A 115,343-nucleotide genomic window follows, 5' to 3' on the forward strand; every position below is an offset into this window, starting at 1 on the left:
CGGGGGGTGGGGGGGGGGGGGGGGCCCCCCCCCCAACCCCCCCCCCGCCGTCAACACCGCCGCACAGCTCGGCTGGCGCGCCTCGGTCGCCGAGCATGCGGCGGATGACGCCGATCACCGCTATCAGTCGTAGAGCACCGCGCGAACCTTCGGATCGTCGATATTGCTCTTGTCGTACCAATAGAAGCCCGTGTCGATCACCTTCGGCAATTTCTCGCCCTTGAGCGCTTTGACGGCCGCTTCCACGGTTTTATAGCCGATACCTACAGGATTTTGCGTAATCGCCCCGGCCTCGAAGCCCTCCCGGATCGCATCCGTTTGCTTCTTGCCCGAATCGAAACCGACGATCACGACCTTGCGTTTCATTTCCCGGCACCCGTTGATCACGCCGATGGCCGAACCCTCGTTCGTCCCGAAGATCCCTTTCAGATTCGGATGAGCTGTGAGGATCGACTTGGTCACTTCGGTCGACTTCAACTGATCGCCGCCGCCGTATTGCACCGTGACGATTTTGACCTTCGGATGCGACGCCTTCATGCGCTCGACGAAGCCGTCGCGCCGGTCCATGCCCGTGCGGCTCGTCTGATCGTGCGCCACCACGGCCACCTCGCCTTCGTTGCCGATCAACGCGGCCATTTTGTCCGCGGCTTGCGCTGCGGCGGCTTTATTGTCGGTGGCCGCCGTCGTCACGGGGATGGCGCTATCCACGCCCGAGTCGAACGCAATTACCGGGATGTGCTGCGCCTGCGCCTTCTTGAGCAGCGGTATCGCGGCTTGACTGTCTAGCGCCGCGAAACCGAGCGCGCTCGGCTTTCTGGCCAGCGCGGCCGCCAGCATGTCGATCTGCTTGTCGACCATTGCCTCGGTCTCGGGCCCTTCGAAAGTCACGCGCACGTGATAGTCCTGGCCTGCTTTTTCCGCGCCCGTCTTCACGGCTTGCCAGAATTGATGCTGAAAGCCCTTCGAAATCAACGCCACGTATGGCTCGGGCGCGGATTGCGCACGCGCCGCGCCGGCCAGCGCGAGCATGGCCGCGAGCCCAAGGGTCATGCGGGCGAAGGTTCGTTTGTTCATTTCCCGTCTCCTCTCTGGTTAAACCCGCGGCGCCCCCGCCGGGCGCGCCATATCTCAGCGTTGGTTGCTTCGACGCAGTATGTCCATATAGACCGCCGCAATGATGATGAGGCCGGTTACGACGATTTGCCATTCCTGCTCGACCGACATCACTCGTAACCCATTGACGAGCACGCTCATAATGAATGCGCCGATCATCGTTCCGGTAATCGTCCCCGTGCCGCCGGAAAGCGAAGTGCCGCCGATCACCACGGCGGCAATCGCATCGAGCTCGTAGCCCTGCCCCAACGCGGGCTGCGCCGAGTTCAAACGCGACGCGATCAAAAGCCCGGCAATTCCGCAGATGGCGCCGCCCGTGGCATAGACCGCGATCTTCCATCGATCGACGTTGACGCCCGAGAGCCGAATCGCTTCTTCGTTGCTGCCGAGCGCGAACGTGTACCGGCCGAACAACGTCTTATTGAGCGCTATCGCCGCGAGAAAAGCCAAGACGAAGAGAATCAGAACCGAATTCGGAATGGGCAATGCCGGCATGATCGCGCCTATCACCGAATCTTGAGAAATGCTGGTGAAGCCGGGCGTGTCGTTGAAATAGATGGGGCGCGTGCCCGAAATCACGAGCGAAAGGCCTTTTAGCAGCATCATCATGCCGAGCGTGGCGATGAACGGGGGAATCCGGAGCTTGGCGACGAGCACGCCCGAGATCGATCCGGATAACGCGCCGAACCCGATCGCCGCCAGCACGCCGACCCAAAGCGGCATTCCCCAATTCGTCAAAAAGACGCCGCTCATGACCGCGCAGAAAGTCATCAACGTACCGACCGACAGATCGATGCCGCCCGTGATGATGACGAAGGTCGAAGCAATCGCCAGCACGCCGTTGACGGCCGTCGCCTGCAAAATGCTGACGATGTTCTCCATCTGCAAAAACTCGGGCGATGCAAAGCCGAAGAATGCAACCAACACGATCAAGCTCGCGAATGCGAGCAGCTTCTGTCTTGCGTTCGAATCGAAAATCCGCGTCCGAATAGCGGCTAAGCCCTTTCTGCTTCCCATGACGGGAACCGGCGGCTCGGCATCGGGTGCGGGGTTCGGGGTAGGGTTCATTTGGGCTTCCGTCGATTCATGCGAACACCGTCGACTCGCGCTGCGTCGCCAGCCTCATGATCTCTTCCTGCGAGGCTTGCGCACGCGACAATTCGCCCGTGACGCGCCCCTCGCACATGACGAGCACGCGATCGCTCATCCGCAGCACCTCCGGCAATTCCGACGAAATCATGACGATCGCCTTGCCTTGCGCCGCGAGCGCATCGAGCAACCGATAGATTTCCGTCTTGGCGCCAATGTCGATGCCGCGCGTCGGCTCATCGAAAAACAGAATGTCGCAGTCGCGAAGCAGCCACTTCGCGATCACGATCTTTTGCTGATTGCCGCCCGACAACAGTCGAACCTGCTGGTGCACAGACGGCGTCTTGATGCGCAGCCGATCGACATAGCCTCGCGCCGCCTCGTCGATGCGCCGCTTGTCCAAAAACAAGCCGAACGACGCGAACTTGCGCAAGCACGGCATCACGACGTTCGACGCGACATCCATACCCGTCGCCAAGCCAAATTGCTTGCGATCTTCGGAGAGATAGCCGATGCGGTGACGCACCGCGTCCTGCGGCGAACGAATGGAGACGGCGCGCCCATGCACGCGTATCTCGCCCGCATCGATCGCATCCGCGCCGAACACCGCGCGCGCAACCTCGGTGCGCCCCGCGCCCATCAAACCCGCGAATCCGAGAATCTCGCCCTTGCGCACCGAAAAGCTGACGTCCCTCAGCGTCTTGCCGCGCGTGAGCCCCTTTACATCGAGCGCAACCTCGCCGTCGGACGCCACGCTCGCCCGCCGCTGCGTCATATCCAACTCGCGCCCCACCATGAGCGCGATGATCGTCTCGATCGGCGTCGTGGCGGTGGGCACAGTTGCGACGTATTGCCCGTCTCGCATCACGGTGACGCGGCTGGAAATCTCGCGTAGCTCGTCCATCTTGTGCGAAATGTAGACGATACCGACGCCTTGCGACTGCAATTTGCGAATGATGCGAAAGAGATCGTGAATTTCGGCGTCGTTCAGTGCCGCCGTGGGTTCGTCCATGATCAGCACGCGCGAGTCGAACGACACGGCCTTGGCGATCTCCACCATTTGCTGCATGGCAACCGTCAGCCGGCCGACGTTCGTGCGCGGATCGAGCTTCAAATGCATGCGCGCGAAAATCGCTCCCGCGCGACGATTGAGCTCCCTTTCGTCGATGAACATTCCCAGCGCCCGGCGCGGCTCCCGCCCGATGAAAATGTTTTGCGCCGCGCTTAGATGGTTCATCAAGTTGAGTTCCTGATGAACGATCCCGATGCCCAGATCGCGTGCGCCGCGCGGATCGCGAATCTCGACCGGCCGGCCATCGATGCGGATCTCGCCGGCGTCCTTCTGATAGACGCCCGACAGCACCTTCATCAACGTCGATTTACCGGCGCCGTTCTCGCCGACCAGCGCGTGAACCTCGCCCGCGAGCAACTCGAACTGGCAGCGGTCCAGCGCCCGCACGCCCGGGAAGGACTTGCACAAGCCGCTAATCGACACGAGCGCGGGTTCGGCGCGCTCGCCGCAGTGCCTTGCTGTCTCGCTCATGTCCGCCTTGGATTGTGTCGAAACCGCATGTGTTGCGACGTGCGCTCCGTGCGTTTCGCAGCGTTTCGCCAGGCTGCCACGAGCCTGATCGAGCCGCACCGTCGAAACGTTTCGCTAAACGTTTCGGCGAGAGACTAGGATGGCGATGAATCAATGTCAATCGGGGAGCCAGCCCGAATAGGGTTAACGATATCGCCGCTTCAAACGAAACGTTTCGCTAAACGTTTTGCTTTGCCAAACGCCGATGAGCGCGCGTATGATTCGAGCGAAAAAACCCGTACTTCGTCTCTCGCCGCCGGGCGCGTTTCCTCGGCGGACACACGCAAACGCAGCGCTCGTGCGCTGGCCCCGTCTCGGCCAAGCCGTTCGCTGCCTGGCGGCCGCCATTGCGTTGCACAACTGAATTGGATCAGAACGTGGCAGCAACGATGAAAGATGTGGCGCGCCTGTCCGGGGTGAGCCTCGCCACCGTCTCGGCGGTCTTGTCGGGCTCGTCGTACGTGAGCCCCGATTTGACGCAGCGTGTGCAAAGGGCGGTCCAGACGCTTGGCTACGCGCCGAATTCGGTCGCGCGCAGCCTCAAAAAAGGCGCGACCGAGCTCATCGGCCTCGTGGTGCCGGACGTCACCAATCCGTTCTTCACCGCCATCGTTCACGCCGTGCAAAAGCGCGCGCGCACGCTCGGCTACTCGGTCGTGCTCTGCGACAGCGAGCGCGACGTCGAGCAAGAGCGGTCTTATCTCAAGATGCTGCGCGCCCATTTGGCCGTGGGCACGATCTTCTGCCCTAGCGGGCCGGAAGAAGCTTATAAGCGGTTGGAAGACGATATCGGCATCATGCCGGTCGTCTGCGTCGACCATGCCGCGCGCCCCGGCGATTACGACTCCGTCGTGCTCGACAACATCGCCGCTGCGCGGCTCGCCACGCAGCACGTGCTCGGCCTGGGCCATAGGCGCGTTGCCATCGTTGTCGGCCCGCAGCACCTAATGCCGGGCCGCGATCGCCTCGTCGGGTTCGAGCAGACGTTGCATGGCGCCGGGCTGGACATCGCGCCCGAGCTCGTTCGACAGGGCGCGTTCGGCGAAGCCGGCGCTTTCGACGCCGTGCAAGCGCTGCTAACGCTTCCCGAGCGGCCTTCGGCCATCTTCGTCACGAACAATCAAATGCTCATTGGCGCCATGCGTGCAATTGCCGAAAGCGCGCTGTCGTGCCCCCGCGATATCTCCGTCGTGGCCATCGACGATTTCCCCTGGGCCGCGGCCTTCTCGCCCGCGTTGACGACGGTGTGCCAACCGGTGGACGCCATGGCCGAAGCGGCCCTCGATATGCTGATCGAGCGGGTGCAAGGCAAGCGCGGCCCGCCGAGACATCGCGTGTTCGCGCCGGAACTCGCCGTGCGCCGCTCGTGCGGCGCCCCGCCCGAGCGCATGCCCGCGAGAGCACGGACGCCGCGCGGCAAGAGCGCGCGCGAAGCAAAGCAGGCCGACGAATCGAAGATCGTTCTCTCCAATACTTAGGAGAGCGAATCATCTCTACCGTGCGGCCCCTTCCATGCTGGAAATAACAGTAGGTTCGATCCGACAATGCATCGAGACAACGACGTGAACGATAAGCAGGAGCTGCAGCTAAAGCGGCTGATGGAAGCGACAGGCGCACTCGGTTTCGGCGCTGCGCCACTCGGAAACTTGTATGCAAGAGTCACCGACGATCAAGCGGATCAAACGCTGACCGCCGCCTGGGACGTAGGCGTTCGCTATTTCGACACGGCGCCGTTTTACGGCTGCGGCCTTTCGGAGCAACGTGTCGGCAAAGCGCTCGCGCGCTACCCGCGAGATGCGTTCGTGCTCTCGACTAAAGTCGGCCGCCTGCTCGTGCCCGACCGTACCGTGCCCGAAATTCAGCACGGCTATGTGGGAGGGCTTCCGTTTCGCGTCGAATACGATTATTCGGCGGACGGCGCGCGGCGGTCGATCGAAGCCAGCCTATCGCGCTTGGGGCTCGACCGCATCGACATCGTCTACATCCACGACATTGCGCAAGATACGCACGGCGACGACTGGCTCCGGCAATACGCAATCGCGGCGAACGGCGCGATGCGGGCGCTCACGGAGCTGCGGGACGAAGGCGTCATCGGCGCCTGGGGTCTTGGCGTGAATCGGATCGAACCTTGCCTGATGGCGCTTCGCGACGCGGCCCCGGATGTCTTTCTGCTTGCGGGCCGCTACACGCTACTCGACACATCGGCGCTTAGCGAACTTCTTCCTGCGTGCGACGCGAGAGGCGTGCGCCTGGTCCTCGGCGGCCCGTACAATTCGGGGTTATTGGCCGGCGGCACGACGTTCGAATATGCGCGAGCGCCCGCCGACATGCTCGAGAAAACGCATCGCCTCGCTGCGCACTGCGCTCGCTACGGCGTTTCTTTGAAGGCTGCCGCCCTGCAGTTTTGCGGCGCGCCGTCCGCCGTGGCGTGCGTCATCGCGGGCAGCCGCAACCCCGGGGAGATCCGAGAGAATTGGGCGCTCATGCATACGCCGATTCCCGCCGAATTTTGGGCCGACCTGAAGCGTCGAGGGTTGATACCGGACGAAGCGCCCGTGCCGCATTAGCGCAAAGCGAAATGGCGCACGCCGAATCGGCTCGCCGCTTGCGTGCTTGCTTCAACTCACGACACCGATCACCGATATGTACATCGACAGCCACTTTCACATTTGGTCGCTCGCGCGCGGCGATTACGATTGGCTCACGCCGCAATTGCCGTTGATTTACCGCGATTTCGGCGTAGCGGATTGGCGTGCTCAATTCGGTCAGCGCGGCATAACCGGCGGCATTCTCGTGCAAGCCGCGCCCACCGGCGCCGAAACTACGTTTCTCTTGGAGCAGGCGGCGCGGCATGCCGATGTCGTCCTTGGCGTCGTGGGCTGGGCGGATTTCGAGCGTGACGACGCGCCTGCTCGCATACAGTCCTTAGCGGCCGATCCGCGGCTCGTCGGGCTGCGTCCCATGCTGCAAGACTTGGCCGATCCTGCCTGGATTACCAGGCCGTCGATTCAACCCGCGTTGCAGGCAATGTCGAGCGCGGCGCTGACGCTCGATGCGCTCGTCCGTCCGCTCCATTTGCCGTACATCGATGCCCTGGCACAGCGCTACCCCGAACTGACGATCGTCATCGATCACGCCGCGAAACCGGCGATCGCGACGGGACACGACCGGGACGCGTGGGTCCAAGGGCTGCGCGCGCTGGCAGCATATCCGTCCGTGTATTGCAAGTTGTCGGGACTTTGGACGGAAGCCGCGCACGGCGCGCCGGTATCGGCCGTCGAGCCGTGGGCCAACGCTGCGCTCGATATCTTCGGCGTCGACCGGGTGCTATGGGGTAGCGATTGGCCCGTTCTACGCTGTGCGGGCGAGGCTCAGGAGTGGTTCGACTGCGCGATGTCGATCGCGGCCTCGCGCGGGCAGGATGCCGTGGCGAAGGTTTTTGGTGCGAATGCTCGGCGCGCGTATCGAGTGTGACGAAAATGCGCCGAGGGAGCCGTCATGCTTCTACGGCCTCGCCGTCCAATCCCGCGTTTGTCTGCACCGAGCCTCGATATTCGATCGAGGGCGATGCAGCGGTCAGTATCGCCATGGCCGAGGGCCTGGCCCACAAGGTGCTCAACTCGCTAACCAGCGCATCGAGCAGCCGCGCGATATCCGCCCGAGCGGTTTGATGCAGCGCTTCGGCGACGATCAACACGCCTTTCGTATCTGCACGAACGGCCGACAACGCGCTTTGCCGATGCGCCCAACGCCGTGCATGCGCGCGATTCTCCGCATCGGCGAAAATCACTTCTCCCGGATCGGGATATTCGATATCTCCGCCGAACGCTTGGTATGCCTCGTCGCCCTTGGCGAAACGCACTTCGAGCCGCCGCGCCACGTGCGCAAGATCGAAGACGGCTATCGGAACGCCAAACGCCAGCGAGATCGCATTGCATAAGTCTACGAGGGGATGCAAACGCGGCAACGCGCCCTCTTTTCGGAAACGTCGTAGCAGCGATTCTGACGCGCATCGATACTGCGTAGGCTTGAGCCCCATCTGCGAAAACGCGCGCCGCCAAGCTTGCACTTCGGGCCAGTCGCCCTCGGAAGCTCGTTCTATGCGGGAGCGGGCTACGGATTGGTAGTGGGCGACGCGGGCATCGACATCGCGTTCCGCGGTGATCCCGTCGACATATAGAACGCCCGGCACGAGCGCGGGGAAGCGCGCCCAGAGTTCAGGGGAATGTTGGAAATGCATCGGCAACCTCCTTTCCTCGATACGGATGAATGCGAGGATGGTCTAGTCTGCCGTTGCGGTCTTGAATGAAATTGCGGCGGGATGCGGGCGGAGCGCCTAAACGCCACCCTCAGCGCGAGCCGTTTGCTTGATTCGTTCCCCCGGGAACGAGCGGTGCAGCATCACGGAAATCGAGCCGGTAAGCGCCTTCTGCTCACCGGCCTCCGATTTCCCGGCCGCTACCGCAGCCTAGCCGCGCCGGATTATTTCCGCTTCAGCTGCGAAATATCGCGCACGGCGCCACGGTCCGCCGAAGTCGCCAACGCCGCATAAGCTTGCAACGCTTGCGAGACGACGCGCTCGCGGTTGGCCGGCATCCATGCCTTATCGCCCCGCGCCTCCATCGCAGCGCGGCGGCGCGCCAATTCCTCGTCCGCGACGGCCAGGTGCATTTTGCGCTGGGGAATGTCGATTTCGATCACATCGCCCTCTTCCACGAGACCGATCGTGCCGCCTTCCGCCGCTTCCGGCGACGCATGCCCGATCACGAGCCCCGACGAGCCCCCCGAGAAACGGCCATCGGTGAACAACGCACAGGTCTTGCCAAGCCCCTTCGACTTCAAATACGACGTGGGGTACAGCATCTCCTGCATCCCCGGGCCGCCCTTGGGGCCTTCGTAACGAATCACGACGACATCGCCCGCCACCACCTTGTCGCCCAAGATCGCTTCGACCGCTTCATCCTGGCTTTCGAACACGCGCGCACGCCCCGAGAAGACCCACTGCGATTCGTCGACGCCCGCGGTTTTGACGATGCAGCCCTTCTCGGCCAAATTGCCATACAGCACCGCAAGACCGCCGTCTTTCGAATAGGCGTTCTGCTTGCTGCGGATGCACCCGCCCTTGCGATCGGTGTCGAGCTGCGCGAACGTCGCTTCTTGGCTGAACGCCACAGTGGTGGGAATCCCGCCGGGCGCCGCGCGGTAGAACTTCTGCGCCTCTTCGCCCGCGCCACCCGCGACGTCCCATTTCGCGATTGCGTTGCCAAGCGTGCCGCTATGCACGTTGCCGCACGAAAGATCGAGCAGCTCGGCCCGCGCAAGTTCGCCAAGGATGCCGAGAATGCCGCCCGCACGGTGCACGTCCTCGATATGGAATTTGTCGGTTGCGGGCGCCACTTTGCACAAGCACGGCACCTTGCGCGAGATACGATCGATGTCCGACATCGTGAAATCGACGCCCGCCTCCTGCGCGGCAGCCAACAGGTGCAGCACGGTGTTGGTCGAGCCGCCCATGGCGACGTCGAGCGCCATCGCGTTTTCGAACGCCTGCTTGCTGGCGATGCTGCGCGGCAGCACCGATGCGTCTTCTTCTTGGTAATAACGGCGGCACAAGTCGACGATCAGGCGGCCCGCTTGTTCGAACAAGCCCTTGCGCCATGCATGGGTGGCAACGATCGTGCCGTTGCCCGGCAACGAAAGGCCGATCGCTTCGGTCAGGCAATTCATCGAGTTGGCCGTGAACATACCCGAGCACGAGCCGCAGGTCGGGCAAGCGCTGCGCTCGACTTCCGCCACTTCGGCATCGCTGATCTTCGGATCGCCCGCCTTGATCATCGCGTCGATCAGGTCGATCTTAGCGATCACTTGGCCGTCCGTCGGCGACTTGACCTTGCCCGCTTCCATCGGGCCGCCCGACACGAACACGACCGGAATGTTCAGCCGCATCGCAGCCATCAGCATGCCCGGCGTGATCTTGTCGCAATTCGAAATGCAGACCATGGCGTCGGCACAATGCGCGTTGACCATGTATTCGACCGAATCGGCGATCAGTTCGCGCGACGGCAGCGAATACAACATGCCGCCATGCCCCATCGCGATGCCGTCATCGACGGCAATCGTATTGAATTCCTTGGCCACGCCGCCAGCCGCTTCGATTTCCTGGGCGACGAGCGCGCCGAGATCGCGCAGATGCACATGCCCCGGAACGAATTGGGTGAACGAATTCACGACGGCGATGATCGGCTTGCCGAAATCGTCGTCTTTCATCCCAGTGGCGCGCCAAAGCGCGCGGGCGCCGGCCATGTTGCGGCCGTGGGTCGATGTGCGTGACCGATAGTTGGGCATGGAGTCCTCAGATGTTCAAGTCTGTATTGCGGTGATTTAAGACGCGTCAGGGACGCAGGCGATCACCCTGCGAACCCGGTTGCCGCCAGCAAGCGCTGCTTGCGCCTCGGCGCGGGCGGTCGGCTGCGGTCAGGTACCGAATACTGCGAGATGCAGCGTAAGTCGTCCAATATATTTTTACTGGCAAACTAAGTCGATACGCATATCAGCGAATTGGACGAATGCCAGGAAGCGAGTAAAGTGTCGACCAATGGCCTTCGGCAGTAAAGAGGGGCTGAACATATGACTGGGATTAGCGTTGAATTCGGCTTCTTTTCGTCCAATCGAAAACCCGCTGGCCGGCGCAGACTACAAAGCATCGACGCGCTGGCAGGCACCACGCCACAGCAGTCGCGATCCTCGACATTCAGGAGACCTAGCATGAGCACTTTGGCGGTAATTCTCAGCGTTTGGGCCACGGTTGCGACATGCGCGGCCCTGTTCATCCGCGGCGCGAGCCCGCGCCTGGAACGCGCAACCGTCTCCTCCGAGCGGCGTTCCGTGCAGGTTTCCGTGACCGAATAACGGCCTTGATAATGGCCTCGATCTTCGGCTTCGTCTGAAGATTGCTCGTTAGCGAAGGCCCGTCGCGTCGCCGCAGGCGGCGCGGGGGCCCGATTCCCTTCCGTAGCGCGCCAGCTCAACGCGCATTCGAATCCGCACCCGTTCCGCCGCGAGCCCCCGCCCCCGCCTGATAGAATCCCCGGTCGCGTCAGCCACGATCAAGGATCCTTCATGTCGACCTCATCGCATGCGCTCCCGCGCTGGACGCTCTGGGCGCCGCTCGCCGCTTGGATCGTGCTCGTGCTATCGCGCATCGTGCATGTCGAGGGAGTCGCCATCGCACTGATCGGGGTCGCGCTCGTCGGCTCCGTCTTCGCCGCGGTTCATCATGCCGAGGTCGTCGCCCATCGTGTCGGCGAGCCGTTCGGCACGCTCGTGCTCGCGATCGCCGTGACCATCATCGAAGTCGCACTGATCGTATCGGTGATGTTGACGGGTGGCCCCGAAAAAGCGGGCCTGGCGCGCGACACGGTATTCGCCGCGGTCATGATCGTCTGCAATGGCATCGTGGGCTTGTGCCTGCTGGTCGGCGGCTGGCAGCACGGCGAGCAGGACTTCAAAGGGCTCAGCGCAAGCAAAGCGCTTGCAGTGCTCGCTTCGCTGTCGGTCCTCTCGCTGGTCATGCCCAATTACCTGAGCGCCATGCCCGGCCCGCAGTTGTCCACCTCGCAACTCGCCTTCGCCGGGGTGTCCTCGCTCGTCTTATATGGCGTCTTCGTCTTCGTGCAGACCGTGCGCCACCGCGAATACTTCCTGTCGGGCGCCGTCGACGAGAGCGAACACGCCGCGCCGCCGACGAGCCGCGTCGCGCTCATCAGTCTTCTGCTGCTATTCGTCAGCCTCGTCGCGGTCGTGCTGCTCGCCAAATTGCTTTCGCCCGCGGTCGAGCGCGGCGTGCTCAATCTCGGCGCGCCTGCAGCCACGGTCGGCATCGTCATTGCGGCGCTCGTGCTCCTGCCCGAAGGGCTCGCCGCGGTCGGCGCCGCGCGCGCCAACCGCCTGCAAACGAGCATGAACCTCGCGCTCGGCTCGGCGCTCGCGAGCATTGGCTTGACGATTCCCACCGTCGCGGCCGTGTTCATCTGGACAGGACGGCCGCTGCTGCTCGGGATCGGCGGCATGGAAACCGTGCTGCTGGCGCTCACGCTATTCGTGAGCGCATTGACGCTCAGCACCGGGCGCACGACGGTGTTGCAAGGCGCCGTTCATCTTTCGCTGTTTGCCGCCTATTTATTTCTATCCGTCACGCACTGAACGCGCGTCCGCAGAGCGCGAACGCCAATTTCAGTGCCGGCAAAGCTGGGCGCCCGCGTCGATCGCCGCGATCGCTTTGCCGAAGTAATAGCCCTGGCCGTATTCGCAGCCCTTTTGCTGCAATTTCTCGTACGCGGCGGGATCCTCGATCCCTTCGGCGACCACCCTCATCCCTAGGCTCTTGGCCAGGCCGAGGATCGCGTCGACGATCTTTTCACTTTCGTCGTTCCGTTGCATCGATTGCACGAAGGACTTGTCGATCTTCATCTTGTCGAACTTCAGTTCGCGCAGGTGATAGAGGCTCGAATAACCCGTGCCGAAGTCGTCGAGCGACACTTCGATACCCGCCTCGTGAAAGGCGTCGAAAATCGCTTTCGCAGCGTCGATGTCGCCCACGAGCGCGGTTTCGGTGATCTCGACTTCCAATTGCGAGGTGGGCATGCCCTCTTCGCGCAGAATGGCCAAGATCTGCGCCGGCAGGCTCGCGTCCTTCAATTGATTCGGCGAAATGTTGAGCGCGAGCTTCACATCGGGCCGCAACCATTGGCGTACGTCTTTGCACGCTTGCCGAAGCACGGAAGCCGTCAGCGCCGAAGTCAGGCCCAACCGTTCGCAAACGGGAATGAACGCGTCGGGCGGCACGGCGCCGCGCGTGGGGTGGCGCCAACGGGCGAGAATTTCGAAGCCCCAGATCCTTTGCTCGCGCATTTCGATCAAAGGCTGGTAGTAAGGCTGAATCGTTCCGCTTTTCACCGCGGCCTTGAGATCCGCTTCCAACTGGGCTTGCTCGTAAAGCTCCTCGTCCATGCGCCGCTCGAAAAAACGGATCGTGCCCTCTCCCGCATCTTTGGCGCGATGCATCGCGATATAAGCGGCATGCAGCAACGCGCCCTCGTCCAGCCCATCGTTCGGCGCCAAGGCGATCCCGGCGCACGCGCCGATCGTAACGTCGGTTTTACCCGGCGCAATCACGATCGGCCTGTTGATCGCTCGAAGCAGCCGGGCGGCCAAATGCATCGACTCGTCGGCGAATCTCGGCCCCTCCGTTCTGGCTATCACGGCGAATTCGTCGCCGGCCAGACGCGCGACCGTGTCGCGCTTGCGGACAACCTGTCTCACCCGCTTTGCAACCTCGCAAAGCACGGCGTCACCGACCGCATGGCCCTGAAGGTCGTTCACCGCCCGCAGCCGGTCGAGATCGATGACGAGCACCTGATAAACGTCCCCGTGGACTTTGGCCAGCTCGGCTGCCTTGCGCAAGTCCGCCTCGAAGACCCGCCGGTTGACGAGACCCGTCAGCGGGTCGTGCCGTGCGAACGCGCTCGCCTCGAGCAGCGGAAACGTGATCTCCTTGCGGGCCTTCACGAGCAGCGCTGCGGCTAGCGCCGCGGCAACGGCGGCCGCGAGGGCTAGTGATACGAGCGAGACCGTAACCAGCCGGTTCGCCTCCAGCGCAATCAGCAATATGCCCGCTATGGCAACCAGCGATAAAACCAATGCACCCAATATGCAGACTAAAACCGTCAATCTTGCGCAAATCGAGCGATGGTGCGATTCCATGTGGGATCCAATGCGTTTGGCGCTAGCGATGCTGAATCGACGGAGCTTGACGCCCGCTCCATATGGGCGGCCGGCGGCCTGTGCCAACGCGCCCACCGCCATAGCAGATCAGAATGGCGTCGAGCATTTTGTCCGACGATCGACGGTTCGCGCTTGATGACGATCAACGAACCGCCTCAGGACATTCGCCAAAACCCTTGATTGGACTAGCACATCCGGCCGCCGCTCTACAGATTTGCCAAAAAATGCCGTAGTCCAAGGAAAACGTAAGCGATAAGCTGTGCGGGCTGTCCTTCGCCAACGATTTACCGGTGTCATGCAAGTAACGCTTATTCAGGTCCCTGCCAGCAAAGAACAGAGGCTGACTGCCGCGATCGCGGTCGCGCTCATGCTTTGCGTCGCCCTCTACGTTTGGCCGCGCTCGACGGTGCAAGCTACCATCGAGTCGCCGTTCATGCCGATCTTCGCCACCTCGGTCACCATCGCCGAAGGGCTGACCGGCTTTCTGCTGTGGACGCAGTATCGCGTGTCGGGGCGCATCGTCTTTGCGGCGCTTGCTTGCGCCTATGCTTTCACGGCCGTCGCTGCGGCGTTTCACTTGGCCGTCTATCCCGGCGTGTTCGCCCCCGGCGAATTATTCGAGGCGGGGCGGCAGACCGCCATCTGGATATGGCTGCTCTGGCGCACGGGCTATGCGGTGTTGACGGCGCTCGCGCTCGGGACGCGCAAGTGGCCGCCCATTCAACGCATCGAGCAGCGGCGCCTTCGCGGCGGCTCGATGATTGCCTTTTCCGTCGGTCTGTCGCTCGTGCTCAGTCTCGCCGCGATCGCCGCACGAGATCGGTTGCCCAACCTCGTGTCCAGCACGCCGTCGTATCGCCATTTATCGGCGAACCCGATCGTGCTCTCGGTTTGGGCGATCTGCTTGGCTTCGCTGCTCATCCATGTGTTCGTGACGCGCGTGCGCACGTTGATGGATCTCTGGCTCGCCGTGGCGTTGCTGGCCGGTTTGATCGACGTGACGCTCACGCTTGGCGCAGGCGCGCGATACAGCCTGGGCTGGTACGCCGCGCGAATCGCGTCGATGGTGTCGGCCAATGCCGTGCTCGGCATGTTGATGTCGGAGACGAGCCGCACCTATCAACGGCTGGCCGATGCGCACCGCGCCCTCAAGGAGCTGTCCGTGCGCGACGGACTCACGGGCGTGTTCAATCGTGCCTATTTCGACGAGCGCTATCCGCGCGAACTGGCGCTCGCCAACGCCAACGGCAATCCGCTCTCTCTTTTGCTGGTCGACGTCGACCATTTCAAAAACTATAACGATGCATTCGGCCATCTGGCCGGAGACGAGTGTCTGCGACGCATCGCCCAAGCACTGAATGCGGCGTTATCGCGACAGACCGATTTCGTCGCGCGATACGGCGGCGAAGAATTCGTCGTCGTGCTCCCGGGCTGCGACCCCGAGGCGAGTTTAGCCATTGCCGAGCGCATGAGACGGACGATCGCCGAGATGGAGTTGCCAGCGATACGGGCGAACGCCCATCATGTCACCGTCTCGATCGGGCATGCCTCGAACCGATTTCATCCCCATGCTCTACCGGCGGCCTTGCTGGCGAGCGCGGATGCGGGGCTGTACGACGCCAAGGCGCGCGGACGCAATCGCGTGGCAAACAATCGTGAAGAAGAACTGAAAGACAGCTTCGATCGTCGGCAAGTGGCGGCCCGGTAGCCGCAGCCCCTGCTCCGTACCGACTATTATCCAAAAATCTGTACCGGTACTGTTACGGCCATTATCCGTAGACTCCTCGAATACCGCCTATCCGAGGATCGACGCCATGCCCACCGCTTTGCCTTACGCCGCGCTTTCGGCCGCCATGACCTTCGCGCTGGTGATGTCGATCACGCCCGGCCCCAACAACACCATGCTGCTCGCCTCGGGCGTCAATTTCGGGTTTCGCCGCACGCTGCCGCATATGCTCGGCATCACTTGCGGCTGCACCGTCATGATGGTCGCCATTGCGCTGGGGTTGGGCCAGGTCTTCGCGCGGGCGCCCGCGCTTTACTCCGCGATGGAGGTTCTGAGCGTGGCGTACCTGATTTACCTCGCCTGGAAAATCGCCGCATCACGGTCGCTGTCGGTGGATGCAGCCAATAAGCGGCCGATGACGTTCTTTCAAGCCGCGGCATTTCAATGGATCAATCCGAAGGCGTGGATGATGGTGGTCACGGGCGTCACCGCGTTTCGCGTCAACGACAACCTGCTCGTCAACGCGCTGACACTGGCGGTCGCTTTCGCCATCGTCAATCTGCCGAGCATTTCGATCTGGGCGGCATTCGGCCTCGGCGTGCGGCGGTTTCTGGCGGGCCCGACCGCCCTGCGCGCGTTCAACTGGACGATGGCCGCCCTGCTGATCGCATCGATCGCGCCGACCTTTCGGCATGGACTGTCGTGACCGGACAGCGCTTGCGCCGCGGCGCGCAGCGCTAATCCGGCGCCGTCATGCGTAGGCGTCCACCGCGTGGAAGAGCTCTTCCTCCTGAGCGCAATGCAAGCGGACCACCGCCTCCAAGCCGTAGAGCAATCGCTGCGCGTCGCGCACTTGTCCGAGCGTCGGCCCAGCGGCCCCGATGTTGCCCGCCATCTGCTTGAGGCGGCGCGCCATACCGTAGATCTCTCGGTGCGCGCTGCTCATCGCCGCGAGGGGGTCGTCGCCGCCAAGCAACGGAGCAAGGCGCGGATACACCTGCTCGTCGTCCGCGCGCTCATGCGGAAGCAGGCGCCGATCGAGGGCATCGTTGAGCGCAGTCAATGCATTGGCGACGCCCGCGCCATCGAGCTCAGGCAAATCGTCGGCGAGCGCTCTGATCTGCTCGAGCACGGGCGCAAGCGCGGCGTGCTCTGCCTTCAGGCGCTCCGCGTCGATATTTGCAAGCTCGCGCGCGGGCGCGGCTCGGTGAAACCGCGCCGCCCGCAATGCATTGACGATCACCAGTACGTCGATCGCTTCTTGAAGCATCGCGCCAGCGACCGGAGGCAGCCATCCCAGTGCCGCGGCAATCATCGCGCCAGCTGACAATCCCATGCCCATTACGACGCATTGGACCGCGATCCGGCGCGCTCGCCGAGCGATGCGAACGCCATCGACGAGCCGGTCCAGACGATCCACGAGCAGCACGGCATCGGCCGCTTCCGCGGACGCGGCCGCGCCGCGCGCGCCCATGGCGACGCCCACGTCTGCCGCTGCGAGCGCAGGCGCATCGTTGACGCCGTCGCCGACCATGATCACGACGCCGTCGCGCCGCGCGGCTTCGATCGCATGCAGTTTGTCCGCGGGGGTTTGCTCGGCGCGCACTTCGGTGACGCCGAGCATCGCGCCGACGCTTTGCGCGACGTCGTCTCGGTCGCCGGTCAACATCACGAGCCGGTCGATGCCTTCGCGCCTGAGCAGACGCAACGCCCTTGGCGTGTCCATTCGCAATTGATCGGCCAGCCGAACCGCGCCGATCATCTCGCCATCCACGGCGACGAATACAGCGGCCCCGCCTTCGTAGCCGATGTCTCGCAGCAGGTCCTCGCTCCAAGGCGCGCTTGCCGCGAGTGACGAGACGTAGGCGAAACTGCCGATCGCCACGTTCGCGCCGTCGACTTGGCCCCGTAATCCCGCGCCTGCGGTTTCCTCGACGGCCGACGGCGCTAAGAGACCGATGCCGCGCTCGCGCGCCGCGAGCGTCAGCGCTTCGGAAATCACATGGCCGGACGCTTGCGCCAGCGACGCTGCGAAGCGCAGCACGGCATCGGGGCGGGTGTTCGGGGCGCAGTGAATCGACGCGAGCCGCGCCCGTCCGCCTGTTAGCGTGCCCGTCTTGTCGAAGAAGAGGATCGATGCTTGCGCTAGCCGCTCCAATGCACCGCCCCCTTTGATCAACATGCCGCGCTTGGCACAATTCGATATGCCGGAGACGATCGCCACCGGCACGCCGAGAATCAGCGGGCACGGCGTGGCGACGACGAGCACGGCGAGCGCGCGCGCAAGCTCGCCCGTCGCCCACCAACTGCCGCCGGCAAGCATCAACGAGAGCAACACGAAGAATGCCCCGTAGCGATCGGCGAGACGCGCCGACGGACCCCGCTCGCGCTGTGCCGCCTCGACCATGCGCACGATACCGGCGTAGGTGCTGTCTTGCGCACGCGCGCCCGCCACCATTTCGAACGGACTGCCCGCATTGACGACGCCGCTGCGCACCGACTGCCCCGCTTGACGCAGCACGATCGCCGATTCGCCGGTCAACATCGACTCATCCAATTGCGCGGCGTCCGTTAGCGTGCCATCCACCGCGGCGCAGTCGCCGCTGCGCACGAGCAAGCGATCGCCCGGGTGCACGGCATCGAGCGCAACCGGTTGCCATTGACCGTCCTCCAAGCGCATCGCAACGCGCGGCGCACGGCTCAACAAAGCGGTCATTTCACGTCTTGCGCGACGCTGAGCGTATTGCTCGAGCGCTCGCCCGCTTGCAACCATCAATGCGATCACCGCTGCGGCGAGCGTCTCGCCAAGCGCGAGCGCAAGGCCGATGGCGAGCCACGCAAGAATGTCGACACCCGCTCGGCGTTCGAACAAGGCCTTGCCGATCGAAATCGTCAGCGCGAGCAAGACCGGTGATGCCCCGGCGACCCAGAGAGCGCGTCCGAGCGTACCCATGCCAAGCGCGACGCAGGCGCCCCCGGCCATGAGCGTGAGCGCCGAGCCAAGCAAAAGGACGAGATCGACCGAAAGACGAATACGCGGCATGGCAAGCGAAAAGGAAAACCGGAAAGAAGCGTTCCGTGCCGTCGATCCTACGGCCGCGCGTATCCACGCGCATTGACCTGCGGCAAACGCAGGACCTTGACGTTCGTCAAAGAGCGATGGGCGCACGCCCAACACAATCGTTGATGTCGGAATCGAACACCGCCCGCAAGGAGCAAAACATGAATTCCCCCGCCTCCGCCCCTCAAGGTCTGCACCTACCCACGAACATTCTCATTGCGGTCGATCCTTCCGCCGCCTCGCAACGCGCCGTCGCCTATGCGCGCAATGTGGTCGCGGCAGGCGCCCGCGTGCGGCTGGTCAGCATCGCCGAAGACCCGCGCACGCTCGTTCCGCTCGGCACGCTCGTCAGCGCCTCGCTGGATGCGGCGCGCGACGAGCTATTGCGCGATGCCGAGAGAGCACTCGCCCAAGCCAAGGACGCCTTCGCCGGACTGAACGTCCAAGTCGACACCGAGGAAGTCGACCTCGCAAAGCACGGCGGCAACGTCGTGCATGCGCTGCTCGAGGCCGCGCAAGCATCGGGAGCCGAACTGCTCGTGGTGGGCGCCCGTCAGCACCACGGCATTATGCGCTGGATCGAAGGTGCCGTATCGGCGCCGCTGGCGCGGCTCGCCAACTGCCCGATCCTGGTCGTTCCGGCCGCCTATGACGGCGAAATCGATCGCGCGCCGCAACGCATCGTCTTCGCCGTGGACGGCAGCCCGCATGCCACACAGGCATTGCACTACGGCAAGCGTCTCGTCGCGCCCGATACCTCGGCGCTTGCTTTGTATGTCATCGATCGAGCGGTGCGTCTGAGCGATCTCGTGCCCATCGACGTACTCGAGGACGCTTTCATCGAACAGGGAACGAAAGCGCTTTCCGACGCGAAATCGTCGCTGGCGGAAGCCTCCGCCCATACGAGTACGCGTCTGGCCAAGACTGCGCACACGCAGGACGATGTGGCTCAGACGATCGTCCGCGAGGCCGACGCCTGGAATGCGGAACTCATCGTCATGGGCACGCATGGCCGGCGCGGCATCGCGCGGTGGCTGCTCGGCAGCGTTGCCGAGCGCGTCGCTCGCCTTGCCAGCGTGCCGCTTCTGCTCGTTCACGGCAGCCAAACCTAGCGCAACGGGTTAGCCGCCCTTTCCCGTCGCACCCAGTACTCGCGCGCCTTCGAAGATGCGCCCGCCGGGAACGAAACTTGCGTTGCTCTCGCGCCAAAACCAAACCGCCGAGAGAGATATGCCGAGCATGACGTCGATCGCCGAAGGGCTTCCTTTTCCCTTGGGAGCAAGCTGGGACGGCGCGGGGGTGAACTTCGCGCTGTTCTCGGCGAATGCGACCAAGGTAGAGTTGTGCTTGTTCGACGAAGCAGGCCATCGCGAACTCGAACGCATCGAATTGCCCGAATATACCAACGAAGTCTGGCACATCTACGTGCCGGGCCTCGCGCCGGGCGCCGTGTACGGTTACCGCGTGCATGGGCCATACGAGCCCGAAGCGGGCCATCGCTTCAACCCCAACAAACTGCTGCTCGATCCCTATGCCAAAGCGCATGTCGGTGCTTTGAAATGGGACCACGCCGTATTCGGCTACACGATCGGCGCGGACGGCGACGATCTGACATTCGACGAGCGCGATAGCGCGCCGTTCGTGCCCAAGTGCGTGGTGGTCGATCAAACTTTCTCCTGGACGCACCCGACGCGCGTGCGCGTACCGTGGGATCGCACGATCATCTACGAACTGCATGTGCGCGGCTACACGAAGCGCCACCCCGGCATCGCGAAACGGCTGCGCGGCACCTTCGAAGGCCTGGCCCAGAAAGAAGTGGTGGATTACATCAAGCGCCTGGGCGTTACCGCCGTCGAATTGATGCCGATTCATTCGTTCGTCAACGACAGCTATCTGCTCGACAAAGGACTCACGAACTACTGGGGATACAACACGATTGGTTTCTTCGCGGCCGATCCGCGTTTTTTTGCGCGAGGCGCGGATGCGATCCGCGAACTCAAAGGGATGATCGACCGCTACCACGACGCAGGGCTCGAAGTCATTCTCGACGTGGTCTACAACCATACCGCCGAAGGCAACGAGCGCGGCCCGACGCTATCGTTTCGCGGCATCGACAACGCGTCGTATTACCGCCTGCTGCCCGATCGGCAGCGCTACTACATCAACGATACGGGCACCGGCAACACACTGAACCTATCCCACCCTCGCGTGCTGCAAATGGTCACCGACAGCTTGCGCTATTGGGTGGGGGAAATGAACGTCGACGGCTTTCGCTTCGATCTGGCGACGATTCTCGCCCGCGAACCGTACGGTTTCGACGAAGCCGGCAGTTTCCTGCACAGTTGCCGGCAAGATCCCGTCCTATCGAGCGTCAAACTCGTCGCCGAGCCGTGGGATTGCGGCCCCGGCGGCTATCAGGTCGGCGGTTTCCCTCCAGGGTGGGCCGAATGGAACGACCGGTTCCGCGACACGGTGCGCGCTTTCTGGAAGGGCGACGAGGGCGTCGCGGCGGAACTGGCGAGCCGGATCACGGGCTCGGGCGACAAGTTCAACCGCCGCGGGCGACGACCATGGGCCAGCGTGAACTTCGTGGCGGCGCACGACGGGTTTACGCTGAACGATCTGGTTTCGTACAACGAGAAGCACAACGAAGCGAATGGCGAAGACAACAACGACGGCCACACCGATAACAAATCCTGGAACTGCGGCGCCGAGGGGCCAACCGACGACGCGCAAATCAGAGCCTTGCGCGAACGGCAGAAACGCAATCTGCTGGCCACACTGCTCTTTGCTCAGGGCACGCCGATGATCGTCGCCGGCGACGAGTTCGGCCGCACGCAAGGCGGCAACAACAATGCGTATTGTCAGGACAACGAAATAAGTTGGGTCGACTGGGAGGGGACCGACGACGACGGGCGCGCATTGACCGACTTCGTCGTCAAGCTGACGACGCTGCGTCATACGCTGCCCGTTCTGCGCCGCAATCGCTTTCTGACGGGCCAATTCGACGAGCGCCAGCAGCTGAGCGAAGTGCGCTGGTTGAGCCCGGCCGGCGCCGACCTCACGGAGGACCAATGGAACGATCCGTCGATGCGGTGCTTCGGCGTATTGCTCGATGGCCGCGCGCAGACGAGCGGCATTCGCAGGCCCGCTTCCGACGCGACGTTGCTCATCGTGATGAACGCCCATCATGACATCGTCGAATTCAAACTGCCCGACATCGCCGGCAGCGATCAATGGAGTTGCCTCATCGATACGAATGTGCCCGTGCGCGACGAATTGCCCGATTTCGAATCGGGTGACGTGTATCAAGTGACAGGGCGTTCGCTGCTTCTTTTCGCACTGCACGCAAAAGGCCAAACACAGCGCATTTTCGCCAGCCTCGGCAAGAAATTGACCGAAGACGCGGACACGAAGTGAGGCAAGGCGTGGGCGGTGCAGGCCCACCGATGCCCTCGCGCCGCTCGCTCCTCCCTATCAGTCATCTGCGCCGTGTCAGTGATACAGCAGCGCAATCAAGATGATGATGGGAATCGGTACACCGAGCAGGTAAAGCAGGATCGAGCGCATAGGTCCTCCTGGTTCGTTTGCTGGATTGGATCGGGTCGGATCGAGTTCGGTCAGGCATCGCGCAGGCGTCCGCCGAGCACGGCCATGAAGCTCGCCGCGAACGCCCCCATCAGCAGCGAGACGAATAACCACAACGACGCGGATATGCCCGAGCGCCGCGCGCTATCTGCCGCAGCTTTGGCCGCGCTCTCGATGGTGGAGACTTTCTGTTGAAGCTGCGCATAGGTTGCACTGACGCGCGCCTGCGCGGCATCAGGACCCAGCCCCGTGTACCGCGACACGATGCTAGCGACATATGCCGTATCGGCCGCCGAAAGCGAATCGCCTGTTGCCAGACTATTGAGGAAGATACGCGTCACCTCAAGCTTAGGCGGCGTACCGGGCGTACCGGGCGTACCGGGCGTCACGGGCTCGGTCAATGCAGGCGCCGGCTCGGCGTTCGGGGTGGCTTCGATCGCGGGCGTGGCCACCGCGCTCACTACCGCACCCGTCGCCGTATTCGCTGCGCCGTTGACGGCCGAGGCGGCGGATGGAGGCGCCGACGCATTGGAGGCCGCGCTCGCTGCGACATCGGAAACCGGACCCGAGCTCGACGCGGCCGCTGCCGCTGCCGCTGCCGGAGGCGATGCGACTGCGCGCGCGTGCGTGGAGCTGGACGACGACGCAAGCGGTTGCCGGAACAGGGCGTCGACGAAGTAGCCGATGGGCCAGCGATTCGCCGCGGCCGCCGCATCGCCGCGGTCGACGAGCACGGCCGACGATGCCGATTTCGCCGCCGCTTGCGCGCCTGCTCGGCCTACGGCCGGCAACATGGCGGCAAACAGCGCGGCCGTGGCGAGCGTGGCCACGGCCCAGGTCAGAAAGCCATGCGCGGTGTCGCGGAAGTAAACCTCGTCCGCTACCACGACCGGCCATCGATGCCTGAGTCGGCCGGCCAGATAACCGCCCAACCCCGAGGTCAGGACCTGCGTGACACACACCCAAACGATCGCGGCGAATCCGAACGTCGATGCGGTTGCGCTCGCCGAACGCCAAGGCGAGAGCGCGGCAAGCCCAAGGCCCGTGCCGAGCGTCAGCAAGATCAGGCCGAATGCCGCGGCAGCGACGGCGCCCGCAAACACGGCGCTCCACGAGACGACGCCGGCAGAATGCCGCGATGCGGCGCGATCTTCGACCAATGCATCGGATCTTAAGGGGGCGTTCAGTTCAGCCATGACGTGTCTCCGAGGGCTATGAGGATTGCAGGCTCGTATGCCGTTCGCTCCGACGGGGTGCAATATACGCAAAGGAGCGACAGCATGCTTTGTGCCCGTACCCACGCCATTCGGTTACTGAGCGCCCTCTTCGACGCGACGCCTATTCTTCACCCGCATCCTTCGCCTCTCGCGAATCGCGCAAAGCCTCGCCCCTAATCGCAGGCTTGCCGCTTTCGTCACGGGTTCTCAAATGCGTCATTTGCACAGCCAGGTCTTGGGGCCGCGCATGCCGTTCGGGCTGCACGTTCCAGTCGAACACGGTACGTGCCACGTGCGCATGAGCATGAACGCAATTGCTTTCCTGCGCACCACTCGTTTCGTAGGCGGGAAAGATCGGCCGTTGCTGCACGGCTTTCATCTGCGCGATCTGCTCATCGGTCATCTCGCCATGGTCGATCACGCGCGATACCCTAGCGTGATCGATTATCTTGTCGTCGCCGGCCTCGATCGCAGCGCCCTTGAGTGCGTTGACGAGAAAGGGTTTGCCGTCCGGGAGCGTGCCGCTCACCTTGAACCGCTCGGGACGAGGCGCGAGCGCATCGGTGCGGCGGGAATGACCGATCGCCGGCGCCAATTGCGGGTCGCGCCTGCGTTCGGATTCGGACGTCTGATATTGAATGTGTCCCGGGTCCTCGACCTTTCCGTCGTCGGCAATCTTCGTATCGGCGACGACGGTATGGACACGCCGGCCGAGCAACGGCTCTAGCATCGGCGAACTCGGCCTCGGCCGTGACGATCCAGGCTGCTCCTGAAGTTCCGCCGGTTTCGAGTTCCGGCCCTTCCCTTCCGTCGCGCCCGCCTGCGCTAACGCCTGTGCGGCGCGCCTCACCCCTCGCCCATGCATCCGTATCCTCTCTCATCGAAATTGTTATGCAGGAATATTGGTTCAAGCTACCTCTTGCCGGCGCGGCAATGACGAAGAACCGACTCTATTAACGAACGCCGTAATCAAGCGAAATCGGCCCACAATGCTGCACCCATCCAACCTATGACTGCCATGGCCATGACACGAATACTTCGCTGAATACGCAGCAATCCATTTATTCGCACCCCATCATATTTTTTAATAGATGTCACAAAATATTTTTATGACTCGCGCACGTCGCTCTTTTCGTCTTTTCTTTTACGAAAAAATTATCTACATTCGTTCCCCTCGCCTGGAGGTAATGAATTGACCACGAAAAATTGCCGATCGATCATGAAATCTCGTCGCTTTAACGCCGCGGTGTGCGCCGCCTTCCTCTTGCTCGGCGCCCGAGCCGCGCACGCGCAACATACAGGGCATCTGTTGCGCCCGCTCATTGAAAGCGCTGCCGAGCGTCTTGCCATCGGCGACCGAGTCGCCTTGTCGAAGTGGGACACTGGCACGAGCGTAGAAGACCCAGCGCGCGAGAGCGCCGTAATCTCGAAGGCCGTCGCCGAAGGTCAGCAAGCGAATCTGGCGGCCACCGATACCACGCGCTTTTTCAAGGCGCAGATCGAAGCGAACAAACTCGTGCAATACGAACTGCTCTCGCGTTGGCGTCGCGCCGGGTTCGCGCCACCCCACGCGCCGGTTGATCTCGTCGACACGATCCGTCCCGAACTGGACGCACTGCAGACGAAGATCATCGCCGCACTCGCAAGCGCCAATCCCATCCTGGAAAACAAGGCGTGCGCAACGCAGGTGGCCCGCGCAGTCGGCCGTTATACGTTCGAACATCAATTCGAATTGACGTCTTTGCAGGCCATCGCACTCGATCGCGCAATGGCGGGCTTCTGCCGCGTGTACTGAGGCGCTCGTCGACGTGCCCCGCAGGCGGGGCATCGATTTTTCTCCGTCGACTGGTCGCGGTCTATCCCGCCACGATCGGCATACTCGACCCTGGCCGGCCGTAGGCGCCTCGGACAGCCATCCGGCGCCACGGGGCGACGCATCATCGGGCTGCTGGAACTTTCAGTCGAATGGGTCGCAGCCGTCGAGTCCATGATTGCGGCCAAACAGCCGGACGCGGAAAGTGATACCGTTCGACGGCGTGCTAGCAACCCAACGCGCAAGCTTGACCTTCGTCAAACGAGACGGCGCCGCACGCCCCAGAATCGGAACATACGCGCCGCGCGCAGCCCGGCGTCCATTCAAACGCGACAACGTGTACACGTGTAAGCGCACTCGATGAATCCACAAGCCGCCTTCGACGACGATACGGAAGATCCCGCCGCCTCGACAGCCGCGCGCGCTGCCGCCGCGTCGCGCAGTACCTGGGTCAGCGTCGCCGTCAATCTTGCGCTGACGCTGGGCCAAGTCACCGCCGGTATTCTCTCTCGGTCCCAGGGCCTCGTCGCCGACGGCATCCACTCGCTGTCGGATCTGATCGCAGACTTCGTCGTCCTCGTCGCAAGCCATCACAGTGCGAAGGGTGCGGACGAGAAGCACCCTTACGGCCATCAGCGGTTCGAAACCGCAGCATCCCTGGTGCTCGGCCTGCTGCTTGCAGCCGTTGGAATCGGCATGCTTTGGTCGGCCGTGCGCAAGCTCGAAGCGCCAACGACCATTCAACGCGTTCATGTCCTAGCGTTATGGGTCGCCGTCGCTGCATTGATAGCGAAAGAGTTGCTGTTTCGCTACATGCTGGCCGTGGCCAAGCGCGTGAAATCGAGCATGCTCGTCGCCAACGCCTGGCACGCTCGATCGGATGCCGCCTCGTCTCTGGTCGTGAGCGTGGGCATCATCGGCAATCTCGCAGGCTATCCGATCCTCGATCCGATCGCCGCGCTCATCGTCGGCTTGCTCGTGCTGAAGATGGGCGCCGAGTTCGGTTGGGAAGCCATGCACGACTTGATGGATCGCTCGGCGGACGAGCATGAGATCGACGCGATTCGCGAGACGCTGCTCGCCACGCCGGGCGTGCAAGGCGTTCATGATCTGCGTACCCGCAAGATGGGCGACATGATCGTGGCAGATGCCCATATCGAAGTCGATGCGGCGGTTTCGGTGGAAGCCGGGCACGAGATCGCCGTGGCGGCGCGTCAGCGCGTGCTCTCGCGCCATCGGGTGTTGAACGTCATGACGCACGTAGACCCGGTGAAGCGGATCGTTCCCGCAAGCGGGCGCTAACTAGCGCCTAGCGCTCCGCACGCGCGCCTGTTCGTCCGTCAGCGCGATTGCACGCGAGCGTGGTCCACGAGCGTGCTCGGTGGGTATAAGACGACCATCTGCCCCTCGCCGAGGCCCTCGAGCACCTGCGCAGCATCGGCATTGCGCTGCCCGACCTGCACCGCACGTTGCACCGCGCGACCGTCGGCCACGGCGAATACGCACCACTGCTCCCCGCAACGGAACAACGCGCCGATAGGAACACCTAGCACGTCGGGTCGCTCCCAAATCACGATTCTGCCCTGCACTCGATAGCCGTCGTTCAAACGCCCTGGCGGGCCCATCAGATCGGCCACCACGCGCACCCGCTGCTCTTCCACACCCAGCGCCGAGACCTTGGTAAACGCGCCGGGCTCGACCACGCGCACCTTGGCGTCGATCGGCGTATCTCCTCCCCAATCCTCCAGCGACACGCGCATGCCCGGGCCGATCTTGACTGCGTCGGTCGACAACACATCGATCACCACCTCGTAGCGCGACGGGTCGGCCAACAGCATGACCGGCGTGCCGGCAGCAGTCACACGTTCACTCTTTTCGTCGACGCGCAACACCATCGCATCTACGGGCGAGCGCACCTCCACGGGTTGGCCGGTTGCCAGCGCCTTCAAATTGGCGATTGCAGCTCGCACTTCGGCCCCCGCGGCCCGCTCTCTCGCGCGCGCCGCAACCAGATCGCTGATGCTCGATGCTTCCGTCGCACGCAACTGCTCGAGCGTCTGCCGTGAGATTGCGCCGATATCGAGCATCGCTTGTCCACGCTCGCGCTCGCGTCTCGCCTGCGAAACATCGGCCTGCGCATGCTCGACGCGCGCCTTCGCCTCGCGGTACGACGCCTCGGCCGCCTCCACGCGCGCTTGCTGTTCGGCGCTCTCGCCGGGCGTCATCGGCGCCGGCACGACTACCGCCACGACCTGCCCGGCGCGCACGCGATCGCCTTCTCGCAAGTCCACGCGCAACAAGCGGCCTGCGATTGGCGCCGTGATCACATAACGATCATGAGCGCGAATCTCGCCATCCTCGTCGATCGTTACGAGCAACGGCGCGCGTTTCACCGTTGCAGTATCGACCATCATCGGGGCCGGCCAGAATGCGTAGGCCAGCAACAGGACGACGGCCAATACGCCCGCTGCCAACAACGGCAATCGGTATGCTCGGCCGCCCTTCATGACTCTCTCGCCTTGAGCACGGCGACGATATCGAGCCGCCGGATCTTCCACGCCACGATCAAGCCGGACGCTGCGACTGCGGCGGCGGTCACGATCGCCGCGTAAGCAAAGGTGGATGAACCGACCACGAGCGGCAATCGATAAAGGTCGGTCTCGAGTCGCCGAACCAGCAAGGCGCACACGCCATAGCCCAAAGCGAGCCCTACTGGCATGGCGAACCCGGCGAGCACGAATTGCTCGCCAAGCAGTATCCACGCGACCTCGGCGCGCGTGAAGCCGAGGACACGCAAAGACGCCAGTTGTTGGACTCGCTCGGAATATGCGATGCGCATGCCGTTGAATGCGACGCCGAACGCGATGATGCAGGCGAAAGCAAAATTGATCGAGGTCGAGAGCCGGACGCTCTCGTTCATGATCTTACGGAAACTGTCGATCACCGATTGACGCAGCGCCACCGCGTTGACGGTGGGCATACGCTTGAGGGTCGCGTACAAGCGGTCCCGCGCTTGCGGATCGACCTTCAACCAAGCGCCGGACCAGTCGCTGCTTTCCCCCAAAAAGCGCGAAAGGGCTCGCTGATCCATATAGGCTTGAACGCCCACCATGTCGCCGATCCGGCCGGCGACCGTCGCTCGGCGGGTTTGGCGTTCCCCTTCGAGCACCTGGACCGTGAGCGCGTCCCCCGTTCGAACACGAAGCGTATCGGCCAACTGCGACGAGATGAGGATTCCGTCTGGCGGCACGCGCAACGGCAAGCCCTGGTCGTCCAGCAGGCGATGCATCTCGGATGAGGGTGAGATGCCGCTCAGGGACAAGCGGCGCGACCGCGGTCCGGCCAGCAGCTTGACGGGGACGTCGCGAAAGGGCTCGACGCGCAGTACCCCGGGCAAGCGCTGCAGCGCGAATATCGCGCTATGCGATAGCGGCCGCGTAAAAGCGATCGTCAGGTCCTGACGTTCGATGCGCTGAAATTGAACGTCGAAGAGATAATCGATCGCATCGAAGAAGAACCCACCCGTTACGAGAATCGCACTGGCGCAGGCTATCGCAAGACAGGAGAGCAAAGCCTTCGCGGGCTTGCGCGCGACATTGCGCGCAATCATTCGCCAAGTCACGCTGAGATGGCGAAAGAGTCCGACCCGCTCGGCCCACCCAGCGGAGAAATCGGGGGGAACGGGCGAGCGCAATGCCTCCACGGGCATGAGCCGCGCCGCTTTCGCGACACTGAATGCGGTCGCGCCCATCGCGGCACCGGCGCTCATCGCGAAGGCCAGGATAACGACCGCCATATCCGCATGAAACTCGAGACGTGCGAAGCGGTAATAGCGGGCGTATACCTCGATTAGCGTCGAGCCCAATGCCATTCCAGCGGCCACGCCGACGGCGGCGCCCACGACGGCGATTACCCCCGCGAACTGCAAGTAATGCATCGCGACCCGTGAATTACCGTATCCGAACGCCTTCATCAAGCCGATCTGGGTTCGCTGCATATCGACAAGCCGGCCAAGCACGTTTTGCAACATGAACATCGCTACGCAAAAAAAGATCGCCGGGACATACGTCGCGGTGATCCGGTTCTGCGCAATTTCGTCCGTGATGAAGCGATTCGATACTTGGTCCTCTCGCGTGATCGCACCTAGGCCGCCATAGGAAGCGAGCGCTCGATCGATGCGCGCGACGACATCCGCCGCGTTCGCCCTGTCGTCCAGCGTCAGGGCCAAATCGTTGAACGCCCCCTCCATGCTGAAAGCGGCCGAGATGGCATCGCGGCCCATCCACAACACCCCGTAGTGGCGATTGTCGGGAAAGATGGAGCCGGCGCCGGCTTCGTAGATGTATTCCGGCGATAGCGCGACACCGACGATGCGCATGCGCTTCCAGCGGCCATTGAGCACGGCCCCGATACGCTGCCCCGCTTGCAGGTGATTCGCTTCGGCGAACGCGGCGCTGATCATGACTTCGTCATCGCGACCAGGTGCGACGTATCGGCCGCTCCGCAAGTGCAATACGTTCAGCGTCGGCCAGCTCTGTTCGGGCACGGAGACAATGTGACCGGTGGCCGGCTCTCGCAGTCCCGGAACGTCGACGGTCACGTCGGCGACAACGCGTGCCTCCACGCGTCGCACGCCCGGCAAGTCTGCAATGCGCGAGGCAACCGAATCGGGGGCGCGCTTCAAGTGCACGAATAGATCGGCGAAACGGTACGACGCGTAGTAGTCGCGCTGCGCGCCGAGCAGCACCAGATACGTGCTGCGCATTGCGACGAACGTTGCTACGCCGCAAGCGACGACCAGCACCGCAGCGCCTGCCTGCGCGCGAACGTGCCACAAGTCGCGCCATGCCAGCCGAGAGAGTGCGCTCACCATGTCAGATCCTGCGCGCTGCCTCGCCGCGCGTTGCGGCGTTCGTCGACGATTGCGCCGCTGCTCATCTTGATGACACGGTTCGCCATGTCCGCGATCACGGCGTTGTGTGTGACGACGATGGTCAGTGCACCAAACTCGCGGTTCACCTTCTCGATCACTTCGAGCACGCGCCTGCCGGTACGGAAATCGAGCGCGCCGGTCGGCTCGTCGCACAGCAGCACATCGGGGCGCTTGGCGACCGCGCGCGCAATCGCCACCCGTTGCTGCTCGCCGCCCGACATCTGCGAGGGAAAATGGTCCGCCAACGCTTCGATCCCAACCATGCGCAGCGCCTCGTCGGCATCGACGGGACGCTCGGCGATATCGGTGACGAGCGCGATGTTCTCGCGAGCCGTCAGACCGGGGATGAGGTTGAAGAATTGGAACACGAAGCCGACATGCTCACGCCGGAAGCGGGTCAAGTCTCGCTCTGTGGCGTCGGACAGACGATGGTCACGGTATTGGATCGAACCGCTCGTGGGGGTATCGAGTCCCCCCATCAGGTTCAACAACGTCGACTTGCCGCTGCCCGATGCGCCGAGCAACACCACGAATTCCCCGGCTTCCAAGTCGAGATTGACGTTCTCGAGCGCATGGACGCTGACGCTACCCATCGAATAGACCTTGGATACTGCCTGAATCGAAAAGACAGTTTCCATGGTGGGCTCAACCAGAAACCGGCAAGTGTCGATCACCTTAGCAAGATCGTGCGGCCTTCGATTGACCTGAATCAACGGGTTGATCGGGGAAGGAAACCTCCACACGTAACCCGCCCAGTTCACTCGATCGCCCCAGGTCGATCGCAGCGCCGTGCGCACTCGCTATGCGCCGCACGATGGACCAACCCAGACCGCTGCCCGTTTGCGCATTGCCCGGGCCGCGAAAGAAGCGCTCGCCCAAACGGTTCAATTCGTCAGGAGATAGCCCAACGCCCCCATCTTCCACCCTTGCCACCGCATGGCCGTCCCGGCTGAATACCGATACGACGATGCGCGAGCGCGCGGGACTGTAGCGCACGGCGTTGTCGATGAGATTGCGCAGCAGCAACGCGAGCAAGGTCTCGTTGCCGAATATCGGGCACGGTTCGGCCGCATCGAGTTCGATCTGCTGCAGTTTCTCGATCGAGCGCGGGGCAAAGTCGGCTACGACTTGCCGGGCCACGCTCGCGAGTTCGAGCGGGGCACGCTCGGTAAGCGTGCCTGCTTCGAGCCGGGAAAGCAGCAAGAGCTGGTCGACCAAATGCGCCGCGCGATCGCAACCTTCGAGCACGCCGCGCAGCGCATGCTCGCGCAATCGAGCATCGCGCTCGGCTAGCGCGACCTGCGCCTGTGCTTTGACAGCTGCAATCGGCGTGCGCAATTCATGCGCGGCATCGGCCGTGAAGCGACGTTCGGAGTCGAGCACGTCTCGAATCCGATCGAACAACCGGTTCAGCGCATCTAGCATCGGCTGCATTTCCTGCGGCGCGCGCATCATCCGGATTGGATCGAGCGCGTGGGGATCGCGTCGCGCGAGCGCTCGCCCGAGGTCTCGCAGCGGCGCCGCGCCGCGCCGCACCGCCCACCATGTGGCGAGCGCGAGAATCGGCAACGCACCGCCCATGGGCCAGAAGGCGCTGCGCAAGACAGCCATCAGAATGGCAGTGCGCGCGTCGATCTGCTCGCCCACGAAGACTTGCACATCGTGCTGCGCGCCGGGCGTTGCAAACACTCGCCACGCCTTGCCGTCGATTTGCACCGTCCAAAAACCGCTCGCGCGGTCGCGCTGGGCAGGCGCCATCGGTTGCGCCGGTGCATTGGCCGAATGAATCCCCAAGTGGCCTCGATGGAAAACCTGGAACACCACGCGCGGTGCATACGGATGCAAGATCGGCGCATCGAGCGCCTCGTCCTCGGCCTCCGCTTGCGCCTGCTGCATCACGAGCAACGCCGCAGCCTGTGCGAGATGGCTGTCGAGCAGTTGATCTATTTCCCGTTGTGCGTCCCGCCATGCAAGTGCAGTCGCGGCCAGCCATACGACCGCGACCACGGCGGTCACGAGCACCAACAAGCGGCCCTGCAGCGAACGCGGCAGCATCACGAGTCGTGCACCGGTTCGTTCATCAGCACATAGCCGACACCGCGCACGGTCCGGATCAAATCGCTGCCGAGCTTGGCCCGCAGACGATGGATATGCACCTCGACGGCGTTGCTCTCGACTTCTTGGCCCCAGCTATATAGATGCTGCTCGATTTGTTCGCGGGTGAGCACGCGCCCGGCGTTCAGCATCAGCACATGCAGCAAATCGAACTCGCGCGCCGCGAGCGTGACGGGCGAACCATTCGCAAATACCGAGCGCGATGCCGGCTCGAGTGCGACGTGCTGCGCCTGCAGCCGCTCGCTCGGGCGGCCGTGCGCGCGCCGCACCAGCGCCCGCAGCCGCGCGCCGAGTTCGTGCAGGTCGACCGGTTTGACGACGTAATCGTCGGCCCCCACATCCAACCCCCGGATCCGATCCGGCACGGCATCGCGCGCGGTCAGCACGAGAATCGGCAACGCCACGCCTGCCCCTCGAACGCGACGCAACACATCGATCCCATCCATGCGCGGCAGTCCCAAATCGAGAACCGCTGCCGCATACGATTGCGCACGCAACTCCTTCTCTGCGGCCTCGCCATCGCGTACCCAATCGACCTGAAAACCTTGTTGCCTTAATCCGGCGCGCACGCCGTCTCCGAGCAACGTGTCGTCTTCGACAAGCAAGATGCGCATGGCTTTGGGGTCTCGTCCGTGCCGCTCAGTCGTCCTTGTCGCCGGCCTGCGTATCCGCGCCGGCGCCTGCTGTGTGACCCGTGGCCGGCGCCGTTGGCGCTGCGCGCCATTGCGTCCACCAACCGCCGAGCACCGCGACCACCAGCAGCACGGCGATTGCCCATCGCGCCCGGCGAATGCCTTCGTCGGCTCGCCCCGACTTGCGCCCCGTAATCATCGCGGTGATCAGGTTTTCGCGATGCATCAGGCTGCTCGCCAATACCGCCACGATGTGAACCGCGACCAGCGCAAGCATCGCGTTGGCGGCGCCTTCGTGAAGTTCCTCGAACCACTCCCCACCCGTACCGGTATAGGTCGCCCAGCCGGTCACGCCGACCGCGATCGTCGCCAGCAACATGGCGAGGACCGCGACCGCGCCAGCCGGATTGTGGCCAACGTGATGCTCTGGGCTTCCCTTTATGAGGCTGGTCAAATACCGGGCGACGGCGGCAGGCGCGCGCACGAACTCGGAGAAGCGCGCATAGCGCGTCCCAATCAGCCCCCACACGATCCGAAAACCGACGAGCCCGAGCATCGTATAGCCGAGCGTGACATGCAACAGGCGCCATCGCTCGCTTTCGGCAGTGAGCCACGCGCCGGCGAACGACGCGACCATGAGCCAATGGAACACGCGTACCGGCGCGTCCCACACTAGAATGCGGACCGTGCCGGCCGGCCGTGTTTGACCGTCAGCGCGGGATGCGAACGTATCGTTCATCGAAGTTTCCTCGATCAGCTTGGGTATGACAGGCAGCACAGTTCGAAGCGCTTTTCACGGCAGGCAGCCGCCAGGTCGATGCCGGGACCTCGTCGTGCTCGGCGATGAACCATCGCGAACGCGTGATGCGATCTTGCGGCGGGGCGCTCGCCGCGCCCGCTCCTTTCGCCGCATGCGCGGTGAGCCAGCCCTGTAGTTCCTTCACGGACGCAGCATCGAGCGATGCGTTCTGGCCGAAATGATGGTCCAGATCGCTCAAGATGCGCCGCCAAGATTCGGCGGGGAGCATGCCGGGCGGATACGCAATGTGGCAGGCCGCGCACTCCTGCCGGTACTTGGGCAACAACGGAGTGGCGCTCGTCTGCCGCTCCTCTTCTCCGAGGGCAAGGCTCGTGAGCGCTAGCCAGAAGAGCGCGGCAAGCGCCGATGCAGTGACGACGCGGCGGCGTGTAGTCATGGGTCGGTTTCTCGCTATTGAGTCTATGTCCGATGCGCTCGCACTATCGCTTGAGCGTCATCAGCCAACTGAGGACGTCGGCCTTCTCCGACGCCGTGCATTCGCGCCCCACCACATCCCCGCAATTGCGGCGGAACCATTTCTCCGTTTTTGCGCCATCCGTGAAGCGTTCGGGATTGAATGCCGGCGCGAGCGGGGCAATCGTCTTACCAGTAGCCGCGTGTTGTCCGTTGCCGGTTGGCGTCGCACCGTGGCACGTCGCACAGGCCCACTCGCGCCCATGCCGCGTTGTGAAGAACGCCTGACCGCGCGCAGGCGACGGCGCTGCACCGGCCTGTGCGGTGTACGCGCTCAACGCTTGCGCGGGCGTTTGCGCACGAGCGGCCGACACCGCACAGACAGCGGTCATAGCGGCCAAACACAGCAGCCGGGCCACGTTCGAGCGAGCCGAAGCGGTCATCGTTGATCCTCCCAGTTCATGCTCCGTATGTTCGGGCCGCTTCCTTACCGCATTCTTAACACTCGTGCCGCACCCGCACGCCGCGCTGAATGCAACGTCTGGGTCGTTCCCTCGTTCGCACCGGCATCAATCCGATGATGCATCCTGAGCGGCCGTATCGACCCCTGCCTGCCATTCGCGCCACACCGCTAGCAAGGTCGCGATCACGCACGGGCCGATGAAGACGCCGATGAGACCGAATGCCAGCGCGCCGCCCACGATGCCGAAAATCACGAGCAGGAACGGCATATGTCCCGCACTGCTGATGACGAACGGACGAATGACGTTGTCGATCCAGCTGACGGCCAGCGCACCCCACAGTAGCAGTCCAACGCCTGCCCACAAGTGGCCGCCGACGATCAATGCGATGCCCGCCGGCGCCCACACGAGCGGCGTGCCGAACGGCAACAGCGCCGCCACGGCGGTCAGCATCGCAAGCAGCAACGGAGCGGCGACGCCCGCCGCCCAGTACCCGATGCCTGCGAGCGTCCCTTGCGCCGCCGCGGTCAACACGATGCCTTGCACCACGGAACGACACACATCGCCGATAGCGGAGAGATAGACGTCCAGCCGTTCGCCCAAATAAGGCCTCAGCGAGTGCTTTACCTGAGCGAGCACGGTCTCGCCGTCGCGATAGGCAAAAAACAAGGTCAACAAAGCGAAGCCGAATTTGACGACGTTGCGCCCCAAGCCGCTCGCCAGCCGCGCCGCATCGCCGATCCAGTGGTTGCCCCACTGCGTCAGTTGCGCGCGCCATACCGAGGGTTCGCGCACGATTTCGTCCATCCATGCTTGCAGCCACGCGCCGACCCATGGCAATGACGCCACCGAGCGCGGCAACGAATCGTGCGCGCTCGAGAACCATGCCGCCATTTGCTTGAAAAACGAGATCGTCTCTCGCATGAGCGGCATGGTCAGCAGCAGCATAGGAACGACCAAGCCGAGCGTGACGATCAACGTCATGATTAACGCCGAGAGCGTTCGCCGGTTGCTCGTCACGCTGCGCACACCCTCGAATGCTGGCCAAGTCGCGTAAGCGATGATGAAAGCCCACGTCACGGGGATCAGGAACGGTCGCAGGACGACGACGCCCAGTGTCAGAAGCCCGGTAAGAAGCAGCGCATGCACGACGCGCTTGCCGAACGGTGTGGTCATTTCGGCCTCGATCCTTTCGCGCGCTTCGCTCCGCCGAGGCGTTCACGCATGGCGCCGAAAGTCACGTTATGGCGAATCAGGTGTTTCTCGCCCTCCACGAGGAGGAAAACCAGCGCCGACATCGCCAGGCAGACCGCGAGTTCGGCCGGGTCGAGCGGGCTCGTGCGAAGGGCGGCATTCAACGCCGGAACGTAGATCGCCGCCAATTGGCAAACGATCGTCAGTGCGATCGCCCCGAGCAAAGGCAGGTTCGAAGTCAGTCCTTTCGCGAAGAGCGACTCACGCTCGGAACGAACGGCAAGCACGTGGCCGAGTTGGGAAAAGGTCAACACCGTGAATGTCATCGTCTGCCAAGCAGCATGCCCGTAGCGCATCGCCCCGGCTTGCACGAGAAGCGTGACCGCTGCCATCGCCAAGCCGCCCAGCGCAATGTGCCACCACATGCCGTGCGCGAACACGCTCTCGCGTGCCGACCGAGGGGGTTCTTGCATGATCGTCGGCTCCGCGGGTTCGGCCGCCAACGCGAGGCCCGGCAAGCCGTCGGTGAGAAGGTTGATCCACAAAATGTGGATCGGCAGCAAGGGCGCAGGCAGCCCCAAAAAGGGCGCGGCGGCAATCACCCACAGTTCGGCCGAATTGCAGGTCAGCACGTACCGCATGAACTTGCGGATGTTTCCGTAAATGCGCCTGCCTTCTTCGACGGCCGCGACGATCGTAGCAAAGTTGTCGTCGAGCAAGACCAGGCTCGCCGCCTCTCGCGCAACATCGGTGCCGGCTTTGCCCATCGCCACGCCGATGTCGGCATGCGCGAGCGCGGGCGCGTCGTTCACGCCATCGCCAGTCATCGCCACGTAGCGGCCGCGCGCCTGAATCGCTTGCACGATGCGAATCTTTTGCGCGGGGTCCAGCCGCGCGAATACCTTCACATGTTCGATGCAGCGCGTGAGCGCGTCGTCCGTGAGCGTGGCGAGCTCGCGCCCTGTCATCACCGTGTCGCCTTCTTCGAGCATGCCGAGCGAACGTGCGATCGCTCGCGCCGTCGCCGGATGATCCCCCGTCACCATGACCGTGGTAATGCCGGCTGCACGGCATTTCGCAACGGCCGCGGGCACCCCGTCTCGCAGCGGATCGATCATTCCGATGAAACCGATCAACGTCAGCTCGCTTTCGACGGCTTCCACGCGCGTGCCTTGCGCGGGCAGCGCCGGCCACGCGCGCCGCGCAACGGCGAGCACTCTTAGCCCATCGACGGCCATCGCTTCCGCTGTGGCAAGTAATGCGCTTCGGTCCAGTTGGCCGTGCTCGTCATCGTCGTAGCCGTCGCGCGCCACGGCGGTGCACCGTTCGACGACTGCCTCCGGCGCGCCCTTCGTATAAGCGAGGAACCCGCTCCCCGCACGATGTATCGTCGTCATGCGCTTGCGGTCGGAGTCGAACGCGAACTCCATGCAGCGCGGCATCGTCTGCTCCAACTCGCGGCGGCGCAATCCCGCTTCGGCAGCCGCGCGCGACAACGCGACCTCGGTCGGATCGCCGATGGGCTCGCCGCGCTCGTCGTATCCGGCATCGTTGCTCAATGCCGCCGCTTCCAACAATTGGCCGGTTACGCCGTCGTGCGACGCAGCTTCCGCCGGTACCCGCGCCGCTGCGCTTGGGGACAATTGGGCGACGCGCATCTTATTGCACGTCAGCGTCCCCGTCTTATCGGTGCAGATGCAGCCCACCGATCCGAGCGTCTCCACCGCGGGCAACCTGCGCACGAGCGCGTTGCGCCGCGCCATGTTGCGACCGCCCAAGGCAAGCATGACGGTCACTACCGCGGGCAGCGCCTCCGGAATAGCGGCCACGGCCAGGCTCGCGGCCATGAGCAGCATCGGCAGCACTGCTTCGCCCCGCAGCACGCCCGCCACGAAGATCACGGCGCACACGCCCAATACGCCGATCGCGAGTTGCCGCCCGAAGGCGGCGAGACGTTTTTGCAGCGGAGTGGAGCCGGGCGACGCCTGCTCGAGCAGCGCCGCGATGCGGCCGAACTGCGTGTCCATTCCGGTCGCCACCACGATGCCGCGCGCGCGCCCGTACGTGACCACGGTGCCCTTGAAGACCATGTTGGTTTGATCCGCTATGGACAACGCGGCATCGCCCAGCGCGGCCACGCTTTTTTCGACGGGAACGGCTTCACCCGTCAGCGCCGCCTCGTCGACTTTCAATTGTGGCGCTTCGATCAGTCGCAAGTCCGCCGGGACCATGCCGCCGGCTTCCAGCAACACGACGTCGCCCGGCACGAGCAAAGCGGCCTCGATGATCGAGCGGCGGCCATCGCGCACGACGGTCGCTCGACCCGCACCAAGGCGCTTGAGCTCCGCCATCGCGCGGTCGGCGCGAAAGTCCTGAACGAAGCCGATGCTCGCGTTGAGCACGACGATCGCGGCAATCACCAAGAGATCTTCGATGTCGCCGAGTAGCCCCGAAACAACAGCGACAGCCACCAGCACGAGAATGGAGAAGTCGCGAAACTGCGCGGCGAACATCGCCGCGACGCTGCGCCGGGCGCCTTCGGCGATATCGTTGCGCCCATAGCGTTCGAGACGGCGCAACGCTTCGCCGCTATCCAGGCCGCGTTCGGCGTCGGACGCAATCGATTGCGCAATCGATTGCGCGGTTTGGGTGTGCCACATTCCTTTCTCGCAACTTTCATCCGCAATTCGAACATCTATTCACAGTACCGGCGGCCACTGCCGGACAATGTAGGATCGCGCACGCATCGCGTCGCTCCGTTGATATGCATCAACCGCGCGCGTATGGGGCATTTATGCGGGCTGCAACACATTCTCGAAAGCAATTCTCCCGAGTTTTCCGCACTTCACTTCGGTCCACGAATTCCGACGCGCTAAATTGGCGATGCCTCAAAGGGCGCACCCGCCCTTTGGGAGCAGTTCAAGCCAATTTCACACACGCACAAGGAACAACATGCGATTCGAAGTCAGCTCTGGATGCCGGCCTTTTCACGAGGCAGGCGAATTTAGCCAACTCATGGCCTACTACGAGGAAGACCGCCACGTCATGTGGATGATGCTGCGCTCTGCGCCGCGACCCTGCTTCAACCAGCAGTTGGTCACCGACATCATTCGCTTGGCGCGCGCCGCCCGCGAGTCTGGACTGCGGTTCGACTTTTGGGTCACAGGCTCCCTCGTTCCAGAGATTTTCAATGTCGGGGGCGATCTGAACTTCTTCGTCGACGTGATTCGCAAAGGAGAGCGCGACAGGTTGATGGCCTATGCCCGCTCGTGCATCGATGGCGTTTGGGAGATTTACAACGGCTTCGGCACCGATGCGATCAGCATTGCAATGATCGAGGGCAGCGCACTAGGGGGCGGCTTCGAAGCCGCACTGGCGCACCATTACGTGCTCGCGCAAAAGGGAACGAAACTCGGGTTTCCCGAGATTGCATTCAACCTGTTTCCAGGAATGGGGGGCTATTCGCTCGTGGCACGCAAGTCGAACATGCGCGTGGCGGAAACGTTGATCAGTACCGGAGAATCGCGGTTCGCCGAATGGCATGCCGAACAAGGGCTCGTCGACGAAGTGTTCGAGCCGGGCCAGGCTTTGATGGCGACGAGAACATTCATCGACGTCATGCGTCCCATGCTCAACGGCACGCGCGCGATGCTTCGCGCCCGTCAGCGCGTGCTGCCGCTCTCGCGCTCCGAACTCATGGACATCACCGAAGACTGGGTCAATTCGGCGTTCATGCTCGAGGAGAAAGACATCGCGTTCATGGAACGCCTCGTCGTGCTGCAGAACCGGCGCGTCTCCAAGCTCAAAGCCGTGCCCTGAGCAAGGACCCGCGCCTGGCCGCCGCCATGCAGTTGGCAAGCTCAGGCGATGAGCCTGAGCTTCTTCTTATCGGCCAGCCATGCCTCGAACGCCTGCGCCGCCATCGGCCTGGCGTAGAAAAACCCTTGCGCGAAGTCGACCCCGATGTCCTTCAGGAACTGAACTTCGCGCTCGGTTTCCACGCCTTCCGCCACGACCGAAAAGCCGAAGGCGCGCGCAAGGCTCAACACGGAGCGCACGAGCGACTGCGCTTGGAAGTTCTGGTCGATGCCCGTGATGAAGCTGCGATCGAGCTTGATCACATCGATCGGCAACCGCGTCAATTGCGATAGAGACGAGTAACCGGTGCCGAAGTCGTCGAGCAAAATGCGCGCGCCCAGCTGCTTGAATTGCCTCATGAGGTCGACAGCGGCCTTTTCATCGTCGATGAAACAGCTCTCCGTCAATTCGATGTCGATCAGCGTACGGGCCGACTGGCTTTGCTCGACCAGCTCGCGCAGCTGGGTGACGATCGCGACGTCGCGCAGCTGACGCGCCGACACGTTCACGGAGATGCGGATATCGAGGCCGCTTTCGTGCCAACGCGTCGCCTGTGCGACCGCTTCCTCCATCAGCCACCGCCCGATCGGAATGATGAGGCCCGATTCCTCGGTGAAGCGGATGAACTCGCCGGGAGGCACGAGCCCGCGGCTCGTGGATTGCCAGCGCAGCAAGGCTTCCACGCTGTGCAGACGCCCCGTGCAGAGGTTGATCAGCGGTTGGTAATGCAGGACGAACTGCTTCTCCTCGATCGCTCTTCTGAGCTCGGTATCGAGCCAAATGTATTTGGCGACCTTTTGATTCATCTCGGGCGAAAAGACGCAATACGTATGCTTGCCCGCCTCCTTGGCCGCGTACATGGCCGTATCCGCGTGCGAGATCAGCGCTTCCAGCGTCTCGCCGTGCTCGGGGAACAACGCGATGCCGATCGAGCAACTCGTGTAGACATCCATCAAATCCAAATGAACCGGCGCGCGCAGCCGGTCGATGATCGTTTCGGCGAGCGTCTGCAACCCTTCCTGAGTGCAAGGATCGACTAGGATCAGGAACTCGTCTCCGCCCAGGCGTGCGATGGTCGCCCCTCGCGGCAAGCAGTCGCTCACGATTTCGGAGACGCGCTTGATCAGCCGGTCGCCATTGACGTGCCCGAAGTGATCGTTGACGCGCTTGAAGTTGTCGAGGTCGAGAAAGACGATGCCCAGCACGCGGTCCTCGTCGTCGCGCGCCCGCTCCAGCGCAGCCTCGATCGTCGCATTGATCGCGTAGCGATTCATGAGGCCCGTGAGCACGTCCTTCGTCGCCAAGTCGTTCAAGCGATTGCGAGCATCGCGCTCATCGGTGATATCCAAACCCGAACAGATGATGAATTCTTCTTCGATTCCGCTGCCGCTATGAACGAACTTATTGCGGAACTGAAAAAGGCGCGGACCTTTGACCGTATTGATGACGCGCTCGACCTCGAACGATTTCCCGCTCGCGAAGAATTGCGCGATGTTCGTACGGGATTGCCGGCCTTGCTCCGGGCTCATGAACATGTCGAACGCGCTTTTGCCGATGACATCGACTTCGCGCATGCCGGTCACTTCTTCGCACATCCGGTTGAAACGCTGCACCGTGCCGTTTCGATCGAGAATAACGACGAGCGAATTGACTTCCGATACGACTTGCTCGGCCGCAGCGAGCCCGGTCGACAGCGCGCTCGCCACCGAAACCGTGTCCGAATAATCGGCGGCCGTGCCTGCCCAGTCGGTCAAATTGACCTTTTTACCGACGAGATGGAGGGTCAACCCATGGCCGAACAGAGAAATCTCAAGCAGCAGGTGCGACGTGACCCCGGTTAGGCTACGAATCTGCGCTGCCTGCGCGTCGGTAAGCGCAACGCTGACATTGGTCTGGCCGCGCACCGCAGCCAGCTCCAGCGCGTTGCTGTCGCTGCCTAGGCGCCAGCACGGGCTTTTCGTTCCGAGGAGGACTTCCAGCACTGCGCAATCGTTTTCGTCGAAAAACATAGCTGGCCCCGTTGAACAAACGAACCATTCTACTGCCTACCGGCAGTCTCCAAAAGTGCGAATTGCATTGCAATTTGGCGCTATTTCTGTAATGAAAGTGCCTTTAAATGCGGTTATGCACGCTTACTGATGCGACTGCAATCGGCAAAGCCCTCTTTTGACGTAAGTTCTTGATAGCACAAATAATGGCAATGGGGGGACGTTTTTGCCGCATACATCGCGGCATCGGCCTTTGCCAGCAAATCATCGGCATGGCTGCCGTCGGCCGGGAATTCGCTGCTTCCCATGCTCGCGCCTACCTTCATGCGATGGGCGCCGAGCGTTACGGGCTCGTTAAGCGCCTCCTGGGCGCGACGCACCGCATTCGGGACGTCATCCGGCGATCGAACGCCCTCCACGAGAATAACGAATTCGTCGCCGCCCAGCCGTGCCAAGATACATGAATCGGGCAGCGCGCCGCGTAGCCGCTGCGCAACGATGGCGAGCGTCCGGTCGCCGGCCGAGTGTCCGAGCCGATCGTTGATTTGCTTGAAACCGTCGAGATCGACGAAGATCACCGCCAAGCGCCCTCCCCGAAGCCTCGCCTGCGCAATCGCCGTCTCGAGCTGCTCCAAGAACCCCATGCGGTTGGGCAGGCCCGTTAGCGTGTCGTGCCCGGCCAGGTGGGTCAATTCCCGTTGCTTGGCATGCAGCGTCTTCATCTGCGTGCGGATCTCGAGACGCATGCCTTCGAAGCAGCGTGCCAGCACGCCAATCTCGTCCGAGCGCGAAACCGGCAGTCTCTCGCCGCCCGTCTCATCGAAGATATGCGCCGCGGCGTGGGCGAGTACCCGCAGGGGCCGAGCCAAGGCGCGCGCGAACAAGATGGCCAGCACGATTGCGAAGGCGCTCCAGATCAACACCATGCGCACGATCTGCTGACCCAATGCGTTGGCCGACGCCAACACCGTCGTGAGCGAGCGGCCCAGGCCAAGCACGATGAAGCGATTGCCATCGACGAGGCCAAACGGCGATCGCACGAACGCGAATGCCTGCGCCGGCACGCGGCCGGCCGATGAAGCGAGGTTGAACGTCACGTCGGTCGTGCCGCCGGTGAACAGGGAGCCGGTGGCGGGAAAGCTCGCTTGCATCAGCACGCGCCGGCCGCGCTCGAACCCAAAGGTCTGGCTCGGATCGGGGTGAATCAGGAAATCGCCCCATTCGTTCGCCAGATAGATTGCATAGCCAGTTCGCAGATCATCGCCGAGCCGCTGGAATACCTGCGCCAAATCGACGTCGATGACGAGCACGCCCACCTTGCTGCCATCCACATCGACGATCGGCGCGCCGACCGTCATCGCAGGCTTGCCACCCGCTTCCGAACCGGCCTCGCGCGTGAGCCCGATCGGTGACAGATAGACGCGCCCCGCCGCCGCCGCTAGCGTATCGAAGACATACGGAGACTGGCCTTTCTCGCGAAACTCGTCCTCGCCCGCGACGACGATGCCTTGCGCCGCCCGCTCCACGCGAATGCGTTCGAGCCCGTGGTGGCTGCGAGTAATTAGGCGTATCTGCAAGTACTCGGGGTGATGCGTCATGAACTGCAAAAATACCTGCTCGATCCTCGCCCGGCCGGCGCGCGACGTTTCATCGCCGCGTGCGACGGCGACCGACGACGGCAACGTGGACAATACCAGGACGTCGTCCGCCACATCGCCCAGCGCGACCGTGAAACGTTGAGCCAGAAACTGCGTGGAGGTGAGCAAACTACGCTCGGCCTCCTTCATCAGCATGGCGCGATTGGCGCGGTAGCTGTAATAGCCCGTCGCACCCGATGCCGCGACGCCGATGCAAACGAGCAAGATCGATAGGCGGGACGTCAAACCCAGCTTGATCATTTCGGGAAGCTCCCCAGCCGCGCGCCCGCTTCGATCCGCTGCCACAGCGCTTCACGCTGCGCGATGCTCTCCACGCGTGCGATCCAGACGAGCCGCTGCCCCAATAGAGATTCCTCGCTGGGCGAAGCCGTCACGGTATTGGCCAGCCCCTGCCGCTCGGTGAGTTGCGCCGCGATCTGCGGCTCGAGCATGTAATTGATCCACTCATGGGCGAGTTCGCGGTTTCCCGCGCCATTGACCACCGCCCAGCAATCGAGCCATGCAAGCGCGCCCTCGTCCGGAATCACGTAACCCACATCCACGCCGGCTCGGCGCAACAGTGCCACTTGCTGCGTGCCGTAATTGCCGAACATCAGGGCCGCGTGATGCTGCACGAACAGCGCGGTCGCCTCCTCGGGAAGCGTGTAATACGCGAGCAGGTTTTGCCGCAGGCGTACGAGTTCGCGCGCGACGGTGCGCATTTGCGCCGGCGACAGCTCAAAGGGATCGCGATAGCCGAGCGCCAACGCCGTGAACGAGAAATTGTGCTGGGCGCTATTGAAGTCGAGCACCTTGCCACGGTAACGCGGGTCCCATAGCGCGCGCATCGAGCGCGGGGCAACCGCGATCTGTTTGCGGTCGTAGATAAGCCCCATGGATGAATAGGTAAATGGAATTGCCAATGCATTTGCGCCGTCCATGAGCCCGCCGATCGCTTCGAGCTTTTGGAAATAAGGGCGCTGGCGCCGGCGGTTAGGGATCAGAGATAGATCGAGCGGCGCCAACAACCCGGCGCGTGCGTAGCGCTGGATCTCCGCGGTATTGGCCGCGAGGACATCGAACGGCGGCAGCGAGGCGCTATGCATGCGCGCCCACAGCGCCTCATCGGAATCGACGAAGGTCACCTCGACCTTGGCATGAAAACGCTTCTCGAATGCGGCAACCCAATCGTCATCGGCGTAGCCCGGCCACGCCAGCACGCGCAACACGGCTTTACGCGGAGCGCCGGAATCGGCCAGCGTGCCGCCCCACGAAAAGCACAGCAAGACGATGATGACCGCGACAGGCGTCACCATTTTGCCCGCGCAGATGCGGGCAGACCATCCCCGTATGAATCGGAGAACGACCATATTCATGTCGCCTCACGCGTGACACATTTTTGAATGTCTTCACTGTTGCGGGCCAGCCCAGCAAGCAATGCGAGCCTTCATATCGAAGGCAGGGCGCACCGCGCAACATGCACGCGCCAATATGCCAGTTCCGAAAGAACCACGCAATACGACTATCCGCGAAGAAGGACGCCGCACCCGAACGATGCGGGGCCGCTGCGCGCCGGGCGCGCAGCAATGGCACCGAGTGTGTGCACTCAAACGCGCTCAAGCAACACGGCGATGCCTTGCCCCACGCCGATGCACATGGTGCAAAGCGCGTAGCGGCCGCCGCTTCGGGCGAGTTGATAAGCGGCCGTGGTGGCGAGCCGCGCCCCCGATGCGCCAAGCGGGTGGCCGAGCGCGATGGCTCCGCCGTTCGGATTGACGCGCGCATCATCATCGCCGATCCCGAGTGTTCGCGTCACGGCCAGCGCTTGCGCAGCAAACGCTTCATTCAATTCGATGACATCTATCTGCTCGAGACGCAGCCCGGCAACGCGCAAGACTTTGCGCACCGCCTCGATCGGCCCGACGCCCATCACGCGCGGCGCAACGCCCGCGCTCGCCATGGCGACGACCCGCGCGCGCGGGCGCAGGCCAAAGCGCGCAACCATCGCTTCGTTCGCCAACAACAACGCACATGCCCCGTCGTTCACGCCCGATGCGTTGCCGGCCGTCACCGTGCCGTCGGGGCGCACGACGCCCTTGAGCTTGGCGAGCGCCTCGAGCGTCGTGGCGCGCGGATGTTCGTCCTTCGTCACGACGATCGGATCGCCCTTCTTTTGAGCGACCGACACCGCCATGATTTCTTCGGCGAACCGCCCGCTTTCCTGCGCGGCGGCCACGCGCTGCTGGCTACGCAATGCAAATGCGTCTTGATCCTCGCGACTCACGCCGAATTGCTCCGCCACGTTCTCGGCGGTTTCAGGCATCGAATCCACCCCGTACATGGCCCGCATCGCCGGGTTGACGAAGCGCCAGCCGATCGTCGTGTCTTCGATCTTGGCCGCGCGGCTGAATGCGCTCTCGGCTTTTGCCATGACGAACGGCGCGCGGCTCATGCTCTCGACGCCGCCCGCAATCATCAGCCCGGTCTCGCCGCTCTTGATCGCGCGCGCGGCAATCGCCAGCGCATCGAGCCCGGAGCCGCACAGCCGATTGACGGTGCTGCCTGGGACGCCGACGGGCAAGCCGGCGAGCAAGCTCGCCATACGCGCGACATTGCGATTGTCTTCGCCGGCTTGGTTGGCGCAGCCGAAAACGACATCGTCGATTGCACTCCAATCCACCGCCCGATTGCGCTCGATCAGCGCCTTGATCGGCGCCGCGGCGAGATCGTCGGCGCGCACCGTCGATAGCGCGCCGCCGTACCGACCGATAGGAGTTCTAATTGCATCGCAGATAAAAGCGTTTTCCATCGAAGATCCTTGGCATGGGGGCGCGACTGCAGCGCGCGGGGAGTCGAAAAGACAACGACAGACCGCATCGGGCGGCCCGCATACGGCGACCGGCCTGCGCCGGCATGAGCCGGTTCTTGGCCTGCACGATGAATCTTGGAGGTGTACATTCCGAGCGTCAAGTGCGATTATCACAAATGTGTGCGATTATCGAACCTCTTCAAGCCAGAGTGTGGAATGCGATGAAACGACCGAGCCCTGGTCCCGATAGGGAAACATCAGATGAAAACACCGAGCAAGTCGAGCAAGTCGACAGCGGCGAAACATCGGATGCGGCGCCGACTGGCGATCCGAACTTCATGACTTCGCTCGAGCGAGGCCTGGCCGTGCTGCAAGCCTTCTCCCAAGAGCGTCGCGTGCTGACGACCTCGCAGATCAGTCAGCGCACCGGCATTCCGCGCGCCGCCGTTAGGCGCTGTCTCTATACGCTCGCGAAGCTGGGCTTCGTGACCGAGGAAGACAACCGCTTGTTCTCGCTGCGTCCTCGCGTGCTCAAGCTCGGTCACGCTTACCTCGCGACCACGCCGCTCGCGCACGCGGCTCAGCCCGTGCTGCGCCATATCAGCGGAACGCTCAACGAATCGAGTTCGGTGGCCATACTCGATGGAGACGAGATCCTCTACATTGCTCGCGCATCGACTTCGCGCATCATGTCGATCGATCTCCATATCGGCAGCCGCCTGCCTGCGTATTGCACATCGATGGGACGCGTGCTGCTGGCGCAATTGAGCCCCGACGCGCTGGACGCTTACCTCGATCGCACGAAGCGCATTCAATACACGCCTCGCACGATCGTCTCGCTCGACGGGTTGCTCGACACGCTCGAATCCGTGCGCTGCAATGGCTACGCGCTCGTCGATCAAGAACTGGAAATCGGGCTGCGCTCGATCGCGGTGCCGGTCAAGGGCGCCGACGGGCGCGCCACCGCAGCGCTCAATGTCGGCGTGCAAGCGGCGCGCATCTCGGTCGCGGAAATGGAGAGCCGGATTCTGCCGGCCTTGCTCGAAGGTGCGCAGGAACTCGCGCTGCTGTCGCTTTGACTGGGGCCCGTACAGGCGCTAGGCGAGAAAATCCATTACGGCCGCGGTGAATGCTTCGGCCGCCTCGACGTTCGATAGGTGTGACGCGTCCAACACCACCATGCGCGCGCGCGATACGCGTTCGACCAGGAACCGCGCATCGTCCACGGTGGTCACCGGGTCCTGCCCGCCCGCAATGACGAGCGTCGGCGCCTTGATCGAGTCGATTTCCTCACGCAGATCGGCCACGGACAACGCATCGCAACACGCCGCGTAGCCGTCCCGCGGCGACGCGCGCAATTGCTCCGTCAGTCGGCGCACCGAGTCCGGTTCGCGCTCGATGAAATTCGCGGTGAACCATCGCCCCGCCGCACCGTCCGCCACTTCCGCCATGCCGCGCGCGCGCACCAGTTCGGCGCGCTGCGTCCATCCCGCGGATGTTCCGATACGCGCAGCGGTGTTCGCGACGATCAGCTTATCGATGCGTTCGCCTGCATGCACGCCGAGCCACTGCCCCGTCAAACCGCCCATCGAAATCCCGCAGAAATGCGCGCGTTCGATGCCTAAGGCGTCGAGTACGGCAAGCGCGTCGCGACCGAGCAAATCGACGCTATACGCACCGGGCGGCGCCGCAGAGCGCCCATGTCCGCGCGGATCGTATCGCACGACGCGGTAGCGCTCGGCGAGCGCATCGAGTTGCGGCAGCCACATGTCAATCGTGGTGCCGAGCGAATTCGATAGCACGAGCGCGGGTGCGTCAGTCGGGCCCGCGCTCGTATAAGCGATGCCTTTGGCACGCTGCACAGTGGTTTCAATCATGCCGAACCTTATCGATCAAGACCGCAAAAGCGGCACGGGCGTCACTTCCTGCAGGGTGTCGAAACCGAGCCCTTCGACGATATCGATGACCACGAGCCCGCGCGCGGTCACATCGATCACGGCCAGATCCGTGTAGATGCGATCGACGCACGCGATGCCCGTCAGCGGATAACTGCACTGCGCCACGAGCTTGCATTCGCCGGACTTCGTCAGGTGGTCCATCATGACGAACACCTGCTTGGCGCCGATGGCGAGATCCATCGCGCCCCCCACGGCGGGAATCGCATCGGCTGCGCCCGTGTGCCAGTTCGCCAAGTCGCCCGTTTTCGAAACCTGAAATGCTCCCAGCACACAGATGTCGAGATGGCCGCCGCGCATCATCGCGAAGGAATCGCCGTGATGGAAGAACGCCCCGCCCTCGAGCAACGTCACGGGCTCTTTCCCGGCATTGATCAATTCGGGGTCTTCCTCTCCCGGCCCGGGTGCGGGCCCCATGCCGAGCAATCCGTTTTCGCTATGCAGGAAGATTTCCCGCTCGGCCGGCAGGTAGTTGGCCACCTTCGTCGGCAAGCCAATGCCGAGATTGACATATGCCCCTTCAGGGATATCGCGGGCCACCCGTTGGGCGATTTGATCGCGCGTCCACTTGTTCATCGAAAGCTCCTCACGCGGCGCGCGCAATCGCTTGCGGCACCGCAACGACACGCTGCGTAAAAATGCCCGGCGTGACGATGGCTTCGGGATCGAGCGCGCCGAGCGGAACGATTTCCGACACCTGAGCGATCGTCGTCGTCGCGGCCATGGCCATGATCGGCCCGAAATTGCGCGCCGCCTTGCGGTAAACCAGATTGCCCCAACGATCGCCGCGATGCGCCTTGATCAGGGCGAATTCGGCTTTGATGGGGTACTCGAGCACGTAGGGCTTGCCGTCGATCACGCGCGTTTCCTTGCCTTCGGCCAAGCGCGTGCCGTAGCCGGTCGGCGTGAAAACTGCGCCGAGCCCGGCGCCCGCCGCTTGTATCCGCAGCGCGAGATTGCCCTGCGGCACGAGTTCGAGCTCGATCTGCCCGGCGCGAAACAATGCGTCGAATACCTGCGAATCCGCTTGGCGGGGAAACGAGCAAATGATCTTGCGCACCCGCCTCGCCTTGAGCAGCGCGGCAAGACCGATCTCGCCATTGCCGGCGTTGTTGTTGACGATGGTGAGTTCACGCGCGCCTTGTTCGATCAGCGCATCGATCAACTCGGCCGGTTGTCCGGCGGAACCGAAGCCGCCGATCATGACGGTGGCGCCGTCGGCGATACCGGCGACAGCCGCTTCGAGCGAGGAAATTGTCTTGTCGATCATCGATGTGTGCGCTTGATGGCAGCGCCCTCCGTCCTTCAAGTTGACGACCAATTTAGAGGGCTGCCCCAGCATAGTCAACGGCGATTATCGAAAAACTGTGCGGTTATCGAACATCGCACGATTGCCGGCCACCGGCCCTAGATGTCGAAAAACACCGTTTCGCGTCCGCCGTCGGGCGTGTCCTGCAGGCGAATATCGAGCGAGTACACGATCGCGCCTGCTCGCTCGCTGCGTTGCGCGATCAGTGTCTGGCGTCGCACCGCCCATTCGATGCCGGTGAGCACGGGATCGCCTTGGTTAGCCTCGGCTTCGTCGCCGAAATACAGGCGCGTATGAAGCCCGGCGTTGATGCCTCGTGCGAACAGCGCCAAACATACATGCGGCGCTTGCGGCACACCGCCGGCGCCGACAGCACGCCCCGGCTTGATCGTCTCGAACCGGAACGCGCCCGTGTCGAAGTTGGCGCACGCCCGCCCCCATCCGCGGAACGCTGGATCGAGGGGCCGGTCCTGGACATCGCCCGGATGCGCATACTTGCCCTCCGCGTTTGCTTGCCAGATTTCGACCAGCACGTCGCGCACGAGCGAGCCCGACCCATCGAACACGCGCCCTTCGATCGCAATGCGCTCGCCACGCGTTTGGGGCGAAACGAGCACAGGGCCGAAATTGTTTTCGAAGATGTCGAACCCGGCTTGCTTCGGCGCGAGTCCAATATGAACGTAGGGGCCAGCCGTTTGCGAAGCCGTTTCGGGAAAGCGAACCGGAGCGAACGAAGCCGACGGCGAAATCGGAGAAAACGTGAAGCGGCTCATGACTTGTCTTCCCCTTTCTGTTTCTCAGCCTCGAAGTAGGTCGCACGCCGGCCGCGCAATGTGATGTCGAAGCGATAGCAGCGGCTGTCGAGCGCAATGTTGTTGCCGGTATCTTGCAGCGCGATCAGCCCGCGCACTTGCTCCTCGCTCGGGATCGTCTTGATGATCGGGCACTGCGCGATGAGCGGATCGCCTTCGAAGTACATCTGCGTGATGAGACGCTGCGCCCAACCGTCGCCGTTCAACGAGTAGTGAATATGCGAGGGCCGCCAATCGTTGATGCGATTGCGCCATGGATACGGGCCCGGTTTGATCGTGCGATAGACGTAATAGCCGTTTTCGTCGGTCAGCATGCGCCCGCAGCCGCCGAAGTTCGGGTCGACCGGCGCCAAATACTTGTCGTTGCGGTGCCGATAACGTCCACCCGCATTGGCTTGCCACACTTCCACCAGCGCATTCGGCACGGGACGGCCGAACTCGTCGCGCACGAAACCGTGCACGACGATGCGCTCGCCGATCGGCAACCCCGTTTTGGCGAAGTTCAGGATCAAGTCGTTATCGAGGGGACCGAGTTCGTCGGCGCTGAACACGGGACCGGTCCGCTCAGATACCGTGTTCAGCGTTGAAATCAACGCATTGCGCGGCGAGCGCAGCACGCTCGTCTTGTACTCCGGCGTATAAGCCGGAGGATGCATGGCGGTGTCGCGCTGGGCGAAATCGCCATAAATGCGGCCTGCAACGGCCGTCGGCAGATCTGACATGGTTATCGCTCTCCTCCCGGTAAGCATGCCCCGCCTGCTGCGACGGGGCCGCGATGATGGATGCTCACTCTAGGGCGCATGCCTGCGCGCGTAAATTGACTTCTGTTCCGCCAATCCATAACCTCCGGTAATGGAAACCAAAATCAGCTTTCGCCATGTCAGTTGCTTCCTCGCGATCGCTCGCGAGCGCCATCTCGGCCGCGCCGCCGAGCGTTTGAATCTGACTCAGCCGGCCGTTTCCAAAACGTTGGCCGAACTCGAATCGCTCGCGAACATCCATCTCGTCGAGCGAGGAAGACATGGCGCGCGTCTGACGCCGGCCGGCGAGCATTTTCTGCGCTATGCCGTCGGCGTCGAGCAAGCGATGGAATCGGCCGCGGGTGCGTTGCAAGGTCCCGTCACACCGCCCGTCACGATTCTCGAACTCGGCGCATTGCCGACCGTCGCGAGCGGGATCGTGCCCAACGCGCTGCTACGTTTGCGTGAACGCCATTCGCAAACGGGCGTACGGCTTCATACCGCGACGAACGACATGCTGCTGTCGGCGCTCAAAGCGGGACGGCTCGATTGTGCGATCGGCCGCATGGCGGAACCGTCGATGATGCAGGGCATCTCGTTCGAATTGCTCTACGCCGAGCCCCTCGTGATGGCCGTGCATCCACGCCATCCGTTGATGAGCGCGCGCCACGCCTCGCCCCAATCGGTGCTCGCCTATCCGCTCGTGGTCTCCCCGAGCGGCACCGTGCCGAGGCTGCATACCGACGCCTTCTTCGATGCGCACGCGTTGCACGTGCCGGGCAATTGCATCGAAACCCTCTCCGTTTCCGTCGCGCGCCTTCTGGCTCGGCGCTCCGACGCGGTCTGGATCACGCCCGAGTTCGCAGCGCGCGACGATCTGGAGCGTGGCGACCTGGCCGCGCTGCCGCTCGCCGTCACCAACGCGGAAGAACCCGTCGGACTCCTGCGTCGCAGCGCGGGCGAACCCGTCGAACTCGTCGAAACGCTCGCCGCAATTCTGCGCGAGCTCACGCTAACCAACGATGGCCGAGGACCCGCGCGTGCGCGCCGGCCGATACGCCGCGCGCCCGCTACGCGCGCGCGAAAACGCTGATGGCGCGCATGGCGATTCGGGCGGGCTTGACCATCGCCGCCCGCGAAGCTTAGGATCTAGCCAGTCGTTCGATGTTCATCTGTTTGTTCGATAATCGAACAAACAGAGCGAGCGACTCGATCACCGGACGCACCGCCGCTCGCGTGCCGCAAAGCTCGGGCGACACCCTTCCCTCTTAGCTGAATGAATCGCGCACCATGTTCGAGTATCCGGGACGACTCAACGACAGGCTCACCTCGACCGATGCGATGCTCGCCGTATTCGCACCCGGCGCTACCGTGCAGCGAATGCTCGACGTCGAAGCGGCGCTTGCACGGGCACTGGCAAAGGCGGGGGTCATTCCCGGCGACGCTGTCGCGCCGATCGAAGCTGCCTGCCATGCCGACCTGATCGATGCCGGCGCTCTGACCGAGGCGGCGGCACGCGCGGGCAATCTCGCGATACCGCTCGTCAAGCAACTAACGGCATGCGTGTCGAGCCGAGCAGCGGACGCAGCCAAATACGTGCATTGGGGCGCGACGAGCCAGGACATCATCGACACCGGCATGGTGCTTCAACTGCGCGATGCACTCGATGAAATCGAACTTGGCCTGGACCGTCTCTGCGACGTGCTCGCAAGGCAAGCCGCCGCGTTCCGTGACACGCCGATGATCGGACGCACGTGGCTGCAACAAGCGCTGCCAATCACACTCGGGCTCAAATTCGCGCAATGGCTCGATGCGCTCGAGCGGCACCGGGAACGGCTCGCGCAATTGCGCGCTCGTGCCATCGCCTTGCAATTCGGCGGTGCAGCCGGCACGCTTGCCAGCCTTGGCGCTGCGGCGCCAGCGGTCGCGCAAGCCTTGGCGAAAGAGCTTGCCCTGCCGTTGCCGAGCGTGCCGTGGCATACGCAACGCGACCGTATCGCGGAAGCGGCCACCGTGCTCGGGCTTCTCACCGGCACGCTCGGAAAAATCGCGCGTGACGTCTCGCTGCAGATGCAAACCGAGATCGGCGAACTGGTTGAGCCGTCGGCAGCGGGCAAAGGCGGATCCTCGACGATGCCTCACAAGCGCAACCCCGTCGGTTGCGCCGCCGCGCTGACCGCGGCCGCGCGTATGCCGGGGCTCGTCGCCACGATGCTCGCTGCCATGCTCCAAGAGCACGAGCGCGCGCTGGGCGGTTGGCAGGCCGAATGGGAAACGTTGCCCGACATCGCAAGACTGTGTGCGGGCGCATTGGCGAACATCAGTGAAGTCGCGGCCGGGCTGGAGGTCGATACCGCACGGCTCGCCGCCAATCTAAACCTGACCCGCGGCCTCGTCCTCGCCGAAGCCGCGATGCTGGCTCTCGGTGCATCGCTTGGCCGCTTGCGGGCGCACGAGCTCGTCGAGCGCGCGTCGCGCGAAGCCGTTCGAAGCGGACGCGCGTTGCGAGCGGTCCTGGGCGACAACCCGGATGTCACCCGTGTGCTCGACGAGCGTCAACTCGATGCGCTGTTCGACCCGGCCAACTACAGCGGGCAGGCGCGGCAATTCGTCGACGCCGTGCTCGAGCGGTATCGGACCGCGCGTTGAATGCTTCCCGATCGGATCACTCTGCGAACCTCGATATGAATGACGAAGAACGTTATGAAGCGGGCATGAAGACACGGCGCGCCGTCCTAGGGGACGCGCATGTCGATCGCTCGCTGGCCAACCGCACCGCGTTGACAGAAGAGTTTCAGGACTTCATCACGCGTTACGCGTGGGGCGAGATTTGGACGCGCGAGGGATTGCCGCGGCACACGCGCAGCCTGTTGACGATCGCCATGATGGTCGCGCTCAATCGCGGCGAGGAATTGGCGTTGCACCTGCGCGCGGCCGCGAATAACGGTGTCACGCGCGACGAAATCAAAGAAGTGTTGCTGCAAACGGCCATCTATTGCGGCGTACCCGCGGCCAATTCGGCATTTCATCTCGCCGATCGGATCTTCCGCGAGCAAGACGCGCAACCCTGAGCGAAGACATTCGCGCGACCGGAGGCCGCGCGAATGCCCACCCTATCGTCAGAACAGGGTTGCAATGCCTACCATGCCGACGAATTGCGAATGCGTCGACGAAAGCGTGCCGTTTTGCGAATCGCCCACCGCCGGGGCTGCGTCGACGATGTTACCCGCCCCCTTGCTACCAAGCGTCTGGCCGCTCGCGTGCTGGTAAGCCTGCAGCGCCCTCGGGCAATCGCAAGGGTCCACCCATGCATGCGCAGCAAGCGCATGCGTTAATCAAGCCTTAAGCTTGCTGTGTCACGCTGCACCCATGGCCCTGCGAACCCGATGCTCGGCCGCCAAATTACAGGGAGGTGCGAAAATGTCAAAGCGATCGATTTCGCTGTTCGCGTGTGCGGGTGTCCTGCTTGCCTCGCCACTCTTCTCGGCGGCCAGCGAGCCGACCAAAGTCACCATCAAGCTCTCGGATGGAAGCAACGGCCAGATGGCCTTGACGGTTAGCCCTAAGAAGATCCCGCCGGGCCCCGTCGAATTCACGATCCAGAACGTATCGGGTAACACCAAGCATGAATTTTTGTTCGCACGATGGTCGCGCCCCGACGGCAAGCTGCCCTATGACGCGAAAACGCAACAAGTGCAGGAAGACGCCGTGAACGGACTCGAGGGCGTGGAAGATTTGAACCCGCACGAAAGCGTGACCGCACAGTTCACGTTGAGCAAGGGGCGATATGTCGTGTTCTGCAACGAGCCGGGGCATTACCGCAGCGGCATGCACGCCGAATTCGTAGTCGGCTCAGCAAAATAAGCGGGAAAACCCCAGCGTCCTGCGGTCTCGCCAACAATTCGTGATCGAACGCTTCGGCTGCACCCCGGCTCGTCACGGCCAGCCACGACCCCGCCTGGCCGCGAGATCCATTCAGCGGCCTCCCGGCCGCAGCAACACCTTGATCGAATCGAGCGAATTGGCGACCTTGATCGCCTCCTCCCACTCATCGATCGCGAAGCCATGTGTGACGATTCCTTTCGACGTCACGAGACCGCGCGCGAGTAGATCGATGGCGATCGGGTAGCAATACGGGCCAAGATGCGCACCGCGCACGTCGAGCTCCTTGCGATCGCCGATGATCGACCAATCGACCGACGTCTCCGCCCCAAACACCGAGAATTCGACGAAGCGCCCAAGCTTGCGAATGAGATCGAGGCCTTGCGGCACGCCTGCGGGGACACCCGTGGTTTCGATGTAGACGTCACAGCCGTATTGATCGGTGATCGAGCGCACGATCGCAAGGGCGTCGTCCTTTTTCGGATTGATCGTGATGTCCGCGCCGTACTCGCGCGCCAGCGCGAGACGCTCCTCCACGAGGTCGATCACGACTAGCTTCTTCGGCGTTTTCAAATGCGCCACTTGCGTCATCATCAAGCCGAGCGGCCCAGCGCCGGCAATCACGACGACATCGTTCAATTGGATATCGCCGCGGTTGACCGTGTGAATCGCGCAAGCGAGCGGTTCGATGATGGCCGCATCCTCGATCGAAATGCCGTCGGGAATCTTATGCACGATCGCCGTGGGCGGGAAACGCATGTATTCGGCCATGCCGCCGTCGGCCACCTCGCGCTGAAAGCCGAAAATGTTGTGGACCTCGCACATCCAGTATTGCCCCGATTTGCAGTATCGACATTTACCGCAGGGCACGATCTGCTCGGCGATCACGCGCTCGCCCACGTTTACGCCGAAATGCTCGGCGGCGCCCTCGCCCAATTCGTCCACGTAGCCGAAGAACTCATGCCCCGGAATCACTGGCGCCTTGACCCACGGACTCGGGCCGCCCCAAAACATCTTCGCGCCCGAATAGCACTTGCAGTCGCTCGCGCAGATGCCGCAGGCGGCGATGCGAATCACGAGCTCGTTAGGGCCGGGGCGGGGCCGCGCGACCCGCTCGACGCGATAATCCTTCGGGGCGTGGCATACGATCGCCGTCATTTTCGTCGTCTCGTTCGGTGTACTCATAGTCGGCTCGCTTCAAATGAGAAAGGAACTCGGCTTTCAGCGCGCGAGAAAGCCGCCGTCGACGGCAAGGCTTACGCCATTGATCATGCGTGCTTCGTCGCCGAGCAAATACGCGATCGTCTGCGCCACCTCTTCCGGTTGCACGAACCGGTTCAACGGGATGCGCGAGAGCATTTGCGACGCTTTGGCCGGGTCGCTCCAAGCTTGCTCGGCCATCGGCGTCAAAGTAACGGTTGGGTTGACAGCGTTCACGCGGATGCCCTGCGGGCCGAGTTCGACGGCCATCACACGCGTGAGCGCATCGAGCGCGGCCTTGGATGCGCAATAGGCGGCGTGCAACGCAAATCCGATCTGTGCCGAGATGCTCGAGACGTTGACGATCGCCCCGCCCAAGCCGCGCTCGATCATGCTGCGCGCGCAGACTTGCCCGACGATCATCGCGGCGCGCACGTTGACGGCCATCGTCTCGTCGAACGCATCGACATCGCATTCGAGAAACGGTTGCAGCCGCGCAATGCCCGCATTGTTCACGAGCAGATCGATCGGTTGCGAGGCCTGCGCCGCGGCCCGGGCCGCCGCTGCATCCGCCAGGTCGACAGCATGCGTCTCGCAGCCGATCGCACGCTCGAGCGCGCGCAGATCGTCCGCCGAACGGCTCAACGCGACCACGCTCGCTCCACGCGCAGCAAGCAGCGAGGCCGTTGCGCGGCCGATGCCCTTGCCCGCTCCCGTTACAAGGACGCGCTTTCCCAAAAACGCGTTGCCGCTGTCAGCGGTATCCGTCGCACTCACGATTAGGATTCCTTATGGTTCCTCGCACAGACGCCGCGCGGTATCTTCGTCGGTAACGAGCGTCGACACATACCCGCCGCGCAACGTCGCGCGCGTGACGAAAAATTTCTTGGCGCCGCCACTGGCCAGGATCACGTGCTTGATGCCCCGCAAATCGTCGAGCGCCATGGCCACGGTGCGCCGGTTCAGCGGATGGTTGATGAGCTTGCCGTGCTCATCGACGAAATGACCGAGCACGTCGCCCACCGCGCCCGCTTTGCGCAGCGTGCGCAAATCCTCGGGATCCTTGACGCCGTAGGTGATGACGAGCGATTCGGTGAGATCGCCGGCCGTGACCAACGCGAGATCCGAGCCACGCGCGAGCTCGTAGGTTTCGCGCACGGCGTCTTCCTGCAGGATGACGTCCCGCACCTTCTGGCTGCTGACGTAAATGGGCGCAGGGAAGAGATAACCGTCCGCATGGCAGAGATCGGCGAAGTCGGAGACGATATCGAACGTGTTGATGCTCGGGCAATGCGCGAGACCGCCTTGTAGCGACACGGCCGAGAGCGGGCCGTAGGAGCGCTGCGGCAGCGCGCGCAGCACCGCGCGGATCGTGCGGCCCCAGCCAAGGCCGATGGTATGGCCGGCCGCGATGTGCTGCACCAAGTAATTGGCCGTGCCGATGCCGAGCGCGGCCATCGTCGCTTCGTAAGTGTTGCCGGTCGGGACGACGACCGCCGCCAGCAGACCGAACCGGTCGACGAGTTGCTCCTCGAGCGCGACGCACGGCGCGATGCGGCTGTTGATCGTAATGCGCACGAGGCCCGATTCGCGGCTCGCCGCCAGCAAGCGATTGACGCGCACGCGATTCGTGCCGAGCAATTGAGCGATTTCCTGCTGCGTCATGTTGCCGACGTAGTAATGCCAGGCGACGCGCGTCTGCAGTTCTTCTTCGCTATCGACGCCTTCGTCCGGTTCGACGCTTGGCGCGGATTGGGGGGTCTTGCCCATGATGAATGGAAGGTATCGACGAGTGGGAAACCGACAGTTATAGCAAATGCGTCATTTGACAGCGCCCATCGTCAGGCCCTGCACGAGACGCCCCGATACCAGCAACGCGAAGATCACCATTGGCAAAACAATCAGCGTGCCCGTCGCCATGATTTCTCCCCAAGGCAATTCGTACCCGCTCATGTAGTTCGTGGCGGCAACTGGCGAGGTGGCGGCGTTGTCGCGCGTGAGCACGAGCGCATACAGCAAATCGTTCCACGAGAAGATGAACGCGAAAATGGCCGAGACGACGATGCCCGGCATCGCCAACGGCAGGTTGATCTTCCAAAACACTCGCCACGGCGACGCGCCGTCGAGCCGCGCGGCTTCATCGAGCTCGATCGGCACGTTGCGGAATTGATCGGTGCAGATCCATACCACGATCGGCAGCGAAAACGTCAGGTACAGCAGGATCAGCACGATGTGCGTATCGATCAGATCGAGCTTCGTGGCGATCAAGAAGAACGGCACGGCCAGCACGACGGGGCTCACCATCCGATTCGAAATGAACCAGAACCAAAGGTCGCGCTTCCCGCGAAATTCGTAGCGCGCGAGCGCATAGGCCGCGGGCGTGCCGAGCAATATCGCTAGCACCGTCGTGCTGCTCGCGACGATCAGCGAGTTGATCAGGCTACCGGCGACATCGTGCGTGAACAGCGCGTCGATGTAGTGCTTCAGCGTGGGCGTGAAGCGCCACAGGGGCGGATAGGCGAGCGCGTCGGCTTGCTTCTTCAGGCTCGTCGTGACCATCCAGTAGAACGGGAAAACCGATGACAAAAAGATCACCAGCAGCGCGAGACCATGCCAAATCGTGGCGCGCCTGCGCCCTGCACGCGCCCGATGCGAGCGGGGAGCGGCGCCAATAGTCAGTAGCCCTAGCAAAGATAGACTCACGCGACCTCCCGATAGATATAGCGGATGTAAAGGCGCGACAGCACGATCGTCAACACCAGCAGCAGCATGGCTTGGGCGGAAGCCAACCCCTGATCGAACAAGCGAAAACCGATGCGTTCGATGTAGACGCTAATGAACTCCGTGGCCGCGCCGGGCCCGCCGCGCGTCATCGTATAGACGGCGTCGAACATCTTGAGCATGTCCGCCGAGCGCAGGATGAGAATGGCGGTAAGGCCCGGCAACAGGTAGGGCCGCTCGATGTGCCAGAGAATCGTCAAGCGTTTTCGCGTTTCCAGCCGCGCCGCTTCCTCGGCCTCCTTCGGCACCATCGTCAAGCCCGCCAGCAGGATCAGCGCGCAAAACGGCGTCCACTGCCACACGTCCATGATCATCACCGACACATACGCGAGCGTCGGATCGCCGAGCCAATCTTGCGGCGGGACACCGAAGAAACTCAGCAGATAGTTGGCGACGCCGAATTGCCGGTTGAAGATCAAGCGACCGATCAGCCCCACGACCGCGTAGGTGGTCGCCATCGGTATGACTAGACTCACGCGGGCCGCCGCACGCATCCATGCGAGCCCGGATCGATGCAACATCAATGCCGCGAACAGGCCCAACGCGATCTCGAGCGGCAGCGTCAAGCACAGAAACAGCATCGTGCGGCCGAGCGCTTGCCAAAACGTCGCGTCAGCGAAGGTCGCGACGTAGTTGTCGAGGCCGACGAACGGCGTGCCGGCCCCGAGATCGGCAAGGCGGTACTGATGCATCGAGTTGTACAACGCGACCAACAGCGGATAGATCCCGATCACGGCCAGCGCGAACACCGCCGGAAATAAGAACCAAAACGCGGGCGAGCGCGGCCATAGGCGCAGCCGCGCGCGCTTGCGCGCGGCCGTGGCCGGGTTAGTGCGCTGCACGGTACCGTTGAGCATCTCGATCCTCCGACTCGCATTGAGCGGCCGCGGCATACGCAGCCTCTACTTGAGCAGCGGCTTCTTGCCGTCGTAATAGCCCGCCTTCTTCAGGATCGCTTCCATCTTCGAGCCGATCGTCTGCGCGCCGTCCTTCACCGAGACATTGCCGAGCATCATCTTGGTGCCCCATTCGCCGATGATTTCGGAAATCGCCGGCCATTCGGGAAAGCGCGGGCGGTAGTCGGGCACGCCGCCTTGCCAGGACTCGACCATGGGCTTCACGAACGGATACTTCTGCTGCACGGCGGCATCCTGATACACCGCCGTGCGCGCCGGCACCCCGCCCGCTTCGAGGTAGGGCTTTGCCATCTGCTCCGAGGTGATCCATTGGATGAAGAGCCATGCCGCCGCTTGCTTCTTCGCGCTCGTCTTGGCGTTCACCGCCAGCGAGAAGCCGCCGAGCGCGGGTTTGAGCCCGGCGGGTCCGCGCGGTTCGGTTGCAATGCCCAAGCAATCGCCGAGCTTGGATTTGGCCGGATCGGTCAACGTCGGATAGAACGCCGACCATTCCGTGATCATCGCCACTTGGCCCTGCGCCAGGGCGTTGACGGCTTCGGCGTGGTCGAAATCGACGATGCCGGGCGGCATGTACTTCATCAGCTTCTGCCGATAGTCGAGCCCCGCTTGCGATTGCGGCGACATCAAGTTCGATTTGAACTTGGCATCGAGCAGCGATCCCCCGTTGGGCCATAGCATGCGCATGAAGCTATCGGCCGATTGCGTTTCACCGCGCCGCGACTGCAAAGCGAACGCGTACTGGTTTTTGGCGGCATCCGTCAGCTTCGGCGCATAGACGTTCAGTAGATCGTCCCACGTCTTCGGAGGCTCGCTGAACCCGGCTTGCTTGAGCATGCACTTGTTGTAGAACATGAGGCCCGAGTAGTTGTCGAACGGCAGGCCGTACGTGACCTTATCCCACGTGCCGAACGAATCGAGCAGAATCGGGAAGAAGCCTTTCAGGTTCAGGTTCGGATCGGCGAGCTTCGGGTCGTCGGTGAACTTCTTGATCGGCACGAGCCACTTGTTGCTCGCGAATTCGCCTATCCATACGACATCGACGAGCACGATGTCTTGCGCGCCGCCGCTCACGAAGTTGAGCACCTCTTTCTGCCGCGTGCTCTCGTAGGGCACGACGTCCCATTTGATCGTGATGCCCGTTTCCTTCTCGAACTGCGGGATCAGTTTCTCCGCAGCCGTGTAGCCGGGGCGATCGAGGAAGATCGCGTGCAAGGTGGTGCCGGAGTACGGCGCGGCCGCTTCTTTCAATGTCCACGCCGACGCATGCGCCGCCAGAAGAAGCGAGGTGGCTGCCAGCGAGGCCATCGCCAGCTTGCGCTGCAAGAACCGTTTGTTCATCGATTGTCTCCTTGTGGACCGGCGCGACACGATCGACAGGACGCGCTGGGTCCGGTGCAAAGCGGGTCGTTACCCGGGTTGTTATCGATTCGACGGCAAGCATCGATCCACTCGATGCCTGCGGGCATTCGGTACTGCCTCATGCGACTGCGGGCGCAACCGGCGGCCATCCGGGGACGCGTTTCACTTGTAATTTCATTTTTTCAAATGTATATTTTGCCCGACGACGCTTGTCAAGAAGAAATTGATTAGGAGTCCTTGCGGCAATGCACGATGTCCGTGCCGCAACGATCGCAGTGCGACGTTCGTAGGAGACGCGAAATGAGCGCAGTTCAACTGCAGCAAATCCGCAAGACGTTCGCCGGCGCCGAGGTGCTCAAAGGCGTCGACATCGAAGTGGCCGAACACGAGTTCCTCGTGTTCGTCGGCCCGTCCGGCTGCGGGAAATCCACGCTGCTACGCACCATTGCCGGCCTTGAGCGGGTCGACTCCGGGCATGTTTTGATCGGCGGCGAAGACGTCACCGAAGTCGAGCCGTCCGAGCGCGGCGTCGCCATGGTGTTCCAGTCGTACGCGCTCTACCCGCATATGTCCGTCTATGAAAACATCGCGTTCGGTTTGCGCATGCTGAAGCTGCCGCAAAGCGAGATCGACCGCCGCGTGAGCGAGGCGGCGCAGATCTTGCAGATCGGCCAGTTGCTCGAGCGCCGTCCACGTGCGCTCTCAGGCGGGCAAAGGCAACGTGTCGCGATCGGCCGGGCGATCGTGCGCGAACCCAAGGTGTTTCTGTTCGACGAACCGTTGTCGAACCTCGATGCAGCCTTGCGCGTGCAGATGCGGCTCGAACTCATCAAGCTGCACAAGCAGTTGAATGCGACCATGATTTACGTCACGCACGATCAAACCGAAGCGATGACGATGGCCGACCGGATTGTCGTGCTCAATCACGGAGCGGTGGAGCAAATCGGTTCGCCGCTCGAACTCTATCGGCAACCGCGCAATCGATTCGTCGCAGGCTTCATCGGTTCGCCGAAGATGAACTTCATCGAGGTTGATGTCATCGCGGCCGATCGCGCCGGTGTGACGATCGCCCTACCGGGCGGTGCGGCGCTCGCGGTGCCTTGCGAGGCCGCCGGTGTTCAAGCCGGCGAGACGCTGACGCTCGGTGTTCGCCCCGAGCATTTGTCGGAGCACGGCACCGTGAATGCCGATGCGCGTCTTGCGGGGGAGGTCATCGTCGTCGAGCATCTCGGCGGCGAAACGCTACTGCATGTGGCGCTTGCCGATGGTCGAGCGATTCAAGTCAAGGGTTCGGGCGAATCGGCCGTGGCCGACGGCCAGCGAATCGAGATCGGCTTTCCGGTACGGCACGCGCATTTGTTTCGACATGACGGGGCGGCGCTGCGCGCGCTGAGTGCGACGGCGCAATCGGCCGCCGCGTGAGGTGCAGACGCTGCGCGGCAACGCGACTGCGCCGCGGCCCATGAAGCGCGCGGCGCGAATCGATCGACGTCAGGCGGCGGGGGCGATCACCTTCGCGATCGCCTCGGCGACTGCGCCGACGTTGCGCTCGTTCAAACCGGCCACGCACATTCGGCCCGAACGCAGAATATAGACGCCGTATTGCTCGCGCAGACGGTCGACCTGCTCGGCGCTCAGCCCCGTGTAGGTGAACATCCCGCGCTGCTTGATATAGCGAGAAAGCGTTTCCCCCTCGATGTGCCGGCTCAAAAGTTCGTGGATCGCCCCGCGCATATCGGCAATCCGCCGGCACATCGCGGTCAATTCGTTGCGCCACTTTTCATTCAACGCGGGCGTCGTCAACACCTTCGTGACGATCTTGGCGCCATGCGTGGGCGGATTGCTGTAATTGGAGCGCACCGCGCTCGTCAATTGGCCCAGCACGCGATCGGCTTCGCCCGCGTCTTGGCACAGCACGCTGAGCGCGCCGCAGCGTTCGCCGTAGAGCGAGAAGTTCTTCGAGAACGAGTTCGCCACCAGCATCGGCACGCCACGCCGGGCGAGTTCGCGCACGGCGAATGCGTCGTCGTCGAGATTGCTGCCGAACCCTTGGTAAGCGATATCGACGAACGGCAGCAATTCGCGCTTATGAAGCACTGCGATCAATTGCTCCCATTGCGCATCGTCCAAATCGACGCCGGTCGGGTTGTGGCAGCATGCATGCAACACCACGACGCTGCGAGGGGCCAGTGCATCGATAGCGGCCAGCATCGCATCGAACTTCAGGCCCCCGGTCGCATCGTCGTAGTAAGGGTACGTGTTGACCGTGAACCCCGCGCGCTCGAAGATGAACCGATGGTTTTCCCAGGTCGGATCGCTGACCCAAACCTGCGCTTGGGGGAAATAACGCTTCAAGAAATCGGCGCCAATCTTCAACGCGCCCGAGCCGCCGAGCGTTTGCACCGTTGCGATGCGCTTCTCCGTGCGAGCGGCGCATTGTTCGCCGAAAACGAGCGACTGCACCGCGTCGCGGTAGGGTGCGAAGCCCGACATCGGCAGGTAGGGCTTCGGCCCGAGGTCGGACAACAACGCCGTTTCGGCCTCGCGCACGGCCTCCATGACCGGCAGGCGGCCGTCGTCGTCGAAGTAGATGCCGATGCTCAGGTTGATCTTGTCCTGGCGCGGGTCTTTCTGGAAATTCTCGTTCAGCGTCAGGATGGGGTCGCCGGGGTACGCGTCAACGTGTTCGAACATGATCAATGTCGCTGGGTTGGGAAGAAAGCAATGTTACGCCAGCTAGCGCGCGCCCTGCTCCGGACTCGGCCTCGCCGGCGCGGGGTGAGCACAGTGTAGGGGCGAGCGGGGGAAATAAAATTCTGCAAACGGTGCGGGGAAACACCGATTTCGAAGCAGAAACTGCGCGGCAACGCGCGCAGTTGAGTGAAAAGAAGCGAGGTGGGGCTGTGCAAGTCGCCGCAGCCCCTTCGACCCTAGCGAGAGAAAATCACACCGATGTCTCCGTATCGACGCTAGGCTTCTGCTCGACCTTGATCGGAACGATCGGCTTCTGCTCGACTTTGATCGGAACGATCGGAATGTAATGTCCGTCCTTCCCGACGGGCGTAAGCTTGAGCCCCGCCTTTTCGCGCCGTTTCCTTTCCTTCGACAGCGGCGGGCACGTATGCTCGTCGTAATACAAGACCATGCAGTCGAGGCACAGCATGCATTCCATTTGATCGATCCGGCCCGCGTCGTCGATGGCCTGCGAGCCGCACCCGGCCGCGCACGCGTGGCAGCTCGTGCATTCGGGCTTGCGGCGCAGCTTGAACAGGCGGAAGCGCCCCGGCAGCGCAAGGCTTGCGCCGAGCGGGCACAGATACTTGCAGAACGGCCGCTCGATGAAGATCGACGCGCCCACCACCACGGTCCAGAACAGCACGAACGGCCAGGAGCGGTGCAAAACGCCGACGAGGAACGTGGTCTTGAACGGCTCCACCTCGGCGAGCTTTTCCGCCCACGGCATGGAGAAGAACGATACGGCGAGCAAGACCGCGAACACCACGTACTTGACCTTCCGCAGCCGGTTGTGCCAACGCATCGGCAGCTTGCGTTGCAGCTTCTTCAGGCCGGTCATGCGCGCGAGCTTGTAGAGCAGCTCCGACATCGATCCGAACGGACACATCCAGCCGCAGAAGAGCCCGCGTCCCCACACGATCACCGTCACCGCAATGACGATCCAGAACACGAAGATGAGCGGGTCGGAGAGGAACAGCCCGGTATTCCAGTCGCCGAACAGCGAATGAATGAACGTGAGCACTTGCGTGATCGAAGGCTGCGCCATCTCGGCCCACCCCGCGAAGCCGATCGCGATCAGCCAGCTCGCCGTCTTCGGCCACGAGACCCAGCGCTTGTCGGCGCGCTTGGCTTTGCGCACCCAACGATCGCGGCTGACGAAGAAGAAGACGACGGCGGCGGCCCACGCCACGAACAAGCCGATCTGAATCCGCTTGGCATCCCATGCGTTGCGCCAGGCCGGTTTTTCCTCTTCCACATGCGGACGGCCGCCTTCTAGGAAACGCGCCGGCACCCAATAAGGCGAATTGAATGCCGAGAAACGCTTCGCACCGGTTTCTTTGTCGACCTTATGGCCCAGAAAGACGAACTTCCACGGATAAGCGGCGCTAAATTGCGCGCTGCGGACGATGAAGATGCCGGTCTCGTTGAACGAGGGCGCGCCAGCCGCCTGTAACGAATACAGGTTCAGGTAATCGGAGTCTTTGAACGTGAAAGCATTGATGCCTTGCCGCACTTGTATGCGGTCATAGATGCCGCCACGAACGAAGCCGGACCCCTTGAACGACTCCCTGCCGTTCGCCACGACGAAAATCGCATGCTCGCCGGGCTTGAGCCGGCTCATGAGCTGCTCGTAGTCGTAATCGCCGAGCACGCTCTTGCCGATCCCGGGTGCATTCAAGTAGCCGTAGTAAAGATCGAGAAAGGGACTGCCGTCGTCCGGTTCCCCAACGTCGGTGGCGTGGATCGCCATGTGTTTCACGGCGCCCATATCAACGAGCGCCGCCCAAGGCAAATGATCATTGGACGGGAGCAATTTCGCCTGCGGCAACGGCGTTTGCTTCACGATGCCGACCTGGCTCGCGACGGCGATCGCGCAGCGCGAAATCAGCTGGTTTTCGGCAATCGCCGTGACAGTCGCGCCCGATATGGCGTCGAGGCTGGCATTGCCCGCATCGCTGTGGCCGATCTCGAAACGCGCGCCCGCGAACCGGCCGACATATTGGCGCAAAAAGTCGAGCAGCTTGCTCTCGGGAATGCCGACCAGCAAAATCGGCTCGCTGTGCTTGAGCACTCTCACACCCGTGATCGTGCCTCTCGTATCCATCCCGATCAGGGTGACGATCGGTTTGCCCGAATAACCTTGGATGTCGACGATATCGGTCGATAGAAACACATACCCCTTGAGCACGCGAGCATGACCGTCGTCCGCGTAGGCCTCGACGTAGGGCGGGTTGCCCTTGCGCGCCGAGAACGCATTCGCACCGGGCAACACCCCCGCGCAATCGGTCCATTTGCACATCTCGGGCTGGGTAAACAGCGCGTCGGGCAATTCCTGCTCATAGATCGAAGCAAAGCCCGAGCGCGCAGCGGTGAGCAGCAGCACCAATAGCAAAGTCCGAATCCACACTTTCATTTTCGTCGCTTCTATAACGGCCGCCCTGGAAGGCTGGCGGCTTGGGCGCGAGTCGCGCGCGAGAAACATCGAATCCGGGCGAGGACCATACAACGAACACTGCAACCGAGGCTCGCGACGCCCCTGCCCTTATCCGAACGTGATCAACACAGCCTTGCCGCCGTCATTGCACCTTCGCCACCATGAAGTCGACCGCTGCCTTCACTTCGTCGTCCTTCAGGCTCGGATTGCCGCCGCGCGGGGGCATGGTGCCGTTGTTGCCCGTAAAGCCGCCGAGCGCATGCTTGTACAGCGTGGCCTTGCCTTGCGCGATGCGCGGCGCCCAATCCGCTTTGTTGCCATACATCGGAGCGCCTGCCGCCCCCGTCTGGTGACACATGAAGCACACGGTCTTGAACACTTTCTCGCCAGCGGGATTGACCGTGCCGCCACCAGCGGGCGCGGTCGCGGCCACCTTGACCACCTCTACCCCCGCCCCTTCCACCGCAACCGAAGCCACTGGCGCGGTCGACGTGCGCGTGGCGCTGGTTTTCTCCGAAGAGGCATCGCCTTTGTCGCAGGCCGACAAGCCGAGCGTGAGCGCAAGTCCGAGCCCGGCAAACAACAAGTTTCTAGCTTTCATCATCTTTCCTTCATTACAGATAGACCGATGCATCGTTCGACGCACCGACGGTTACGCATGGAGATGCGGGTTCGTAGCCCAGCAAGGGCTCGACAAGCAACCGATCGATCAACGCGCGAACGTTGCGCCACGGATCCGCACCGGCTTCGCTGACGGGATCGTCGACGGTGCGGCCGTCGGGCGTATGAAGATGATTCGGATACGTGCCAAGCGTGTCGTGCAGCGGCGCCGTGTCAATGCCCATGACGGCTTCGCCCCAGCGCCAGCCCAGCGCGTATTCGCTGGGTCCGGCAATGCGCAGCGTCAGTTCGACGCCGTTCGAGAGACGCACTTCGAGTGCATCGCGGCACAACGTGACGGATGTCAAATCCGCAGCACCGTAAGTGGACTCGATTCTTTCTATGAGTTCAATGTGGAGCATCGTCACACCCCCTTCGCCAATACTTCGCGCAGTTGCTCGCGAAGCGCTTCGCGCGTTTGCGCAAGCGTCTTCGCACCCAGATAGTCCTCATAGGCCGGATGCTCGTCGATCTCGCCTGCGGCAATCCGCGCCAGAAGGCCCGCTTCGTCGGTCACGTCGTATCGGCCCAGAATGCGCTTGCGGTCTTCGCGTAACTCGTAAATCACGAGGCTTATCGAGTCGATTTGCTTCGCCGCCTCGGACGGCACGTTTTGATAGAAAGGTGTCACCTGTATCCCCTTACATGTTTTGATCTTTGATCACGCCGCCATCGACGGTCGCCATGTCGATCGTGATCTGATCGAATCGATACAGCTTGCCGCCTTCGGATTTCGCAAACCGCTGCGCGTCCGCTTCGCTTGCGAACGACGCGAACGTTTGTCCCATTGCGCCAAGCTTCTTGGCGCCCACCACATACGTCGCGCGCTTGGCGTCGATCCAATGCCCCACCGGGTGCTGCCAATCCGCCGCCCCCATGTCCTGCACATACATCGCGCTGACTTTGCGGTCTTGCTCCGGGCGCAAATACACGGAGAAGAGCCCCAACGTGTCGCAAAAGAAGTCGGTCTGCCCGTCGGCGTATTCGATCTGGGCCTTCGGGCCCGGGTAGTCCTTCAAGCTCATGCCGTCGAGCACGCTGACGGTCGTATCGTCGATCTCGTGCGGCGGCGGCAACGCGCTCGATTGGCTCTCGCATCCGGCAGCGAGCATCAGCACAAGCACCGCGGCGGCGGTCGTTAGGCGGCGGCAGTTCATCGATTGAATCTCCAAGCGGCGAGGCCGAGCGGCGCCGCGATCCACGCGAGCATCACCAGGCCGAGAAAGAGCGGCTGCGCGAGCGCGGCGGGAAACACGCTCACGAGGCCGAACATCGTGTGCAAATCCCCGGGCCCGAAAATGTTCAAAATCCGGAAGATGTCCGCGGGATTGAGCATCAAGAGCAAGGGAAACAGCGGGCCGAGCACGGCGCCGCCCGTGAGGACCAACGCGCCGAGCAGCAACAAGTCGTAGACGAGCACGAAGAAGAACCACAAGGCGATCGCGATGCCGCTAGCCGAGGTGCGGCTTGCGCAAAAGGCCGACGCCGATACCGCAAGGCTCAAGAACACCCATCCCAGCAATACCGCGCTGACGACGAAGCCTGCGTACTGGTACCAATCGGCAGACGGCGCACGTGCGACGATCGCCACTCCGGCCAGACCGAACCCCGCCAGCGTGGCGCAGGTCAACGCACCGGCTAGGCCGAGATACTTGCCGATCAGCAATTCCGCGCGGCTGATCGGATAGGCCAACAACAGATTGAGCGTGCCTCGCTCGCGCTCGCCCACCAGTGCGTCGAAGCCCAAAATCAAGGCGATCAACGGCAGCAGATAGATGGTCAAGCTCACGAGGCTTGCGATCATCGGCTCGATGCCTTGGAAACCGACCGATCCTTGCGCCGCCGCGCCGAAATACGTCGTCGCGAGCGCGAATGCGGCAAATACGATCGACACGGCGAGGACCCAGCGATTGCGGATGCGGTCGCGAAACTCCTTGCCCGCGATCGCTCGGATTTGCGCCATGTGCACACAGCTCAACGGATTCATGCGCTCGCTCCCATCCAACCGAGAAACACGTCTTCGAGCGACGGCTCCTGAATTTGCAAATCCGCGATCCGGTCGGTCAGCGGAGCAAGCGCGGCGATCGCCGCCATCTTCGCGTTACGCGGGCACTGAAAGGCAACGCGGCGATCGCTCGTCGTCACCTTGTCGAACGGCGCGCGGCGCAGCGCCGCTGCGATAGGGTCCGTATCGGCTGAATGCGCGAGCACCTCGAACCACAAGGGCAAGTCGGTTTGCGCACGCAGCGTCTGTACGCTGCCCACGGCGCGAATTCGCCCGCTGTGCAGAATCGCGAGCCGATCGACGCGCTGTTGGATTTCGGCCAAGATGTGCGAGGTGATGACGATTGTCGTCCCACCTTCTTGGCGCGCGCGCAGCGTCCGGTAGAACTCGCGGATGCCTTCCGGATCGAGGCCGTTGGTCGGTTCGTCGAGAAACAGCAGCGGCGGGTCGCCGAGCAGCGCTTGCGCGAAACCGAGCCGCTGTTTCATGCCTTTCGAGTATTCGCGTACTTTGCGCGCGGCCGCGTGAGTCAATCCGACCTGCTCGAGCAACGGCGCGCATTCGGCCGTGTCCACACCTTTGAGGCGTGCGAAGAAACGCAGGGTTTCGATTCCCGTGAGGTTGTCGTAAAGCACGACGTTCTCGGGCAAGTAACCGAGCCGGCGCTTGACGGCCCGAAAGCGGGGGCCGCCCGCGCGCTCGCCGTTGATGCTCACCAGCCCGGCGTCGGCCGAGAGCAAGCCGAGCATGAGTTGAAACAAGGTGCTCTTACCCGCGCCGTTACGGCCGATCAGGCCGAACAACTCGCCGCGGTGAACGTTCAGGTCGATACCGTCGACCGCGCGCAGCGAGCCAAACGATTTGCCGACGCCTTTCAATTCGATCATGGGTGCTTCTCCGTCCACTTCGACCACGCGGCGTGCGAGGGCCGCATGAGCGGCGCGGCGTCGACGACGCTCGGCACGCTCATGAGCGGAAATTGTTGAGCAATGAGGCGCAGCGACTGCACCGCGGGACTGTTCATCAAGATCTTCACCGCGGGAACGCGCCACGTCAGACGGTCCACGAGATCGCTGGCCGTGTAGGGAATGTCGCCCACGCCGCGGCCTCGCTTATCCCAGCCGTAATAGTTGCTCCAATAATTGCCGGTCCATGCCACGTCTTTCGCGGCGACATAGCGAATCTGCTCGCGGTTCTGAACGAAGTCGTTTCCGGTCACGGTGTTATCCACGGAACCTCCCCAAAGATGGACGCCCACCTTGTTGCCGACGACGAGATTGCCGCGAATCGTGTTGTATTCGGCGTCGTACACGAAGAAGCCGCGCTGGTTGCCCGCAACGACGTTGTTCTCGATGACCGAGTCCTGAAGCGTGCGCAGCATGATCCCGTGATCGCTGTTGCCCCACACCCGGTTGTTCTTCACGATTTGATTGCGCGATTCCATGATCGCGAGGCCGCCACGGTTGTGAAAGACCTCGTTGCCGTCCCACACGTTGTAGTAGGAGTTCATGTAGTGCGTCCCGTAGCGCACGTTATGAATCGTGTTGCCTTTGAAGAGCGCGTGGTACGACACGTCTACGTAGATGCCGTCGCGCGAATAGCTGATCTGGTTGCCTACGATCTGGGCGCCCTTCGTGTTGTATAACTCGATGCCGTTGCCGCGATTGGGCGAGATGAAATCGCGCTTGCCGACGATCACGTTGTCGAACACTTGCACGTTGTTCGATTTCTCGATCCAGAGGCCGAACAGGTCGTAGACGAGTTCGCAATGGTCGATCTGTGCGCCGTCCGAGCCTGGCTGCACGTAGATACCGGCGTTTTGCGCCGTCAGGTCGGCGCCGCTGTTCACGACCGCGATGCCGCTGATGCGCACGCCTTGCGCGGCGACGCGAATGACATCGCCGCGATTGCGCCCGTCGATCATCGGCTTGCCGATGCCGACGAGCGTGAGTGCTTTGTCGATTCGCAGGTTCTCGTCGTAGTGCCCGCTATAGACGGCGACCGTATCGCCCGGCTGCGCCGCCTCGATCGCTGCGCCAATGCGCTCGCCCGAGTGAACGGCAAGCGTGGCCGCGGCGACGGCGTGCATCGACAGCGTGGCAACGAGAATCGCAGCGAGAGGGTACTTCGACATGCTGAACCGCAAACGATGAGAATGGCTTGATCGGCGTGCGAGGCGGATGGGGAAAGGAACTGCCAACATCGTCATCTCCCTTCATCCGCCTCGCACCTAGGCAGGTAAGTAGCCGTCAGACTTACGCTTGGACCAACATCCGCGAACGCATTTCAAGGTGCAATGCGTGGCAGAAGTTCAAGCAGTAGCACCAGAACACGCCCGGCTTGTCCGCGATGAACGTGACCGATTGCGTCTGTTGCGGGTGCACGACGAAGCTGATGTTGTAGAACGGGATCGCAAAGCCGTGTGTCAAATCTTCGACCTTATCGAGGTTCGTCAAAATGATCGTGACTTCGTCGCCCTTCTTCACCGTCCATTCGCGCAAACCGAACGTGGGCGCCTGCGAGGTCAGATGAATCGTGACCTTCTTGCCGTTGCGTTCGACCCGGTTGTCCTTCGGGCTCTTCGTGGCGAGCGGGAATTCGTTCAGGTCGTAGATCTGCCGCGTCTTGATGATGTCGCGCCGGACGACGATCGAGTCGTGCGGCTCCGGATACAGCGGGTGGTCGCCCACGAGCAGCATCTTCTCGCCGCTGATGTCGATCAATTGCGAGCTATCGGGGTGCAGCGGTCCGACGGGCAGGTACCGGTCCTTCGAGAACTTGTTGTCGGAGATGAAGTACTGACCGTCGGGCGTCCTCGTCTCGCCCATCGAGGTGAAGCCGTGCCCCGGTTGGTAGTGAACGTCGATGCGGTCGACCACCACCTTCGCGTTCTTGTCGCCCTTGTACGCTCGGATCGCGGCCTCTTGGTCCCACTTCACGATCTGGCTGTCGAGGAACAGCGTCGTGTAGATGAAGCCCTTGCCGTCAAAACCGGTATGCAGCGGCCCCAAGCCGATTTCGGGCTCGGCCACGACGGCATCGCGCGGATCCTTGAAGCCGCCGTCGAACCACTTGAGCACCAGTTCGTGCGAAATCAGCGTGGCCGTGGGCGAGAGCTTGCCGGAGCAGGCGTAATACTTGCCGTCCGGCGAAACATTCACGCCGTGCGGGTTCTTCGGCACAGGCACGTAGCACGTGAGCGCCGTCTTCGGATCGGCGTTTGATGCATGCGTGCCGTCGACGACAGGCACCTTCGAGCTGCCAAGATGAACGAACTTTCCGTTCTTGACGGCTTCTTCGATGCGCGCCACGTTGAAGAACACGCAGGCGTCGCGCTCGGCCGACATCATCTCTTCGTAATGGACGCCACCTTCCGTGTTGTACTGGTTCGAGCAAGCCAGCTTGCCGTCGTACGAGGTGGCGACCAGATCGAGGTTGCCGTCGATCTTCACTTGCCAACGCGGCTGCATCGTCTGAGCGTCGACGCAGGTGAAGAGACAGAAGTACTTCTTCGGATCGTCCAAATCGCGGCCGTCGTTCGGCACGGGAATATGGAATTCCGCGCCACAGAACACGCGCGTCGTATAGTTGATCTTCTCGTCGATCGGGTCGCGCTTATCCGGGAAGATGCCGTGAAAACCCTGCACGTTCGGCAACGACGTAATCGCGTCGCACTCCATCGTGTCCAAGCGCACGCGTGCGATACGCGCGTTGATCTTGTCGTTGACGAAGAGGTGCTTGCCGTCGTAGATGCCATCGGTGTACGACAGATGCACGTGGTGCGTATCGCCGTTGATGTAATTCAGCTGACCGTTGGGTCGCGTGCCGATGATCTTGCGCGACTCGTTCGTGATGCCCCAGCCGGACATGCAGTCGACGTTGAACACGGGAACGCGCCGGATCTCACGGCCCGAGGGCAGCCCATGCACGCGCAGATCGCCCGAATGGCCGCCGCTCGAGAACACGTAGTAGGTGTCGAGCTTGCCCGGATGCACCTCGTACTTGTCCCAGTTGATGGCGCTCGAACTGCTCGCTCCGCTCGCGGCGCTGGCTGCGTCGGAGGCGGCAGCGGCCGCACCGCTGCCGTTCTTGTTGCAGCCGGCCAAGCCGAGCGAGAGCCCTGCGCCAGCGAGACCCGCAATCGCCGAGGAAGCGAGGAACCTGCGACGCCCCGTGTCCTGTGGCACCACCTTCCCTTCAGAATTTTCTTTTGAAGAAGTCATTACATTCTCACTGATCAAAAACGCATCAACGCCGCACAACCGGCCGAACACACCCCGTCGGGAGAACGCGCGCAGCCAGGCTACGAGACAACCGCCATACTTCGAAAAGATCGAGCCCAAGCACTTTCCAGGATCGATCGCCCCACAAACCCACTACTCAATTCTTCGTTATGTCGTCGCATGAAAACGTCGCGTCGATTTACCCCTCGAATTCGACACATGTTTGCTCGCTCGTAGTGTGATGGCCGTGCAAATCGAGAGGTTGATCTATCTCAATAGGCATACCTGGGATGCATGTTTTTAGGGCGAACGCGGCGTTCGGACGCAGGCGGGACGCGGCTTCAAGGGGTATGAGCCACTCGTCGCCGGTCGATTTGATATGGATCAATCGACTCGATAGTCGAAAATAGAATAATCATCGAGTCGCTCGTGCGGATATGCGTCATTCGACCGCACGACATCAATGCTTTTAGAGCGTTAGAAAATTGGCTATTTCCCGAAAGATCGTCTTGGCCTCGGTGGCGCTGGTCATCGCCATCGGGGCCGGGTTATGGCAGACCCTGCGAACGCCGGAGGTTTACGTCCAAGGCACGTACGTGTTCGGCACGCGCGTGCAGTTGGTGTTGTATGGCGTGCCGCTTCGGGAGGCGCAGCAGGATGCGGATGCCGTCTTCTCGCATTTCCAGGCGATGCACCGCGAACTGCATGCCTGGCAGCCATCGGAAGTCACGCAGCTCAATCGCAGCATTGCGGCGGGCGTTCCTTTTCAAGCGTCGCCGGAGCTCGTGCCGATTTTGCGCGCAGCCCGACAGTTGTCGATCGACAGCCAAGGCTTGTTCGAACCCGGTCTCGGCCGGCTCATTCGACTGTGGGGTTTCCAGGCCGATCAGTTCGGCGTTAAGCCGCCATCGCAAGATGCCGTGCAGCGCGAGGCGGCGCTCCGTCCCCGCATCGCGCAACTCGACATTTCACCTTCAGGCATCGTGACGAGCACTAACCGTGCGGTTGCGGTCGACTTGGGCGGATATGCGAAGGGCTGGTCGCTGGATGAAGCCGCGGCAATCCTGAGGCAGCGCGGCGTCCAAAACGCGTTGATCGACGTGGGCGGCAACTTACTCGCGTTGGGGACGAAAGGCGGCGCGCCGTGGCAAGTGGGCATCCAAGATCCCCGCGGGCCGGGGACGCTTGCCACGCTGGCGTTGCGCGACGGCGAGGCAATCGGCACGAGCGGCGACTACGCGCGTTTCTTCAAGTATGACGGCGTCCGTTACAGCCACATCATCGATCCTCGCAACGGCTTTCCGGCTACGCAAAGCGAATCGGTCACGGTTCTCGTCAAGCCCGGCCCGCACGCGGGCGCGCTATCCGATGGCGCTAGCAAAGCGCCGTTCGTCGCGGGCCCGGCAACGGCGATGTCGCTAGCGCGCAAGGTTGGCGTCGACGCATTATTGCTGGTCGATACGAGTGGGCACGTTTGGGTTTCGAGTTCGATGGCCGCCCGTGTGCATTTCACGAATGCATCGCTGCACCCCGAGCAACTCGATTGAGCGGCAGGAGACTTGGCCCCGTCATGGCATATCACCCCGTCATCGATATCTCCGACGTCAGCTTTCGCCGTGACGGGCGCGACATCGTACGCAATGTCGGGCTGAAGGTCGGGCGCGCCGAGTTGGTCGCGCTCGTCGGGCTCAACGGTGCAGGCAAAACAACGCTGCTCTCGTTGCTCGCCACACTGGCCGTGCCGCATCGCGGACAAATCCACATCGATGGCGTCGACGCGGTCGCGCACCCCGCACAGGCGCGTTCGCGCATCGGCGTCGTGTTTCAAGAGTCGGCCCTGGAAATGCGTTTGAGCGCGCTGGACAATTTGCTGTTCATCGCGCAACTGCAGGGGTTGCGGGGCCGGGCGGCGCGGCGGCGGGTAGACGAACTATTGGGTGTGCTGGCGCTCGATGCGCTCGCCGGCAAGCCCGTCCAATCTTTGTCCGGCGGACAGCGCCGCCGGGTCGAACTCGCGCGCGCGCTCGTCTCGCGGCCGCCGGTTCTATTGCTCGACGAGGCGGCGCTCGGGCTCGACGTCTGCGCCCGTCACGCGTTCTGGTCGGAAATCAGAACGCTCGTCGCCGATGGCCACGCTGTCCTGCATACGACCCATCAAGCCGAAGAGGCACGCGAGGCTCACCGCGTGGTCGTGCTGGATCAGGGCGCGGTGCGCGCGGACGGCCCATGGCGCGCGCTTTGCGGGCCGGTATCGAGCGCGATCAGGCTGCATGTGACCAACGTTGGCCTAGCGTGCCGCTGGCTCGCGGCGCACGGCTATGCGGCAAAGGCCGAAGCGGGTGCCGCGGTTGTTTCATGCGCGGACCCGCAAGCCTCGCTGCCGACGCTACTGCAGCGAATACCGTTTGAAGTGCTTGGCGCCGATATCGTCACGCCGGATTTGATGGGCGTCATAGCGCATTGGACCGGAATGCCGCGCCAAGAGACGCGGCTCGCTCGCATCGCGGCCGAGGCTACGCAATGAGCACCGTGCTCGCTGTCGTCTGCTTCGATCTGAAACGGTTCTGGGCCTCCCCGTTGCGGATCATGTTCGGGCTCACGCAGCCGCTGCTTTACCTATTCGTGCTTGGGGCCGCGCTCAGGAGCGGAACCTATGCCGAGGTAACCGGCTATCAGGCGTATATCTTCCCTGGCATCGTCGGGCTTTCGCTGATGTTTACCGCGACCTCGGCGTCAATCGGCATCGTGCATGATCGGCAAACGGGATTACTCAATGCTTTGCTCGTGTCCCCCGCCGGCCGCATCGAGATCGCCGCAGGCAAGATATGCGCGGGTGCGGTGGTGGCATGGGTGCAAAGCTTGTTGCTGTTGCCTTTCTCGCCGATGATCGGCATCGGCCTGACGGCGCCGCGCCTAGCGCTTTTGCTTGCCGCTATGGCGTTCGCGGCGCTCGCGTTCTCCGCGTTGGGACTTGCGCTCGCACTGCCGTTCCGTTCCGTGATCGTGTTTCCGGTCGTGTCGAACGCTTTGCTGCTGCCGATGTTTTTTCTATCGGGCGCGCTCTATCCGCTCGATCTCGCGCCGGCGTGGATTCGATACGCTGCCGCCTATGATCCCGCGGCGTATGGGATCGACTTGATGCGCGGCGTGCTGACGACGCAATTCGTGGTCGCCCCGGCAAGCTCGATCGCAGTGCTCACCGCTTGTCTCGCCGCGGCGAGTGGTCTCGTGGTGCGCGGGATCAGCCGGCGCAATGATTGAGTGCTTGCTGCACTTTTGGACGCGCTAGAGCAAGATCAGGCTCGGCAAATCGAGGATGTGTATCTCGCTCGCGTAGACTTCGATAATCCCCCGCTTATGCATGCCCTGCAGCACGCGGTTGACCGTTTCAGTTTTGAGGCCTAGGTGAGTGCCGATCTCGCCGCGCGTCACCGTCAGCGCGAAAGCGGAAATACTATATCCGCGCGCTTGCCATCGATCGGAACGGTCGAGAAGCAATGCCGCCACACGTTGCTCGGCGCTCATCGAGCTGAGCATCATGGAAGCGCCGCTACCGCGCGCGATGGCGATGTTCAATATGCGCCGCCAATGCAAGGCGACGCGCTTGACGCCTTTGACGCCCTCTTGCAACCCGAGTCTCTGAAACGCCCCCATGATCGGCCCCTAGTTTTACCGAAGTCACGTTCCGCTTTGAGCGCCAGCCGCTCGGCGGAATCTCATCTTCGATGCGATGCCATCATGGACGCGACCCGAGCGATGCGCTATCGGCCCCAGATTATCTTGCTGTAGGAATCGGGAAGGCGGCATCGGACAATTCCGACGCAGGACGCCGACATCCGCGCCGGCAGCGCGAGTGATGCGATGTGAAGCGGTACGGCGTCCGCGAGTCCGCCAAAGCCGTCGCCGCCTACATATTGGCGTAGTTGGGCCCGCCGCCGCCTTCGGGCGTGACCCAGACGATGTTTTGCGTCGGGTCCTTGATATCGCATGTCTTGCAATGCACGCAGTTCTGCGCATTGATGACGAGGCAATCGCTGCCGTCGTCGCTCTTGACGAATTCATACACGGCCGCCGGGCAATAGCGCCCTTCAGGGCCTGCGTAAGTGCGTAGATTGACGTTGACGGGCACCGACGCATCTCTCAGCGTCAAATGGGCCGGCTGGTTCTCCTCGTGATTCGCGTTCGAGAGAAACACCGAAGAGAGCCGGTCGAACGTGAGCTTGCCGTCGGGCTTTGGATAAGCGATGGGCGTGCATTGTGAGGCCGGCTTGAGCATTTCGTGGTCGCGGTGCTGGTGATGCAGCGTCCACGGCACGTTGCCGCCTAGCAGCTTTTGTTCGATGCCCACCATGAGCGTGCCCAAATACAATCCCTTGCTCATCCACTGCTTGAAGTTGCGCGCGCGGTACAACTCCGTGTGCAGCCACGATTGCTTGAACGACTCCGGATAGGCGGCGAGTTCGTCGCCTTGGCGGCCTGCTTGCACCGCATCGAATGCGGCCTGCGCCGCGAGCATGCCGCTCTTGATGGCCGCGTGGCTGCCCTTGATGCGCGATGCGTTCAAGAAGCCCGCATCGTCGCCTACGAGCGCCCCGCCAGGGAACACGAGCTTGGGCAGCGAAGTCAGGCCCCCGGCCGTGATCGCGCGGGCGCCGTACGAAATGCGTTTGCCGCCTTCGAGCATCTTGCGGATTTCCGGGTGCGTCTTGTAGCGCTGGAATTCCTCGAACGGCGACAAATACGGATTCGAATAGCCGAGCCCCACCACGAACCCGACCATCACCTGGTTGTTGTCGATGTGATAGAGAAACGAGCCGCCGTAGGTCTGCGAATCGAGCGGCCAGCCGGCCGTGTGGATCACGAGCCCCGACTGATGCTGGGCCGGATCGATTTCCCACAGTTCTTTGATGCCGATGCCGTAGACCTGCGGATCGGCGCCTTCATCGAGCTTGAACTTCTCGTTCAGCCGGCGGCCCAGATGCCCGCGCGCCCCTTCGCAAAAGAGCGTGTACTTCGCGTGCAGCTCCATGCCGAGCTGAAAGTTCTCGGTGGGCTCGCCGTCTTTGCCGATACCCATGTTGCCCGTGGCGACGCCCTTGACCGAGCCGTCCTCGCGGTAAAGCACGTCGGCCGCGGCAAAGCCCGGGAAGATCTCCACGCCCAGTGCTTCGGCTTGCTGGCCGAGCCAACGCGTGACGTTGGCCAGGCTGATCACATAGTTGCCGTGGTTCTTGAAGTTCTCGGGCAGCGCCCAGTTCGGCGTCCTGACCGCGCCTTTCTCGGTGAGGAAGAGGAACCGGTCTTCGGTCACCTCCACGTTCAAGGGCGCGCCTTTTTCCTTCCAGTCGGGAATCAGCTCGCTAATGGCGCGCGGGTCCATCACGGCGCCCGACAGGATGTGCGCGCCCACCTCCGAACCCTTCTCGAGCACGCATACGCCCAACTCGACGCCCTTGTCCTGGGCGAGCTGCTTGAGCCGAATAGCGGCGGACAGACCCGCGGGACCGCCACCGATGATCACGACGTCGTATTCCATCGACTCGCGGGGGCCATATTGCTCGAGGAGGTTCTGCGTATTCATGTGGGTCACGTATCCGGGCTGCGCGAGCCGTCTCGATCGGCTCGCCGTTTTTGTGGGCCTATCGTCGAGTGTGCAACGCCGCGGCGCATCGGCAGAACGCATCGTAATTCGCCTTATAGGGATTCCCTCCGACATAAACGGCCCTTATGCTGCACACAACGAAGCGTTTCGTATTCGGAATCGAGCGATGTACGGCCCAAATGGACATGGAGCCCGGGCTCAGCACCTCGGGCCGCTCATTTCCCTTCTTATTGGCGCGCTACACTATCACGCCCGGCTACCGACGCATCCATGTTTTCCTCGCTCAACCATCCGCTCAGAGAATCGCTCTCGCAGGAACTGCACGCCCGCCCCTTCCTTCGGATCGATGGCCCCGCGTCAGTCAGCCATCTCGCCGTCTATTCGGAGCGCGACGAAGACATCCACGGCCGCCTGCTGGCGACGTTGACGGCCGCAATGAGCTTGCCGTCTCCCTTGCCGCAGCACAACCACTACACGGCGAAACGAGACGATTGGCAAATCAAGTGGGAGAAGCACACCGAGTTCTCGACGTTTACCTTCGTCCGCACCGGCGTTCAGGATCGCTTGTTCAGCGGCGCGGCCATGAACGATCTCCCCGCTTCCTGGCTCGCGCTCTTGAAAGAATGCGTCCTCGTCGCCGTGCATGCAGAACTGCGCTGCGGCGACGAAGCGGAACTTGCGCGCACGCGTGTTCGCGAGCTATTGCCCGGGCCGGTGCTGGTCGGAAGCCAAGTGCTCTCGGGCGGCGAAGTCTATTGCGATTGGCTCGTGCATGACGATCACTTCTCGCGCTTTCTCGTGCTCGACTTGGGGTTTCGGGAGGCGCAGGCGGGCCGCTTGATTCAGCGCCTATTCGAAATCGAGACCTACCGGATGATGGCGCTGCTCGCCCTGCCCGACGCTCGCCGACACAGCCAATTTCTCGGCAAGCTCGATGGTTCTCTCTCGGCATTGATGCGGCGAATGGAAGTGCCGGGGCGCGATCATGACGATGCCTATCTGCTGCGCGAATTGACACGGCTTGCAGGACAAGTTCAAGCGCATGCCGGCCTCGAAACACGGTTCAGCGCATCCGCGGCGTACGAAAAGCTCGTGCTTGCCCGCATCGCCGAGCTTCGCGAAGAACGAATCGAGGGTTTCCCGACCACAGCGGAATTCATGCACCGCCGGCTCTTGCCTGCGATGCAGACTTGCGGCTCGGTTTGGGCCCGCCATCAGCAGTCGGCGACGCGCGTTGCCCGAGCCGTCGATCTGTTGCGAACGAGGGTCAACTTGGCGCAGGAAGAACACACCACCGCGCTGCTCGAAGGCATGAACCGCACGGCGCGCACGCAGTTGCGGATGCAACACGCGGTTGAAGGGCTTTCGGTGGCCGCGATTTCCTATTATGTGCTCAATCTGTCAGGGGCCGCGCTGCGCGCGCTCCATGCCGTTCATCTGCCGTTGGACCCGGAAATCCTGGAAGGCCTGCTGATTGCGCCGGTCGTGGTGGCCGTGGTCATTTTCACGGGACGAATTCGGCGGCTTGGACATGAGGATGAGCGCCGCACCGAGCGAACCTAGCACCCGTAAGGGGGGAAGTTCGCTTTTGCTAAAGATCGATTCCCCTTATATTTCCGCCGCTCTCGTTTCGCCGCCTCACACTGAGTCCATACCTTGCTGACAAAGGGAATGGAACTGTGAACACATATGACGTTGTTGTGATCGGCGCGGGGGTCATCGGCAGTTCGGTGGCTTTCCAATTGTCCAAACTGGGCGCCAAGAATGTGCTGGTCCTCGACCGCGCAACGATCGGGGCCGGAACGACCTCGCAATCCTCGGGCATCTTGCGGACCCATTACTCGGTCAAAGAAAACGTCGAACTCGCCAGGAAATCGTGGGACGTGTTCAACGATTTTGCGGCCTATCTGGGCGACGAAGAAGCCTCCTGCGGCCTCGTGAAATGCGGCTACATGATCGTAGCGGGCGAAGGCGACAAGCTCGAACCGCTGCGCGCTTCGCTTGCCCAACAGAAGGAGCAAGGCGTTCCCCTCGAATTGCTCGACGCGAAGCAAGCGCACGCGCTGCTGCCGATTGCGCAGTTCGACGACGCGGCGCTGATCGGCTATGAGCCCGAGGCGGGCTTTGCCGATGCCTATCTGGTTGCGACGAGCTTCGCGCGCGCCGCCCGCCGCGGCGGTGTGACGATTCGGGAAAACGCAACCGTCAACAAGATCTTGTTCGAGAACAACAAGGTCGTCGGCGTATCGACCAGCCTCGGTGATTTCGCCACGTCGATGGTCATCAGCGCGCAAAATATCTGGACACCCGAACTGGCGGGCTGGACGGGGCGTAACCTGCCGATCATGCCGGAGCGCCACGCCGTGCTCGCGCTCGAATGCGACGCGGCGAAGTACACGTTCTCGATGCCCGTGTTCAAAGATCTCGCGTCGCAGGGCATGCTCTATTACCGCAGCTACGGCGGCAACCAGATGCTCGTCAGCGAAGGCGTGGTCGGCGAAAAACTCAACGCGGCCGACACCGATCAAGGCGACATTCCGATGGACTACGTGGTTGAAGTGGGCGCGCAGGTTGCCGAACGCTTCCCGGCCTATGAGACGGCAGGCATCGCTTCATCGTGGACCGGCGTCTATGACGTCACGCCAGACTGGAATCCCGTGCTCGGCAAGCTTCCCGGCATCGAAGGACTGGTGGTGGGCTACGGCTTCTCCGGCCACGGGTTCAAGCTTTCGCCCACGGTTGGCCGAGTGCTCGCCCAGGAAGCGCTGGGGTTGCAGACCGACGTATCGCTCAAGCCGTACTCGATCGAGCGCTTCACCACCGGTGAACTGTTGACGGGCAAGTACGGCCTGGGTGCGGTGTCCTGAGGCCTGAGCGATGTCCGCCATCGAGATTCGTTCGCTCTCGTCGGTGCCGGTCGAACCGTGGCGAAACGGCGGCGGCGTCACGCAAACCCTCGCGGCCAGCGGCAACGCGTGGCGGGTCAGTGTGGCGCAGGTCGAGCGCGACGGTCCGTATTCCCGGTTCGACGGCGTCGCGCGCATTTCGTTTGTGCTGGGCGGAAACGGCGTAATGCTCGTCGACGGCGCATCGATCGTCAGGCTGCTGCCGTTCACGGCAGTCGAGTATGACGGTGGTGCGGCATGGAACGCCAGCCTCGTCGATGGCCCTGTCACGGCACTGAACGTCATGACCGAGACGGGCCGCTGCCGAGCGAAGGTCGCCGCCGTCGTCGACACCCTCTCCGTATCGCCCGGATGCACGGCAATCGTGATTGCACTCGATAGTGAATGCAGCTATCGCGGCGCGTGGGACACGAAAGCATTCGGCACGCTCGCGCCCGGGCAATTCATGGTTGCGTGCGAAGTCGATCGGGCGCTTCTCCTAGCGCCGGCCACGTATGCGCCGGCCGCACGGCAATGGGCTCGCCCGCCCGTGCTTGTCACCATTGAGCCGGCCACCGCGCCCGGCGCTATCGATTGAAACTCTGAGGACCACGTAATGAAGGTGCTTACGGCAGTCAAACGCGTTGTCGATTACAACGTCAAGGTTCGCGTCAAAGCCGATCGCAGCGGCGTCGACATCGGCAACGTCAAGATGTCGATGAATCCGTTCGACGAAATTGCCACCGAGGCGGCCACCCGGTTGAAAGAAGCGGGCGTGGCCACGGAAGTCGTGGCCGTTTCCTGCGGCGTCGCGCAAAGTCATGAAACGCTGCGCACGGCGCTTGCAATCGGCGCGGACCGCGCCGTGCTCGTGGAGACCGATGTCGAATTGCAACCGCTAGCCGTGGCGAAACTGCTCAAAGCCATCGTCGAACGCGAACAGCCGCAACTCATCATCCTCGGCAAGCAAGCGATCGACGACGACGCCGGACAAACCGGCCAATTGCTCGCCGCGCTGCTCGACTGGCCGCAAGCCACGTTCGCGAGTCACATCGACATCGACGGCGGCACGGCCACGATCACGCGCGAAGTCGACGGCGGCATGGAAGTGGTGTCCCTGCGCCTACCGGCTATCGTCACGACCGATCTTCGCTTGAACGAACCGCGTTACGTGACGCTGCCCAACATCATGAAGGCGAAAAAGAAGCGGCTCGATGTCGTCAAGCCGGCCGACCTCGGCGTCGATCCGTCGCCCCGGCTGAAAACCTTGAAGGTCGTCGAGCCGCCGGTTCGCAAGGCCGGCGTGATGGTCCCGAACGTCGCGACGCTCGTCGAGAAACTCAAAACTGAAGCCAAGGTGCTCTAATGGTTAGCCTCGTTATTGCTGAACACGACAATGTCCAACTGAAAAGCGCGACACTTCACGCTGTTTCCGCAGCGCGAAGGGTGGCGGGCGGCGTGCATGTGCTGGTCGCCGGCAGCGGTGCCCGTACGGTAGCCGATGCGGCGAAAAGCATCGAAGGCGTAGAGAAGGTGTTGCTCGTCGACGCACCGCATTTAAAAGATGGCCTCGCGGAGAACTTGGCCGCTCAGGTGCTCGCGCTCGCACAAGATTATTCGCACGTATTCTTTCCAGCTACCGCTGCGGGCAAGAACACCGCCCCGCGCGTCGCGGCCAAGCTCGACGCGGCGCAAATCTCGGATGTCATCGCCATCGATGCGCCCGATACGTTCCAACGTCCGATCTACGCCGGCAACGCCATCGCCACGGTGCAGTCGCCCGATCCCATCAAAGTCGCCACGATCCGAACCACCGCATTCGAAGCGGCGCGAACCGAAGGCGGTCATGCCGAGCTTTGCGAAGTGGCGGCCGTTGCCGATACGGGCCTATCGACGTTCGTGCGTCGTGAAATCGCCGCAAACGACCGCCCCGATTTGACTTCCGCACGTGTGGTCGTATCCGGTGGCCGCGGTATCGGCAGCGCCGACAATTTCGTACTGCTCGATCCACTCGCCGAGAAGCTCGGCGCCGCGATCGGCGCATCGCGCGCAGCCGTCGATTCGGGCTATGCGCCGAACGATCTGCAGGTTGGTCAGACCGGCAAGATCGTTGCGCCCGAACTCTATATCGCCGTGGGTATTTCGGGCGCGATCCAGCATCTGGCCGGCATGAAGGATTCGAAGATCATCGTCGCCATCAACAAGGACGCAGAAGCGCCCATTTTTGGCATCGCGGATTACGGCCTCGTTGCCGATCTGTTCGAGGCCGTGCCCGAGCTCGCCAGGTCCCTTTGATCGATACGCGGGCGCAACGCCCGCGTTCAAGAGCCGCAATAGGAGCGTTATCGCGCTAATGCAAACGGCCGCCGGTTCTTTCTCCGCTCAGCCGGCCGGCGAGCGCACTACCCGAAGCGCGGCCGACACCATCTTCGCCACGACCGGTTTGATTTGGTCTGCGAGATCGGGCCGGTAATCGAACGGCGCCGTTTCGTTCATGTACGTCGACTGGCACATTTCGAGTTGCACCGCGTGTACGCCTTGGTCGGGCTGGCCATAGGCGCGCGTGATATATCCGCCTTTGAATCGTCCGTTCGCTACCCAGGTGAACCGCTCATCGCTCAGCGTCGACGTAATCGCGTCGAGCACCCGCGCGTCGCAGCTTCCGCCGCCATTCGTGCCGAGGTTCAGATCGGGCAACTTGCCTTCGAAGAGCCTGGGCAGCACGCTCGCAATCGAATGCGCTTCCCACAGCAGTACCTGGCCGAATTCGGCTTTCAATCGATCCAGTTCCAGTCGCAGCTTCGCATGGTATGGGCGCCAATACGCGTTCAAGCGATGTGCGATCTCGGGCGAATCAGGCGCACCTGCCTGTAGATAGAGCGGCTCGCCACGAAACGTTTCGGTAGGGCAAAGCCCCGTCGTCGTCTGGCCCGGATAGAGGCTTTCGCCCGTCGAGGGCCGATTCAAGTCGATCACATAACGCGAGAAGCGCGCGCCGAGCACCGAGGCGCCCATGGCAGTTGCAAAATCGTACAGTCGATCGAGATGCCAGTCCGTATCGGCGACCAAGCCGGCGACGTCAGTCATCTGCGCGCGCACCTTCGCGGGAATCTCCGTTCCTAAATGAGGAATAGAAATCAGCAGCGGAACATAGCCCTGCCGAAAGTGAAAATCGGTATCGCTCGACATCAACATGCACTCTCCCTGGATTTCCTTTTCGGAAACCGTCGATAAGAGAACCATACGGAGACAAACGCAAGATCGAACCCACCATCATCGGCACTTAACGTCTCTATAAGGCGCGCTTATCTAAGCGTTTTTGCGCCTGCCCACCGGAGAATCTGTTTATCATTGAACGCTTCCCGAAAAAAACTCGCCGGCGTCGCACCGATGCCGGCGCCCAAGAAGGTGTCATGTCAGAGTTCCGAGAGGAAAGCCTTTCAACGTCGGGGGACCACGAGCCAACGACTTCAGAGTGCCCGGAGCCGACGCGCACCGGCCCACTGTCCGAGGCCAAGCTTCTCGGAAGGCGAACGCCACCTGCCGCAGCAGAAACTGCGCATCGCGTCACCCAGCCTATCGGCGGCTATCAATCGCTTGCGGGGCTGTTGTTCGGGTACGCATTACTGATCGCGGGCAACGGTCTCTTTCAGACGCTGATTCCCCTCACGATGCTGCATGCCGGCACCTCGACACTGATGGTCGGGCTCGTGCAATCGTGCTATTACGGCGGCTTCGTAGCGGGAGCCATATGCAACCGCCGCCTGATCGATAGGATCGGCCAGCATCGCACTTTCGTCGCCTTCGCGGCAGCCGCGGCCATTCTCGCCTCGGCGTTCAGCCTGTTTCAGTCGCCTTGGGCCTGGGCGCCGATCCGGTTCATGACCGGTTTCGCGTTCATGGGCCTCTACACGTCGATCGAAAGCTGGCTCAACGGCACCTCGCGCAACGAGAACCGTGGGCAAATCTTCGGCATGTACGCCGCCATCAACTATCTAGCCGTCGGCACGGGCCAGTTCATGCTGCGGCTGCACGACCCTTCGGACGGCCGTCTGTTCTCGTTGGTCGCGGCCCTATTCGCCTCTGCAGTGATACCGGTATCGCTGTTCGAGGGGTGGCCCGTTCGCGTGGCCGACGAAAGCCTCGACCGCCTGCCGCCTCATAGTTGGCGCGACAGCCTACGCGCGATGGCGCACGCCTCGCCGCTTGCGATACCGGGCTGCATCCTGGCTGGGTTTCTCTACAGCACGTTCTATTCGATGACCCCCGTGTTTCTCGAACGAACGGGCTTCTCGACATCGGAACTCTCGACATTCATGGGCGTTGCGCTAGTCGGCGCGCTGATCCCGCAGTGGCCGATGGGAAGGCTCTCGGACCGTATCGATCGACGCAGGCTCGTCTACGCGACGGCAATGATCTCGATGAGCCTGAGCTTGATGCTGGCCGCCATTCATCTGACTGCCTTCGTCTGGATCGGCATGCTCGCCTATGTCGCGGTCACGTTCACGCAATACGGCCTGATCGTCTCGCACATCCACGACCGCACGCAGCCGCACCTTCGCGTCGCGGTGTCCGCCACGCTGCTGGTGTTGTTTTCGGTCGGAGGCTTGAGCGGCCCTGCGTTCGCGTCGCTGCTGATGACGGCCATCGGACCGACCGGGCTCTTTGTATTCAACGCGCTTTCGAGCGTGCTGATGGCGCTCAGCGCACGGCGAGCGTTGCGGGCGCTACCTTAGCGTCCCGCATCCCGCCCACCGCACGCATCAAAGCGCGTCTTCGCTCAACACCATCAACTGCGTGTTGCCGCCTGCCGCACTCGCATTCACCGTGACCACACGCTCGCGCACGAGCTGCGTCCAATCGTATTGCCCGTCTTCGCCCTCTCGAACGCACCCGACCATGCATTGGGCCGCCATCGTGCGAATCGCAGCGATCTCCTTCTTGTTACGCGACACCATCACCACGTCGGGACGGACGTTCGCGAACTCGCCGCCGATTACGCGAACCGCATCGGTCGAATCGACCACTCGGCAGGCATCCCCCAACGTACGGGCAATCGCTTCGGCGATCGACGAACGCAGCAGCACCACTTGGTTGCCGAACGCGCATGCGTTAATCGCTTGCACAACGACCGCCGCAGCCGATAAGCCCGCACACAGGACTTGCCCACGCGGCAAAACTTCGACCGTGTTCTCCTCCCCGCTCAACGCCGGCAGCGTAATCGGCTTCAATCCATCGGCTCGCTCCAGCAGACGCTGCGTCAGCCCCGCGAGCACGGCGCGCAAATTGTCATCTGCCAGCCATTCGTCTGCACGTGCCAACAGGGTCTCGACGTTGGACCGGTTCTTGCCGCGCGTATCGTCCATTGCCTTTCGCCGGTCAACGAGTTTCCCGTCGGCCGTTTCGATCGGAAATTCGTAAAACTTCTCGCTGACCGCGCCGGGGCTCGATGCGAACGGACCCGAAGCAACGTTGAACGACGGCGCTACGTCGCGCGTGAGGGCAAACAGCGTGAGCGGTCCGCCCCACATTGGCCCCGTCCCGCAGGCGCCCACGCCGCCGAACGGCTGCATCCCGACGAACGCGCCTTGCATTGCGCGATTGATGCAGACGCTGTTCGCTTTCGTGTTCGACAGGAGTCTGCCCGTCGCCTCGTTGATGCGCGTGTGCAATCCTTGGACGGCACAGCCCATCGCGCCGAGCTGCGCAAGTAGCGCCGCCATTTGGCCGGTTTTGAACCGCACGACGTGCAGGATAGGCCCCGTCACCGTCGCATCGAGTGATGCAAGCGAGTCCGTCTCGCCGAGCTCCACGATCGTTGGTGCGACGAAGTTGCCCTTTTCATAGACATCGGAAAGCTTGCCGCGCGTCACCGAAAATCCCTTGCGCCCCATGCGCTCGACGTAGGCCTCCATGCGCTCGCGAACCTGGCGCGTCGCAACCGGTCCGATGTCCGACGCGGCACTGAGCGGGCTGCCGGTCCTGCGTTCGCTCAACATGCCTTTGAGCATGGCGAGCACCTTGTCCGCAGTCGAATCCTGCAGACATAGCAAACGAAGCGACGATGCCGCCTGTCCCGCGCCTTTGAAGGCGGAGACGAGCGCATCGGAGATGACCTGCTCGGGCAACGCGGAGCTATCGACGATCATGGCGTTGACGCTGCCGACGGCGCTGAGGAACTTTGGCGGATCGGCCCGCTTGGCCAGCTCGGCAGCGATCGATCGCGCCGCCTTCGCCGTTCCCGCAAACACGACTGCAACAACACGCGCATCCGTTACGAGCGTCTGGCCCACCGTCCCGCCCGCGCCGGGCACGTATTGAAGAACGCTTTCGCCCAGGCCTGCACGATGGAACGCTCGCGCCGCTTCGAACGTGATCAGCGATGCATCGGTGGACGGTTTGGCGACTACGACATTGCCCGCTGCAAGCGACGCGGCAACCTGACCGACAAACGTCGCGAGCGGCGACGACGCAGGCGTCAAGCTGACGACCACGCCGAGCGGCGGCGCAGCGTCCAGCCGCCCATCGGTGTGGAGCTGATAGGCATACAAGCGACACAGGTTGACTGCGGTTCGCACTTCATCGGCAGCTTCCGCCAACGTGGCCCCGCTCTCCAACGCGAGCAATGCACCGAGCCGCGCACTGGAACGCTCGATTTCATCGGCCACGCTCGCCAACATCGAAGCGCGTTCGGCCGTCGACGTCTGCGCTTGTGCCATGGCAGCCGTTTCCGCTGTAGCCAAGGCTCGAGCAACGTCACCCAAGCTGCCGTCCGTCACGGTACCGATCGCTTCGGCCGCGTCGCCCGCACTGTAGACGACGCGCATTGCGCCCGATGCACGTCCCGCAGCGACATCGCCCGCCACGATCGTCCGCGCCGCGACGCGCTCACTGCGAATCTGCGCAACGGCGGCATCGAACGCAACCGAATCGGCGAAGCTCAATGCAGCCGCATTCGCGCGCCCCGGAAGCACGGCGCTAGGCGCCGGAATGCCCGCGTGGGGCTTACCGCCCGTGCGCGCCGCGCGCGCAACGGGATCCTCGACGAGATCGGCAATGCTGACGGTCGGATCGACGATCTGGTTGACGAAAGACGAATTTGCGCCGTTTTCGAGCAAGCGCCGCACAAGATAGGCCAGCAGCGTCGCATGCGGGCCGACCGGCGCGTAGATTCGGCATGCACGGCCGAGTCTTTGCGGCCCGACGACTTGGTCGTAAACCGTTTCGCCCATGCCATGCAGACATTGGAATTCGTAATCCTTCCCCTGCGCGAGCGTATGCACTGCCGCGATGGTGAAGGCGTTGTGCGTCGCGAATTGCGGGAAGATCGCGTCGGGCGCGTTCAACAACACCTTCGCGCAGGCAATGTAGCTGACGTCGGAATGCACCTTGCGCGTGAAGACGGGATAACCGGCCGCGCCCGCATCTTGGGCCAGCTTGATTTCAGTATCCCAGTACGCCCCTTTGACCAGCCGAATGTTGATTCGCCGCCCGGTCGAGCGCGCGAGCGCGATGATCCAATCGGCCACCGCGCGGCCGCGCTTCTGATAGGCCTGCAGCGAAATCCCGATACCGTTCCAGCCGCGCAGGCCAGGTTCGTGGCACAGCCGGTCGAGCATGTCGAGCGTCAACTCGAAGCGAGCCGACTCTTCTTGGTCCAAGTGAAAACCGATGCCGTAGCGCTTTGCCAACTGTGCGAGCTCCAACAAGCGCGGGTAAAGCTCGGCCAGCACGCGCTCTCGCTGCATCAATTCGTACCGCGGGTGCAGGCCCGAAATCTTGACCGACACGCCGGGGCCGTCGATCGGGCCGCGCGCTTGGGCGTCCTTGCCGATCGCCTCGATCGCGTGCCGATACGATTCGAAATAGGCGCGCGCATCCTCATCGGTCAACGCGGCTTCGCCCAGCATGTCGTAGGTGTATCGGTAGCCGCCCGATTCGCGCTTTTTGGCTTCGCCGATAGCCTCTTCGATGGTTTGACCCGTTACGAATTGCTTGCCCAGCATCCGCATCGCATACGCGACGCCCGCTCGCACGACCGCTTCCCCACCCTTGCGCACCACCCGCGTCAATGCTTCGGCCAACGCATTCTCATCGGGCTGCTTGAGGAGCTTGCCGGTCACGAGCAGGCCCCATGCCGTGGCGTTCACGAACACCGACGGCGACTTGCCGATATGCGCGCGCCAATCGGCATCGACGATCTTGTCGCGGATCAACTGATTGCGCGTTTCAGTGTCGGGGATCCTCAGCATCGCTTCGGCAAGACACATCAACGCGATGCCTTCGCGACTGTCGAGCGAGAATTCCTGTGTCAATAGATCGACGCCGCCCGCATCGATCCGCGCATCGCGCACGCCCTGCGCCAGCCGCGCCGCCAGATCCTGCGCTTGCGCGAGCGTAGGCGCGTCCATACGCGCGTCCTGCATGAGCGCTTGGACCGCATCCTCTTCGCGCATCGCCGATGCATCGTGAATGCGTTGACGCAGAGTGGCTAGATCCGTCGCGACGGTCTGCATGGTTTCGATTTCCGACAGCATGATGAGAGGTTCGGTAGGTAGACTTCGGAGACGGCAAGCCGAGTGCTCGCCGTCCGTTCAGAAAGCTCCGGCGGCGCCGCGCAGGCGCTCCGTTCTGCGGCGCAGGAGTTCGAGCGTCAGCAGAAGCAGCGTCGAGACGACGACGAGAATCGTGGCGACCGCGAGAATCGTCGGGCTCAGTTGCTCGCGAATCCCTGACCACATTTCACGCGGCACCGTTCGTTGATCGGGACCCGTCAAGAACAAAGCGACGACGATCTCGTCGAACGAGGTCGCGAATGCAAACAGCGCGCCGGAGACGACGCCGGGCGCGATGATCGGCAACTTCACTTGCAGGAACACGCGCAACGGCGATGCGCCCAGACTGCGGCCCGCGCGCGAGAGCGCCTCATTGAAGCCGGCCAGCGTAGCCGTCACCGTCACGACGACGAACGGCACACCGAGCGCGGCGTGCGCGAGGATCAGGCCGCTCAAACTACCCGTGAGCCCCAGCGGGCCGAAGGCGAAGTAGACGCCGACCGCCGTGATGATGAGCGGCACGATCATCGGTGACACCAGCACGCCCGTGATGAAAGCCTTGCCTTTCAAGCGCGGATTGGTGAGGCCAAGCGAAGCCATCACCCCGAGCACGCTCGCAATGAAGGTCGAAGCCACGCCGGTGATCATCGTGTTCTTCAATGCCAGCATCCACTCGGGGCTGTCGATGAACGCTCGGTACCAGCGCAGGCTCAACCCCGGCAGCGGATAGGTGAAATACGGCTGCGAGTTGAACGAGAGCGGCATCACGACTAGAACGGGCGACACCAGGAACAGCAGCACCAGCAGCGAAACGCCGATAAATGCAAACCGTCCCAAACGGCCCCAGACCGTCACATAGGCAGGAAAACTGAACATTTGGCTTACCCCAGTTTCACGCCGGCGCCGCCGGTGAGTTTCACGAACAGGCCGTAGACGATGAGCACGCCCGCGAGGAGAATCGCAGCGAGCGCACTCGCGAGCCCCCAATTGAGCGTTGTATTGACGTGGTAGGCGATGTAGTAGCTCGCGAGTTGGTCGTCGGGGCCGCCTACGATGGCGGGGGTGATGTAGTACCCCACGGCGAGAATGAACGTGAGCATGCCCGCGGCGCCGACGCCCGGCAGCGTCTGCGGGAAGTAGGCTTCGAAAAAGGATCGCACTGGCCCCGCGCCCAGCGAACGCGCCGCTTTGACATAGAGATTCGGCACGCCCTTCATCACGCTGTACAACGATAGGATCGCGTACGGCAGCAGAATGTGCGTCATTGCGACCAGCACGCCGAATCGGTTATAGATCAGCGCCAGTGCGTGATCCGTCAATCCCAGCCGAATGAGAATATCGTTCAGCACGCCGTGCGTCTGCAGCACCACCACCCAGGCCGTGGTGCGCACGAGGATCGACGTCCAGAACGGCAGCAATACGAGAATCATGAACAGGTTGCTGTAGCGAGCCGGAATGTTGGCGAGAAAATACGCGACCGGATAGCCGAGCAAGAGGCACAGCACGCTCACCGAAATGCTGACCCACGCAGTCTTGACGAACACGTCGACATAAAGCCGCTGGCCATCGGGTTGCCTGACGATGGCGCCCCTTTCGTCGCGCGTGAAGTCGAAGGCCTTCAAGTAATACCCGAGCGTCCACGGCGAGGCCGCATACTTGAGCGTCGACCACGACCTCACCTCGTCCCAGCGCGGATCGATCTTGGAGAAGCGCTGACGCCACGTTCCATCGGTGCTTTCTCCGAGGCGGCGCGCCGTCTTCATGATGAGGCTGCGCATGCCTGTGTCGTCATAGTTCAAGCGCGACGCGACGCGGCTCATGCCGTCCGTTCCTTTGATGGCCAACAAGTCTCGGCCGAAGGCCTCGTACACGTGCTCGCCCGGCAGTTGGCCCGCCGAGGGGCTCCAGTGGTGCAACAGCCTCGCCGCATGCGGCAGTTCCAGGGAAACGACCGGATCGCGAAAACTCTTCAGCAACAGGCTTCCGATCGGAACGAGAAACGTGACGAGGAGGAACGCAAGCAGCGGAAAAACGAGCATCGCAGCCTTGGCGCGCTCGGCGCGCTCCGCACTGCGCAGCTTCGCTTTGAGGCTTCTCGAATCGGCCACGCCCCCCTGCTCGGCGTCGCCCCGCGGTACCGCAACATCAGTTGGCAAAATCATCATGGTTCGGCGGTAGATACCGCACCCTCCTACTCGATGCAACAACGGAATGCGATTAGGTTCGACCCGGCTTTACTGCAGCGCGCGGCAGGCATCGGCCATCCAGCCCACGTCCACCGAGTCGCCGATGCGCAACTTGCGCGCGGCCCCATCATTGGGCAGTTTCACGATGAAGTCGTGACGCCCGCACACTTGCATGACGACCCGCAGGTGATCTCCGTAATAGATGAGATCCTTGACGCCACCGTTGAAGACGTTGTCGCATGCACGCGCCTGCTCGCCGACGACGATGCGCTCGGGCCGCAGCGAAACGCTGGTGGCGCCGGCCGCATGCATCGCGGCGCCCGTGCTAGCGACGATGCTGTGCCCGCCGTCGATCCGCACCGTGCAACGCTCGCGATCGACCGACGCGACGGTCCCCCGCAATTCGTTGCTTTCGCCGATAAAGCGTGCGACGAATGCGTTCTCGGGTTTCTCGTACAGTTCGGGCGGAGAAGCAAGTTGCTGAATGACGCCGTTGTTGAAGACCGCAATGCGATCTGACATCGTCATCGCCTCGCTCTGATCGTGCGTCACGTAGACAACGGTGAGGCCGCTCTGCTCGTGGATCTGCTTGATTTCGTACTGCATCTGCTCGCGCAGTTGCTTGTCGAGCGCGCCGAGCGGCTCGTCCATCAGCACGAGCGCCGGTTCGAACACCAGCGCCCGAGCGACGGCGATACGCTGTTGCTGGCCACCGGAGAGCTGGCCCGGCATGCGATTGGCGAACTTTTCCATGTTCACCATGTTGAGCGCGCGCTTCACCTTCCTCGCGATCTCGTCTTTCGACACCTTGCGCACCCGCAACGGAAACGCAAGGTTCTCCGCAACGGATTTATGCGGAAACAGCGCATAGCTTTGAAACACCATGCCGATGTTGCGGCGCTCCGGCGGAATGCGATTGATCGGCTTACCCTGAAGAAGAATCTCACCGTGCGTGGCGGTTTCGAACCCCGCCAGCATCATGAGACACGTCGTCTTACCCGATCCGGACGGCCCGAGCATCGTGAGAAATTCGCCCTCGCGAATCTCGAGGTTGAGGTTCTTCACCACGAGCGTTTCGCCGTCGTAGGTTTTTTGGACGTTCTTGAAAGAGACAATCGTCGACATCGCAATTCCTTGGGGTTGCTCGGCAATAGCCGCACTCGCTCGTCAGGCGCCGAACTGCCACTCGCGCGGCGGCAGGTACGTTTCCTTGACCACACGGGGCGAGGCCCAGCGCAGCAGGTTCAGGTAGGAACCCGCCTTGTCGTTGGTGCCGCTGGCACGGCCGCCGCCGAACGGCTGCTGACCGATCATGGCGCCCGTGGGCTTGTCGTTCAGGTACAGGTTGCCGGCCGCGTTGATCAGCACGTGCTCGGCCTGGTGCAAGGCAAATCTGTCCGTGCAGAAGATCGAACCCGTGAGCGCATAGGGACTCGTCGAATCGATGATCTCGAGCGTTTCGTCCCATGCACCGTCTTCATAGACGAACACCGACATCACCGGCCCGAACAATTCTTCTTTCATGAGCACATGCTTCGGATCGCTCACTTGGAGCATGGTGGGCTCGACGAACCAGCCCGGCTCCGACCATGTTTTGCCACCCGAAACCACCGTGACGGCCGGATCGTCCTTGGCCGCCGCCAACACGCGGGACAGCTTCTGGTGCGAGGCTTGCGAAATCACCGCGCCCATGAAGGTATCGGGATCGGCCACGTCGCCCACCTTCAGGGCAGCCAACCGATCGCGCAGTTCCTGGCTCACCGAAGCCCACAGGCTGCGCGGGATATAGGCGCGCGACGCCGCGCTGCACTTCTGCCCTTGATACTCGAACGCGCCGCGAATCAGGGCGATCGCCACTTCCGACGCATTCGCCGACGGATGCGCAAGGACGAAGTCCTTGCCGCCCGTCTCGCCGACGAGGCGAGGGATCGTGCGGAAGCTGTCGACCTTCGATGCGACGCCCTTCCACAGCGATTGGAAAATGGCCGATGAGCCCGTGAAGTGAATACCGGCAAGGTCAGCGGAGGACATCACCGCACGCGTCGTCATTTCCGCGTCGCCGGGGACGAAATTGATGACGCCGGGCGGCAGCCCCGCTTCTTCCAATGCTTCGAAGAAGATGTAATTGGCGAGCGCCGATTTTTCCGACGGCTTCCACAGCACGGTGTTGCCCATGATGGCAGGGGCCGTCGTCAGATTGGCGCCGATCGCCGTGAAGTTGAACGGCGAGACCGCGTAGACGAAGCCTTCGAGCGGACGCCAATCCGCACGATTGACGGCCGTCGGCACGGACATCGGCTGTTCCGCATAGACGCGTTGCGCGTTGTACGCGTTGAAACGCAGAAAGTCGATCAGCTCGCATGCGCTGTCCGGCTCGGCCTGATCGATCGTCTTGCTCTGCCCGAGCATCGTGGCTGCATTGATCTTGGTGCGCAAGCGCGTGGCGACGATGTCCGCGGCGCGATGCAAAATCGTCGCGCGGCTCGCATGGGTCAGGCTTGCCCAATCGCGAGCGACGGCCTTCGAGCTTTCGATCGCTTCATTGACTTGCGCTTGCGTAGGACGATGAATCCGCGCGAGCAGGCGCTCGGTATCGTGCGGGGCGCGCACCTCGACGACTTCGTTCGAGAAATACCGTTTCCCGCCGATGACGGTCGGGATCTCGGCGACTTCGCGACGCTCGAGCGCGCGGCTCAACTCAACTGCCGCCGCCGTTCCCTTGCCGAAGGACACCTCCGGCTCGTTCGCCGGTAACGGAAATTGTGGACCTGACATCGCGCTGACTCCTTTGGAAGAACTTCGGGACTACGTAGGGAATGGGCCGGGTCGTAAATCGCGGGTTTTCCCTTATCGAATAAGGCTCCGCGCCCCATGCGCCCCGGCATGAAAACCGTATTTGCAGATTAGTTGTTGAATAAATCAGGCCCTATTGCTTCAACTCGCCTTATGCTCAGGATCGGTCGCGGTGATGCAAGACGGGGCGATGTTCTCATTGGGCGCAAAGCTTTACTTAGGACTCCTATTTAATTTTTGATGACGAAGCGAGCCGCTTCGCCTCCTGTGTCGCACTAGGGTCGAACTGCTAGACCCGAACTATTCGGCGCCGACGGTGGTGACAGGCACCCATTTCGCCCCCTCCACGCGATAAAGCGTCGATGCCGGCTTCTTCAAATCGCCGTGCGCATCGAAAGCGATCTTGCCGGTGATGCCGTCATAGTCGATCGTTCGCAGGGCTCGCATGAACACCTCGGGTTTAGCGGAGTTCGCCTGCTTCATCGCCGCGACCACCAGGCCGCCGCAGTCGTATGAAAACGGCGAATACGTCAGGATGTCCATGCCGAAGCGTTTGCGGAATTTATCCGCGAAAGCCTTGCCTCGCGGCAGCGAATCGATGGGCCTGCCGTATTCCCAGGCCATGGCGCCTTGGGCGGCGCTGCCGGCGACGTTGATGAAGATCGAATCCGCAATGCCGCCGCTGCCCACGAACTGCGTGCTCATGCCGAGCTGTCTCATCCGCTTGGTGACAAGCGCCGCTTGATTGTCGCTGCCTGCAAAATAAAGCAAATCGGCGTTGGCGGCCTTCAGGTTGGTCAGTTGCGCGTTGAACTCGACCGCCTTGTCGTTCGTGTATTCCGCGGCAACGATCTGTCCGCCGGCCGCCAGCACGGCCTTCTTGAATTCCTCGACCGCCCCTTGCCCAAACGCCGTACGATCGTCCATGACCGCGATGCGCTTCGCGTGAGTCACCGTTACGGCGTATCGCCCCGCGTTCCCGGAGTTTTGCGCGTCGGTGGCGATGATTCGAAAGATGTTGTCGAGGCCGCGAAGGGTGATCGTCGGATTCGTCGCCGCGGGATCGATCAGGGGGATGCCTGCTTGCGCGAAGACCTGCGACGCAGGCAGCGCCACACCCGAGTTGTAGTAGCCGACGACGGCGACGACCCCATCGTCGACGAGCTTTTGGGCGACCTGCACCCCGATACGCGGGTCGGCCTGGTCATCCACCACATCGAGTTCCAAGCGAACGTCTTGTCCCCCAAGCTTGATGTGCTGAGCGTTGGCCTCGTCGAGCGCAAGGCGAACGCCGTTCTCGATATCTTTGCCGTTCGACGCGCTCACGCCCGTCAACGGGGCCGACACCCCAATTTTGATGACCTGCTGCGCCTGCACCGCGCCGCTGCCGACGCACAGCGCGAACGCCATCGCAGCAGGCAACGCAAACCTTCCCAAACCATTGATCATCCGTTCAGTCCTTTTTTGCAAGTTTTGGCGCGTGACCGGGTCACCGGGAGCCAGCTAGATGCCATCTGGCCGGCTTGGCACCCAAGAAGTTATGCCATTCCTGAACACCTGTTCAGCACAACAAATCTGCTCGGAACTATATATCCAAACTCTTGAAGGTCAAATTGGAGTCATCTCAGTGATTTCCCTGATTTTGCGATGAAGCTCACGGTGCCAATCGATGAACAATTGTTCAGCGCAGACATTCCTCCGCCCCGAAAACTGGCACCGCAGATACTGAACGCTTGCTCAGTATTTTCCATTTCCGATGTACCATTCTTGCCATCCCCGCGGCGCAGTCCCCGCATTCCTAGCGGCTCGACACCACGATCAAGGAACACAGATGCAGCAAATGAATGCCGCGCTCCCGGCTACCAGCGAGACGAGAAAAGACGACACGGCCCACTACGAGGGGATGAGGCTGCGTCTGATCGATTCGACGCTCGAAGTGGTGGGTCAAGTGGGGCTGGAGAATCTGACGATCCGCAAAGTGAGCGACCACGCGGGCGTATCGGTCGGACTCGTGCATCACCATTTTGAAAACAAAAGCGACCTCGTCTATAAAACCTTCGTCCATCTGATTCGGCGCGTCCGCGATCAACTCACGGCCGGCCGGCGCGGCATCATAGATCCGGTCGAACGCATGAAGTTCACGGCCGACATGTGCTTTAGCGATGAAGTCATGAGTCCCGGCGCCGCAAACGTCTGGCCGCATATGTGGAGTTCGTCGGCGCACGATCACGAAGTGCAACGGCTGTGCGCCGCATTTTCCCGGCGGCTTCGCTCCAACTTCATCTTCGACTTGCGGCAAGCCGGCTGCGACCGGACCATGGCGACCATTCACGCGATTCAAGCCATGGCGTTGGTGCATGGCTTGTGGATCGAACATCGCGTTGCCGCGTCGATCACGATCGACGAGGTGCTCGGGGTCTTTCATGGCGTCATCGACGACGCCACGGGACGCGTCTGGAGGATGAACGCGACTCGCGCGTATTCACGCTAATTCCATTGGAATTCCACGGTTGCGCCGCCGCCGCCCGCAGCCGCGAACCATCACAGTCGCGGATTTTCTGCATTAGCGGCACCGATGCAATGCATGCGGCGGCTTCCCCTCGCTAGCCTGGATCTCCTGTTCCGTCCTCCTCGCCATACCGACAAAGGCAGAAACGATATGACTTTCAAGCGAATGTTCCATGCGGTGGAAACGCACGCGGGCGAGCCCATGCGCGTGATCACTGGCGGCGTGCCGCACATCCCGGGCGATACCGTCTACGAGCAGATGAAATGGCTCGAGAAAAACGACGACCAAATCCGCCAACTCATGCTGCGCGAGCCGCGCGGTTATCCGCCCGTCTGCTGCAACCTGATCGTCCCGGCGAAGCATCCCGACGCCAAGGCCGGCTACATCATCATGGAGCAAGTCGAGTACCCCGTGATGAGCGGCGGCAATACGATTTCGGTTGCGACCGTGATGCTCGAAACCGGCATGCTGCCGATGACCGAGCCGGTGACCGAGTTCCAATTGGAAGCGCCGGCCGGCCTCATCGGCATCAAGGCCGAATGCAAGGACGGCAAAGTCACGCAGGTCACGTTCAAGAACGTGCCTGCATTCGCGGCGCATCTCGAGGCGGTGATCGACGTGCCTACGTTGGGCAAAGTCACCGTCGACGTAGGCTGGGGCGGCATGTTCTATGTGATCGCCGACGTGCGCCAGTTCAAAGGGCTGGAGCTGATTCCCGAGCATGGTAGGGAAATCGCCCGCATCGGCGCCCTGATTACCAAGGCTGCACAGGATCAACTGCCGGTTTCGCACCCGCACTACCCCGGCATCGGCATCACGATCGCTCAGCTCTCGGGGCCGACGCGCAATCCGAACGCCGATTGGCGAAACGCAGTGACGGTGGCCAGCGGCGCTGTGGACTTCGATAATCCCGCGACTTGGACGGGGGCAATCGATCGTTGCGCTTGCGGCACCGGAACCTGCGCAAAGATGGCGACACTGCATGCGAAGGGCGAACTGAAACTCGACCAACCGTTCCGCCATGAGGGATTGCTCGGCATCGTCTACACCGGCAACCTCGTTGAAGAAACGAGGATCGGCGACCACAAGGCCGTCGTCCCGACGATCTCGGGTCGTTCCTGGATCTACGGGTACAACACCTGGGTCTTGGACCCGACCGATCCGTTCCCCAACGGTTTCACCGTCGGCGATCTGTGGGCTTGATCGGCCGCAGGTTCTATGGCTAATGGGCTCGCAGCGAGGAGATATCGCTACGAGCCTTTTTGTTTTTTGGCGAACGTGCGACGCGAACGGCGCGTCGCGGCCCGGCTAAAAAAGAAGCCGTGGCGGATTCGAATGCCGAAACGACGCTCGAACCCACCACGGCTTTATCAACCGATCCGCGTCAACCGCTCACTTCTGTCCCAGCCAAACCGCGAATTTCTGGTTCAAGTCGTCGGAATGATCGGCCCAGAATGCGACGTCGGAAGTGACGGCATTCTTTTGGTTTTGCGGTGCGGTCGGCAGATACGGGGCCACCTTCTGATCGACCTTCGCCAACGAAGACTGCCGCATCGGTCCCAGCGCCGTTGCCGACGCCAGCTTCGCGAGCGAGTCCGTCGACGTCGCATACCGGACGAACTCCTGCGCCGCCTTCACGTTCTTCGAACCCTTGACGATCGCATAGCCCTCGATATTCTTGACCTCGCCATCCCACAGGAAGCCGAACGGCTTCTTGTCCTGCATGATGGCCGTATAGATGCGGTTGCAATAAGCACTCGACATCGAGACCTCGCCGTCCGCGAGCAACTGCGGCGGTTGCGCGCCCGTCTCCCACCACACGATCGACGACTTGATCGTGTCGAGCTTCTTGAATGCACGGTCCACGCCGGCGGGAGTGGAGAGCGTCTTGTAGACATCGGCGGCAGCGACGCCGTCTGCGAGCAATGCCCACTCGAGCGCACCTTCCGGCGATTTGCGCAACGCGCGCTTACCGGGGAACCGCTTCAGATCGAAGAAATCAGCAACCTTCGTCGGCTCGGCGCCTTTGAATGCCTTCTTGTTGTACGTGATCACCGTCGACCACGCGACGTTGCCCACCATGCAATCCGAAAGGCCTCCCGGCAGAAAATCGGACTTGGCGGATGCCGGCAGCGTTTCCGGGTCGATCTTCTCGAGCAACCCTTCATCGCAGGCGCGCGTGGCGTCGGACAACTGCATGTCGACAACGTCCCACGTCACGTTCTTCGTCTCGACCTGGCTTCGAATTTGCGCGATGCCGCCGTTGTACGTATCCATCTTGACCTGACCGCCCGCCTTTGACGCAAACGGTTGAACCGCGGTAGCGTTTTGTGCGTCTTGATACGAGCCGCCCCACGACGCAAAAACGAGTTCGGATGCCGCGGCATGCATGGATACCATCCCCATGCTCATGGCGACGAGCGCCAATGTCTTCAAAGAACTACGCATTTAAAGCCTCACCAAGAAATGTGTCGATGTCTCCACCCTTATGCCGGGCAGCGTTGTATCCACGTCCACATGTCTCTACGTTATGGAGGATGCGTGCCGAGAGCGCCTCGTCACGCCCTGTCGTAGATGACATGTAACGGAAATCTATGCCGCCGTAATGAGGGGGGCCGAAACATTCGCGTCGGTTATGCAATGCATCAACGAACTTCCCGGCGCAAGGATCAGACAGGCCGATTGAACGCGCGAATGGAGGACAGCAAACCGTCGGGCACCTCGAGCTCAGTGATGTTCAGGTGGCTGCCGGGAATCCGCACGCCCCGCCCCGCGAGCCGGTCGATTTGCGCGGACAGCCGGTCGATGAAATTCGGCACGAGCAGATCGGGCTTGATTGCAACGACGAAGAGGCCCACGCCCGGGCACTCGCTCCCGGATGCATACGATGGCGCATCGATCGACCAATTTCCGCCCGTCAGGCCGGCCGCCAGGATTTCGACCATGAGCGCGAGATTGGCGCCGCGCGCCCCGCCAAAGGCCAACAGAAGACCTTTGACGGCCTTTTGCGCATCGGTGGTCGGCTCGCCGTTCGCGTCGACTGCCCAGCCCTCCGGAATCGCGTCGCCACGCTCGGCCGCTTGCCTAACGTTGACGAACGCCGTGGCGCTCGAAGCTTGGTCGAGCACGAACGGCTTGGCCCGCCCGGTCGGTGCGGCGAACGCCATCGGGTTTGTCCCGTACACGGGCTTGCGGCTTTCGAGCGTAGTCATCTGTGCAGTCGCGTTCGTCACGGCGATCGCCACGAGGCCCTTTTCGGCGAGCCGTCTCGGATAGTAGCCAAGCTCGCCGACGGTGAAGTTGTTCGTCTGCGAGAAGGCCGTTACGCCGAACGTATTGGCGCGCTGGACGATCTGATCGAACGCGCGATCGAAACCTAGTTGCGCAATCCCGCCGTGCGCATCGACGCGCGTCAAAGCGGGAGCGGGCGAAGTGATGGTCGGTTCGGCGGACGTCGAAATACGCCCTTTTACGAAGCCGTCGAGATAGTCGGGCAGATGCGCGAAGCCGACTGCTCGGCTACCGGCCCATTCCGCGGAGACGACCGCATTGGCCAGAGACGTTGCGATCGAGTCGTTGGCGCCGGCGTCGAGTATCGCCTGCCGGGCAATGGCAAGAGCTTCTTGTGTTTCGAGTCGCATGCTGTCCTCTGAATGTGAGCCGCGGTCGCCGTCGCAAGTGGAGACCCGTCGGCGCGAGCGTGGCGATGCGATTTTCTACACAGCGTTCATCGAACATCATCGTTGTAAACGGTGTTTATATTCAGCGATAGCGGCGCTTATTCCTGCAGCGAGCCGGCAGGCCGGGCCTGTTTCCGCCAATACCTCGGCCTAGCGCTCCTCGGGCAAGCAGATCTGTTCCTGCTTCAGCGAGAGTGCCTTGGCGATATCGCGCGATACCTGGCGCTCGAACGACTGCCGCAGCAGTTCGACCATGTCGGTGGGAAGGTGGCCCAGTTCGTTTTCTCGAAACGCCAAGTAGAAGGAGCGACTCAGCGCTTGATAAGGCCGGCCATGCCGAGAAAACGACGAAAGCGGCACCACGCGCAGATCCGGTACGTAATGCCTGGATTGCCATATGCATAACGGAGTCGTCACCGCAAAGCCCAGCCCTGCGGCGACGAGACTGAGCATCGGGTCGGTGGCGTCGAACTCGCAGGTGCGCTCGATGTTTTCCGAATTCGATGCCAAATAGGCATCGATGTGCTGCCCGATCACCGAACGCGCGCTATAGCGGATGAATTGCAGATTGCGGCTCAGATCGGCGAGCGTAGTGAACCGATCTACCTCGAAGCTCGCCGGCAAGACGACGAAGTACGGTTCGGAAAAGAGCTTCTGCCGGCGAATGCCCGGCGCTTGCGAAATGCCGTTGGTCGTCACGGCCATATCGAGTTGGCGCGCTTCGAGCTGCGCATCGAGGGTGGGCGTGATGCCGGACCACAAGCGGATTTGATGCGACGTGCCCGATAGCGCCTTGATGATGATTGGCCCGATCGTCGCCGCAAAAGAATCGACACAGCCCAGACGCACGACGACGCGCTTCGCGCGTGTGACGTTGCGTACGCTTTCCACCATCTCGTCGGCGCCGGTGAGCAGCACCGTGGCATGCTCGAACAGGCGCTGCCCGGCGGCGGTCGGCCGGGCCGGGCGGGTCGTTCGATCGAGCAAGGTCGTATCCAGCAACGTCTCGAGCGCTTTGATGCGCTGCGAAACGCCCGCCTGCGAAATGGCCAGGCGATCGGCGGCATCGGAGATCGAGCCGGCCTCGACGACGGCGACCCAGCTCGCCAACAGGCTCCAGTCGGGATATTGCTCAGGTACGCTCTCTTTCATGGCGGCGGCGCGTCGACATCGGATTTAAGGAAGGATGCCCTCGCGAGCCGAAGCCGAAACCGAATCGTCCCGGCTCGCGCACCGCTAGTCTGCGCTGCCATGCACCCGTGCCGCAAGACCCATTGCGCTGTGCGCTGGCGCAAGGTTACGCAAGGCGGCTTCCAGCGCAGCGAACAAGGCGGCCGCCGATAGATTGGCCTGCTTGTCGTCGTCCCCTGCCAATCGCCTGCGTTCGAATTCCGACCGCCAGCGGCCTGCGACCTCGATCTCCATTGCATGGATGCCGTCGTCCGGCCTGCCGTAGTGTTCGGCCGCAAACGCGTCGGCGATCTTGCCATTGACCACCCATGACCGGCCGTCTGCCTTGACCCGCTCCGTCAGGGATTTCACTAGGCGGCGATCGCAGGATTTGCCGCGCGCCGTGCCGATGTTGCAATCGGAGGCATCGACCTGATCGCGAAAAGGCGATAGCCAAAAACTCGCATGAAAGATCAACAACAGCACATTGTCGTGGCGCGCTCTAAGACGTGAGCGTTCCCGAGCAACAGCTTCATGAAAAGGGAGCCAATACGCTTTGACGCGCGCGTCTATCTCAGCGTCGCTCGGCTCGCATCCCGGGTCGTACAGCGGTTCGCCTCGCGCGGTGTGAGTGCGGCACAGACCGTTGCGATTCAAGCGGCGAGACAGGGGACGGTCGAAAGTGGCGACGTTCAGGTCGATCACGCAGGGGTGATAGCGCGCTGAAATACACGAAACGCCGTGGTGCTGCGCCGCCGCCTGCAGCGCGAGTCCGGCCGGGTCGGCGACGCGGCCTTGAACGTCGCGCCAGGAAGGGAATCTGCGCAGGTCCTCGGGGATATCGGCGCCCGTATGCGGCATGACGAGGAGGATCGGCGAGTCGGCGCTGACCATGTGTCCGTAAGCCGTGTTCTGCATCGTGGGGCCCTCAGGTTTGCGTCGTGCTCTGCCCGGTTGCTCGAGGAGCAACGAGGCGATGTGTGACCAAACGTAGAGAACTCACGGTAGTGGAACCCGTACCGCTCGGAGCGATCGTAAGCGCGGCTTTACCTGTCTATAAGCGGGGCTTAAGTATGTCCCCGTCTCGCTGCCGACTGGCCACGCTGCCGGACGCGCTCGACGCATAACCTAATGTAATGCGCCCCGGAAAATAAAGCGCATTGACGCTGCCCTCGCCCCCCACCAATACTCGAATCACAGCGAGGGCGTGTCTTAACGTCGCGCCGCGGTATGAGAAGAGCCTTCGCGATTCACGACAATGCACGTTGAGCGGTTCACACGCTGGTCAGCAGCCGAACGAGCGCGCAAGGTGTCCCAACAGAATTGACGCTATGAACTCGGTAGAAAGAATGTTCGTCCCCGCGCTGCAAGCCGAAGATCGATTCTCGAACCCCAGCACCTGGGAGAGTGGCGGGAAGCTTTGGGTAAGCGGTGAAGAGCAGATCCTAACCTGCGCGCGTGTGGTGGACGAAACCCACGATGTCAAAAGCTTTGAATTCCGCGTGGGAGACGGCTCGTCGGTGCGCTTCGAACCGGGTCAGTTCATGACCATATCGGCGAACGTGCAAGGGCAGCTAGTCCAGCGCTGCTACACGATTTCGTCGCCGCCGACGCGTCCCTATTTGCTTTCGATCACTGTCAAGCGCGTGCCGGGCGGCGCCGTGTCGAACTGGCTTCACGACAATCTGAAGGCAGGCGGTCAATTGCGTGCGTATGGCCCATCGGGCAGCTTCACGCCGACGTCGGCCCCCGGCGCCGAAAAATCGCTTTACCTGTCCGCGGGTTCGGGCGTGACGCCTTTGATGTCGATGACGCGTGCCGGCATCGACCTCGGGCTCGATCGCGACATCGTATTCGTTCATAGCGCCAGAACACCTGCAGACATCGTTTTTCGAAAGGAACTGGAAAGGCTCGTCGCGCTCTCCCCTCGCCTTCGCACGTTCTTCCTTTGCGAAGGCATCGGCGGCGAAACCGATTGGTCCGGGCCCACTGGCCGGCTCAGTCTTCAGCTTCTGTCCGAATGGGTGCCGGATTATGCCGAGCGTGAAGTATTCACCTGCGGCCCCCGCGGGTATATGAGCGCCGTGCGCACTTTGCTTAGCGAGGGCGGCCACGATCCGGCTCGTTACCACCAGGAAAGCTTCGATATCTCGGCGGGGGCTGTGGCCGAGGCTGCCGCGCCGAAGTGCGACGCGTCCCAAACATCGCAAGAAACCTTCACCGTCAAGCTCTCACGTTCGCAGAAAACGTTCACGATGACCGCTTCCGAAACCGTGCTCGCGGCTGCGAAAAAAGCTGGCGTTCCGATCCCCTCCTCATGCAGTCAAGGCATCTGCGGGACCTGCAAGACCAAAGTGATCGAGGGCGAAGTCGAGACGAAACACAACGGCGGCATCCGCGATCGAGAGATCCAGAAAGGATTCCGGCTGCTCTGTTGCAGCCGCCCGACGTCGGACTTGGTGCTCGAACTTTAGCCGGTCGGCAAGCGCCCGCCGCTCGATCGCCGCTGGCCTGGCGCGTTTTCCCAAAACACATTCATCCAAATCGATTTAGGAGACGCAGTATGGCAGGTGATCCGGGCTTCGATGCACCCAGCATGGCTACACCGAACAGCAAAGCGGCGATCTTGCGAGATGTACGCGCATATCGCCTCGCCCGTGTGAAGGCGCAACTGCTCAAGCAAAACATCCCCGCCATCTTGCTCTATGACCCGGTCAACATTCGCTATGCGACCGACACGTCGAACATGCAAGTGTGGTGCGGACGCAATCCCGCGCGATACGTCATGGTTTTCGCGAACGGCCATATCGCCGCCTGGGAGTTTCATAGCAGCGACCACGTATGGGACGGGCTCGATCTCAACGTAGAACTTCGGTGTCCCGTCAGTTGGACGTTCTTCAACGCTGGTCACGAAGCGGAACACCGCGCCGAAATTTGGGGCGCCGAAATCATCGATGTCCTGCAAAAGCACGCTCCTGGCGAGCTGCGCCTCGCGGTCGATCGACTCGACCCGTTCGGCACCGCCTATTTGGAAAAGCATGGAATAGCGCTGCTCGACGGCCTGGCCGTCATGGAGACAGCGCGCTCAATCAAGTCGTCGGGCGAGTTGGTCTTGATGGGCGAATCCTTGCGCACCGCCGAGAAGGGCATCGAGCGCATGCGGCGCGAGCTTCGCCCCGGCTTCACCGAGAACGAGATCTGGGCCAACCTTCATTACGAAAACATTCGCAACGGCGGTGAGTGGATTGAAACGCGCTTGCTCGCCTCCGGGGACCGCACCAATCCGTGGATGCACGAGTGTTCTTCGCGTGTCTTGCAAGACGGTGAGTTACTCGCCTTCGACACCGACATGGTCGGGCCTAACGGTTATTGCTCCGACATTTCACGCACGTGGCTCGTCGGCGACGGCCGCCCCTCGGACGAGCAGCGCAAGTTGTACGAGTATGCGTACTCGCAAATTCACTTCAATATGGATCTATTAAAGCCGGGCATGACGTTCCGAGAATTTTCGGACAAGGCCTGGAACATTCCAGATCAATTCCTCAAGAACCGCTACTGCTGTCTAGCGCACGGCATCGGCATGGTCGACGAATATCCCTCGATTGCGCATCGAATCGATTGGGACAGCGCGGGTTACGACGGCCAGTTCGAAGTAGGCATGACCCTATGCGTCGAAAGTTACATCGGTGCGGACGGCGGTATGCAAGGCGTCAAGCTCGAGCAGCAGGTGGCGCTCACCGAGCAGGGTTGCGTTTCGCTGACCGATTGCAGTTTCGAAACCGATTGGCTCTAAGCGTTGCAGCCGAAAGCAATCATGCCGGATGATCTTTGAGGCAAACCGGCTCTTCTTCGCGCAGCCAGTCGATCAGCCGCGTCACGGCCGGCGTAATCGTTCTGCCATGAGGGACGACCACATAATAGGCGTCGCGCGGTTTGCACGAGGCGGTCATGAGACGCACCAGTTCGCCTCGCACGAGCTGGTCGTGTACCAGCCGGCTCCAGCCGAGTGCAACGCCTTGGCCATACTTCGCTGCCTGGACGGCATCGGTATACAGGCTGCTTCGCAGCACGAAATTCAATTTCGGCGGCCGAAAGCCCACCGATCGAAACCACGCTTCCCAGCCCATCCATCCCTCGTAGGTGGAATCCGATTCGACGAGTGGCAAACCGGCAAGCACTTCGAACGAGGCCGGCATTGGGTGTTCCTCGAGAAAGCCGGGCGAGCACACAGGAAACACTTCTTCGTCGAATAGCAAGACCGAGGTGCCGTCCGCCCAGCTACCGTCCCCGTAACGCACGGCGACATCGACCTCGACGTGGCGAAGGTCGGCGGTAAACATCTGCGTGGTCAATCGTAACTGCAAAGGCGGATCGAGCTTCTTCAGATTCGGCAGCCGCGGCAGCAGACGCAGTTGAGCGAACGGTGCGGTCGACGCCAGCACGAGCTCCTGCTGCTCCGCACCAATCGATAGCCGGTCGAAGACACCGGCGATCTTCTGCATTGATTCCGCAACGACGACGTATAGCGCCTCGCCCTCCTTCGTCAACACGATAGACCGATGCAGGCGATGAAACAGGCGCACGCCCAGCGTCTCCTCTAGAAACCGCACTTGCCGGCTAACCGCGGCCTGGGTCACCCCGAGCTCGGTCGCGGCACGAGTGAAGCTGCCCAAGCGCGCCACCGCCTCGAACTCGACCAGCGCGGTCAAGGACGGCACGATGCGTCGATACCCCTTAGTTCCTTTTGCCATCTCGACCCACGGTTCGGTTTGTTTGCATGTCGGTTTCCGGCGCTCAATCCTCGGACGATATGGTTTCGCGGTCAACCCGGAAGCACCCCACGCGGCTGGCGCGTACGCAGGCGATTCGCCGCCCTCCCATGCGTGAGATGCTACCGATATAACGCATCGTCCGGCATAACTCAAAGTAATGCGATCGACAAAATAAAGCGCGTTGACGCTACTTATCGTCACTCCAATACTTGATGGAAATCATTGGGAAAACCGAACCCACAACCTATTGGAGGCGCAAATGTCTGTCATTCCCATCAAGACCCACCGCGAGCTGCTGGATAGCCGGGAGCCCGGATACGGGATGCCTGGCGAGCTCTTCGGAAGCCAAGACGTGTTCGAAACGGACATGGATGTCTTCTTTCATAAACGGTGGATTCTCGTCGCGGTAACGGCCGACGTGCCGGAGCCCGGCGATGTCTTTGCGGTCGATGTCGGCAAAGCTTCGATCCTGATTCTTCGCGATGACGACGAAAACATCCGCGCATTCCGAAACATTTGCCGGCATCGCGGCTCGCGCCTCGTCAAGAGCGCCGGCAAAGTCACCGTCGGCATGTTGGTTTGCCCCTATCACCAGTGGACGTACGACCTCGACGGCAGCCTGCGCCACGCCACGCATATGGGTCGCGAATTCGACAAGGATTGCCGTAGCCTGCTCCCGGTCCATATCAAAGTCGTCGGCGCACATATCTTCGTTTGCCTCGCTGACGAGGCGCCTGACGACATCTCGACGCTCGAGACGGTCATGACCCCGCGCTTTGCTCCGTACGATATGCAGCATACGAAGATCGCGCACGAGATGGACATCGTCGAGAACGGCAACTGGAAGCTCGTCATGGAGAACAACCGTGAGTGCTACCACTGCGGCGGCACGCACCCGGAGCTGACTCAGTCGTTCCTGGCGCATGATTTCGGCTTTTGCCCCGACGGCCAAAGCGAGGCGTCGCTGGCCGACTACGAGGAGTACCTCGCAAACAACGCTGCCCGCAAGGAAGACTGGGAAAAAGACGGCTATGTTTGCGAATTGTTCGAATCGCTCGATGAAAGCGTCGAGACGAATTTCCGCTCGCAGCGGCTCGTGATCGCCAACGCCGGCGAATCGCAAACGATGGATACCAAGGTTGCGAGCACGAAGCTTCTGGGCAACTTGCAACGCCGCGATCTCGGCGACGTGCACATGTGGGGCCATCACTCGTGGACGCACGTAATGAGCGACCACGCCGTCATCGCCTATGCCATTCCGCTCGCGCCGGACGAAACACGCGTGCGTACCGTGTGGCTCGTGAACGAGAATGCCGTGGAAGGTGTCGACTACGATCTGAAGAAGCTGACTGAAGTATGGATCGCCACCACTACGCAGGACGCCGAACTCGTCGGCAACACGCACAATGGAACGCAGGATCCGGGCTATGTGCCGGGTCCGTACTCGAAGTACACCGAGGGCGCGCTCGAGCAATTTGCTCGCTGGTATGACGCTCGACTGAAAGCGAGCGGGGTCTAAGTTTCTGCGATGCGGGCGGGGGCAATTGAGTTGCACCCGCCCCACCGGCATGCGGCTACCCGTTATCGTCCAATACCGTAAACACCGACACGGCTCGCTGCAAGCTCATCGCCTGCTCCGAAAGCGATTCGGCCGCGGCGGCCGCTTGCTCTACGAGTGCCGCGTTTTGCTGCGTCATCTCGTCCATTTGCACGACGGCTTGCTGTACCTGGTCGATTCCTCGGCTTTGCTCTTCCGAGGCCGACGCGATCTCACCGACAATGCCTGACACCTGCTTCACGGCCAGCACGACCTCGCCAATCGTCGAACCAACCTCGTTCGCCTGTGTCGCGCCGAAACGGATCGTCTCGACGGACGAGTCGAGCAATGCCTTGATTTCTTTTGCGGCGTCCGCGGAACGCTGAGCGAGCGCGCGGACTTCGCTTGCCACCACGGCAAACCCGCGTCCTTGCTCCCCCGCGCGCGCAGCCTCGACCGCTGCGTTCAAGGCGAGAATGTTGGTCTGAAATGCAATCGATTCGATCACCGCGGTGATCTCCGAAATTCTCGTCGAACTGCCGCTTATCGTTTCGATGGTTCGGACCATCCCTTGCATCGCCCCGTTGCCTGCATCGGCCATTGTGCTCGCGCGCACTGCCAGCCTGTTGGCCTCGCGCGCACTTTCCGCGTTTCGTCTGACGGTCTCGGTCAATTGCGTCATGCTCGAAGCCGTCTCTCCCAACGACGCTGCCTGCTCTTCGGTCCGGGCCGAGAGGTCGGCGTTGCCGCTAGAGATCTCGCTCGCCGCCACGTTGACCGATTCGCTGCTCGCTTTGATCCCGCTTACCGTGTCGCTCAATTGCCGGTCCATCTTTTCCAATGCCAGCAACAACTGCCCGAACTCATCCTGAGAACGCTTGCCGCCGTATGGATTTCCCAGCGTCCCAGCCGCGATTCGATTCGCCACGCGCACCGCGCCCTTCAACGGCAGGGTCACTGCGCCCGACAAGTGGCAGGCAAGAGCCGTCCCAACCAGGAAACACAATGTCGCCAAGGCAATCGAAGTCCACAGGAACCGGCGATAGGTTGCGTCGCTATCGTCCGCGAATTCCCGAGCTTGACTGTTGTGCAATACCACCGCGTCCTCGACGAGCTTGCCCAACGATTGCGCGATTTCCTCGTGGCTGTCGATATCCGGCACGGCGCCGAAATAGCTGCCGGCACTCAGTTCGCCGACCAATTGCTCGGTCAACGCATCGAACTGCGGCAGTGCCTTCTTGATTTGCGCGGTGAGCGCACGCTCCTTCTCGCTCGTTGCGCCTTGTTCGACATAGCGTTTCCACGCGTGCTGAATGCTCGTCTGGTCGGCACGAATCCGCTCGATGCCGGCCTTCGTGCGCCCAGCATCGCGATACATCTCGATCAAGTGAACCTGTAACCGCGTGTCGAGCAGTGCCGCACGGATATCCGACAGATCCGCGATCGGAATGGTGCTCGCCGTGTAGGAGCCGCGCATGTTCGCATTCACGCTCGATAGACTTACCCCGCCGAAAATTTCGACGCCCGCCATCAGCATCACGAATACGCCGAACGTGACGAAAATCTTGAATCAGACGCTGTGTATGAGACGCTTCATCATCCCCTCCCCGGACAAGGGATGCGCCGCCTGGATTGCCGCTGGGCATCGAACCCGGCGGCAAGACGGCAGAACGCGCACTCATCCGCCTTCCCGGCATGAGTGCGCGGCTCACTTCATTTCTTATCTATACGCAATGTTCAATTGCCGTCGCAGGTCAGAATTTATGCCGAATCGCGACGCGCGTGACGAGCTGACTCCGATTCGACGAAACGTCTGCCGCCCCCGGAACGTAGGCCACGTCAAGCGCGGTCCCCGTCTTGTCGCCGCCAACGTGCTGATACGCGCCCTGGAGATAGACGTCCGTGCGCTTGGACAGGTTGTAGTCCGCCATCAGGCCGATCGTCTGATAATTCGGCTTCGAATTTCCGGTCGTCGTGTTGAAGTTTGCGCGCGTGTATGTGTACATCGCTCCGACGAAGAACGCAGGCGTGAATTGGTACTTGCCGTTTAGCTCGAAGTTCTGGAAACGCAAGCTCGACAGCGTTCCCGTGGACGGCGTAATGGACCCGACGTATTCCGTGCTCGTTGGCTGCGAGAAGTACGTATTTGTGTACGCAAAGCCGACAGTCGCCGGACCAAACGTGTAGTTCACGCCCGCACCGAAGATGCGCAGCCGCGTCGCGGCGAAATTCGAGTCTCCCGTGCTGCTGATCGCCCCACCCGTCGTCGCCCCAGGGTTGTTCGCCTGCAAATAAGCGGCCGCAACCAGCAGCCCTCCGTTTGCGTATTGCCCGCCCACGCTGTATTGGCGATTGTTCGCGAAATTCGTGTCGTTGCTGAAGCTGTACGTGCCGCCAACCTGCAAGCCCGCGAAGCTCGGGCTCGTATACTTCACCGTGTTGTTGACTCGGAACGAGTTATCCGTATTGTCGTTATCGTACGGATGGGAGAACAGATAGCCGGCCCAGTTGCCATTAGCCGTCGTCTGTGCGAGGTAATCGACCAGGCTGTCGTACTGGCGACCGAGCGTGACAGTACCCAGGTTGTTGCTGACGAGGCCTACGTACGCCTGGCGACCAAACATGCGGCCACCTTGACCCAGGGCGCCGTTGTTCACGTTGAAGCCGTTCTCGAGCTGGAACACCGCTTTCAGACCACCGCCGAGATCTTCCGCGCCTTTCAGGCCCCACCGACTACCCTGGACGTAGCCGCTTTGCAGTTCGTAGACCTTGTTGCCGCGAACGTTGTTGGTGAAGTCCAAGCCTTCGTCGATCACGCCATAAAGCGTCACGGCATTCTGCGCAAGCGCGGGTACGGCAATCGCCATGGTCAACGCGGGCAATAGCAGCTTCATCTTTTTCATATGAGAGTCCCCAAGACGAAATATCCAATTTCTGATTAACATCAAATGCCAGCTGCGACGGCGCTCTAACGGCACCAGCGTGCTGACGCTTCCCCACCTCCCCTGGCACGAATTCGCCTGAGGTACTGCTCCAATTCACTTGCTCATGCCGATTGCGCTCAGGTGGCCCCAGTCGTCACCCGGCGTTGACCCGATCCACTATCAGCCATTTATTTAGTAGTCCAAACTTTATCTTCTGAAGGATATTTCCCGAAGGCGCCTAGCGCCTCGGTATCTCTATCGAAGCGAGAGTAAGGATCCGCTCAAGGGCAACAAGGGCAACCGCAGCGTATCAAGCCAATTTTCCCGGTCTCGATACATTTCCTCTACGCAATGCGATACCTTTAGTAATGGGAGCGGTTACACTGCATGCGCTTAAAAAAAAGGCGAGCCGCTCTTTGGCTCGCCCATCCGTTCATCGAATTTCTACTAGGGACTACCTTTAAGAAGAAGCCCCCTCGTTGACGATCGACGATTCAGTGCGCGCCACGACGAGCACCGTGCATCCATACGCCGACGATGTGCTGTGCCGCGAGCCGGCGGGATAGCAGACGGTCTGCCCCGGGTGGAAGTCGGTGCCGTCGTCATCTGTGAACACGCCATCGAGAATCACGATCAACTCGGTCGAGTCGTGCCGATGTTCGAACGAGCGCGCACCCGCCGCGAGGCGCATCCAGTAGCTCGTCCATGCACCGCTCTCGTCCTGCGCGACCGGAATCCAGGAAAAGCCCTGCAGCGCAGTGTCGCCGATCTTCATCGGCTGCCAGTCCCGCTCGTCGATCGAATACCAGCGTCGGCCGTTCTTCACTTTCAATCCAGCAAGGACAGGCGTTTCATCCTCGATCGGCTTCGTCGTCATCGTATCTCTCCTCTGTTCGGCTATGACAGCTGGCACAACCACCGCCTGTCGCGCCCTGCATTCAATGCGACGTTCGCGGGTGCTCCGGCTGTTTGGCGATCCCGGCTGTGGCGCCATTCCATTCGCGCATCATCGCGTTGACTTCCTCGGAGAGCCATTCTCGGAAGTGCAGATACTCCGGGCGAAGCTTGGCATTCTTCTGCGTAACGAGATAGTGATGGCGATCGGTGAATACGAGCGCGTCCTTCACCGGCCGAACGAGTTGTCCCGACTCGACCTGCCGATGCACGAGATGGTGCCAGCCAAGCAAGGTGCCCTCGCCCGCTTCCGCTTGCGCGACGAGCAAGCGGTAGTCGTTGCTCTCGAGATGTTCGTTCTCGAGCAGCATCTCGGCGCCTTCGCTTTGCTGAAACCAGTTGCGCCAAACACGCCAGTCGACATGCTCGCAGACCTGCGCGCGACCGAGCAGCGATAGATTCAGGGTTGGGTGCGACAGCAAATCGAGCGGCTTCAACGATTTACCATAGAAACGCCGCTCATGGAACGACGGGCTGCACACCGGGTAAACGATGTCGTGAAAGAGCGGCTCGACCTCGTACTCCACCTCGCGCGGCGGAATCTTGGTGATGATGACATCGGGCTCCATGAGCCCGTCGAGCTCCATGAAATGCTCGGTCACCATCACGTGCAAGCGGATATCCGGATACCGCTTGCGGAACGCGGGCAGCCGCGACGAAAGCCACAACGCCGAAAACGTGTGCGACACGCAGATCGTCAACGCATGTCTATCCGAGCGGCGCACAGCCTCCGCCGCTTCCGCGATGTTCATGATCGACAAATACGACGCGTTGTAGAGAATGCGACCCGCGTCCGTCAGCGCGATATGCCGCCCGGTGCGCTCGAATAGGGCGACGTCCAGCGAATCTTCGAGTTCTTTGATCTGCCGGCTGATCGCCGCTTGGGTTACGCAGAGTACTTCTGCCGCTTGCGTAAAACTCTCGTATCGCGCCGCCGTGACAAAGCACTTCAACGCGCGTAACGACGGCATTTGCGCGAGAAGTCTATCCGCGAACACTTGCTTCTTTTGCATGGCTATCACCCTTCACGCGGACATCTGAGCCCCTGGTCCGCCGGCCAAAATCATCGCGGAGTGCGTCGATCCTACGACGGTCCTTGCGCCACCGCGCACATGTCAGGCGAGTAGTTTGATAGCACGTCCGCCCGTTGGCAAGACAGTCCCCCCTGTGCCGCTCGGCGAGCGCTAAGCGCCGCCCGTGATCCGCTTCATGACCTTATCTAGCGCATCGCCGTAGTGCGCGTAGGTTCCGCGCTGCGACAGCTCCGTATGAACCTGTTCGTTGATGCCGCCCAGCGTCATGCAGTGGTCGATCAATGCGGCGAAGGGCTGCGGCGTGCGCGCGGCATCATGGGCCAACCCGACGTAATACCCGGACAGAAACGTGCGGGCCGCCTCATACGTCAACCCCTGGCGTACGAGCCACGCGGCCTGCGCATCCAGGACCGCATAGAAGCTGGCCATGGTCGCCGTCGCCGCCGACAGCGCGTCGAACTTGCGCTCGTCGTCGACTTCGACGGCCGCCCCGAGCGCCACAAAGAGCCGCAGCGCGATCGGATCGGCCGGACAAATCACCGTGCTTCCCTTGCCCTCGGCCACCGCCGGCAAAGGGATGGCGCGCACGACCGTCTTCGCCGGTTGCGTTAGTTTGCGCACCTCCTCGATCGACAGCCCGGCAACGAAGCTGATGACACAATGGCGTGCATCGAATACGAGTTCGCTCAGCACGGCTTCGGCAATCTGCGGAACGACAGCGAGGCAAACCACGTCGGCGGTATCGAGCACCGTTTGGTTGTCCCGGCAGACGCGCACCCGCGCATCGGTCGCCGCGAGCACAGCGGCGATCGCCGCATTGCGCGGCGACAGCGCAATACGCTCGAAGGGAACGCCGAAGCGAACCAGGCCCGTAACGACGGCCTGCGTGATCACCCCGGCGCCTATGAATCCGAGCCTCATTTGCTCTCCCTATTCATTCCAGCCTCAGCCAAGTGGTTTTCAGTTCGCAATACTGATCGTGCGCGTAAATCGATTTGTCTCGACCGCCGAAGCCCGATTGCTTGAAGCCACCGAACGGCGTCGACAAATCTCCTTCGCCGAAGCAGTTCACCGTCACCGTGCCCGCCCGGATCCGTGCCGCCACCTTGTGCGCGTGATTGACGTTATCCGTCCATAGCGATGCGGCGAGGCCATAGCAAGTGTCGTTCGCAATTCGAATCGCGTCTTCGACATCGTCGTATTCGATGAAGCACAGCACTGGCCCGAACACTTCTTCACGCGCGATCGTCATTTGCGGCGTCACGTCGTCGAAAATCGTCGGCTCGACGAACCAGCCGCCGCTCGCAGTCAGCGTGGCCTTTCCGCCGCACACCAAGTGCGCGCCTTCGGCCTTGGCCTTCTCAATGTGCGCGAGCACCTTGTCATAGTGCGGCCGTTCGATCAACGAACCGAGCTTCACTTCGGGATCGAGCGGATCGCCCGTCTTCCAGTCCTCGAGTACGGCCAGGATCTTTTGCAGGAGTTGCGCTTTCATCGCGGCAGGCACGATGATGCGAGAGCCCGCGCTGCAATTCTCGCCCATGTTCCAAAAGGCCGCGGCCACGGCGTTTTCGGCCACGACATCCAAATTCGCGACGTCCGGCAGAACGATTTGAGGGTTCTTGCCCCCGCACTCCAACACGACGCGCTTCAGATTCGTATCGGCCGAGTAGCGCAGAAATCGCTTACCCGTCTCGGTCGAACCCGTGAACGCAACCAAGTCGACGTCCGCATGACAGCCGATCGCCTGCCCCGCGCCCTCGCCGAACCCCGTAACGACGCTGAAGACGCCCGCCGGCACGCCCGCCTCCAACGCAAGGTCGGCGATGCGCAGCGTCGAGAGCGACGTCTGCTCGGCAGGCTTGACCACGACGCTGTTGCCGACCGAAAGCGCAGGCCCGATCTTCCACGCCAGCA

At 62.4% G+C, this 115,343-nt stretch carries 94 protein-coding genes and 2 pseudogenes (1 of these 96 running past the window's edge); 31 read left to right on the top strand and 65 right to left on the bottom strand.

The window, feature by feature from the left end; translation table 11 throughout:
* Positions 1–123 precede the first annotated feature (123 nt).
* The 3 genes from MMB74_RS08600 to MMB74_RS08610 form a co-directional block, all read right to left on the bottom strand.
* A complete protein-coding gene (locus tag MMB74_RS08600; protein WP_277428614.1) occupies positions 124–1,029 on the bottom strand; it encodes an ABC transporter substrate-binding protein in 906 nt (301 codons plus the stop codon).
* A gap of 99 nt (positions 1,030–1,128) precedes the next feature.
* The gene (locus MMB74_RS08605) at positions 1,129–2,130 is read right to left on the bottom strand and encodes an ABC transporter permease (RefSeq protein WP_277428615.1); all 1,002 of its coding nucleotides are present in this window, start codon (positions 2,128–2,130) and stop codon (positions 1,129–1,131) included.
* 67 nt (positions 2,131–2,197) lie between these two features.
* Positions 2,198–3,745: a sugar ABC transporter ATP-binding protein gene (locus MMB74_RS08610; RefSeq protein WP_277428208.1), complete on the bottom strand. Its 1,548-nt coding sequence runs from the start codon at positions 3,743–3,745 to the stop codon at positions 2,198–2,200.
* Between the two features lie 416 nt (positions 3,746–4,161).
* On the opposite strand from MMB74_RS08610, the gene MMB74_RS08615 reads away from it, so the two are divergent.
* The 3 genes from MMB74_RS08615 to MMB74_RS08625 all read left to right on the top strand — a co-directional run bounded on the left by MMB74_RS08615 (position 4,162) and on the right by MMB74_RS08625 (position 7,258).
* Positions 4,162–5,262: a LacI family DNA-binding transcriptional regulator gene (locus tag MMB74_RS08615; protein WP_277428209.1), complete on the top strand. Its 1,101-nt coding sequence runs from the start codon at positions 4,162–4,164 to the stop codon at positions 5,260–5,262.
* A gap of 84 nt (positions 5,263–5,346) precedes the next feature.
* Positions 5,347–6,351, top strand: coding sequence for an aldo/keto reductase (locus MMB74_RS08620; protein WP_277428210.1), 1,005 nt, complete (start codon positions 5,347–5,349; stop codon positions 6,349–6,351).
* A 76-nt stretch (positions 6,352–6,427) separates the two neighbouring features.
* On the top strand, positions 6,428–7,258 hold the full coding sequence (locus MMB74_RS08625; RefSeq protein WP_277428211.1) for an amidohydrolase family protein: 831 nt from the start codon (positions 6,428–6,430) through the stop codon (positions 7,256–7,258).
* 22 nt (positions 7,259–7,280) lie between these two features.
* On the opposite strand, the gene MMB74_RS08630 is transcribed toward MMB74_RS08625, so the two are convergent.
* A complete protein-coding gene (locus MMB74_RS08630) occupies positions 7,281–8,024 on the bottom strand; it encodes a phenylalanine--tRNA ligase beta subunit-related protein (protein WP_277428212.1) in 744 nt (247 codons plus the stop codon).
* Positions 8,025–8,266: 242 nt separating this feature from the next.
* Positions 8,267–10,129: a dihydroxy-acid dehydratase gene (gene ilvD, locus MMB74_RS08635; protein WP_277428213.1), complete on the bottom strand. Its 1,863-nt coding sequence runs from the start codon at positions 10,127–10,129 to the stop codon at positions 8,267–8,269.
* Between the two features lie 774 nt (positions 10,130–10,903).
* On the opposite strand from ilvD, the gene MMB74_RS08640 reads away from it, so the two are divergent.
* Positions 10,904–11,986 carry an ionic transporter y4hA gene (locus tag MMB74_RS08640; RefSeq protein WP_277428214.1) on the top strand — a complete coding sequence of 361 codons (1,083 nt, stop codon included), beginning with the start codon at positions 10,904–10,906 and terminating at the stop codon, positions 11,984–11,986.
* Positions 11,987–12,016: 30 nt separating this feature from the next.
* On the opposite strand, the gene MMB74_RS08645 is transcribed toward MMB74_RS08640, so the two are convergent.
* A complete protein-coding gene (locus MMB74_RS08645) occupies positions 12,017–13,546 on the bottom strand; it encodes an EAL domain-containing protein (RefSeq protein ID WP_277428215.1) in 1,530 nt (509 codons plus the stop codon).
* Between the two features lie 316 nt (positions 13,547–13,862).
* Between MMB74_RS08645 and MMB74_RS08650 the strand changes: the two genes are divergently transcribed.
* Together MMB74_RS08650 and MMB74_RS08655 are read left to right on the top strand one after the other, a co-directional pair.
* A complete protein-coding gene (locus MMB74_RS08650) occupies positions 13,863–15,275 on the top strand; it encodes a sensor domain-containing diguanylate cyclase (protein ID WP_277428216.1) in 1,413 nt (470 codons plus the stop codon).
* Between the two features lie 106 nt (positions 15,276–15,381).
* Positions 15,382–15,999 (top strand): LysE family translocator, encoded by a 618-nt coding sequence (locus tag MMB74_RS08655; protein ID WP_277428217.1) that lies wholly within the window; start codon positions 15,382–15,384, stop codon positions 15,997–15,999.
* A 45-nt stretch (positions 16,000–16,044) separates the two neighbouring features.
* Here the strand turns inward: MMB74_RS08655 and MMB74_RS08660 are convergent, their stop codons facing one another.
* A complete protein-coding gene (locus MMB74_RS08660; protein WP_277428218.1) occupies positions 16,045–18,336 on the bottom strand; it encodes a heavy metal translocating P-type ATPase in 2,292 nt (763 codons plus the stop codon).
* 179 nt (positions 18,337–18,515) lie between these two features.
* Here MMB74_RS08660 and MMB74_RS08665 point away from each other — a divergent pair, with 179 nt between their 5' ends.
* Positions 18,516–19,466 carry a universal stress protein gene (locus tag MMB74_RS08665; protein WP_277428219.1) on the top strand — a complete coding sequence of 317 codons (951 nt, stop codon included), beginning with the start codon at positions 18,516–18,518 and terminating at the stop codon, positions 19,464–19,466.
* A 118-nt stretch (positions 19,467–19,584) separates the two neighbouring features.
* Positions 19,585–21,774, top strand: a complete 2,190-nt coding sequence (gene glgX / locus MMB74_RS08670; protein WP_277428220.1) for a glycogen debranching protein GlgX — start codon at positions 19,585–19,587, stop codon at positions 21,772–21,774.
* A gap of 200 nt (positions 21,775–21,974) precedes the next feature.
* On the opposite strand, the gene MMB74_RS08675 is transcribed toward glgX, so the two are convergent.
* Positions 21,975–23,138, bottom strand: coding sequence for a hypothetical protein (locus tag MMB74_RS08675; protein ID WP_277428221.1), 1,164 nt, complete (start codon positions 23,136–23,138; stop codon positions 21,975–21,977).
* A gap of 142 nt (positions 23,139–23,280) precedes the next feature.
* Positions 23,281–23,889, bottom strand: coding sequence for a type III effector (locus MMB74_RS08680; protein WP_277428222.1), 609 nt, complete (start codon positions 23,887–23,889; stop codon positions 23,281–23,283).
* 489 nt (positions 23,890–24,378) lie between these two features.
* Between MMB74_RS08680 and MMB74_RS08685 the strand changes: the two genes are divergently transcribed.
* Together MMB74_RS08685 and MMB74_RS08690 are read left to right on the top strand one after the other, a co-directional pair.
* Positions 24,379–24,954 (top strand): chorismate mutase, encoded by a 576-nt coding sequence (locus tag MMB74_RS08685; protein WP_277428223.1) that lies wholly within the window; start codon positions 24,379–24,381, stop codon positions 24,952–24,954.
* 378 nt (positions 24,955–25,332) lie between these two features.
* Complete coding sequence (locus tag MMB74_RS08690) at positions 25,333–26,274, top strand: cation diffusion facilitator family transporter (RefSeq protein WP_277428224.1); 942 nt, start codon at positions 25,333–25,335, stop codon at positions 26,272–26,274.
* A 38-nt stretch (positions 26,275–26,312) separates the two neighbouring features.
* On the opposite strand, the gene MMB74_RS08695 is transcribed toward MMB74_RS08690, so the two are convergent.
* The 10 genes from MMB74_RS08695 to MMB74_RS08740 form a co-directional block, all read right to left on the bottom strand.
* On the bottom strand, positions 26,313–27,479 hold the full coding sequence (locus MMB74_RS08695; RefSeq protein ID WP_277428225.1) for an efflux RND transporter periplasmic adaptor subunit: 1,167 nt from the start codon (positions 27,477–27,479) through the stop codon (positions 26,313–26,315).
* A complete protein-coding gene (locus MMB74_RS08700) occupies positions 27,476–29,845 on the bottom strand; it encodes an ABC transporter permease (protein WP_277428226.1) in 2,370 nt (789 codons plus the stop codon). The genes MMB74_RS08695 and MMB74_RS08700 overlap by 4 nt, the downstream gene beginning before the upstream one ends.
* Positions 29,839–30,543 (bottom strand): ABC transporter ATP-binding protein, encoded by a 705-nt coding sequence (locus tag MMB74_RS08705; RefSeq protein ID WP_277428227.1) that lies wholly within the window; start codon positions 30,541–30,543, stop codon positions 29,839–29,841. The genes MMB74_RS08700 and MMB74_RS08705 overlap by 7 nt, the downstream gene beginning before the upstream one ends.
* Before the next feature lie 37 nt (positions 30,544–30,580).
* Positions 30,581–31,963 (bottom strand): ATP-binding protein, encoded by a 1,383-nt coding sequence (locus tag MMB74_RS08710; RefSeq protein WP_277428228.1) that lies wholly within the window; start codon positions 31,961–31,963, stop codon positions 30,581–30,583.
* Positions 31,960–32,634: a response regulator gene (locus MMB74_RS08715; protein WP_277428229.1), complete on the bottom strand. Its 675-nt coding sequence runs from the start codon at positions 32,632–32,634 to the stop codon at positions 31,960–31,962. Before MMB74_RS08715 ends, MMB74_RS08710 begins: the two co-directional genes overlap by 4 nt.
* Before the next feature lie 25 nt (positions 32,635–32,659).
* Positions 32,660–33,391 carry a cytochrome b/b6 domain-containing protein gene (locus MMB74_RS08720; RefSeq protein ID WP_277428230.1) on the bottom strand — a complete coding sequence of 244 codons (732 nt, stop codon included), beginning with the start codon at positions 33,389–33,391 and terminating at the stop codon, positions 32,660–32,662.
* Entirely contained in the window at positions 33,363–33,848 is a 486-nt protein-coding gene (locus MMB74_RS08725; RefSeq protein ID WP_277428231.1) for a diheme cytochrome c, read from the bottom strand. The genes MMB74_RS08720 and MMB74_RS08725 overlap by 29 nt, the downstream gene beginning before the upstream one ends.
* Before the next feature lie 43 nt (positions 33,849–33,891).
* Positions 33,892–34,257 (bottom strand): DUF1924 domain-containing protein, encoded by a 366-nt coding sequence (locus tag MMB74_RS08730; protein WP_277428616.1) that lies wholly within the window; start codon positions 34,255–34,257, stop codon positions 33,892–33,894.
* Between the two features lie 177 nt (positions 34,258–34,434).
* Positions 34,435–35,502: an AI-2E family transporter gene (locus MMB74_RS08735; protein WP_277428232.1), complete on the bottom strand. Its 1,068-nt coding sequence runs from the start codon at positions 35,500–35,502 to the stop codon at positions 34,435–34,437.
* Entirely contained in the window at positions 35,499–38,180 is a 2,682-nt protein-coding gene (locus tag MMB74_RS08740) for a cation-translocating P-type ATPase (protein ID WP_277428233.1), read from the bottom strand. The genes MMB74_RS08735 and MMB74_RS08740 overlap by 4 nt, the downstream gene beginning before the upstream one ends.
* 292 nt (positions 38,181–38,472) lie before the next feature.
* Between MMB74_RS08740 and MMB74_RS08745 the strand changes: the two genes are divergently transcribed.
* A complete protein-coding gene (locus MMB74_RS08745) occupies positions 38,473–39,339 on the top strand; it encodes a crotonase/enoyl-CoA hydratase family protein (protein WP_277428234.1) in 867 nt (288 codons plus the stop codon).
* Between the two features lie 41 nt (positions 39,340–39,380).
* Here MMB74_RS08745 and pdeR read toward each other — a convergent pair whose 3' ends face one another.
* The 4 genes from pdeR to pcaF form a co-directional block, all read right to left on the bottom strand.
* Positions 39,381–41,387, bottom strand: a complete 2,007-nt coding sequence (gene pdeR, locus MMB74_RS08750; protein WP_277428235.1) for a cyclic di-GMP phosphodiesterase — start codon at positions 41,385–41,387, stop codon at positions 39,381–39,383.
* 113 nt (positions 41,388–41,500) lie between these two features.
* The gene (locus MMB74_RS08755; RefSeq protein ID WP_277428236.1) at positions 41,501–43,264 is read right to left on the bottom strand and encodes a diguanylate cyclase; all 1,764 of its coding nucleotides are present in this window, start codon (positions 43,262–43,264) and stop codon (positions 41,501–41,503) included.
* On the bottom strand, positions 43,261–44,319 hold the full coding sequence (locus tag MMB74_RS08760; RefSeq protein WP_277428237.1) for an extracellular solute-binding protein: 1,059 nt from the start codon (positions 44,317–44,319) through the stop codon (positions 43,261–43,263). Before MMB74_RS08760 ends, MMB74_RS08755 begins: the two co-directional genes overlap by 4 nt.
* A 290-nt stretch (positions 44,320–44,609) precedes the next feature.
* The gene (pcaF, locus tag MMB74_RS08765; protein WP_277428238.1) at positions 44,610–45,812 is read right to left on the bottom strand and encodes a 3-oxoadipyl-CoA thiolase; all 1,203 of its coding nucleotides are present in this window, start codon (positions 45,810–45,812) and stop codon (positions 44,610–44,612) included.
* A gap of 221 nt (positions 45,813–46,033) precedes the next feature.
* Between pcaF and MMB74_RS08770 the strand changes: the two genes are divergently transcribed.
* On the top strand, positions 46,034–46,891 hold the full coding sequence (locus tag MMB74_RS08770) for an IclR family transcriptional regulator C-terminal domain-containing protein (RefSeq protein ID WP_277428239.1): 858 nt from the start codon (positions 46,034–46,036) through the stop codon (positions 46,889–46,891).
* Between the two features lie 18 nt (positions 46,892–46,909).
* Here MMB74_RS08770 and pcaD read toward each other — a convergent pair whose 3' ends face one another.
* The 5 genes from pcaD to pcaH form a co-directional block, all read right to left on the bottom strand.
* Positions 46,910–47,689 carry a 3-oxoadipate enol-lactonase gene (gene pcaD / locus MMB74_RS08775; RefSeq protein ID WP_277428240.1) on the bottom strand — a complete coding sequence of 260 codons (780 nt, stop codon included), beginning with the start codon at positions 47,687–47,689 and terminating at the stop codon, positions 46,910–46,912.
* Positions 47,690–47,704: 15 nt separating this feature from the next.
* Complete coding sequence (locus MMB74_RS08780) at positions 47,705–48,343, bottom strand: 3-oxoacid CoA-transferase subunit B (protein ID WP_277428241.1); 639 nt, start codon at positions 48,341–48,343, stop codon at positions 47,705–47,707.
* Positions 48,344–48,353: 10 nt separating this feature from the next.
* Positions 48,354–49,037: a 3-oxoacid CoA-transferase subunit A gene (locus MMB74_RS08785; protein ID WP_277428242.1), complete on the bottom strand. Its 684-nt coding sequence runs from the start codon at positions 49,035–49,037 to the stop codon at positions 48,354–48,356.
* Between the two features lie 137 nt (positions 49,038–49,174).
* On the bottom strand, positions 49,175–49,849 hold the full coding sequence (gene pcaG, locus MMB74_RS08790; protein ID WP_277428243.1) for a protocatechuate 3,4-dioxygenase subunit alpha: 675 nt from the start codon (positions 49,847–49,849) through the stop codon (positions 49,175–49,177).
* The gene (gene pcaH, locus MMB74_RS08795; RefSeq protein WP_277428244.1) at positions 49,846–50,610 is read right to left on the bottom strand and encodes a protocatechuate 3,4-dioxygenase subunit beta; all 765 of its coding nucleotides are present in this window, start codon (positions 50,608–50,610) and stop codon (positions 49,846–49,848) included. Before pcaH ends, pcaG begins: the two co-directional genes overlap by 4 nt.
* A 130-nt stretch (positions 50,611–50,740) precedes the next feature.
* Here pcaH and MMB74_RS08800 point away from each other — a divergent pair, with 130 nt between their 5' ends.
* The 3 genes from MMB74_RS08800 (at position 50,741) to pcaC (ending at position 53,699) form a co-directional block, all read left to right on the top strand.
* The gene (locus tag MMB74_RS08800) at positions 50,741–51,721 is read left to right on the top strand and encodes a LysR substrate-binding domain-containing protein (RefSeq protein WP_277428245.1); all 981 of its coding nucleotides are present in this window, start codon (positions 50,741–50,743) and stop codon (positions 51,719–51,721) included.
* A gap of 197 nt (positions 51,722–51,918) precedes the next feature.
* Complete coding sequence (locus tag MMB74_RS08805) at positions 51,919–53,277, top strand: 3-carboxy-cis,cis-muconate cycloisomerase (RefSeq protein WP_277428246.1); 1,359 nt, start codon at positions 51,919–51,921, stop codon at positions 53,275–53,277.
* A gap of 35 nt (positions 53,278–53,312) precedes the next feature.
* The gene (pcaC, locus tag MMB74_RS08810) at positions 53,313–53,699 is read left to right on the top strand and encodes a 4-carboxymuconolactone decarboxylase (RefSeq protein WP_277428247.1); all 387 of its coding nucleotides are present in this window, start codon (positions 53,313–53,315) and stop codon (positions 53,697–53,699) included.
* Between the two features lie 48 nt (positions 53,700–53,747).
* Here the strand turns inward: pcaC and MMB74_RS08815 are convergent.
* A pseudogene (locus tag MMB74_RS08815) lies at positions 53,748–53,909 on the bottom strand (porin); the annotation flags it as partial.
* A gap of 139 nt (positions 53,910–54,048) precedes the next feature.
* On the opposite strand from MMB74_RS08815, the gene MMB74_RS08820 reads away from it, so the two are divergent.
* On the top strand, positions 54,049–54,492 hold the full coding sequence (locus tag MMB74_RS08820) for a hypothetical protein (RefSeq protein ID WP_277428248.1): 444 nt from the start codon (positions 54,049–54,051) through the stop codon (positions 54,490–54,492).
* A 111-nt stretch (positions 54,493–54,603) separates the two neighbouring features.
* On the opposite strand, the gene MMB74_RS08825 is transcribed toward MMB74_RS08820, so the two are convergent.
* The 6 genes from MMB74_RS08825 to MMB74_RS08850 are packed head-to-tail and all read right to left on the bottom strand — an operon-like array spanning position 54,604 to position 60,746.
* The gene (locus MMB74_RS08825; protein WP_277428249.1) at positions 54,604–55,695 is read right to left on the bottom strand and encodes an alcohol dehydrogenase catalytic domain-containing protein; all 1,092 of its coding nucleotides are present in this window, start codon (positions 55,693–55,695) and stop codon (positions 54,604–54,606) included.
* Positions 55,696–55,731: 36 nt separating this feature from the next.
* Positions 55,732–56,487 carry an SDR family oxidoreductase gene (locus MMB74_RS08830; protein ID WP_277428250.1) on the bottom strand — a complete coding sequence of 252 codons (756 nt, stop codon included), beginning with the start codon at positions 56,485–56,487 and terminating at the stop codon, positions 55,732–55,734.
* A 12-nt stretch (positions 56,488–56,499) separates the two neighbouring features.
* The gene (locus tag MMB74_RS08835) at positions 56,500–57,480 is read right to left on the bottom strand and encodes a sugar-binding transcriptional regulator (protein WP_277428251.1); all 981 of its coding nucleotides are present in this window, start codon (positions 57,478–57,480) and stop codon (positions 56,500–56,502) included.
* A 51-nt stretch (positions 57,481–57,531) separates the two neighbouring features.
* Positions 57,532–58,413: a carbohydrate ABC transporter permease gene (locus MMB74_RS08840; RefSeq protein ID WP_277428252.1), complete on the bottom strand. Its 882-nt coding sequence runs from the start codon at positions 58,411–58,413 to the stop codon at positions 57,532–57,534.
* Entirely contained in the window at positions 58,410–59,348 is a 939-nt protein-coding gene (locus MMB74_RS08845; protein ID WP_277428253.1) for a sugar ABC transporter permease, read from the bottom strand. Before MMB74_RS08845 ends, MMB74_RS08840 begins: the two co-directional genes overlap by 4 nt.
* Before the next feature lie 45 nt (positions 59,349–59,393).
* Positions 59,394–60,746 (bottom strand): sugar ABC transporter substrate-binding protein, encoded by a 1,353-nt coding sequence (locus tag MMB74_RS08850; RefSeq protein ID WP_277428254.1) that lies wholly within the window; start codon positions 60,744–60,746, stop codon positions 59,394–59,396.
* A 321-nt stretch (positions 60,747–61,067) separates the two neighbouring features.
* Here MMB74_RS08850 and ugpC point away from each other — a divergent pair, with 321 nt between their 5' ends.
* On the top strand, positions 61,068–62,189 hold the full coding sequence (gene ugpC, locus MMB74_RS08855) for a sn-glycerol-3-phosphate ABC transporter ATP-binding protein UgpC (protein WP_277428255.1): 1,122 nt from the start codon (positions 61,068–61,070) through the stop codon (positions 62,187–62,189).
* A 69-nt stretch (positions 62,190–62,258) separates the two neighbouring features.
* On the opposite strand, the gene MMB74_RS08860 is transcribed toward ugpC, so the two are convergent.
* The 10 genes and pseudogenes from MMB74_RS08860 to nosZ form a co-directional block, all read right to left on the bottom strand.
* The gene (locus tag MMB74_RS08860) at positions 62,259–63,461 is read right to left on the bottom strand and encodes an amino acid aminotransferase (protein WP_277428256.1); all 1,203 of its coding nucleotides are present in this window, start codon (positions 63,459–63,461) and stop codon (positions 62,259–62,261) included.
* Between the two features lie 325 nt (positions 63,462–63,786).
* Positions 63,787–65,916, bottom strand: a pseudogene (locus MMB74_RS08865) (4Fe-4S binding protein); the annotation flags it as partial.
* Positions 65,917–66,079: 163 nt separating this feature from the next.
* The gene (locus tag MMB74_RS08870; protein WP_277428617.1) at positions 66,080–66,538 is read right to left on the bottom strand and encodes a c-type cytochrome; all 459 of its coding nucleotides are present in this window, start codon (positions 66,536–66,538) and stop codon (positions 66,080–66,082) included.
* Positions 66,539–66,551: 13 nt separating this feature from the next.
* Complete coding sequence (locus MMB74_RS08875; RefSeq protein WP_277428257.1) at positions 66,552–66,959, bottom strand: hypothetical protein; 408 nt, start codon at positions 66,957–66,959, stop codon at positions 66,552–66,554.
* Positions 66,960–66,961: 2 nt separating this feature from the next.
* The gene (locus MMB74_RS08880; protein ID WP_277428258.1) at positions 66,962–67,228 is read right to left on the bottom strand and encodes a hypothetical protein; all 267 of its coding nucleotides are present in this window, start codon (positions 67,226–67,228) and stop codon (positions 66,962–66,964) included.
* A 10-nt stretch (positions 67,229–67,238) separates the two neighbouring features.
* Positions 67,239–67,709: a nitrous oxide reductase accessory protein NosL gene (locus MMB74_RS08885; protein WP_346780676.1), complete on the bottom strand. Its 471-nt coding sequence runs from the start codon at positions 67,707–67,709 to the stop codon at positions 67,239–67,241.
* Between the two features lie 41 nt (positions 67,710–67,750).
* Positions 67,751–68,584: an ABC transporter permease gene (locus MMB74_RS08890; protein WP_277428259.1), complete on the bottom strand. Its 834-nt coding sequence runs from the start codon at positions 68,582–68,584 to the stop codon at positions 67,751–67,753.
* Complete coding sequence (locus MMB74_RS08895) at positions 68,581–69,489, bottom strand: ABC transporter ATP-binding protein (protein WP_277428260.1); 909 nt, start codon at positions 69,487–69,489, stop codon at positions 68,581–68,583. The genes MMB74_RS08890 and MMB74_RS08895 overlap by 4 nt, the downstream gene beginning before the upstream one ends.
* Complete coding sequence (locus tag MMB74_RS08900) at positions 69,486–70,736, bottom strand: nitrous oxide reductase family maturation protein NosD (RefSeq protein WP_277428261.1); 1,251 nt, start codon at positions 70,734–70,736, stop codon at positions 69,486–69,488. Before MMB74_RS08900 ends, MMB74_RS08895 begins: the two co-directional genes overlap by 4 nt.
* A 121-nt stretch (positions 70,737–70,857) precedes the next feature.
* Positions 70,858–72,825: a TAT-dependent nitrous-oxide reductase gene (nosZ, locus tag MMB74_RS08905; protein ID WP_277428262.1), complete on the bottom strand. Its 1,968-nt coding sequence runs from the start codon at positions 72,823–72,825 to the stop codon at positions 70,858–70,860.
* 485 nt (positions 72,826–73,310) lie between these two features.
* Between nosZ and MMB74_RS08910 the strand changes: the two genes are divergently transcribed.
* The 3 genes from MMB74_RS08910 to MMB74_RS08920 are packed head-to-tail and all read left to right on the top strand — an operon-like array spanning position 73,311 to position 76,086.
* The gene (locus MMB74_RS08910) at positions 73,311–74,372 is read left to right on the top strand and encodes an FAD:protein FMN transferase (RefSeq protein WP_277428263.1); all 1,062 of its coding nucleotides are present in this window, start codon (positions 73,311–73,313) and stop codon (positions 74,370–74,372) included.
* A 23-nt stretch (positions 74,373–74,395) separates the two neighbouring features.
* Positions 74,396–75,349: an ABC transporter ATP-binding protein gene (locus MMB74_RS08915; protein ID WP_277428264.1), complete on the top strand. Its 954-nt coding sequence runs from the start codon at positions 74,396–74,398 to the stop codon at positions 75,347–75,349.
* A complete protein-coding gene (locus MMB74_RS08920; RefSeq protein WP_277428265.1) occupies positions 75,346–76,086 on the top strand; it encodes an ABC transporter permease in 741 nt (246 codons plus the stop codon). The genes MMB74_RS08915 and MMB74_RS08920 overlap by 4 nt, the downstream gene beginning before the upstream one ends.
* Positions 76,087–76,110: 24 nt before the next feature.
* Here the strand turns inward: MMB74_RS08920 and MMB74_RS08925 are convergent, their stop codons facing one another.
* Complete coding sequence (locus MMB74_RS08925) at positions 76,111–76,479, bottom strand: helix-turn-helix domain-containing protein (protein ID WP_277428266.1); 369 nt, start codon at positions 76,477–76,479, stop codon at positions 76,111–76,113.
* A gap of 253 nt (positions 76,480–76,732) precedes the next feature.
* Positions 76,733–78,406 (bottom strand): electron transfer flavoprotein-ubiquinone oxidoreductase, encoded by a 1,674-nt coding sequence (locus tag MMB74_RS08930; RefSeq protein WP_277428267.1) that lies wholly within the window; start codon positions 78,404–78,406, stop codon positions 76,733–76,735.
* Positions 78,407–78,697: 291 nt separating this feature from the next.
* On the opposite strand from MMB74_RS08930, the gene MMB74_RS08935 reads away from it, so the two are divergent.
* The 5 genes from MMB74_RS08935 to MMB74_RS08955 all read left to right on the top strand — a co-directional run bounded on the left by MMB74_RS08935 (position 78,698) and on the right by MMB74_RS08955 (position 83,607).
* The gene (locus tag MMB74_RS08935; protein ID WP_277428268.1) at positions 78,698–79,990 is read left to right on the top strand and encodes a DUF3422 domain-containing protein; all 1,293 of its coding nucleotides are present in this window, start codon (positions 78,698–78,700) and stop codon (positions 79,988–79,990) included.
* A gap of 116 nt (positions 79,991–80,106) precedes the next feature.
* On the top strand, positions 80,107–81,294 hold the full coding sequence (locus MMB74_RS08940; protein ID WP_277428269.1) for an FAD-binding oxidoreductase: 1,188 nt from the start codon (positions 80,107–80,109) through the stop codon (positions 81,292–81,294).
* 10 nt (positions 81,295–81,304) lie between these two features.
* Positions 81,305–81,910 carry a HutD family protein gene (locus MMB74_RS08945; protein ID WP_277428270.1) on the top strand — a complete coding sequence of 202 codons (606 nt, stop codon included), beginning with the start codon at positions 81,305–81,307 and terminating at the stop codon, positions 81,908–81,910.
* 18 nt (positions 81,911–81,928) lie between these two features.
* Positions 81,929–82,678: an electron transfer flavoprotein subunit beta/FixA family protein gene (locus MMB74_RS08950; protein WP_277428271.1), complete on the top strand. Its 750-nt coding sequence runs from the start codon at positions 81,929–81,931 to the stop codon at positions 82,676–82,678.
* The gene (locus tag MMB74_RS08955) at positions 82,678–83,607 is read left to right on the top strand and encodes an FAD-binding protein (protein ID WP_277428272.1); all 930 of its coding nucleotides are present in this window, start codon (positions 82,678–82,680) and stop codon (positions 83,605–83,607) included. The genes MMB74_RS08950 and MMB74_RS08955 overlap by 1 nt, the downstream gene beginning before the upstream one ends.
* A gap of 87 nt (positions 83,608–83,694) precedes the next feature.
* Here MMB74_RS08955 and hutG read toward each other — a convergent pair whose 3' ends face one another.
* Complete coding sequence (gene hutG, locus MMB74_RS08960; protein WP_277428618.1) at positions 83,695–84,501, bottom strand: N-formylglutamate deformylase; 807 nt, start codon at positions 84,499–84,501, stop codon at positions 83,695–83,697.
* Positions 84,502–84,725: 224 nt separating this feature from the next.
* On the opposite strand from hutG, the gene MMB74_RS08965 reads away from it, so the two are divergent.
* Positions 84,726–86,048 (top strand): MFS transporter, encoded by a 1,323-nt coding sequence (locus MMB74_RS08965; protein WP_277428273.1) that lies wholly within the window; start codon positions 84,726–84,728, stop codon positions 86,046–86,048.
* A gap of 27 nt (positions 86,049–86,075) precedes the next feature.
* Here MMB74_RS08965 and putA read toward each other — a convergent pair whose 3' ends face one another.
* From putA to MMB74_RS08995, 6 genes are all read right to left on the bottom strand, one after another.
* Positions 86,076–89,849, bottom strand: a complete 3,774-nt coding sequence (gene putA / locus MMB74_RS08970; protein ID WP_277428274.1) for a bifunctional proline dehydrogenase/L-glutamate gamma-semialdehyde dehydrogenase PutA — start codon at positions 89,847–89,849, stop codon at positions 86,076–86,078.
* 57 nt (positions 89,850–89,906) lie between these two features.
* Positions 89,907–90,743, bottom strand: a complete 837-nt coding sequence (locus MMB74_RS08975; RefSeq protein WP_277428275.1) for an ABC transporter permease — start codon at positions 90,741–90,743, stop codon at positions 89,907–89,909.
* A gap of 5 nt (positions 90,744–90,748) precedes the next feature.
* Complete coding sequence (locus MMB74_RS08980; RefSeq protein WP_277428276.1) at positions 90,749–91,975, bottom strand: ABC transporter permease; 1,227 nt, start codon at positions 91,973–91,975, stop codon at positions 90,749–90,751.
* Between the two features lie 126 nt (positions 91,976–92,101).
* Positions 92,102–93,178, bottom strand: coding sequence for an ABC transporter ATP-binding protein (locus tag MMB74_RS08985; RefSeq protein WP_277428277.1), 1,077 nt, complete (start codon positions 93,176–93,178; stop codon positions 92,102–92,104).
* 42 nt (positions 93,179–93,220) lie between these two features.
* Complete coding sequence (pruA, locus tag MMB74_RS08990) at positions 93,221–94,828, bottom strand: L-glutamate gamma-semialdehyde dehydrogenase (protein ID WP_277428278.1); 1,608 nt, start codon at positions 94,826–94,828, stop codon at positions 93,221–93,223.
* Positions 94,829–95,146: 318 nt separating this feature from the next.
* Positions 95,147–96,256, bottom strand: a complete 1,110-nt coding sequence (locus tag MMB74_RS08995) for a branched-chain amino acid ABC transporter substrate-binding protein (protein ID WP_277428619.1) — start codon at positions 96,254–96,256, stop codon at positions 95,147–95,149.
* A gap of 421 nt (positions 96,257–96,677) precedes the next feature.
* Here MMB74_RS08995 and betI point away from each other — a divergent pair, with 421 nt between their 5' ends.
* Both betI and MMB74_RS09005 read left to right on the top strand, forming a co-directional pair.
* Positions 96,678–97,337, top strand: coding sequence for a transcriptional regulator BetI (gene betI / locus MMB74_RS09000; RefSeq protein ID WP_277428279.1), 660 nt, complete (start codon positions 96,678–96,680; stop codon positions 97,335–97,337).
* A 168-nt stretch (positions 97,338–97,505) separates the two neighbouring features.
* Positions 97,506–98,558 (top strand): proline racemase family protein, encoded by a 1,053-nt coding sequence (locus MMB74_RS09005; RefSeq protein ID WP_277428280.1) that lies wholly within the window; start codon positions 97,506–97,508, stop codon positions 98,556–98,558.
* Between the two features lie 189 nt (positions 98,559–98,747).
* Here MMB74_RS09005 and MMB74_RS09010 read toward each other — a convergent pair whose 3' ends face one another.
* From MMB74_RS09010 to MMB74_RS09025, 4 genes are all read right to left on the bottom strand, one after another.
* On the bottom strand, positions 98,748–99,803 hold the full coding sequence (locus MMB74_RS09010) for an ABC transporter substrate-binding protein (RefSeq protein WP_277428281.1): 1,056 nt from the start codon (positions 99,801–99,803) through the stop codon (positions 98,748–98,750).
* Between the two features lie 221 nt (positions 99,804–100,024).
* Positions 100,025–100,996 carry an Ldh family oxidoreductase gene (locus MMB74_RS09015; protein ID WP_277428282.1) on the bottom strand — a complete coding sequence of 324 codons (972 nt, stop codon included), beginning with the start codon at positions 100,994–100,996 and terminating at the stop codon, positions 100,025–100,027.
* A gap of 189 nt (positions 100,997–101,185) precedes the next feature.
* Positions 101,186–102,187, bottom strand: a complete 1,002-nt coding sequence (locus tag MMB74_RS09020) for a LysR family transcriptional regulator (RefSeq protein ID WP_277428283.1) — start codon at positions 102,185–102,187, stop codon at positions 101,186–101,188.
* Positions 102,188–102,271: 84 nt separating this feature from the next.
* Complete coding sequence (locus MMB74_RS09025; protein ID WP_277428284.1) at positions 102,272–103,123, bottom strand: N-formylglutamate amidohydrolase; 852 nt, start codon at positions 103,121–103,123, stop codon at positions 102,272–102,274.
* A 413-nt stretch (positions 103,124–103,536) separates the two neighbouring features.
* On the opposite strand from MMB74_RS09025, the gene MMB74_RS09030 reads away from it, so the two are divergent.
* Both MMB74_RS09030 and MMB74_RS09035 read left to right on the top strand, forming a co-directional pair.
* Positions 103,537–104,679, top strand: coding sequence for a hybrid-cluster NAD(P)-dependent oxidoreductase (locus tag MMB74_RS09030; protein ID WP_277428285.1), 1,143 nt, complete (start codon positions 103,537–103,539; stop codon positions 104,677–104,679).
* Positions 104,680–104,801: 122 nt separating this feature from the next.
* On the top strand, positions 104,802–105,998 hold the full coding sequence (locus MMB74_RS09035) for a Xaa-Pro peptidase family protein (protein ID WP_277428620.1): 1,197 nt from the start codon (positions 104,802–104,804) through the stop codon (positions 105,996–105,998).
* A gap of 19 nt (positions 105,999–106,017) precedes the next feature.
* Here MMB74_RS09035 and MMB74_RS09040 read toward each other — a convergent pair whose 3' ends face one another.
* Positions 106,018–106,956, bottom strand: a complete 939-nt coding sequence (locus tag MMB74_RS09040) for a LysR substrate-binding domain-containing protein (RefSeq protein ID WP_277428286.1) — start codon at positions 106,954–106,956, stop codon at positions 106,018–106,020.
* Positions 106,957–107,236: 280 nt separating this feature from the next.
* On the opposite strand from MMB74_RS09040, the gene MMB74_RS09045 reads away from it, so the two are divergent.
* Entirely contained in the window at positions 107,237–108,496 is a 1,260-nt protein-coding gene (locus MMB74_RS09045; protein WP_277428287.1) for an aromatic ring-hydroxylating dioxygenase subunit alpha, read from the top strand.
* Between the two features lie 55 nt (positions 108,497–108,551).
* Here MMB74_RS09045 and MMB74_RS09050 read toward each other — a convergent pair whose 3' ends face one another.
* From MMB74_RS09050 to MMB74_RS09075, 6 genes are all read right to left on the bottom strand, one after another.
* Positions 108,552–110,078: a methyl-accepting chemotaxis protein gene (locus tag MMB74_RS09050; protein WP_277428621.1), complete on the bottom strand. Its 1,527-nt coding sequence runs from the start codon at positions 110,076–110,078 to the stop codon at positions 108,552–108,554.
* 190 nt (positions 110,079–110,268) lie between these two features.
* Positions 110,269–111,417, bottom strand: coding sequence for a porin (locus MMB74_RS09055; protein WP_277428288.1), 1,149 nt, complete (start codon positions 111,415–111,417; stop codon positions 110,269–110,271).
* Positions 111,418–111,898: 481 nt separating this feature from the next.
* Complete coding sequence (locus tag MMB74_RS09060; protein ID WP_277428289.1) at positions 111,899–112,315, bottom strand: cupin domain-containing protein; 417 nt, start codon at positions 112,313–112,315, stop codon at positions 111,899–111,901.
* 61 nt (positions 112,316–112,376) lie between these two features.
* Positions 112,377–113,405: a LysR substrate-binding domain-containing protein gene (locus tag MMB74_RS09065; RefSeq protein WP_277428290.1), complete on the bottom strand. Its 1,029-nt coding sequence runs from the start codon at positions 113,403–113,405 to the stop codon at positions 112,377–112,379.
* Between the two features lie 171 nt (positions 113,406–113,576).
* Positions 113,577–114,347: a pyrroline-5-carboxylate reductase gene (locus MMB74_RS09070; RefSeq protein ID WP_277428291.1), complete on the bottom strand. Its 771-nt coding sequence runs from the start codon at positions 114,345–114,347 to the stop codon at positions 113,577–113,579.
* Between the two features lie 13 nt (positions 114,348–114,360).
* A protein-coding gene (locus MMB74_RS09075; protein ID WP_277428292.1) for an aldehyde dehydrogenase crosses the window boundary here: on the bottom strand, positions 114,361–115,343 show its 3' portion. It continues 511 nt past the right edge of the window; the window shows 983 of its 1,494 coding nt (coding positions 512–1,494); its start codon lies beyond the right edge, outside the window; the stop codon is at positions 114,361–114,363.

Origin of the sequence: Trinickia sp. Y13 (genome assembly GCF_029522115.1) — a bacterium.
Taxonomy (GTDB): Bacteria; Pseudomonadota; Gammaproteobacteria; order Burkholderiales; family Burkholderiaceae; genus Trinickia.

Excerpts from the sequence above, each read along its gene's own strand:
- MMB74_RS08600 (WP_277428614.1), bottom strand. The coding sequence starts at position 1,029 with ATGCTCGCGCTGGCCGGCGCGGCGCGTGCGCAATCCGCGCCCGAGCCA.
- MMB74_RS08605 (WP_277428615.1), bottom strand. The coding sequence starts at position 2,130 with ATGGGAAGCAGAAAGGGCTTAGCCGCTATTCGGACGCGGATTTTCGAT.
- MMB74_RS08610 (WP_277428208.1), bottom strand. The coding sequence starts at position 3,745 with ATGAGCGAGACAGCAAGGCACTGCGGCGAGCGCGCCGAACCCGCGCTC.
- MMB74_RS08625 (WP_277428211.1), top strand. The coding sequence starts at position 6,428 with ATGTACATCGACAGCCACTTTCACATTTGGTCGCTCGCGCGCGGCGAT.
- MMB74_RS08630 (WP_277428212.1), bottom strand. The coding sequence starts at position 8,024 with ATGCATTTCCAACATTCCCCTGAACTCTGGGCGCGCTTCCCCGCGCTC.
- ilvD (WP_277428213.1), bottom strand. The coding sequence starts at position 10,129 with ATGCCCAACTATCGGTCACGCACATCGACCCACGGCCGCAACATGGCC.
- MMB74_RS08640 (WP_277428214.1), top strand. The coding sequence starts at position 10,904 with ATGTCGACCTCATCGCATGCGCTCCCGCGCTGGACGCTCTGGGCGCCG.
- MMB74_RS08645 (WP_277428215.1), bottom strand. The coding sequence starts at position 13,546 with ATGGAATCGCACCATCGCTCGATTTGCGCAAGATTGACGGTTTTAGTC.
- MMB74_RS08650 (WP_277428216.1), top strand. The coding sequence starts at position 13,863 with ATGCAAGTAACGCTTATTCAGGTCCCTGCCAGCAAAGAACAGAGGCTG.
- MMB74_RS08655 (WP_277428217.1), top strand. The coding sequence starts at position 15,382 with ATGCCCACCGCTTTGCCTTACGCCGCGCTTTCGGCCGCCATGACCTTC.
- MMB74_RS08660 (WP_277428218.1), bottom strand. The coding sequence starts at position 18,336 with ATGCCGCGTATTCGTCTTTCGGTCGATCTCGTCCTTTTGCTTGGCTCG.
- MMB74_RS08665 (WP_277428219.1), top strand. The coding sequence starts at position 18,516 with ATGAATTCCCCCGCCTCCGCCCCTCAAGGTCTGCACCTACCCACGAAC.
- glgX (WP_277428220.1), top strand. The coding sequence starts at position 19,585 with ATGCCGAGCATGACGTCGATCGCCGAAGGGCTTCCTTTTCCCTTGGGA.
- MMB74_RS08675 (WP_277428221.1), bottom strand. The coding sequence starts at position 23,138 with ATGGCTGAACTGAACGCCCCCTTAAGATCCGATGCATTGGTCGAAGAT.
- MMB74_RS08680 (WP_277428222.1), bottom strand. The coding sequence starts at position 23,889 with ATGCTAGAGCCGTTGCTCGGCCGGCGTGTCCATACCGTCGTCGCCGAT.
- MMB74_RS08685 (WP_277428223.1), top strand. The coding sequence starts at position 24,379 with ATGAAATCTCGTCGCTTTAACGCCGCGGTGTGCGCCGCCTTCCTCTTG.
- MMB74_RS08690 (WP_277428224.1), top strand. The coding sequence starts at position 25,333 with ATGAATCCACAAGCCGCCTTCGACGACGATACGGAAGATCCCGCCGCC.
- MMB74_RS08695 (WP_277428225.1), bottom strand. The coding sequence starts at position 27,479 with ATGAAGGGCGGCCGAGCATACCGATTGCCGTTGTTGGCAGCGGGCGTA.
- MMB74_RS08700 (WP_277428226.1), bottom strand. The coding sequence starts at position 29,845 with ATGGTGAGCGCACTCTCTCGGCTGGCATGGCGCGACTTGTGGCACGTT.
- MMB74_RS08705 (WP_277428227.1), bottom strand. The coding sequence starts at position 30,543 with ATGGAAACTGTCTTTTCGATTCAGGCAGTATCCAAGGTCTATTCGATG.
- MMB74_RS08715 (WP_277428229.1), bottom strand. The coding sequence starts at position 32,634 with ATGCGCATCTTGCTTGTCGAAGACGACACGTTGCTCGGAGACGGCGTG.
- MMB74_RS08720 (WP_277428230.1), bottom strand. The coding sequence starts at position 33,391 with ATGAACGATACGTTCGCATCCCGCGCTGACGGTCAAACACGGCCGGCC.
- MMB74_RS08725 (WP_277428231.1), bottom strand. The coding sequence starts at position 33,848 with ATGACTACACGCCGCCGCGTCGTCACTGCATCGGCGCTTGCCGCGCTC.
- MMB74_RS08730 (WP_277428616.1), bottom strand. The coding sequence starts at position 34,257 with ATGACCGCTGTCTGTGCGGTGTCGGCCGCTCGTGCGCAAACGCCCGCG.
- MMB74_RS08735 (WP_277428232.1), bottom strand. The coding sequence starts at position 35,502 with ATGACCACACCGTTCGGCAAGCGCGTCGTGCATGCGCTGCTTCTTACC.
- MMB74_RS08740 (WP_277428233.1), bottom strand. The coding sequence starts at position 38,180 with ATGTGGCACACCCAAACCGCGCAATCGATTGCGCAATCGATTGCGTCC.
- MMB74_RS08745 (WP_277428234.1), top strand. The coding sequence starts at position 38,473 with ATGCGATTCGAAGTCAGCTCTGGATGCCGGCCTTTTCACGAGGCAGGC.
- pdeR (WP_277428235.1), bottom strand. The coding sequence starts at position 41,387 with ATGTTTTTCGACGAAAACGATTGCGCAGTGCTGGAAGTCCTCCTCGGA.
- MMB74_RS08755 (WP_277428236.1), bottom strand. The coding sequence starts at position 43,264 with ATGATCAAGCTGGGTTTGACGTCCCGCCTATCGATCTTGCTCGTTTGC.
- MMB74_RS08760 (WP_277428237.1), bottom strand. The coding sequence starts at position 44,319 with ATGGTGACGCCTGTCGCGGTCATCATCGTCTTGCTGTGCTTTTCGTGG.
- pcaF (WP_277428238.1), bottom strand. The coding sequence starts at position 45,812 with ATGGAAAACGCTTTTATCTGCGATGCAATTAGAACTCCTATCGGTCGG.
- MMB74_RS08770 (WP_277428239.1), top strand. The coding sequence starts at position 46,034 with ATGAAACGACCGAGCCCTGGTCCCGATAGGGAAACATCAGATGAAAAC.
- pcaD (WP_277428240.1), bottom strand. The coding sequence starts at position 47,689 with ATGATTGAAACCACTGTGCAGCGTGCCAAAGGCATCGCTTATACGAGC.
- MMB74_RS08780 (WP_277428241.1), bottom strand. The coding sequence starts at position 48,343 with ATGAACAAGTGGACGCGCGATCAAATCGCCCAACGGGTGGCCCGCGAT.
- MMB74_RS08785 (WP_277428242.1), bottom strand. The coding sequence starts at position 49,037 with ATGATCGACAAGACAATTTCCTCGCTCGAAGCGGCTGTCGCCGGTATC.
- pcaG (WP_277428243.1), bottom strand. The coding sequence starts at position 49,849 with ATGAGCCGCTTCACGTTTTCTCCGATTTCGCCGTCGGCTTCGTTCGCT.
- pcaH (WP_277428244.1), bottom strand. The coding sequence starts at position 50,610 with ATGTCAGATCTGCCGACGGCCGTTGCAGGCCGCATTTATGGCGATTTC.
- MMB74_RS08800 (WP_277428245.1), top strand. The coding sequence starts at position 50,741 with ATGGAAACCAAAATCAGCTTTCGCCATGTCAGTTGCTTCCTCGCGATC.
- MMB74_RS08805 (WP_277428246.1), top strand. The coding sequence starts at position 51,919 with ATGTTCGAGTATCCGGGACGACTCAACGACAGGCTCACCTCGACCGAT.
- pcaC (WP_277428247.1), top strand. The coding sequence starts at position 53,313 with ATGAATGACGAAGAACGTTATGAAGCGGGCATGAAGACACGGCGCGCC.
- MMB74_RS08820 (WP_277428248.1), top strand. The coding sequence starts at position 54,049 with ATGTCAAAGCGATCGATTTCGCTGTTCGCGTGTGCGGGTGTCCTGCTT.
- MMB74_RS08825 (WP_277428249.1), bottom strand. The coding sequence starts at position 55,695 with ATGAGTACACCGAACGAGACGACGAAAATGACGGCGATCGTATGCCAC.
- MMB74_RS08835 (WP_277428251.1), bottom strand. The coding sequence starts at position 57,480 with ATGGGCAAGACCCCCCAATCCGCGCCAAGCGTCGAACCGGACGAAGGC.
- MMB74_RS08845 (WP_277428253.1), bottom strand. The coding sequence starts at position 59,348 with ATGCTCAACGGTACCGTGCAGCGCACTAACCCGGCCACGGCCGCGCGC.
- MMB74_RS08850 (WP_277428254.1), bottom strand. The coding sequence starts at position 60,746 with ATGAACAAACGGTTCTTGCAGCGCAAGCTGGCGATGGCCTCGCTGGCA.
- ugpC (WP_277428255.1), top strand. The coding sequence starts at position 61,068 with ATGAGCGCAGTTCAACTGCAGCAAATCCGCAAGACGTTCGCCGGCGCC.
- MMB74_RS08860 (WP_277428256.1), bottom strand. The coding sequence starts at position 63,461 with ATGTTCGAACACGTTGACGCGTACCCCGGCGACCCCATCCTGACGCTG.
- MMB74_RS08870 (WP_277428617.1), bottom strand. The coding sequence starts at position 66,538 with ATGAAAGCTAGAAACTTGTTGTTTGCCGGGCTCGGACTTGCGCTCACG.
- MMB74_RS08875 (WP_277428257.1), bottom strand. The coding sequence starts at position 66,959 with ATGCTCCACATTGAACTCATAGAAAGAATCGAGTCCACTTACGGTGCT.
- MMB74_RS08885 (WP_346780676.1), bottom strand. The coding sequence starts at position 67,709 with ATGCTCGCTGCCGGATGCGAGAGCCAATCGAGCGCGTTGCCGCCGCCG.
- MMB74_RS08890 (WP_277428259.1), bottom strand. The coding sequence starts at position 68,584 with ATGAATCCGTTGAGCTGTGTGCACATGGCGCAAATCCGAGCGATCGCG.
- MMB74_RS08895 (WP_277428260.1), bottom strand. The coding sequence starts at position 69,489 with ATGATCGAATTGAAAGGCGTCGGCAAATCGTTTGGCTCGCTGCGCGCG.
- MMB74_RS08900 (WP_277428261.1), bottom strand. The coding sequence starts at position 70,736 with ATGTCGAAGTACCCTCTCGCTGCGATTCTCGTTGCCACGCTGTCGATG.
- nosZ (WP_277428262.1), bottom strand. The coding sequence starts at position 72,825 with ATGACTTCTTCAAAAGAAAATTCTGAAGGGAAGGTGGTGCCACAGGAC.
- MMB74_RS08915 (WP_277428264.1), top strand. The coding sequence starts at position 74,396 with ATGGCATATCACCCCGTCATCGATATCTCCGACGTCAGCTTTCGCCGT.
- MMB74_RS08920 (WP_277428265.1), top strand. The coding sequence starts at position 75,346 with ATGAGCACCGTGCTCGCTGTCGTCTGCTTCGATCTGAAACGGTTCTGG.
- MMB74_RS08925 (WP_277428266.1), bottom strand. The coding sequence starts at position 76,479 with ATGGGGGCGTTTCAGAGACTCGGGTTGCAAGAGGGCGTCAAAGGCGTC.
- MMB74_RS08930 (WP_277428267.1), bottom strand. The coding sequence starts at position 78,406 with ATGAATACGCAGAACCTCCTCGAGCAATATGGCCCCCGCGAGTCGATG.
- MMB74_RS08935 (WP_277428268.1), top strand. The coding sequence starts at position 78,698 with ATGTTTTCCTCGCTCAACCATCCGCTCAGAGAATCGCTCTCGCAGGAA.
- MMB74_RS08945 (WP_277428270.1), top strand. The coding sequence starts at position 81,305 with ATGTCCGCCATCGAGATTCGTTCGCTCTCGTCGGTGCCGGTCGAACCG.
- MMB74_RS08950 (WP_277428271.1), top strand. The coding sequence starts at position 81,929 with ATGAAGGTGCTTACGGCAGTCAAACGCGTTGTCGATTACAACGTCAAG.
- MMB74_RS08955 (WP_277428272.1), top strand. The coding sequence starts at position 82,678 with ATGGTTAGCCTCGTTATTGCTGAACACGACAATGTCCAACTGAAAAGC.
- hutG (WP_277428618.1), bottom strand. The coding sequence starts at position 84,501 with ATGTCGAGCGATACCGATTTTCACTTTCGGCAGGGCTATGTTCCGCTG.
- MMB74_RS08965 (WP_277428273.1), top strand. The coding sequence starts at position 84,726 with ATGTCAGAGTTCCGAGAGGAAAGCCTTTCAACGTCGGGGGACCACGAG.
- putA (WP_277428274.1), bottom strand. The coding sequence starts at position 89,849 with ATGCTGTCGGAAATCGAAACCATGCAGACCGTCGCGACGGATCTAGCC.
- MMB74_RS08975 (WP_277428275.1), bottom strand. The coding sequence starts at position 90,743 with ATGTTCAGTTTTCCTGCCTATGTGACGGTCTGGGGCCGTTTGGGACGG.
- MMB74_RS08985 (WP_277428277.1), bottom strand. The coding sequence starts at position 93,178 with ATGTCGACGATTGTCTCTTTCAAGAACGTCCAAAAAACCTACGACGGC.
- pruA (WP_277428278.1), bottom strand. The coding sequence starts at position 94,828 with ATGTCAGGTCCACAATTTCCGTTACCGGCGAACGAGCCGGAGGTGTCC.
- MMB74_RS08995 (WP_277428619.1), bottom strand. The coding sequence starts at position 96,256 with ATGGCGTTCGCGCTGTGCGTCGGCAGCGGCGCGGTGCAGGCGCAGCAG.
- betI (WP_277428279.1), top strand. The coding sequence starts at position 96,678 with ATGCAGCAAATGAATGCCGCGCTCCCGGCTACCAGCGAGACGAGAAAA.
- MMB74_RS09005 (WP_277428280.1), top strand. The coding sequence starts at position 97,506 with ATGACTTTCAAGCGAATGTTCCATGCGGTGGAAACGCACGCGGGCGAG.
- MMB74_RS09010 (WP_277428281.1), bottom strand. The coding sequence starts at position 99,803 with ATGCGTAGTTCTTTGAAGACATTGGCGCTCGTCGCCATGAGCATGGGG.
- MMB74_RS09015 (WP_277428282.1), bottom strand. The coding sequence starts at position 100,996 with ATGCGACTCGAAACACAAGAAGCTCTTGCCATTGCCCGGCAGGCGATA.
- MMB74_RS09020 (WP_277428283.1), bottom strand. The coding sequence starts at position 102,187 with ATGAAAGAGAGCGTACCTGAGCAATATCCCGACTGGAGCCTGTTGGCG.
- MMB74_RS09025 (WP_277428284.1), bottom strand. The coding sequence starts at position 103,123 with ATGCAGAACACGGCTTACGGACACATGGTCAGCGCCGACTCGCCGATC.
- MMB74_RS09030 (WP_277428285.1), top strand. The coding sequence starts at position 103,537 with ATGAACTCGGTAGAAAGAATGTTCGTCCCCGCGCTGCAAGCCGAAGAT.
- MMB74_RS09035 (WP_277428620.1), top strand. The coding sequence starts at position 104,802 with ATGGCTACACCGAACAGCAAAGCGGCGATCTTGCGAGATGTACGCGCA.
- MMB74_RS09040 (WP_277428286.1), bottom strand. The coding sequence starts at position 106,956 with ATGGCAAAAGGAACTAAGGGGTATCGACGCATCGTGCCGTCCTTGACC.
- MMB74_RS09045 (WP_277428287.1), top strand. The coding sequence starts at position 107,237 with ATGTCTGTCATTCCCATCAAGACCCACCGCGAGCTGCTGGATAGCCGG.
- MMB74_RS09055 (WP_277428288.1), bottom strand. The coding sequence starts at position 111,417 with ATGAAAAAGATGAAGCTGCTATTGCCCGCGTTGACCATGGCGATTGCC.
- MMB74_RS09060 (WP_277428289.1), bottom strand. The coding sequence starts at position 112,315 with ATGACGACGAAGCCGATCGAGGATGAAACGCCTGTCCTTGCTGGATTG.
- MMB74_RS09065 (WP_277428290.1), bottom strand. The coding sequence starts at position 113,405 with ATGCAAAAGAAGCAAGTGTTCGCGGATAGACTTCTCGCGCAAATGCCG.
- MMB74_RS09070 (WP_277428291.1), bottom strand. The coding sequence starts at position 114,347 with ATGAGGCTCGGATTCATAGGCGCCGGGGTGATCACGCAGGCCGTCGTT.